This window comes from Rothia sp. HMSC068E02, assembly GCF_001813565.1.
Taxonomy (GTDB): Bacteria; Actinomycetota; Actinomycetes; order Actinomycetales; family Micrococcaceae; genus Rothia.
Genome location: NZ_KV812882.1, coordinates 915,263 through 1,000,333 on the forward strand (window position 1 = coordinate 915,263; position 85,071 = coordinate 1,000,333).

Annotated in this window: 53 protein-coding genes and 1 riboswitch; of the genes, 14 read left to right on the forward strand and 39 right to left on the reverse strand. The window is 59.3% G+C overall.

Going from position 1 to position 85,071, the window contains the following annotated elements; translation table 11 throughout:
* The 17 genes from HMPREF2919_RS05295 to leuS form a co-directional block, all read right to left on the reverse strand.
* Positions 1-2,167 (reverse strand): hypothetical protein (locus HMPREF2919_RS05295; protein WP_070666663.1); only part of this gene is annotated, 2,167 nt, incomplete at its 3' end.
* The gene (locus HMPREF2919_RS05300; RefSeq protein ID WP_070666666.1) at positions 2,160-5,075 is read right to left on the reverse strand and encodes an endonuclease; all 2,916 of its coding nucleotides are present in this window, start codon (positions 5,073-5,075) and stop codon (positions 2,160-2,162) included. The genes HMPREF2919_RS05300 and HMPREF2919_RS05295, both read right to left, overlap by 8 nt.
* 78 nt (positions 5,076-5,153) lie before the next feature.
* Complete coding sequence (locus HMPREF2919_RS05305) at positions 5,154-7,919, reverse strand: DUF6493 family protein (RefSeq protein WP_070666669.1); 2,766 nt, start codon at positions 7,917-7,919, stop codon at positions 5,154-5,156.
* A 96-nt stretch (positions 7,920-8,015) separates the two neighbouring features.
* Positions 8,016-9,425 carry an SWIM zinc finger family protein gene (locus HMPREF2919_RS05310; RefSeq protein ID WP_049349690.1) on the reverse strand — a complete coding sequence of 470 codons (1,410 nt, stop codon included), beginning with the start codon at positions 9,423-9,425 and terminating at the stop codon, positions 8,016-8,018.
* Positions 9,426-9,615: 190 nt separating this feature from the next.
* The gene (gene secG / locus HMPREF2919_RS05315; RefSeq protein ID WP_012903590.1) at positions 9,616-9,873 is read right to left on the reverse strand and encodes a preprotein translocase subunit SecG; all 258 of its coding nucleotides are present in this window, start codon (positions 9,871-9,873) and stop codon (positions 9,616-9,618) included.
* Positions 9,874-9,981: 108 nt separating this feature from the next.
* Positions 9,982-10,446 carry a hypothetical protein gene (locus HMPREF2919_RS05320; protein WP_049349692.1) on the reverse strand — a complete coding sequence of 155 codons (465 nt, stop codon included), beginning with the start codon at positions 10,444-10,446 and terminating at the stop codon, positions 9,982-9,984.
* A 226-nt stretch (positions 10,447-10,672) separates the two neighbouring features.
* Positions 10,673-11,449 carry a triose-phosphate isomerase gene (gene tpiA, locus HMPREF2919_RS05325; RefSeq protein ID WP_005509126.1) on the reverse strand — a complete coding sequence of 259 codons (777 nt, stop codon included), beginning with the start codon at positions 11,447-11,449 and terminating at the stop codon, positions 10,673-10,675.
* A 244-nt stretch (positions 11,450-11,693) separates the two neighbouring features.
* A complete protein-coding gene (locus HMPREF2919_RS05330; protein WP_049349694.1) occupies positions 11,694-12,296 on the reverse strand; it encodes a G-protein coupled receptor family protein in 603 nt (200 codons plus the stop codon).
* Positions 12,297-12,364: 68 nt separating this feature from the next.
* A complete protein-coding gene (locus tag HMPREF2919_RS05335; RefSeq protein WP_049349696.1) occupies positions 12,365-13,246 on the reverse strand; it encodes a DUF6318 family protein in 882 nt (293 codons plus the stop codon).
* Positions 13,247-13,248: 2 nt separating this feature from the next.
* Entirely contained in the window at positions 13,249-13,848 is a 600-nt protein-coding gene (locus HMPREF2919_RS05340) for a DUF6318 family protein (protein ID WP_049349697.1), read from the reverse strand.
* Between the two features lie 25 nt (positions 13,849-13,873).
* Positions 13,874-20,758, reverse strand: a complete 6,885-nt coding sequence (locus tag HMPREF2919_RS05345) for a DUF6531 domain-containing protein (protein WP_246824052.1) — start codon at positions 20,756-20,758, stop codon at positions 13,874-13,876.
* A gap of 268 nt (positions 20,759-21,026) precedes the next feature.
* Positions 21,027-21,878: a DUF6318 family protein gene (locus HMPREF2919_RS05350; protein ID WP_070666675.1), complete on the reverse strand. Its 852-nt coding sequence runs from the start codon at positions 21,876-21,878 to the stop codon at positions 21,027-21,029.
* A 16-nt stretch (positions 21,879-21,894) separates the two neighbouring features.
* The gene (locus tag HMPREF2919_RS05355) at positions 21,895-22,485 is read right to left on the reverse strand and encodes a DUF6318 family protein (RefSeq protein WP_070666679.1); all 591 of its coding nucleotides are present in this window, start codon (positions 22,483-22,485) and stop codon (positions 21,895-21,897) included.
* A 431-nt stretch (positions 22,486-22,916) separates the two neighbouring features.
* A complete protein-coding gene (gene pgk / locus HMPREF2919_RS05360; RefSeq protein WP_044150479.1) occupies positions 22,917-24,140 on the reverse strand; it encodes a phosphoglycerate kinase in 1,224 nt (407 codons plus the stop codon).
* 342 nt (positions 24,141-24,482) lie between these two features.
* Positions 24,483-25,487: a type I glyceraldehyde-3-phosphate dehydrogenase gene (gene gap / locus HMPREF2919_RS05365; protein ID WP_005506148.1), complete on the reverse strand. Its 1,005-nt coding sequence runs from the start codon at positions 25,485-25,487 to the stop codon at positions 24,483-24,485.
* A gap of 605 nt (positions 25,488-26,092) precedes the next feature.
* Complete coding sequence (locus tag HMPREF2919_RS05370) at positions 26,093-27,151, reverse strand: DegV family protein (protein WP_049349708.1); 1,059 nt, start codon at positions 27,149-27,151, stop codon at positions 26,093-26,095.
* Between the two features lie 178 nt (positions 27,152-27,329).
* Positions 27,330-29,771, reverse strand: a complete 2,442-nt coding sequence (leuS, locus tag HMPREF2919_RS05375; RefSeq protein ID WP_193389291.1) for a leucine--tRNA ligase — start codon at positions 29,769-29,771, stop codon at positions 27,330-27,332.
* Between the two features lie 287 nt (positions 29,772-30,058).
* On the opposite strand from leuS, the gene HMPREF2919_RS05380 reads away from it, so the two are divergent.
* The gene (locus HMPREF2919_RS05380; protein WP_070666682.1) at positions 30,059-31,084 is read left to right on the forward strand and encodes an alpha/beta fold hydrolase; all 1,026 of its coding nucleotides are present in this window, start codon (positions 30,059-30,061) and stop codon (positions 31,082-31,084) included.
* Between the two features lie 24 nt (positions 31,085-31,108).
* A complete protein-coding gene (locus HMPREF2919_RS05385) occupies positions 31,109-32,236 on the forward strand; it encodes a glycosyltransferase family 4 protein (protein WP_005506156.1) in 1,128 nt (375 codons plus the stop codon).
* A gap of 244 nt (positions 32,237-32,480) precedes the next feature.
* Here HMPREF2919_RS05385 and HMPREF2919_RS05390 read toward each other — a convergent pair whose 3' ends face one another.
* The 9 genes from HMPREF2919_RS05390 to HMPREF2919_RS05425 form a co-directional block, all read right to left on the reverse strand.
* Positions 32,481-32,732, reverse strand: coding sequence for a hypothetical protein (locus HMPREF2919_RS05390; protein WP_049346313.1), 252 nt, complete (start codon positions 32,730-32,732; stop codon positions 32,481-32,483).
* A gap of 301 nt (positions 32,733-33,033) precedes the next feature.
* Positions 33,034-35,151, reverse strand: a complete 2,118-nt coding sequence (locus HMPREF2919_RS09145) for a hypothetical protein (protein WP_141754841.1) — start codon at positions 35,149-35,151, stop codon at positions 33,034-33,036.
* A gap of 352 nt (positions 35,152-35,503) precedes the next feature.
* A complete protein-coding gene (locus HMPREF2919_RS05395; protein ID WP_049327135.1) occupies positions 35,504-35,755 on the reverse strand; it encodes a hypothetical protein in 252 nt (83 codons plus the stop codon).
* Positions 35,756-35,984: 229 nt separating this feature from the next.
* On the reverse strand, positions 35,985-38,246 hold the full coding sequence (locus HMPREF2919_RS05400) for an aconitase (protein ID WP_246824053.1): 2,262 nt from the start codon (positions 38,244-38,246) through the stop codon (positions 35,985-35,987).
* Positions 38,203-38,628, reverse strand: a complete 426-nt coding sequence (locus HMPREF2919_RS05405) for a hypothetical protein (RefSeq protein WP_070666685.1) — start codon at positions 38,626-38,628, stop codon at positions 38,203-38,205. Before HMPREF2919_RS05405 ends, HMPREF2919_RS05400 begins: the two co-directional genes overlap by 44 nt.
* A gap of 109 nt (positions 38,629-38,737) precedes the next feature.
* On the reverse strand, positions 38,738-41,134 hold the full coding sequence (locus tag HMPREF2919_RS05410; protein WP_070666688.1) for a primosomal protein N' family DNA-binding protein: 2,397 nt from the start codon (positions 41,132-41,134) through the stop codon (positions 38,738-38,740).
* A 33-nt stretch (positions 41,135-41,167) separates the two neighbouring features.
* Positions 41,168-42,373, reverse strand: coding sequence for a methionine adenosyltransferase (gene metK, locus HMPREF2919_RS05415; protein ID WP_049353130.1), 1,206 nt, complete (start codon positions 42,371-42,373; stop codon positions 41,168-41,170).
* A gap of 198 nt (positions 42,374-42,571) precedes the next feature.
* On the reverse strand, positions 42,572-44,512 hold the full coding sequence (gene uvrC, locus HMPREF2919_RS05420) for an excinuclease ABC subunit UvrC (RefSeq protein ID WP_070666691.1): 1,941 nt from the start codon (positions 44,510-44,512) through the stop codon (positions 42,572-42,574).
* 189 nt (positions 44,513-44,701) lie between these two features.
* Positions 44,702-45,382: a lysophospholipid acyltransferase family protein gene (locus HMPREF2919_RS05425; RefSeq protein ID WP_049359481.1), complete on the reverse strand. Its 681-nt coding sequence runs from the start codon at positions 45,380-45,382 to the stop codon at positions 44,702-44,704.
* 623 nt (positions 45,383-46,005) lie between these two features.
* Here HMPREF2919_RS05425 and HMPREF2919_RS05430 point away from each other — a divergent pair.
* The 4 genes from HMPREF2919_RS05430 (at position 46,006) to HMPREF2919_RS05445 (ending at position 51,290) form a co-directional block, all read left to right on the forward strand.
* Positions 46,006-48,423, forward strand: coding sequence for a nitric-oxide reductase large subunit (locus HMPREF2919_RS05430; protein ID WP_005509139.1), 2,418 nt, complete (start codon positions 46,006-46,008; stop codon positions 48,421-48,423).
* A 2-nt stretch (positions 48,424-48,425) separates the two neighbouring features.
* A complete protein-coding gene (locus HMPREF2919_RS05435; RefSeq protein WP_070666692.1) occupies positions 48,426-49,268 on the forward strand; it encodes a transposase in 843 nt (280 codons plus the stop codon).
* Between the two features lie 285 nt (positions 49,269-49,553).
* The gene (locus HMPREF2919_RS05440) at positions 49,554-50,327 is read left to right on the forward strand and encodes a slipin family protein (RefSeq protein WP_005506196.1); all 774 of its coding nucleotides are present in this window, start codon (positions 49,554-49,556) and stop codon (positions 50,325-50,327) included.
* Positions 50,328-50,579: 252 nt separating this feature from the next.
* Entirely contained in the window at positions 50,580-51,290 is a 711-nt protein-coding gene (locus tag HMPREF2919_RS05445) for a YoaK family protein (protein WP_158676578.1), read from the forward strand.
* Positions 51,291-51,733: 443 nt separating this feature from the next.
* Here the strand turns inward: HMPREF2919_RS05445 and HMPREF2919_RS05450 are convergent, their stop codons facing one another.
* The 3 genes from HMPREF2919_RS05450 to HMPREF2919_RS05460 all read right to left on the reverse strand — a co-directional run bounded on the left by HMPREF2919_RS05450 (position 51,734) and on the right by HMPREF2919_RS05460 (position 57,539).
* Positions 51,734-53,488, reverse strand: a complete 1,755-nt coding sequence (locus tag HMPREF2919_RS05450) for a bifunctional hydroxymethylpyrimidine kinase/phosphomethylpyrimidine kinase (protein WP_246824054.1) — start codon at positions 53,486-53,488, stop codon at positions 51,734-51,736.
* Positions 53,480-53,678: riboswitch (TPP riboswitch) on the reverse strand. It overlaps the preceding gene by 9 nt.
* A 209-nt stretch (positions 53,679-53,887) precedes the next feature.
* On the reverse strand, positions 53,888-55,636 hold the full coding sequence (locus HMPREF2919_RS05455; protein ID WP_070666697.1) for an ABC transporter ATP-binding protein: 1,749 nt from the start codon (positions 55,634-55,636) through the stop codon (positions 53,888-53,890).
* A 1-nt stretch (position 55,637) separates the two neighbouring features.
* Complete coding sequence (locus tag HMPREF2919_RS05460; RefSeq protein WP_070666700.1) at positions 55,638-57,539, reverse strand: ABC transporter transmembrane domain-containing protein; 1,902 nt, start codon at positions 57,537-57,539, stop codon at positions 55,638-55,640.
* Positions 57,540-57,972: 433 nt separating this feature from the next.
* On the opposite strand from HMPREF2919_RS05460, the gene HMPREF2919_RS05465 reads away from it, so the two are divergent.
* Positions 57,973-60,573 carry a DEAD/DEAH box helicase gene (locus HMPREF2919_RS05465; RefSeq protein ID WP_070666703.1) on the forward strand — a complete coding sequence of 867 codons (2,601 nt, stop codon included), beginning with the start codon at positions 57,973-57,975 and terminating at the stop codon, positions 60,571-60,573.
* A 69-nt stretch (positions 60,574-60,642) separates the two neighbouring features.
* On the forward strand, positions 60,643-62,094 hold the full coding sequence (locus tag HMPREF2919_RS05470) for an alpha/beta fold hydrolase (protein ID WP_049341330.1): 1,452 nt from the start codon (positions 60,643-60,645) through the stop codon (positions 62,092-62,094).
* Between the two features lie 144 nt (positions 62,095-62,238).
* On the opposite strand, the gene HMPREF2919_RS05475 is transcribed toward HMPREF2919_RS05470, so the two are convergent.
* The 5 genes from HMPREF2919_RS05475 to HMPREF2919_RS05495 all read right to left on the reverse strand — a co-directional run bounded on the left by HMPREF2919_RS05475 (position 62,239) and on the right by HMPREF2919_RS05495 (position 69,688).
* Complete coding sequence (locus HMPREF2919_RS05475; protein WP_070506435.1) at positions 62,239-63,444, reverse strand: TerC family protein; 1,206 nt, start codon at positions 63,442-63,444, stop codon at positions 62,239-62,241.
* Between the two features lie 453 nt (positions 63,445-63,897).
* Positions 63,898-64,677 carry an ornithinee aminotransferase gene (locus tag HMPREF2919_RS05480; RefSeq protein WP_246824055.1) on the reverse strand — a complete coding sequence of 260 codons (780 nt, stop codon included), beginning with the start codon at positions 64,675-64,677 and terminating at the stop codon, positions 63,898-63,900.
* A 165-nt stretch (positions 64,678-64,842) separates the two neighbouring features.
* Positions 64,843-67,011, reverse strand: coding sequence for an excinuclease ABC subunit UvrB (gene uvrB, locus HMPREF2919_RS05485; RefSeq protein ID WP_070666709.1), 2,169 nt, complete (start codon positions 67,009-67,011; stop codon positions 64,843-64,845).
* Positions 67,012-67,161: 150 nt separating this feature from the next.
* The gene (locus tag HMPREF2919_RS05490) at positions 67,162-68,364 is read right to left on the reverse strand and encodes a 2-oxoglutarate dehydrogenase (protein ID WP_246824056.1); all 1,203 of its coding nucleotides are present in this window, start codon (positions 68,362-68,364) and stop codon (positions 67,162-67,164) included.
* Between the two features lie 637 nt (positions 68,365-69,001).
* The gene (locus HMPREF2919_RS05495) at positions 69,002-69,688 is read right to left on the reverse strand and encodes an IMPACT family protein (protein ID WP_049353142.1); all 687 of its coding nucleotides are present in this window, start codon (positions 69,686-69,688) and stop codon (positions 69,002-69,004) included.
* 58 nt (positions 69,689-69,746) lie between these two features.
* Between HMPREF2919_RS05495 and coaE the strand changes: the two genes are divergently transcribed.
* The gene (gene coaE / locus HMPREF2919_RS05500) at positions 69,747-70,382 is read left to right on the forward strand and encodes a dephospho-CoA kinase (RefSeq protein ID WP_070594095.1); all 636 of its coding nucleotides are present in this window, start codon (positions 69,747-69,749) and stop codon (positions 70,380-70,382) included.
* Between the two features lie 224 nt (positions 70,383-70,606).
* Here the strand turns inward: coaE and rpsA are convergent, their stop codons facing one another.
* Positions 70,607-72,061 (reverse strand): 30S ribosomal protein S1, encoded by a 1,455-nt coding sequence (gene rpsA, locus HMPREF2919_RS05505; RefSeq protein ID WP_012903633.1) that lies wholly within the window; start codon positions 72,059-72,061, stop codon positions 70,607-70,609.
* A 704-nt stretch (positions 72,062-72,765) separates the two neighbouring features.
* Positions 72,766-75,774 carry a DNA polymerase I gene (gene polA, locus HMPREF2919_RS05510; RefSeq protein WP_070506448.1) on the reverse strand — a complete coding sequence of 1,003 codons (3,009 nt, stop codon included), beginning with the start codon at positions 75,772-75,774 and terminating at the stop codon, positions 72,766-72,768.
* Between the two features lie 425 nt (positions 75,775-76,199).
* Here polA and HMPREF2919_RS05515 point away from each other — a divergent pair, with 425 nt between their 5' ends.
* The 3 genes from HMPREF2919_RS05515 to HMPREF2919_RS05525 all read left to right on the forward strand — a co-directional run bounded on the left by HMPREF2919_RS05515 (position 76,200) and on the right by HMPREF2919_RS05525 (position 78,464).
* Positions 76,200-77,477 carry a dicarboxylate/amino acid:cation symporter gene (locus HMPREF2919_RS05515; RefSeq protein WP_005506227.1) on the forward strand — a complete coding sequence of 426 codons (1,278 nt, stop codon included), beginning with the start codon at positions 76,200-76,202 and terminating at the stop codon, positions 77,475-77,477.
* A gap of 133 nt (positions 77,478-77,610) precedes the next feature.
* Positions 77,611-78,117: a PaaI family thioesterase gene (locus HMPREF2919_RS05520; RefSeq protein WP_049341349.1), complete on the forward strand. Its 507-nt coding sequence runs from the start codon at positions 77,611-77,613 to the stop codon at positions 78,115-78,117.
* Between the two features lie 98 nt (positions 78,118-78,215).
* The gene (locus tag HMPREF2919_RS05525; RefSeq protein WP_005506231.1) at positions 78,216-78,464 is read left to right on the forward strand and encodes a hypothetical protein; all 249 of its coding nucleotides are present in this window, start codon (positions 78,216-78,218) and stop codon (positions 78,462-78,464) included.
* Between the two features lie 239 nt (positions 78,465-78,703).
* Here HMPREF2919_RS05525 and HMPREF2919_RS05530 read toward each other — a convergent pair whose 3' ends face one another.
* Positions 78,704-79,315: an ANTAR domain-containing response regulator gene (locus HMPREF2919_RS05530; protein ID WP_070600233.1), complete on the reverse strand. Its 612-nt coding sequence runs from the start codon at positions 79,313-79,315 to the stop codon at positions 78,704-78,706.
* A gap of 438 nt (positions 79,316-79,753) precedes the next feature.
* Between HMPREF2919_RS05530 and HMPREF2919_RS05535 the strand changes: the two genes are divergently transcribed.
* A complete protein-coding gene (locus tag HMPREF2919_RS05535; protein WP_070666712.1) occupies positions 79,754-80,656 on the forward strand; it encodes a PIN-like domain-containing protein in 903 nt (300 codons plus the stop codon).
* 129 nt (positions 80,657-80,785) lie between these two features.
* On the opposite strand, the gene HMPREF2919_RS05540 is transcribed toward HMPREF2919_RS05535, so the two are convergent.
* Positions 80,786-81,835 (reverse strand): glycosyltransferase, encoded by a 1,050-nt coding sequence (locus HMPREF2919_RS05540; protein ID WP_070604755.1) that lies wholly within the window; start codon positions 81,833-81,835, stop codon positions 80,786-80,788.
* A 205-nt stretch (positions 81,836-82,040) separates the two neighbouring features.
* On the reverse strand, positions 82,041-83,150 hold the full coding sequence (gene ftsY, locus HMPREF2919_RS05545) for a signal recognition particle-docking protein FtsY (RefSeq protein ID WP_070666716.1): 1,110 nt from the start codon (positions 83,148-83,150) through the stop codon (positions 82,041-82,043).
* Between the two features lie 180 nt (positions 83,151-83,330).
* On the opposite strand from ftsY, the gene HMPREF2919_RS05550 reads away from it, so the two are divergent.
* Positions 83,331-84,743: an MFS transporter gene (locus HMPREF2919_RS05550; RefSeq protein WP_070666719.1), complete on the forward strand. Its 1,413-nt coding sequence runs from the start codon at positions 83,331-83,333 to the stop codon at positions 84,741-84,743.
* Positions 84,744-85,071 lie beyond the last annotated feature (328 nt).

Here is an 85,071-nt window from a genome sequence, read left to right on the forward strand (position 1 = left end):
CCTTCGTCAGCTCACCGACCATCGGCAGCAGCAGGCGCAGAACCTGCAGCACACGCCAACCCGCCAGCGGACTAATAGCCGACACCTCACGCAGGGTCGCCACCAGGCGGTTCGGAAGAACCATCCCGTCCTCCAGAGCCCACTTCAGGGTCTCCGCGAAGGTGGATACATCCAGCAGGCCCGCCTCAAAGAGTGCCGCAATGGCCTCTGCCGCCGCCAGACGGTACTCGGGGTTCTTCGCGCTCGCCACAGAAGCCCACGCCAGGAAGTTATACGATGGCACACCCAGAGCACGCTCCGCCGCACCGAGCGTCTGCATAACCTCCTCAAAACCGTGAAGACGAGAGAACTGATACACGCTCAGCAGCGGCTTATACTGCGCCGCCAGAAGGTCCGGGTTGTGGCGCATCGCCCAGGCGTACCAGCCGCATACTAGGGCAACAGACGGCACCTCGGTATGTTCCAGGGAACGCCCCGGATACTCCGCACAGGCACCAGCCACCGCGTATGCCGCCGCCGTGAACGTGCTCCACTCCGTGGCTGGCTCCTCCCCCGGCACCTGCCACAGCTCATAGGTAGAATCATTCACCTCATACTCGCCGTGCAGAACCTTCGGAAGCGCCTCACGGTACGACTTGAGACGAATCACCGTACGCTCAAAAGAACGCTCCACCGCAGGTAGCGGCTCAGCCAGCAGAGGCGCAAAGCCCTGCCCAGCCGCGCCCTCGCTACTATAGGGCTGATCCCCGAACGCAACGCGAAGCTGCTCGTGGAACAGCGCCGTCGGCGACCGGTACGCCCAATATTCGCTACCCTTGCGTGGGTACCCCTTGAAGTGAAAATCAGCACCCTGAAAACGACCCGTGTGCTCGGTGAGTGCTGCCTGCGGGTCAGGGTCTGCGGCGTGCACATGCTGGACCAGCAGCCGGTAGGCGAGGTAGCGCAATTGGTCGCAAACGTCATGCCAGGTACGGCTCAGGTAGCGGCGCAGATGCTTCTGAAAAGCGGGACTGAACTCAATGATTCGCCCCTCCTGATGCGCCCGGTGCAGGTAGCTCAGCAACGCCGGGATGCGGCGGACAGACTGCTCCCTCTCGTTGAGGTGGTAGAGGGCGAACAGCAGCTCTTCGCAGTCCCGGTCATTGCGAATAGCATCCCGGGTAGCTTCGGAGGCGCGCCCAGCCTGAGGCGCCGCGTTGAGGGCGGCGTTCACCTCCGAGGCTGAGAGCCCAAGGGCAGGGACATCCGGGATCTGCACGCTACAGGGCGGCTGATCTGTTGCAGGCTGGGTGGAAGCGGGCTGAGCCGAGCCAGGCTGAATCGAACTAGGCTGTGCAGGCGCAGTGTCAGGGCACAGCTTCTGGGCGCGATCGCGCAGCTCTAGAGGAAGAACCTCCACAGCATCCTGCGCGTAAGCAGACACCTCCCCGGTACGTTCCGGCACCACCCGAACACTCAACTCAAGCACCTTCAAACCGGCAGTCATCAGCTTCTTCTCACGCCGGAACAGCAGCTGCGCGGCGGCAGGTAGCGCCTCCGCCACCAGGGCTTGAAGCTCACCAGCAGTCAGCGGCACCTGACCGGCAGGGGCAGAACCGCCAGACGGCGCGCAGACCTGCAGAACACTCTGCAGCATCTGCGCGCCCACAGTAGCCGTGGTCGCCACCGGCGAAGCCAACAACGCCGGAATCAGCGCACCGTGCCGAGCATAGGATTGCGCCTGAGCCGCCAAAGCCTGCTTACGTTCAGCACCGCGCAGCCCCTTCGGAACCGCCGTCAGAGCCTCAAAGGAACGCGAGAAAACGCGGGCGTTCTGCGGCGCATAATCACGCAGCAACGCCTGAACGCACTCCTGCTCAATCCGGGCTCGATACTGCGGAAAATGCTCCGCCAAATACACCAGCAAATCATGACCGCAAATAGTCAGCTGCGCATCATAAATAAACCAGAGTGCTAGACCATTCGAGGGCATGGCGCCCTCCACGGTAAACAGCGCCCAGATTTTTTCCCAGTGTTCCGGATGCTCCCTGAAAAACTCGGCAATCACCTCATCATCCATAGAGCGCATGGAACGACCCGGCACAATGCGCCACAGGAACTCCTGCAGGTATTCAGCGCTCCACGCAGGCGCCGCAGGATGCACGCTTTCAGGCACAGGATTAGGCACCGTTCTCCCCCAGTAGCGCGAGCGCTGCCTCGCGGGCGGCAAGCGCCTCCTCCGTCTTGCGGGCAGGCATGGCAGCCAGGGCGCGTAGTGCTTTCGCCAGCACGGTAGAGCCCTTCATCTTCGGCTCCAGGACGGCGGGAATCTCAACCGGCGTGCCGTACAGTTCGGCAAGCTCCACCGCCAGGCGCACATAGTCGCCGCCCTTCGTCAGCTCACCGACCATCGGCAGCAGCAGACGCAGAACCTGCAGCACACGCCAACCCGCCAGAACACCGATACCCGACACCTCACGCAGGGTCGCCACCAGGCGGTTCGGAAGAACCATCCCGTCCTCCAGAGCCCACTTCAGGGTCTCTGCGAAGGTTGACGCATCCAGCAGGCCCGCCTCAAAGAGCGCCGCAATGGCCTCTGCCGCCGCCAGACGGTACTCAGGATTCTTCGCGCTCGCCACATAGCCGAGCAGAGTGCAGGTCGGGGCGCCCACCTGCACGGTAGACTCCCTCAACGCACGCATGAGTACGGGAACGGGGGTGACGGTCTTCTCCTCAATGCACTGCGAAGCGGCGAACAGGAAGTATGCAGAGAGCAGGTCCGGGTTGTTCTGAAGTAGCCAGGAGGACCACTCGGTGAGCACGATAATATAGTCGCCCCGCCACCCATCGACGCTATCGAGATTCAGCAAATATACGAAGGGAATGAACGCGGTGTTAAGAGCTTCGTAGGCGATAGCCTCCTCGGGACTCATGCCAGCGGTTGCGTGGCTCAGCGCCTCGCGTGCCTCATCTACGGTATCCACGATGTCGCCCTTGACCTGCCACATGGGCTGGTACTTCACGAATTCCTCAACGTTAAAGTTTTCGAAGCCTGCCTCGCGGAGACGACCCGACCTGCTGGCCTCCTGGTATTCCCAGACTCGATCATTGTCGAGACCGCGGTTGAAGCCGCTCCAGGGCATATCCATGCCAGAAACAGTGCGATAAGTCCAGTCGCTGTAGGTCAGCTGACGGGCGGGTAGCGGGGCGCTCAGCAGACGCACCGTGCGTCCTTCCGTGTGGTACTCTCCCCCGGCGGCGACGGCACGCATCTGCTCACGGAAGATCTCATAGAGGTCGCGGTATCCCTTCAACGGCTTGTAGTCAGCATTCCAGAGATGGTGTTTATTCTGAATAGTCAGACGTATCATCTCTTCCTTGCTCAGGAGCGCGTTACTCGGGCGAGCTCGTGCAACCATCTCACTACGGTCGGAATACTGCAGGAGCGGCGTCAGCTCGGATAGCTCCCAGGAATTGCATCCCATGGCCTCGGCGTTAGTATCCAACACGGCGCACAGCGCAGGCATACACGCGACGTTGTTGTAGTAATATTCGCTGGAAATCTTGCGCAGGGTACGAAGCTGCTGCTGATCCGCCGGTGCCAGCTTGTCGGTCGCCGCAAAGTGGTAAAGACGAGCCAGGTTCTCTCCCCTCGCAACGGGGAGTTCGGCCCCCACGATTTGACCGAGATGGGCGTTCGATTCCTCGATCAGCAGGGCGCAGAACTCGTTCACGTCCGCGATGGGGGTGAACGGCTCATGGTGCGGGGTGCCGGGCAACAGCACCGGCGGCACCTCTACGGAGGCGCCCGCCGCCTCCGCCTCTTCCGCCTGGGGCAGGCGGTCTTCGGGCAGGCAGGCTTCCGCGGCACCGCGCAGTTCCAGGGGTAGCACCTCGTAGGCTTCGAGGACGCGGTCAGCAACATAGTTGGCGAGCGCCACCTGCTCGGCGGTTTGCGCCTTCTTACGCTTGGCTTTACTCAAACCAGCGTACTGGGTGGCGATGAGCTTGAGCAGGCGCAGGGCGCCGCGCTGAATCTTCTTTTCGGTGCGGTAGAGGTTCGCGCCGAGTGCGTCGATGAGCTGTTCCAGGTCGACCTGTTCGAGGGGCTGCAGATCGGGGGTCTTCTGCAGGGCGGCGGGTGCGCAGGCTTTGAGCACGTTCTGCAGCATGGTCTGAGCGAATCCGACGGAGGCACTGGGCTCTGCGGTGAGGACAGCCATGAGCTGCCCGAAGCGTGCCCGGTTTTCTGCGTCGGTGGGCTGCAGATCGGTGTAGACGGAGTGGAACGCAGCCGAGTTGAATGCGCTGAAATCGCTGGTCAGGCCACGTAGCAGGGCGTCCAGAATCTCGTCGCGAATGTCGAAGTATTCGCCCATGAGGCGGCACAGTTCCGCGCTTTCACCCATGTAGTTGCCGTAGCCCTTGAAGAGCACCCCCTCGGTGCGGAAGACCGCCCAGAACTCCTGGTCGAGCAGGGTCATGTCACGGGTGAAGAAGGTTTTGAGCTGGGCGTGGTTGCTGGCGCTGTCCTTCTTCACGCAGGGCAGGGCCTCGTGCAGGAAAAGGACCAGGTATTCGGGGGCATCGCAGCTCAGATTGCGGGCGCGAAGCAGCGTGTAGCAGGTTTCCCAAATTTTCTTCGAGCGCGCCCAAGAGTTCGGGAGGCCCTCAATAAAACGCAGAATCCACTCCTCGGGGCGTTCAGAAGCGCCGAGCAGGAACGCGTCAATCAGCTGCTGATCCGGGCGCCCTTCCCAGAGAAGGGTGCGCATGGTTCGTCCGGCGGAGCGGTGGTATTCCCACGGGTCACCGTCGGGGGTGCGCACGAGCGCCCCAGCAACGTAGGCGGCAAGCGGGGTGCGGTTAATGTGGTCGCTACCGATCACGCTCTTGGGGGTGAGGGTTCGGGCGAGGGAGGCGCGCTCCTCCTCGGTGGAGCCGCTGATGACGGCGTGGTATTCCTGCACGTCAGTTGATTCTGCCGCCATGAGTGCTTTGAGGGCGGCGCGGCGCTCTTCGAGGGTGCGCTCACCTGCGTTGTGCTCACCGGCGCTGCATTCGTTAGGGTTATGCGGCTGGGCGGTATCAGTCATTGGTACCTGCTTTCAGAGTTGATGGTGAATGGTTGTGAAGAGTTGAACGGAAGTGTTGAACGGGGACCGGTTGAACGGTTAGCCCTGCACCTGGTTGAGGATATTCCGGGCGTACCGCGCCTTCTGCGAAGAACCAGTCAGCGTACCCAACCAGGCACGCAGCGACTCATCCACGAGCTCCGCACGGGTGGCAGGGTCGAGAGTCGCCAGCGCCTGGCTGAAAGCACCCAGTAGCTTGCCGAGCGAGTTCGCCCCGGTATCCAGGTGCGGTATGAGGCGCGCGAAGAAGCGCACCGCCGCCCGTGCATCCAGCTGGGCGAAGTCGGTGAGGGCGAGCGCCCAACGGTTCAGCATCGCCAGCGGCACAAAGTTCACGAAGCCTGCGGTGGCATCCTCAAGGCTGAGCTGGTCGTCCAGCACGCGGTGCATGATTTCCACGGCGAGGGAACGAATCTCAACGCGCTGCTCCGAGAAGCCCGCGGCAAACACGAAGGCGCATGCGGGACCCCATGCGCCGGGGTGCGCCGCCAAAGCCAAATACAGGCTCCGGTCGAAGGCGCTGTGATCCAAGATGTACCAGTTGCTACTAGCGCAGTAGAAAGCCAGCGGTTCTGCCCGTGAGGGATAGAGCAGGGCGTACTGTCCTTCTTCGCTGTGGTGGGCGGTGGCGAGGCCGCGGAAAGCGTTCAGCTCGGGGGTGGATGCGCCGTGCGCCACCCCGTTCAGCTGAAGGCCCCAGCTTTTTTCCCGCTGGGCTACCGTGATGGATTCCAGGTAGGGGTTGATGCGCCCGGTGGCGAGGGTGCCGTCGAGGGCGGAGCGGAGCACGCGAATCTGTGTAGGAGCAGAGCGCGGAGCGTCCTCCTGAGCGTTCTTCACGTATTGCTCTTCGAGGCTTTCAAGCAGGGTCAGCGCCTCATCCCGGCGGTGCTCAGCATCCTGTCGCTGCTCGTCGGTAGCGTACGGAGGCAGCACCTCCGGCACGCGCACACGCAGTAGCGCCGCCGTGAAATCCTGACGCAGGATGGGGGCTCCATCAGCCAGGTTCTTGGCGTACCGGCGCACCAGGGTATCCGGATGCACCCACCCGCCGAACAGTTCGGAGGTGGCGAGCGGCGTGTAGCTCTGCCTGCTCTTCAGCGCGCCGAGGGCGTCCTTGAATCCGGTGCCGAAGAACGCGGCGTGGCGGGAGTACATGTAGTGCAGGTTCGGCACCGTACCGGGGTCTTCCCTCTGGGTCATCTCCGATGCTTTCGGGCGCTCACGTAGCTTCCCGGCGGCGGCTAGAACCGTTATGTGTGCGCGCATGTCGAACCATTCCAGACCCCAGTGGTTCAGCTTTTTCAGGCAGATAGGAACAAGCTGTTCGAGCAGGTTCGGACTCTGCGCGGTGCCGTCGGCGCTGAGCAGGTAGGCGGTGAGCAGTTCCAGTTCCAGCTCGCATCCGGCGTGCGTTTCGGGCTGGTCTGCTTCATTGAGCGTATCGAGGGTGGCGCAGGGCGCGACCTGGTGGTGCAGGAGCGCACGGGCGCGTTCTTGCACGTCAGATGCGGTCACGGGGCGCACGGGGGTGTCCCAGTACCGGTGGATTACGGCGCGGGAGGCGGCGAGCGCCTCCGCGGCGGCGGCCTCAATGTCAGCAGCTTCAGTGAGGGCTGCGTCTTCCGTGCCGCTCCCCCGGCTATTCTCCGGGCTGTACCCATCTTCGAGGAGCGGCGAGCCCTGAATCTGAGCCACAACGAGCGGATCCAGCTGGGAGCGGTAGTCGCGGTAGAGTTCGCGGGCACGCTCAGCGAACACAACAGCGTCGGCGCTCGCATTGTCTGCGGCACCCGCTTGCACCCATTCTTCAAGGTGTTTGAGGGCGGCTGCCTGCACCTGCGCGTGGGTGTGGCTGAGTGCCATAACTACCGCATCTTCGCAGGCGGCAGCGTCGAGGGTGCCCGCACGGTACAGCGCCTGGAGCATGGTTAGGATTTTGAGTGCGTTTGCCTTGGTTCCGGCGCATACGGCGGGTGCCGCGTAGGCGAAGGCGGTGGCATCCAGCGCCTGCGGGTTTTTGGTCCAGAGACGGTGAATATGCTGCACGCCGAGGGTTACGCTCGGGCCGATGGGCGAGGAGAAAAGCGTCAGAAATTCGCTCTGACGTGCCGCGATTTCTTCGGCGGTGAGTTTGAGTCCGGTGACCAGGCGTGAGAACCAGCCAACCCGGTACGCAGGGAAGTCGCTCATGAGGGAGCTCAGGAGCGCATCAATGAGACGGTCACGGCTAATCAGCCCGGTTTCGGTGGCTTCGATGAGGGCGCAGGACCAGCCGGGGCTGTTGACCTTCTGCGCGGGCTTGTAGGAGTCGCGCTGGGTGAGGGATACGTCCCGGTTGCCTTCAACGGCGAGCATGCCCCAGATGAGTTCTTCGCGGAGCTGCTTATCCTCGCGCAGCAACGGGAGGATCAGCTCGCGGTCGCAGTTGATGAGGGCGGTGTAGTATTCCTCGTTGTGTTCGAGGCGCGCCCCGCCGTAGAGCTCAGCTAGGCGCATCGCAACGCTTCCGGTGAACCAGCCGAACTCTGCGTAGGCTTTGACGCGGTCCTGTGTAACGGTTCCAGGCGTGTTTTTACCGAGCTGGGAGCCGTAGGGGGTGGTGACAATGTCGAAGTACTGCCAGCGGCGGTAAATCTGTTCGAGGGTGCCGCCGACCGCCAAAATGTTGGCGAGGTTGCGGTTGAAGTGCATGATGTCGCTCCAGGTTTTCTGTTGCCTGAGGAGCGGGTAAATGACTTCACCGGGGAGCGGCTCGGTGATAACACCTTCGGGGAAGGTGTGCGTTTCGGGGCGTTTGCTCATGGTGGTCTTTCGGAAGGAAGCTGAAAGGAACTCTCGCGGCAGAAATTGTGCGGCTCAGATTTTCGCCGCAAGAGTTTAGCGCGGTACGTGGTGTGTCTAGCCGGCGGCGTGTTCGCGGTAGAGAATACTGACCGCCAGTGCGTGCTTGCAGGGGCCGCGCGTACCGCGGTACTTCAACCACCAGGGGCAGGAACAGAGGTACCCCTCCACGGCGTACGGGTCGGCGGGCAGCACCACGGTGTACGTGTTCGCGCCGCTGCGCACACTGTACTCGCCGGTGCCGTGCTCCCCCGCCCCGACCCGCTCAATAGCGCCGGAGTCGGCAAGCTTTTTCGCGCCGACCAGGCGCGGGTGCATGGCGGTCAGCGCCTCCGGATGCACGGGCAGCGGGCGGTGGAAATACTCGCCAGCATGCGCGTCAAAACCAACCTGACCGGAGGAAGCCAGGAGGGCGAGGGCGTCACGGGTTGCCGCCTCATCCAGTCCAGCGCGGGCAGACATGACGGGCACGTCAATGCGCGGCTCGAAGGAGAGCAGCACGCTGAGCATGTCGGCGTTCTGGGCGGTATTCGGGTTAGACAGCGCCTGCAGCACGGATCCCTCACCGGAGAACCCGCGTGACTTTTCGGGGCTCAGACCAATGCTCAGGCGCGCGCCGGGCAGGTGCGCCACCCACACGCTGGGCACGGGCGCGTTACCGGCGGTCACGGGCTCACTGTAGGCGTCCAGGCGCTGAATGTGGCGGATGAGCGGCTCAAGCACGCGCAGACGCTCGGGGCCCGCCACGCATACGGATCCGGCGGTGGCGCGGGTGGCGAGGCGCAGGGACCGCACGGCACGGGTTGCCCACAGGACCGCCTTGGTGCTGGAGTTGCGCGGCAGGGAGTGGATGAAGGTTCGGGCGGCGGCAGCGTCCAGGCTGTGCACGGGGCTCATGCGGGATGAGAGCATCTGCGTTTCTGCAAAGCCTTTGAGCCAGCGGATGGGTAGCGGCACTTTTTCTTCCATGACGGAGCCGTCAAGGGTGGTGGTGAGTAGCCCGTCGTCGCCGACGTTCAGGTGGATGGGCTCCCCTGCCCTGAGGGAGGCGAGCGCGGCGCGCAGGGGCGGGTTGACGTCTACGTTGGTGACGCCTACGGCACTGTGGCTGGCGTCAAGTGCGCTGGAGTCAACGTCAAGGCGCGCATACACTCCGCAGCAGGCGCTGAACGATTCGAAGCGCAGGCCTTCGGCGGTGCTGGTGACGACGGGGTCTGCGGCGCGTAGGGCTCCGGCGAGGGAGCTGGGCGGCACGTAGAAGCGGGTGCGGGCGACCCTGGCGACGACCAGTAATGCGGTGGCGTAGACGTCTGCTCGTTCGAGGAACCCGGAGAAGAAGTACGGGTGGGAGGCGGCACCTTCAGGGGTGCTGCCGCCGCTGGTGGCGAGGCTGAGCGCGCGGGAGTCGGCGCCGTCGATGAGGGCTGACGGGGCGGTGTACGTGTAGTCGAGGGTGTAGGCGCTCATGGCTTCTTTGCCTTTCGTATGTGGTGTATATGTCCTATCATGCCGTAAAGATTCGCGCCCCGCTACCGCTTTCGTCATTGCCGTTTGGTGCATAAAAAATCCCCGGCATTCTCGGTTGAGAAGTGCCGGGGAGAAGCTCTATTGGCTCACCCTCGGTGGGGTGGGCGTGGGCTCTGATGAGAGGCTCTGACTAGACCACAATCTGGCCGTTGAAGCGCAGGGCCAGGCCGTACAGGACCACTGCGATAACCCAGATGACGATTACGGTCACGGTCAGGCGAATCAGGTTCTTCGACGCCATACCGGAGGAGTTCAGGGAGTTGGTCATACCGCCACCGAACATGTCGGAGAGGCCGCCGCCCTGACCGCGGTTGAGCAGCACAAGCATCACTGCGATCACGCTGGTGATGGCAATGATGACCATGAGTACGTTCATGATGACGTCCATGGGGACCTTCCTTCGTTGTCTTCTGGTGGGGTGCCTGGGCTGCGGGGCGCAGACAGACGGGTTTAACTATACGCTACAGCCGCCATTCGGTCACGTTGAGGCGGCTTTTTACGCGGCGCGGTTGGTGCGGCGCTGGTACTCGCTGGGGGTCAGCTGCAGGGCCGCGGGCCGGTCGGTGAGCACGCGCTGGGCGGTGAGCTCATCGCCCTCAGTGTCGTAGGCGCGCACGTACCCGCCGTCGATGAGGTAGTAGGTGAACTGCTGCGCGGCTGCCCAGTAGGCGCCTCCTCCGGCGTAGAAGCCCTGGTCAACCCAGTCGCGCAGGGTGAGGGTCACGGGGATTTCCGGTGAGGAGGTACGGCTGTAGAGCTGGTCGAGGAATGCTTCTCGGCGGCTCTCGAAGTACTGGTATTCGGGCGAGGGTTCCTGGTATTCTGCGCCGCCTGCGTAGCCGATGTTGCCGCCGTCATTGCCGGGTAGGCGCGGGGCACTCACTTTGCGGTTGCGCAGGTAGCTGTAGAGGATCATGCCGACGAGGGCTGCGACGACCAGAGAAAAACCAAAGCTGAACATGCCGTTAAGTGTACGGGGCGAACCGCGGGGTCGGCGTATTCTGGGCGGGTTTTGCGGTTAGGGGCGAACGCGCCCGGCTCTTACACCTGAGTCATACACCAGCCTTCCTACGCTCGTCTCTTGCCCCCCGCCGCTAACTCGGTGGCGGTTTAATGGTTCAGCGCCCGGTCGGGTGGGTACCCGCCGGGCGCTGTAACGCTATGAGACGCTGTGGTGCGTCGGGGTTTTATGCGTCGAAGCGTGCGATTGCTGCGAATTCGTCAGCCTGCAGGGATGCGCCACCGACGAGCACGCCGTCCACGTCTTCCTTGCCCATGATGGAGGGTGCGGAGGAGGACTTGACGGAGCCGCCGTAGAGAACGCGGACCTTCTCTGCAACGTCTGCGGAGTAGAGCTTAGCGATTTCTGCGCGGATTGCTGCGGACATTTCCTGTGCGTCGTCTGCGGTTGCGACCTTGCCGGTGCCGATTGCCCAGACGGGCTCGTATGCGATGACGAGGGTTTCTGCCTGCTCTGCGGTCAGACCTGCGATGGAGCCGCGCAGCTGCTCGAGGGTGTACTCGACGTGGGTGCCTGCTTCGCGGATTTCGAGGGGCTCACCGACGCAGAGGACGGGGGTCAGGCCGTGCTTGTATGCTGCCTGGACCTTTGCCGCGCACAGCTCGTCGCTTTCGTGGTGGTAGGTGCGGCGCTCGGAGTGGCCGACGAGCACGAAGGTTGCGCCGAGCTTGGAGAGGAATGCGCCGGAGATTTCGCCGGTGTATGCGCCGGAGTCGTGGACGGAGAGGTCCTGGCCGCCGTAGAGGATGTCCAGCTTGTCGCCTTCGACGAGGGTCTGCACGGAGCGGATGTCGGTGAAGGGCGGGAAGACGGCTACTTCGGTTGCGGAGAAGTTGAAGTTTGCGTCGTCGAGGGTCCATGCGAGCTTCTGGACGAGGGTGACTGCCTCTGCGTGGTTGAGGTTCATCTTCCAGTTGCCTGCGATGAGGGGCTTACGCGACATAGTTCGCTCCTTAGCTTTCCCGCGCGGTATGCCGGGCGGGGTTGTTGTTCGGAATTTTCCTTTTCTATTTTAGAGGGTTGGCGGCATATTTTCACTGGTTCGGCGCGGTTTTATGCTGTGCCTTGACTATTCTCACCCCGCGTTCGCTGATTGCGCGGAACCCCGGATACGAAGTACCGGCAGGGTGGAGCTTAGGGGGCTCTACCCTGCCGGTATTCTGCCGGTGATGTTTGTCTACGGTGTGTTAGTAGCCGCCTCGGAGAAGGTACGAGGTGTAGCAGAAAAAGACAATCGTCAAAACAATCACAAGAAGCGCGGTAGCGCGCGCACTTATGGCGAGGGAACGACCCCAAGGCAGCTTTCGGGTAGCGATCTTCTCAACGATGAGCGCCGCAAGAGCACAGTAGGTGAAGCAGACACACAGCAAAACAACAAACGAAATGATGAGAGTAGCCGTTGCTATCGAGGAAGATTCCCAATAGGCGTAGTACATCCAGAGGTAGGGACTATTTGCAATGAAGAAGGCCGTGAATCCGCCGGTGGGGAGGCAGATAAGCGAGTAGAGGCCCATGCGCTTAGGCTCTGCGGGCGCGGGTGCTACCGCCTCGGCGGGAGCCGTGGAGGCGGTGCCTGCTACGGGGTCTTGCGCGGGGCTCTGGAGGGTGGTTGCGGCAGGTGCCGCAGTAGCATCTACCGCGGTGTTTTCTGCAGCGTTGTTCTGCACGGTACTTTCCTGTACAGCATTACTCTGCGCAGTATTCTCCGGCAAGGGGCTACCCTGCACGGTGCTAGCTTGCATGGCGCTATCCTGTGCGGGTGCTCCGGGGTTCTGGGGCGTCTGTTCCATATATCTCCTAGTGTGGTTGGTGTGGTGTGGTTATCGGTGATGTCGTGCGAATACCTGGAAGGCGGGTCTTATACCTCTAGCCCTTCGAGGGAGAATCCCGGAGGGTACAGCGGCGTGGCGTCCTTATCGTCTTCCACCAGCACCCAACGACCGCGCAGGTGCTCCGCGCAAAGGAAAGCGTACTCTTCCTCACCGGTCTTCAAGAACTTATCGATGGGTAGCTTCTCCCCCGTTTGGGGCACGTAGAAGACAGCCTCATCACGAATACGTCGCCTTGCCTGGTATTCGCTGATATTGCGACTGTTTTTTTGGCGTCTACCGATACCGGGAATCGTGACCTGTACACGGTACACGTCCTGATTAGCAATAAGCCAGCCGCGGTTTTCCCGGTAGAGTCGAAGAAGCTCAGGGGAAATAATCTCTTCGGGGTTGATCACTTCAGAGAGCGGTTTGGTATCTCCCGTGTAGTAGAAATAGTTCAGGGCGGCATAAAAGTACGCCTGAAAAATATAGAAACCACCGCGGTTATACTCATTCATTCCCGGCTGCAGAACGGGGTACGGCACATTCTGGGCTGCATGCTCTTCAGTGGCGGGCACGTACCTTCCGCTGCGTTCGTAGGCGGTGTACACCATAAACCCCGCTGCGCTTCCACGGTCTACGTAACCAGCGTCAAACTTCTCTTCAGGTTCTAGAGCGATTAGTGCCCTATCTCGCTTGAGAAGACGAACTTCTTGCTTTTCCTCATTGGTGGCGAGGATACCGGCCTGTCGACCAACGAAGAGAGCGCCGAGGACTCCCACGCCCCCTATTGCGAGGGTACGACGAGAAAAACGGGGCTTTCGCGGCTCCGACTGATGAGCAAGTAGCTGACCAGAAGATACCGGATGAGCTTCCTGGGAGGAGTTCTGCTGGGCGCTCGTCTCCTGCTCCTTACGTTGGGGCTCCATTGTTATGCCTCCTTTTCGGGAATGAAGTGAATATCCCACCCGGGATCGAGGAAACGCGAGCGCAAGGTACCGTAGATTGCTCCGTCGCGAAGGAGTCCGCGCGTGTCGAATTCGGCGATGGGCTGTAGCTGCCCGGCATCTTTCCGGAAAACTTTTGCTTCGGGAAGGATGTCGAATTTGACGTTCCAGTCGAAGATTTTTTGTTCTTCGTTGTGGATGCGCGGTTGTGCTTCGAGAATGTGCATGGTCAAGATTTGTTGGTTGGGGGTGATGACCCACCCTTTTCCGTCGTCAAAGATATCTTGGATGGCGGGAAAGAATAGTTCTTCGGCGGTCATTGCATATTCGAGGCGACGCGAATCGGATGCCAAAAGCATATAGTTTTGGCATTGATAATAATAGATATTATAGAATTCCAAATCAGCGGACGTTAGAAATTTAGTAAACGTATAGCTGTAGTCTGGCGGCGGCGCAGAATATGCAGGGTGCTGTTGGTCTGCCGGGGTATAAATTCCAATCATGTCAGTATCGACAAGATGGTATGCTCCCCTATAGTCCTCTTGGTTGAAGAATTTTTTAGTCCACTCCGGGTCGACAGTCATTTCCTCTCCTTCCTAAAACATATCTTTATCCCCGAAGGGCTTCTCGTATCACACGATCGAAACGAGTACTCTTAGAAGTATTTCTACCGGTATATAGTCCAGTTCCTTCTTCTACTCCTTGCGCTTCTTGTTGTGCACTGTACGCCTGTGCATCGATATCAACGCCTTCATCATCACCGTAGCCACTAGCAACATAACGCTGAGTAGCATCGACATAAATATCCATACCGTGAGAATCCATGCCCCCACTAGCTTTATCACTTTCAACGACATGTACACGATTTGCGGGCTCGCCGTATTGCTTTCCAGGTGTTAGGCCAGGAACCACATCATTCTCGTTCACAACAGCCACATAGTTAAAGTGATGGTCAAGATCATCTCGTTGTCCCTCAAGATTGCTGGTCGGTGCACCGTAGGTTACAACATTAGATACCTTATATTTACTATTAAATTCCTTATTATTGGCAAGTGAATACGCCACAGCACCACCCTGAGAATGTCCAACCATTACAACACGATCCACATCATCCAGTTCTGCCTTACGCATTGCTTCTTCCACCATTCGATGATACGGCGACAAATCATTAACAGGTTTATCAGAGATATTACCAGCCAGACCAAGATTATTTCCTATAGAGCCAATCTCACCATCTTTTACCGGAATATCAAAATCGGTGCCGGGAATATAAACATATGCTACCTTCTCCTTCGAACCATCAGGCTTCTTCCCGTCATAAACGTCAATTTGAACGGCTGAGTACCCTGCGTTTCCTTGAGAATTCTCCATGTCTTTAACATGTTTATTGTCATTAACTGAATTCATGCGTTGCGCCACTTGATGAATATTTTGCGGAGGAACAGGAGGAATATCCCCACTATGCCCATGTTGCCGCTGAACATTCAAATCCTCAATCTTTGGATCTTTATTAATGTAATTATAAAATCCAAAGAGGGAATATGGTGAATAATAATTCATCCCCAATATAAACAGCATTGGGCCACCAGCATTATACTTTAGCGCGTTAATAATCTCAGATGTATCATGATTTTTCTTCTCTGTTTTTCGAACCTGATAGTCCCTAAACTCCCTCACCGACATCGGACGCAAACCCCACGGGTCAGCTAGAGAAATAGGGTTCCAGCCCGCAAAAGAGTTCACATCCGTACCGTGCACAATACCCGGCACCGAGCTCAAGGCATCGGTGGACACAAAACGGCGCACGCCAGCATCAGCCACACGGAAACCCATGAAATCAAGACCAGCAACATTGACTGAGGAAGCTGCCGGACCAGCACTAACCGTGCCAAGACCAGGAACAGCAGGAACAGCAGCTACGTCACTTTCCCACGGGTTAGAAGACATAGACCAGCCCAAGCCATAGCCCAGTTCCTCTTCAGAAGACATATTCTCCAGCACAGAACCTGCACTCATTCCACCCACACCCAGCACCATAGGTACGGATGAGACAGCGTCCCACATCAAAGGCATAGATGCATTGGGGACATCAACCGTAGTATTAGCATGCACGGAGGCAAGCTCACCAGTCATATCATGGTGTAGCTCCCACTCTTCACTGTCCCAGCGAATAGCATTCACCTGTCCCATGGCATCCCATCCAAGGGTACGCTCACTGCGCTGTCCAGTCAGCTCGTCCGTGGTCACCTCACGGACGCGCTCGCCGGCAGCGTTATAGAAATATTCAGTTCGAGAACGATTCTGCACAGTCCCATCGGCACCATACTGCACCTCAGAAACAGCGCTGAGTAGACCAATTGAATTATGGCTGAAGGCGCGTTCCTGCAACAGGGCGTTATTTCCCTGCTCACAATTGTGCTTATACAATGCCTCGGCGACCATCATGCCGTTTTCGTAGGTCCAGGTTCGTTCCTGAGTACCGTCCGATACAGAGATGAGAGCACCAGAAGCATCATAGCGATACTTCATAGTGTGTGCCTCAGACTTATTTCCTGCGTCTTCAAGCGTGCAAACAGCAACCTGAGAAGAAGCGTTACGTTGCACATGAGCAACAAACGTACTTACAGGTGCAGTACCAGTTCCCAACTCACCGGTACCGGTACGCTCTACCTTGTATCCGACGGGAATATTCTTGGCAGGATCGAGTTCCCACACTGCATGACTATCATCTGTACGCACCGAAGTTAGGGAACCACACGGAGCATGGGTAAATTCCATCTCCCTGGTACGAGCGAAGGCGTCCTTGGACTGGGTATGGCGCACTCGTCCGGCTCCGTCACGCATCCAGTGGACCGAACCGTACGGGTTGCTACTCATTGCCAGAACGCCGTCAGCGTCGTAGGTATAGTTCAGCGTGTACTCACCGCGCTGCTTAAACGCTTGCAAGGCATGGAGAGTACGCTGGTTCGCGTCCGGGGCACGAAGAATACCCGTGGTGTGATCAGCAATAGATACCGTACTTGAAATGCGCTTCATGTTCATATCACCATGGGGTACGCGAGTACGGCTCATCAACCTGCCAGATGCAGAGTACTCATAAATATGCTCTGCCTTTGCATCATTTACCGAAACCTTCAACGTGCCCTGCTGAGAGCCACGTCCATTCATCAAGGAATATTCAAAAGTTCCCTGGAGTTCACCGTTAACAGTGACCGAACGGAGCACACCCCCGCGAGCGTAATCGTACTCAAACGAACGGATACGTTCACCGTCATTCATACTAAGAAGACGTCCTGCAGCATCGTAGGAGAAAGTACGCACGAGAGAATCTGCCGCGCTTTCAACCGTAAAACTTGTGCCCGAGCGTTCTTCACGCAGAAGACGGCCCGCCGCGTCCCATTCATAGCTCGTTACGATACCCGCAGGCGTAATCCAGCGCAGAGGACGTGCGAGCGCGTCATACTCACAACGGGAGGTACCACCCAAAGCGTCATCAACGCCAACAAGGCGACCTGCCGCATCGTATGAGAAAGAACGAGTACCTTCAACACTATCTTCAATATGTGCAATAAGTCCACGTGAAGTGTAGCTGTAGCAGGTGACCTTCTCCCCCGTATCTTCTTTAATGCGTCGGCCAGCAGCATCGTAGGTGTACTGCACAAGACGCAACGAGGCAGTTGAAGCATCTGCAGAATCCCTAATGGTCTTCTCCAACAGGCGACCTGCAGCATCATAGGTAAAGATAGTTTCCAAGTAACCTTCGTCAGTATCGAGCTCGCTCGTTTTCTTGAGGGCTTTCTGGCTGGTACAACGGCCCGCCACGTCATATTCAAAGAAAGTCTCTCGACCAGCTGCACTGATGCTACGACTCATACGTCCCTGAGCATCGTACTCGAAGCTAATTGCCCCTCCATCGGCAGAGCTAATCTGAGCAATCTGACCGTGAGTGTTATATCCAGCCTGTGCAGAACTATCAGAGGAAGAGTTGAGAAGGATAGAGGCATCCGGAATATTCAATTTAGGAACGGGCACCCCAAAGAGAGCCGCCATATCCTGGCGGTTCTCAAACATCGTCATAACAGACGGAAGATGAGCAGCAGTAAGGGCGCTATCGCCTCGCGATACGTTATCGAGGGAACCCAAAATAGTGGGAACACGAAGTTCCGGCTGCACCAAGCTCCACGACGCCCAAGGACCCGCAGGACGCTCAGAAGGCTGCTTACCTGCTGAAGCAAGCCCCGCAAGAGAAGAGTTAGAGCGCAAAGACCCAGCGGGACCCAGCCCCGGTACCATAGTCATCAGAGAATTTGATGCAGAGACAACTCGTCCCAGGGCATCGGTTACAACGGCGTAGTTACCAGGCGCGCCCTCAACTCGCATTGAATACTCACCGTGAGAGCGCGAGTGGGTAATGCTCAAAGCTACACCAGTAGCGTCCACCATGCGACTCAGGTCGCCAGTTAGAGAATATTCGTACTCGGTACGAGCCCCGCAGGGGTCAATGATAGCGACGAGCTGCGAAAGTTCGTCGTATTCATAATGGGTCTTGGCTTCTGCGGCATCAGTCATGGAGATAACGTTGCCCCAGGTGTCGCGTTCGACGCTGGTTCGGTTACCCATAGGGTCAATCACAGCGCTTAGGTGACCAGCTGAGTATTCAAAAGTAGTGATGTTACCTTCAGGGTCGGTCAGCGCTGTCAAGTGCTGCTCGGAGTTCGGCGTAGCGTTCTGAGCTGCTTCTGCATAAGACAAACCCCAACGAGCACCCATCGCGTCGACCACCGTGCTGAGTCGTCCACTCGCATCCCACTCAAAATACTGGGTATTGCCGAGAGGATTAGTTACTGAGCTCAGGTTACCAGCAGCATCATACGAATACTGCGTTTGCGCACCACTAGAGTCCGTGGAGCTCAGAAGCTGCCCACGGTCATTGTAGGTAAAGTGCTGCTTGAATCCTGATTCATCAGCGACGGCGGTGCAATGGCCGGCATTGTCCCATTCAAGATAAGTTGTATCGCCTCCGTTACGGGTAATAGTCAGGGGATTAGGGTCCAGCGGGTTCTGGGAGTAGGTATAGCGTGTTTCGGTGAGGGTGCCTGCACGCCGATTCTTATTCATAATTCGGTGGGCAATCATACGGTCGTACTCATCCCACGTATAACGGTGGACTGCACTTTCCGGAGTATTTTCCGAGACAAGGCGAGCGCGTTCATCGTAGCTACGATGAGTCACAGATCCGTCACGCTCACAGATGTAGGTGCGGTAACCGTAGGAGTTGTATCGCATGGACTGGCGACTTCCGTCGCCAGCCACGAGGGAAACAATCTGACCGTGTTCGTTTGATCGCCAAATATTAGCGTGCTCACCGGTTCCGGAATCTTCAATCACGGTCATTAGACCGTGCTCATAGCGGTAGCTAATATTTCGACCGTGCTCAGTTTTCTGGGCTACGATGCGGCCATCAGCGTCATAGCTATTCTCAACCTCGCAATATCCCGTTTCATTCCAGACACGGTGGATAAGGTTATCCTCCGTCTGTTCATAACGGCGGATACCATCAGGTCGCTGAACTTCACAAAGTACGCCAGCAGAATTGTAAATATAGCGCACATCGTTCAGCTGGCTTTCGACCTGTGCTGATGAATGTTCTTCAGAGGAGCCTTCGCTGAAGTTGACGAGAGATGCAGCAGATACAAAATCCTGTGCGTCATAGCTGAAAATAATGCCCTGCGCGCTAAGAGGCTGAATCAAGGCGCTCGGTCGCTGAGCTACGAATTCCCCATCAGCTTTAGCCTTTGGGCCACGGTTGTAAAGAGCAACTACAGCTGAGCTGGGGTGCCCCTCCATGTAAGCAACCAATTCACCCGAAGGAGCGTACAAATAACGGCTACCAGAATGGTTAGTAACAGACCAGTAGTAACTGGGTTCAGACGATTCTGCTACTTCAAAGGATGACGGCAGTAAACGATGGGCAAACTTGACCGCTTTATTCACAGCAGAGTATAGGGCGCGACAAAGGGCCTCTTGTCCTTCGGTATTTTCTTCGAAGGGCGCAGAGGCTGAATCCACGTTATGTGTAGGTGCCACGTCTAGAGCCGACTCGGTTACCTTCTCCAACCAGTAAGGAGCATTGGAAGTTCGTGCATACCCGCTAGCCGAGTTCGTATCACGTTCAAAAACGAGTTCACGGCCATCGGCAGTGTGCCATGAGATGCTGTCTGAGTTTTGCTCAAGTCGGCTATCCAGCATGCTTGACCAGCCCTTACCAAAAGCGCCACGAGGGGTATTCGGGAGGGCAGCGAGAACACTGTTGTAGGTGCGCTCAAGACGCAACACAGGGTTTACATGAGAGCGAAGGTCAACTTCACTTTCAATGAAGTTACCGGTTGCAACGTTCACGGGGTCATTTGCGTAGCCGGATGAGATATTTACACCGGTAATACTCATGCCGGGAACCTGCAGTAGGTGATGCATAGGAATGTCATCATGCATCAGCTCATTCAGAAGGTTCATGTCGAGGCTAATTTGAGCCCTTGCCCCAGGCCCTGAAAGTTCTTCGTGATGTTCAATAGCCGGTTTTTCCAAGTAGCCACGACTTGCGACATCAAACATCGTTTGAGCAAGCTTACCCAGCCAATGGACATCTGCATCGACATCCTCAATCCAGGTATGCAACGCAGCAATCAAAGAGTCAGCGTTAAAAGTTCCCCATGAAGTATTCGAACGGAACTGAGCATAGGTGGATGCAACGCGAAGCTGCGCCTGACCAAGTTCAGCATTCATAGAAAGAGTGACCTGACGATGCTGATACGCATTGTGCGGCACGATAGAAACCGTAGATCCACCAGAAGCAAGCGCAATCTGGGTATTCAAATGCTGAGTACCCTGTGCAGAAGAGTTTGCCTCGGCAAACTGTCCGAGAGCACTTTGAGAAACTCCTGAAGAAACTGAGTTACCCTGAGCACCAGTGAAGGGGTCAGCTACAGGGCGGGGCGTGTAGACCTCAAAATGCGGGGGGTGGGAAGGCATAGGACGAGGGGGAAGCTCAACGAGTTCTTCAGAACTTGGCGTCATCAAATGCCCGGGAGAGAATTCCCTCCCCTTTGATGCTTCAGAAAGCATCTCCTTACGTTGTTTGATCATCTCATTACGTTCGTTGAGCTTCTCCCATTCAGTAATCTCTCGGCGGATGCGTTCTTCCTCGCGGGCAGCACGAATGTAAGTCTCCATATTACGAGCTGCATTGCTAAAGCACTCTTTAAACTCTCGCAACAGCGCAAATGACGAAGCAAGCTTTGCTCTATACACTCGTGCATAGCCACCGGTGAACCCCTCCAGAGCGAGCTGAGCGGCACCACAAGTACCATCGGCGCCATAGCGGGCAGGGAGCTGATGCTCAATTACCTGAGTTAGATGCGTCAAATGCGTTTTGAGAGCCTCAGCGCTCTCAAAGTCAAAAGGAACAGCTTCAGTATTAGCGTGGACGTTACCCATATATTTACTTCCGGAAGTTGATGTGACAGTGAACGAGCTTCCTCGCCCACATTCGTTGCATGTGTGTTCCCTCTCGGTGACAGTGAGAATCACACACCCTTCAAGGTAACACACGCGCCCGCGGCACACGAACTCAGTAGGACGGATTCCACCTCCCTCTACTTCCACCTCCCATAGCCAGCCGCGAAGAGCCCACCGGGAAAGTCCAGCAAGAAACCCCCGCCAGCGCAGTACCGAAAGTACTGCCCGGCGGGGGTTTTTAGAGAAACTACAGCTGCCCGAATCCTTGCGGGTAGATCGGCTCGTAGGTGTTGCGGTTGCTGTAGCCGTCGCGGTCAACAACAATCACCCACTGCCCGCGCAGATGCTCCACAGCCAGCGAGAAACGCCCCAGATACTTCAAATATTTGCGAATATCCTGCTTCTCCCCCGTCTCCTTAACATAAAACGCAAGGTCCTTAGCCTTAGTCGTGTACAGGGTGCTCACCAGAATATTTCGGCTCGTATTTTTAGCCTTTTCACCCGCGATAAGATCATCAGCAACATTGGCGCTCAGCACATTCTTATCAGCCGAAATAACCCAACCGCGCTTCTCCCTGTACAGGCGAAGAATTTCGGGGTGCAGCACCTTTTCGGGGTCCGTGACCTTGGAAAGAGGCTCAGTATCGCCCGTGTGGTAGAAGTAATTCATCGACGCAAAGAAGTACGCCAAGAACGCGTACAAGCCGGCGCGGTCGTAGTTATCCATTCCGGGTTGCTGAATAGGGTACGGCACGTTCTGCGCCGCCTGCACCTCGGTGGCAGGAATGAAGCGCCCCTTACGCTCAAACGCCGTATAGACGAGAGGCCCGGAGGAAGGTCCCAAGGTACGGAGCTCATCGTACTTCTCCGTGGGTTCCAGGCGCACAAATTCCTGGTCACGCTTCTTATCGGCCTGGGACTCCGAGCCTGTCCCGTTGAGCAGTTGAGTGCCCCAGCCAAACGCTATCGCGACGAGGGCGGCGCCGGCGAACACGCCAGCTCGTATAAACTTGGCGCGAGAAATCATAGACCTCATGAGCGCTCGTTGCTCGTTGTATCCGGGTCCGCCGTATCCGGGTCCACCAAAGTTATTCGTCATGTTGCTCTCCCCTCCCCTAGCTCAAACTATTTTCTGGGATGAATTGGACGGGCCTCCACTCATTCGTGAATTGTGTGCGTAGAGTCCCGTGTATTGCACCGTCTCGGATCAGGCCGCGCGTATCAAAGTCGGTGATGGGGTACACCTGGTTTGTGTCTTTGCGGTACACCTGAACTTCGGGAAGAATATCGAACCGCACGTTCCATTCCACAATTTTTAGCGTCTCGTCGATGAGGCGCGGCTGCCCTTCCAGAAGGTTCATGGTCAGAACCTTAGAGGCAGGCGTGATGACCCAGCCTTTACCCTCTTCGTAGAGGTCCTGAATGGCGGGGAAGAACATTTCTTCGCTGATATTGTCGATCCTCAGAACTGCCGGTTCGGAGGCGAGAATCATGTAGTTTTGGCAGGCGTAGTAGTAGCCCAGGTAGGGGCGCAGGTTTGACACCTTGTAAGCATTCGGCGTGTACCTCACGCCCGGGGCGGGTGCCGAGTAGGCGGGGTGGTCCCGGTTTGCGGGTGTGTAGGGCCCGATCACGCCATCGGCAACGTACGGGTATGTTCCGGTGTAGTCTTTTTCGTCAAAGAGCATTTGAGCGTTTACGGTCATTCTTTCCCTCCTTGGATTCCATATTTATGAGTTACCGTTTTCACGAGCTGCCGAGGTGGTTCTGGGCTACTCGCGGGCGGCTAAGCTCAATCGCTGGGCTTCTTCGCCCGCCTGTATTCGCTTGCTTGTATTTGTTTGCCTGTGGAGGTGCGTGCGCTCCCTGCTTCGCTCCCCCGCGGTAACCGTATGGGTACCGCCCGGTGAGCGCCGGGAACCTCTATATTTCCAGTCTAGTAAAGCCGCCTCTGTCCCTCCCGGATACAGGCCGCACATCTAGGGAATCCACAGCATATAGCCAGGAAACAGCGTGCGCTACCCCGCCCACGAAAGATCAGCCGGGCATGCAGAAACCCCCGCCGGAACGGTACCAAAATACCGCCCCAGCGGGGGTTCCTTACACTAAAACCGTGTACTAAATCTGTGCACCCAGATTAGGCGCCCAGTGCCTCCAGGCCGGGCAGGGTCTTACCCTCAATGTACTCGAGGGAAGCGCCACCACCGGTGGAGATGTGGCCGAACTGCTCATCCTTGAAGCCCAGGTTACGGACTGCAGAAGCAGAGTCGCCACCACCAATGATGGAGAATGCGTCAGAGTCGACGATAGCCTGTGCCACCGCGCGGGTACCCTCAGCGAAGGGAGCAATCTCGAACACGCCAACGGGGCCGTTCCAGAAGATGGTCTTTGCGCCCTTGATCTTCTCAGCGAAGATTTCGCGGGTCTTGGGGCCAATGTCCAGACCCTCAGCCTCTGCACCAAGCTTACCGCCGGTCAGATCCTCAATGGGGCGGATCTCGGTGTTAGCGTCAGCGGAGAATGCGTCAGACCAAACAACGTCAACTGCGGTGATGATCTCGGTGCCCTTCTCGGGAGCTTCCTTCAGGTAACGCAGAACGTTCTCGACCTGGTCCTTCTCCAGCAGCGACTGACCAACCTCGTAGCCCTGTGCGTATGCGAAGGTGTAGCCCATGCCGCCACCAATGAGGATGGTGTCAGCCTTACCGATCAGGTTGTCAATCACGGCGAGCTTATCGGAAACCTTAGCGCCACCCATGACCACAACGAAGGGACGCTCGGGGTCGTTCAGGGTCTTAGCCAGAACGTCAACTTCCTTCTTCACCAGGTCACCCAGGTATGCGGGCAGACGCTTAGCAACGTCGTAGACGGAAGCGTGCTTGCGGTGAACTGCGCCGAATGCGTCGTTCACGTATGCGCCGTTCTCGCCGGTCAGTGCGACCAGCTCGTCAGCGAACTCGCCGCGCTCTGCGTCATCCTTGGAGGTCTCGCGTGCGTCGTAGCGGACGTTCTCAACGACCAGAACTTCGCCGTCAGCCAGGGCTGCTGCCTTAGCCTTTGCGTCCTCGCCTACCAGGTCGGTTGCAACCTTCACGGGCACGGATGCCAGCTCAGCCAGGCGTGCAGCTGCCGGTGCGATGGAGTACTGGGGGTCAACCTTGCCCTTGGGGCGGCCCAGGTGTGCGGTCACGATAACGCGTGCGCCAGCCTTGGCGAGCTTCTCAATGACGGGCAGGGATGCGCGGACGCGGCCATCGTCGGTGACAACGCCGTCCTTCAGGGGTACGTTCAGGTCGGAACGGACGAGAACGTGGCGGCCTGCGACGCCTTCTTCGAGCAGTTCGGACAGTGCCTTAGCCATAGGAATTCCTCCTGGATAGGTGGGTTTATATACCGTTTCCATCATACCGAACATTAGGGTGAATGACAGCCTAGTAAATAGTTTTTAGATGGTGTTTCTCCGCAGAATATCGCGGATATTCACACTCTCTATCAGCTATTTTCTTACGGTATTTTTGACCCAAAAAGGGCGACGGAAAATAGTATGTTTATACGTTTTTGGGGTTTTATTAAGACCCTTACACAGGGTCTTGGTACAGCAAACCCCGACTCCCCCGCTTGATGCGGTGGTGCCGGGGTTCACTATGCGTTAGTTACGCGGGGTGACGCTTACACTTGATGAGCGTCGCAAGCCTATTGGGGCTTAGAGGGATGCCACAACCTTGTTGGTGAACATCACGAGGCGTGCAACGTAGCCGTACTCGTTGTCGTACCAAGCGATAACCTTCACCTGGTCGCCGATGACCTTGGTCAGCGGTGCGTCGAAGACGGTGGAGATGGGCTCACCCTCGATGTCCTTGGACACGATGGGATCCTCGTTGTACTTGATGATGCCCTTCATGGGGCCCTCAGCTGCTGCCTTGACTGCTGCGTTGACTTCCTCAACGGTGACCTCGCGCTCAGCGGTGAAGGTCAGGTCGGTGATGGAGCCGGTGATGGTGGGAACGCGGACTGCGAAGCCGTCCAGCTTACCCTTCAGCTCGGGCAGAACCAGGCCAACAGCTGCTGCTGCACCGGTGGAGGTGGGGACCATGTTCACAGCTGCTGCGCGTGCACGGCGCAGGTCGCGGTGGGGAGCATCCTGCAGACGCTGGTCAGCGGTGTATGCGTGGATGGTGGTCATCAGACCCTGCTTGATGCCGAATGCGTCGTTCAGGACCTTAGCCATCGGAGCGAGGCAGTTGGTGGTGCAGGATGCGTTGGAGACGATGTGGTGGTTAGCTGCATCGTACTGGTCGTCGTTCACACCCATGACGAAGGTGCCGTCGATGTTCTTACCGGGAGCGGAGAGGATAACCTTCTTAGCGCCAGCCTCGATGTGTGCCTTTGCCTTGCTGCCTTCGGTGAAGAAACCGGTGGACTCGAGGACTACGTCAACGCCCAGGTCCTTCCAGGGGAGGTTCTGGGGGTCACGCTCAGCGAGGATCTTGATTTCCTTGCCGTCAACAACCAGCGCGCCTTCCTTGACCTCAACCTCTGCGTTGAAGCGACCCATGATGGAGTCGTACTTGAGCAGGTGTGCCAGGGTCTCAACATCGGTGAGGTCGTTGATTGCGACGATCTCGAAGCCGACGCCCTCGGTCTGAGCTGCGCGGAAGAAGGTGCGGCCGATGCGGCCGAAGCCGTTGATTGCTACGCGTACAGTCACTGGAGTATCTCCTTGTCAGTGCGTTGGTGGCGGTGTACAAATCCGATGCCTTGTGGGCTCTGGTTTGTCGGATTTGTCCGTGCTCTATGTTGCCCGGTGCGTTCCGCCGTTGTTGGTAACAATCCTACCTTAGTTTGTGTGTGTTTTGGTGTGTTCCATCAAGAAATTTTTGTGAGTTGCGCCATAAAAACCAGCAAAAACCCGTTGTTTTCTGTTGTTTTACGTTGTGTTCGCCCCTAGAAAATGTTGCGATACGGTCAGGGCAACATAAACACACACGAAACACACATTTGCTAAAAACCGCGCCATATCAAGGCAAAATCTGAGGGTAAAAAATACCCTTTCACCTGCGAATGGGTTTCAATGACACCCGATACGCTCGCACACGGTGCAAATTCTCACCCAAAAACAGACGACCCCAAAGTAAGACACACCACAGCCTTAAAGAGGGCTAAATACGCTCCCGGTATACAAAATTGAGCATATTTCGTGTCGCCCGCGGCGCATCATACGAAAACACCGCACAAGAACACTGCACGAGTGCACTCGCAGACACACAACACGGGGTCAGCATGGGCACATCGGAAGGCGGCTAGTGCACGATCCTAATAAACGACCAGCGCCACAGCACCCAAACCCGAATGAGCCGACAGCACCGGCGGTAGCGCGCTCATCAAAAACTCCGGCGCCGAAGAAGCGGCGGCATCATGAACTAGGGAGCTCTCCCCCAGCATCTGCTGAACCTGCTCATACAGCTGCACCGCCTGCGCCGCGTTGCCCACATGATGTACCGCAACCACCTCACCGCGCGGGGTTGCGGCAAGCGAAGAACTAGCGGGGTCGGCGGCAACAGAGCTTACGGAGGCAGAGTTGAGCGCCGCCGCATGCCGATGCTCGCGACAGGCCTGCACCGTCACCTCCACCAGGCGCTCCAGGGCGCGCGCCGCAGTGCGGGGGCGCTCCACATACGCCAGCTTGCCCTCGGTAATCGTGCCAATCGGCTTAATCTGGAACATCTGCCCCACCATCGCCAACGCCGGGGAAACACGGCCACCGCGGCGCAACGCATCCAGGGTCGGGATATAAAAGTAGAGCGTGGACTGCTCGCAGACGGACTGAATGTAGTCCACCAGCTGCCCCGCAGTCGGATAGTCAGGGCTCGGGTAGTCAGGGCTCGGAACAAAATCAGAGGAAGCAGAGTTCAGCATCTCCAGGGCTCGCACCACCGCATGACCGTAGGCACCGGCGACCGTGCGGCTATCCACCACGCTCACGCCCTGAGAACCCAGGCGGCTCAGGCGGGCGCCGGTACGTGCCGCCTCCACCGTACCCGAGAGCTCACCGGACAGATGCACCGATACCACATGCGTAAAACCTCGCGACGCCAACTCGTCATACACATCAGCAAACACGCCCGGCGCGGGCCCGGAAGTGCTCACCGTCTGGCCCATCACGTGCGCAAGCATAATCGCCTCATCCACCTCGGCGGCGGTCAGATCCTGCAGCTGACGATCCGGCTCACCGGGCGTGCGAATAGTCACCGGCATCGGAACCATCACGAAATTGCCGCGAGCGCTCAGGCGTTGCACGAGCTCCGGGTCGAGGGCGGCGGCGCTATCGGTCACCACGGCAATGCGGTTCTCTGCTTTATTCTCTCGCTCCATATTCCGGCCCTTCTTCCGGTTCGTCAGTGCATGATTCGATGACGAACCCTCTCCTAGCGTTCCCTGAACATTATGGCACTCATCACTACCGCAGTACAGCAAAGCCCCGCCGCGCCTCCGGATTCGTTCCGTTGAACGAGCCGAAGCCACAGCGGGGCTTGTACTTTATCTAAGAAGCTTAGATTACGATGTTCACGAGCTTAGGCGCACGCACAATCACCTTGCGGATCTCGGCGTCACCAATCGAACGCTGAACAGCGGCATCCGCCAGAGCCAGCTCCTGAAGCTCCTGCTCGGAAATATCCTTCGCAACCTCCAGGCGAGCCTTGACCTTGCCCTTAATCTGCACGATAGCGGTGACGGTGTCATCCACCAGCAGAGCCGGGTCAACCTCGGGGAAGCCCGCGGTCAGAACCGGGGTGTCGTGGCCGAGAGCGTGCCACATGTCCTCAGCGGTGTAGGGTGCGTACAGAGACAGCAGAATAGCGATAGTCTCAGCAGCCTTACGGACAGCAGGGTCAGCCGCACCAGCACCGGAGTCAATAGCCTTACGGGTAGCGTTCACAAGCTCCATGGTCTTCGCAACAACCACGTTGAACTTGCCGTTCTCCAGCAGGCCCTGAACCTCGTGCACGGTGCGAGCAATCAGCTTCTGCAGCTCCAGGTCACCGGTGGTTGCGTCAACGCCGGGTTCGCTGGTGACGTCCTGAGCCACACGCCATGCGCGAGCCAGGAACTTCTGCGAACCGGACGGGGAAACATCCGCCCAGTCCACGTCATCCTCGGGCGGGGACGCGAAAATCATGGTGGTGCGGATAGCGTCCACACCGAACTTGTCGAGCTGCTCACCCAGGTTCACGCCGTTACCCAGCGACTTGGACATAGCCTTACCGCCGTTGAGCACCTGGCCCTGGTTCATGAGCGCCTTGAACGGCTCATCGTGCTTGATCAGACCCAGGTCGCGAACAACCTTGGTGAAGAAGCGTGCGTACAGCAGGTGCAGAATAGCGTGCTCCACACCGCCAACGTACATGTCGACGGCACCCCACTCGCTCATAGCCTGCGGGTCGAAAGGAGCCTTGTCGTAGTTCGGGGAAACGTAACGCAGGAAGTACCAGGAGGAATCCACGAAGGTGTCCATGGTGTCCGAGTCACGGCGAGCCTGCTTGCCACACTCGGGGCAAGGCACAATCGCCCAGTCATCGGCAGCGGCAAGAGGCGACTGGCCCTTAGGAGCCAGCTGCTCACCGCGCAGGTTATCGGGCAGCAGCACCGGCAGCTGATCCTCAGGAACCAGAACCTCGCCACAATCCTCACAGTGAATCACGGGGATGGGGGTGCCCCAGAAACGCTGGCGGGACAGCAGCCAGTCACGCAGACGGTAAATGACCTTGCCCTCACCGGTGCCGGCAGCCTCAACCAGCTCAATAGCCTTAGCGAGCGCCTCAGCCTTCGGCAGGCCGGTCAGCTCACCGGAGTTGATGAGCACGCCGTCACCAGCTGCGGCAACACCGCTGGTAGCCGGGTCCTCAGCACCCTCAACGTCCAGAACCTTCACGATGGGCAGGTCGAACTTCAGGGCGAACTCGAGGTCACGCTGGTCGTGCGCGGGCACAGCCATAATCGCGCCGGTACCGTAGTCGGCGAGCACGTAGTCAGAAGCCCAGACGGGCAGCTTCGCGCCGGTCAGCGGGTTAATCGCGTAGCGGCCGGTGAACACGCCGGTCTTCTCGCGGTCGGAGGACTGGCGGTCAATGTCGCTCAGTGCCTTAATGTCTTCGCGGTACTGCTCCAGGGCAGCCTTGTGCTCGGGTGCCACGATCTGCTCGGCGAACGCCGCATCCGCAGCAACCACGATGAAGGTTGCGCCGTACAGGGTGTCCGGGCGGGTGGTGAACACGGTGAAGGACTCAGCAGCCTGGTCCTCGGTCGCCTCAATCTCGAAGCGCACCTCAGCGCCCTCGGAGCGACCAATCCAGTTGCGCTGCATGAGCAGAACACGGTCGGGCCACTTGCCCTCCAGCTGCTCCATGTCGTCCAGCAGCTGCTGTGCGTAATCAGTAATCTTGAAGTACCACTGGTTCAGCGACTTCTTAGTCACGGTAGTACCGCAACGCTCACACGCACCGTTGACAACCTGCTCGTTCGCGAGCACGGTCTGGTCCTTGGGGCACCAGTTGACCATAGAGTCCTTACGGTACGCCAGGCCCTTCTTGTAGAACTGCTCGAACAGCCACTGAGTCCACTTGTAGTACTCGGGGTCCGAGGTGTGCAGGCGGCGGCTCCAGTCAACAGCAATAGCGTAACGCTTGAAGGACTCAGCCTGAGTCTCAATGTTCTTGTACGTCCACTCCTTGGGGTGAGTGTCGTTCTTAATGGCTGCGTTCTCAGCGGGCAGGCCGAAGGAGTCCCAGCCAATCGGGTGCAGAACATCATAGCCGCACTGCTTGAAGTAGCGGGCGTTCATGTCACCAATAGCGAATGCCTCCGCGTGACCCATGTGAAGGTCACCGGAGGGGTACGGGAACATATCCAGCACATACTTGCGGCCCTTGGGTGCGTGACCGGTGGGCTGGAAAACCTTCGTTTCGTCCCAGTAGGGGCGCCACTTGGCTTCCATAGCGCGGAAGTCGTACGCATTTTCGTTGCGTTCGGTCTCTACCTGAGCAGACACAGCGATTCCTTAAATAAAGACAGGTTGATAAAAACTTAACCCTCCAAGTGTAGCGCGAAACCAGCACCGCGCCAGAGTTGAGGCCGCCCCGACTACCAAATGGACGGCACCGCCCGCCCTACCACCCGCCCGACCACGATGCGGCAGGCGGGTTTCAGAGCCCTTTCAGGCTTCTCCCCTAGAATTAAGAACGGGACTTTGCCGTCCCAGTACCCAACCCGCGAAAGGTACCCATGACCTCCACCGTTACCCCGGACTCCCCCAACACCTCGATTCTTGAGGGTGTGCCCGGCCCGCTCATTCCCGGCACCCGCCACGACGCCCTCATCGGTGACGGCGCGCAGGCGGTCATGACCCGCTACTGGCAGTACGGCAAAGGCATGAACGACGGAGTCTTTCCCGAAGGCTCCTACCCCGTACTGCTCGTGCACGGCTTCCGCGGCGACCACCACGGTCTCGAAATCATCGCGAACTACCTGCTGAAGCTCATCCCGAACGTCAGCATCATCAGCCCCGATCTGCCCGGCTTCGGCCGCTCCGCAGACCTGCCCGAAAGCACCCTGGGTGAGGACAGCATCGACGCGTACGTGGCGTGGCTGAACGACTTCGTGGAACATATCAACCCCGCCCGCGAGGATGCACGCCCCCTGCCGCTGCACGTGGTCGGCCACTCCTTCGGTTCCATCGTCACCAGCGCCTTCGCCGCCGCACACCCGAACTCGCTCGCGTTGCTTTCCCTTATCAACCCCATTAGCGAACCCGCCCTTGAAGGTAGCCAGCGCGTCGCCTCGCGTCTTGCCTCCCTCTACTACCGCACCGGCGCGGCACTACCCGAAAAAATCGGCTACCCGCTACTGCGTTCACAGCTGATTACCCGCGCCTCCAGCGAAGTCATGATGCGCACCAAAGACAAAGCAATGCGCCGCTTCATCAACGGCCAGCACGCCGCCTACTTCGGCTCCTTCGGCTCCCGCCGCGGAGTGCTCAGCGCCTACGAAGCGTCCATTACGCACACCGCCGCCGAATACGCCGCCGCCATCCGAGTACCCGTGCAGATGCTCGTTGCTGAAGACGACGACCTGGGCACCCCCGAAACAGCTCGCGCCATGTACGCGACGCTGACCTCCCGCGACCTACCCGCTACTTCGACCGGTGCCCGCGAGCGCCTGGACATGATCCCCGAAGTCGGGCACCTCATCCACTACGAAACCCCTCGCCGCGCCGCGGAACTCATCGCCGATTTCGCCGCCGACCACTAAGGGAACGAGAAGTAAGGAACCAACATGAAACTCATGGTTGACGCCCGATACACCCGTATCGGCTTCCACGACGGCATCAGCCGCTACACTGCGTCCCTGCTGGGCGCACTCAAAACCCTCATCGACACCGGTGACGAAGCCGCCGCCGACCTCGACCTGACCATGATCATTAGTGACGAGCGTCAGCTGGACATGCTGCCCGACCTGCCGCACGTGAAGATCTGCTCGCCCACCGGCCCCCTCGAACCGACCGCCTCACTGCAGTTGAACAAGTACGCGCCGGATGTGGTGTTCTCCCCCATGCAGACCATCGGCTCCACCGGACGCAAGTTCAAGCTGATCCTCACCCTGCACGACCTCATCTACTACTCGCACCCGACCCCGCCCGGGTTCCTGCCCGCACCGGTGCGCGTGGGCTGGCGGCTCTTCCACAAGACCTACACCCCGCAGCGTTTTCTGCTCAATCACGGCGACGCGGTCGTGACGGTTTCTGAGTCGACCGCCTCGCTGATTCGTGAGCACGAGCTGACCACCAAGCCGCTGTTCGTGGTGCCCAACGCCCCGCAGCCCGGCAGCGTCGTCTCCCGCCAGACCGCGCTGGAACGCGCCACCACCCGCGAAGAGCAGCCCGTCAAGCACCTGGTGTACATGGGTTCGTTCATGCCGTACAAGAACGTAGAAACCTTGCTGCTGGCGATGCGTTCCCTGCCGGATTACCGCCTGCACCTGCTCTCAAAGATGCCGCCGCAGCGCCTGGTGCAGCTCACCGACGAGCGCCTCATCGGCGAGAACGTGGAGGTGCACAACGGCGTGAGCGACGAGGAGTACCAGCAGCTACTCCGCCAGGCGCACGCCCTGGTCACTGCCTCCCGCGAGGAGGGTTACGGCCTGCCCGTGGTCGAGGCGCAGGCGGCAGGTTGCCCCGCGGTGATTAGTGACATCCCGATTTTCCGTGAAATCGCACCGCACGCCGTGTTCGCGCCGGTTGACGGTGCCCCGGAGGCGCACGCCGCCGATTGGGTGAAGGCTATCCGATCCCTGGAGGACACCGCCGTTCGCGAGCGCGTGATCATTGACGGCCTGTCGGATGTGCGCCGCTACTCCTGGCGCGACTCGGCACTCAAACTGCTGGAGGTCGTGCGCGGGCTCTAGAGCCTGCGTTGGGCAAAGAAATGCCGCCGCACTCCCCCGAAACTCGGGAGGGTGCGGCGGCTTTCTCATATTTAGTTTGTGGTTGCCGGGCGGCACATGCGGCGTACAGCAAACGATGTGCAGCGGCGGTTCGCTACACACTTCCTCCGCGCCTACGCAGGGAACCCGCCCTCGCAGAGCTCGGGCACCCTGAGGGCGCATCCGGAAGGTGCAGCCTCACCGCACCACACCGGAGCAGAAATCCTTAGACCGTAGCAAAGCTACCGGTACGAGCCGCTTCCTTCGCAGCCAGCTCATCCGCATGACCGTACGCGTAGAAAATCTTCGCGTCATCCAGCTCAGCAAAACGAGCCAGGTAGCGGCACACCGCACCACGCTGAGCCTTCGTCATCGAGGACAGCAGCACAGGGTCCGGGTGAGTAATGCCGTTGTCGCGGCTCGGTGCCGAACTACCGAACTCGGGCTCGTAATCAGAGGTGATATTGGTGAAACTCATCGGTGAGTACCTTTCCTTAGGGCGTTTCTTAGGGCAGCGCCGCAACAATGCAGACGCTACCGGAGGCAACACCGCGAAAAGAACCTACGGAGATCACCAGAAGTCTCTTCGCAGTAGTGGTTGTGATATCTCTAAACTACCCAAGAGTCTTTCAATATGCAAGAGCATACACTCTGATAGATGGACTCCTTCAAGTTATTTATATCCTATACGCAAATTATCCCATTATTCATTCAAAATGAGTTTACGTGCATAATTCCATAAAGAAACCATGCACGTAAACTGATTTATAGATTTGCATTTATTTTCTATTCTTGAATTTCACCAAAAAAATTTTTTTCACGAAGTAGAACAATATCAAAGAAGCAAAAATAAATAATGTAAATTTAATCAAGTAATTAAAAAAATCAAATATTGTAGAAGAGAACAAAGTGGCAAAAGGAGGTATTAGAGACACTACTATAAATTGAAAAAATCCATATACAGGAAAATTATTCTTGTCTATAGCTGTCGCAACGGTCATATCATTCAATGTTCCTGCCCCTACCAGACTAGGGTACCGACGGTAAAATCGAAGTTCAAGCATTTTAATAAGGTTATAAAGTATATACCCCCCACAATAAAGCAACCAGGAATAAAATATGATTAACGGAAAATAGACTACGGCAATCCAAACTAAAGAAGATTCATTCCGATTAGAATCTTCAAGAATAACGTAGAACAAAAAAGTTCCAACAACTTGAGCCAGGCAATAGATTCCCCACAGCCACCAAGAACTATAGTCTTTAGATAAGAAAACTTTTGGATCATTCCCAGACAAAGAACAATCTTTCAAAAATTTATTTAAACGATCGCTTTTAAAATAGTATTCCATATTATGGGAATAAATGAATCTTCTATACACAACCTCCAAGAGAAACTTGCCCAGATGGGTGTTTTCACCGTTTTTGTCGGAAAAGATTGGATTACCGAGCATCTCTTGCCCAACTTTATTTGAATAAGCAAATCTTGAAGTATTTCCAACAATGTCAGAAACATAGTAGAATTCACGATGGCTACTTGTATTTAAAGAATTGAAATTTGGAACTCTAGGATTATAGTAAATGAAATTGAGGATTAACACGAAAATTCTGCAAATCACCAACATGGCGATGCAAAAAATCACCATATATGCAGAACTAATCAAAGTCAAATCATATGAAAAATTGAAGTGGCAAAAATCTATGCTTATTTTTTTCTCTGGCTTAAACTTCCAGTTCTGGAGATAGTAAAAGCGCGACCCCAGTGAAGGGTTATAAAATAAAATAATTAAGTTATACCAGAGGTTAATCCATGAAGTAGCGTATAGAAAAAATGCAAAAACCAAAATTACTGGAAATATAATTTTGGTGACTAAATATGATTCTTTATATTTTTTTATAACAAGCATTGGACCAAGGCCGCTTCCCAACCCACAAAGAGAAACACGCTTACTACTATTGGATTCCAAATATTTTACCGTAGATTGACGTGACAATGCTTCATACGATAAGTAGCCCCCCATAGAATGAGCCACAATAAGTACATTTTTCGATTTATTTAGAATATTCATTATGTTGCTTGAAACTCTATCTATTTTTGCAGAATCGGAGCCCGCGGAACATGCTTTAATCTGTCCGTACAACTTGCCAATCATGGCAGAATTATAAAATATAACAAAAACGACCCACAACCCAAATAATAAGGAAATAAATGGACGTATAGCATTATAGACAGCAACTATACTATCTTCGTGCCCGTCATCTTGCGATATTTTATTTACAGAGCTAAAATCAGATAGTAAAAATGCTGAAACTAGTATGAGTGCAATAGTTGATGGCCTAAACTGGAGCAACTTTAAGAAAAATATCTGAATAACACCCAATATGATTAAAATATTATCTACCAAGCACGACAAAAATTTATTTGAAATATATTTTAAATATTTCTTCCTGGCTGCCTTTTGCATCAATTTTATTTTTTTTAATCTGTTTCGAAATTTTCTCTTTGATGATGTCGTTGAAAAATCGTTTTCTCCTCCATGCCAATACACTTCACGCAATGCGACTTTTTTAGAGTAAGCCCCTGATAGCTGAATATCAGACTCTACGAGAGGTGATTTTTTACCAACTTGGCCTTTTTTAGATTTATTATTTAATGCTTCAATCTTTAACCCATCTTTTTCCCATTCTTTCTTAAGGGGGTTAACCATAGCTTTGAAAGTATCACCTGGTTTTTGGTCCCCGATTCCATGAATAAATAAAATAGCCTGGTCGTATTCTGCGGTAGTTTCCCCAGTATCACTAGTCATTGAAGATTCCGGTAGGTTGTCTAATGAACCAGCAACCGAACCAGTATCCTCACCCAGAGGCTCCCCTGAGTCCTGCGGCGTATCTGCCATAGTTTTCCTCCTTGAAAATAGGTGTAAACGAGTGTTAAATCAAACGATTGCAGCTGACAACCAGTTGTCAGCCTCACTCATTATAGAACAGCTCTCCTCCAGCTCCAGTCTGAAGAGTACATCCACAAGCATTTATCCTTCTTGCACAGGATATTCATCGCCCGTCATACTAAGAGCTACTAAACACAGGAGCAATAAGTGAAGTTTCCTGCCCGTCTCTTCCCATCAAAACATTAAGCTACTCTTCCTTGTGCCGTAGTGCGAGGCTATTAACAAATAGTCAGCCCGAAAAGCAGAAATGCTGCCGCACTCACGAGGAGTGCAGCAGCATTTCCAAAGCTAATTATGCAGGCTACGCCATAGTTGCGTAGAGACCACGTTCAGCGTCCTTACGAGCCAGCTCGTAAGCGTGACCGTACGCGTAGAAAATCTTTGCGTCATCCAGCTCAGCGAAGCGCGCCAAGTAGCGGTAAACAGCTCCTCGTTCTGCGCTGGTCATATCGGAAAGCAACACGGGGTCCGGGTGCATGACGCCGTAATTGTGTACAGAAGCAGACCCGCCGCATGCAGGTTCGTATGCGGGGGCGATCATAGTCTGAGTCACCAGTATTCATCTTTCGTTGGTGCGCACGGTTGTGAAGCGTGCGCGAAGTTGAGTGATAGATACCGCCAATACCACCTCGACAAGCGCCGAAATAGTATCCGCAGTGCTGAATATATTACCGTGGATACGGAGACTACGCTAATTAGGAGCACCTAGAGCTGCCATCAACCACTAAATGCACAAAGGTGCATAAAATGGCGGATGTGAGCCCCCACCGAACGGGACTAATCTACATCCCGTTCGCCTGTGCTGTACTGGTCTGGACTGCATAAGTTTGCGACGCGCCCTTCTCCCCTGCGCTCGCCACGGCTTCATCTTCGTCATCGTCCTCGTCACCGTCAAGACCCAGAAGAGCAGTCACCATCGGCAAAGGATTGAACTCGCTCAGCTGACCCGTACGGTCCACCTTGCGCATCATGAACGCACGCTGCAAACGCCGCTGAGTCCACGGCGAAAGCACCATCATCAGCAGCGCCTCCACCACAAAAATGCTGACCAGAATCCACAGCAGCAGATCCGAAGAACCCGCCTGCTCGCGCAGCTGCTGAGCATCCGCCACCAGACGGTCAAATCCCTCCGAATGCAGGCGCGAGGTATCAAGCCCCGTCAACGCGGACAGGCTCACCGGCGACGCCACATTCAGAAGCACCGACAGCATCAGCAGAAGCACCGCATACAGCCCGTAATGCATGGTGCGCATCAGCTTCTTCACACGCGCAAAACCGCGGTTCAGTTCCGCACCAATATCGGTAAAAGCCGCCGCCTTCTGCGCCTGCTCACCCTCCGGCATCATGTGCGGCACCAGACGGTGCGAAAGCATCAACGGCACCGGCGAACACGCATCAAAATACTGCATGTGACTATTCACCGACGGGCCCGGCAGGGTCACAAAGCTGACGTCCACATCGGCGGGCTGAGTAATATTCGACCTGCCAATACTGTCACCACGAGCGGAAATCTCGCACCGGTCAGCCACATCAAGATCCTGCAACATCGGCGCGTAGGCGCGCACATACAGGTGGCAGGCGCTACGCACCGACATCATGAGCACCAGAATCAGCGCGCCCCAAAACGCCACGGAAGCGGGCGTTAGCTCAGGAACCGCGCCCTCAACACGCAACTGAGCCAGCAGTAGCATGAACACCGCGTACAGCATGAAAACGCCATGCACGAAAAGCAACGGAATCAGCCACTTCACGTAGGCGCGCGTGCCGTACGGGTTGACCAGACGCACGTCTTCCGGGGTGTTTACCGAGGTAGTTGAGGAGGCGCTTTCCCGGGCGCTCTTGCGGCCAATACGCGCCCTGCCCTTGAAGGCACCCGGCACGCTCGCAACCAGAGGCACCACGCTCAACGCCAGGGGCACCAGCATCGTATAGTGCAGCAGCGAACGGTACGGACCAAACAGCAGGGATGCCTCCACCAGCCAGGAGAACGCCGCAACCGCGCTCACCCACAGCAGCATGGCGCGGTTACGGTAGCCGCCCGCGGCATCCAGGTGCCCCGGAATGTCGTTGCGGTCACTAGCGATAATGCTAATCGGGACCACGCCACTACCCAGGCCGTAGAAGAAACGAATCGGCTTCTTACCCGCCGCCGCACGACGACGCAGCAACTCATAGCTCAAATACCCGCCCTGCGAATGAGCAATAATGCCCACCGCATCGCTACGGGAACTCAAATCGTCCAGCTGACGATCCAGACGCGCATAAATACGCTCCAAATCGCGCGACTCCGGGCTGGTTGCCGTCTGAATCAGCTGCGTCGGAATAGCCTTCACCAGCGCCCACAGCTCACGGGCACGACGAGCCAAAACCCAGCCCACAATACCCAGGCCGAGTGCCGCTGCCAGACCCGTAAATGCACCCTGCGGAGTGCCCAGGGACGCCACAAAAGCATCGCGGAACGTCATGAGCGCCATAGCCGCCAGCACCAGCCACAGCGCCACGTTCACAAACCGCGCCGTAGAACGTAGCAGGTGCCCGGCACGCTCACGCCAGGTCGCGCCGGGGCGCTCGTAGTAGAAGCAGAACATCAAAAACAGCGGCAAAACCGTCGCCAACCAGGGCAAATGCTCCTTCAACGGGCGGTAATGCCTGGGCCGCCAGAAGCCCTCTTGAAAAAGGAGGCTGCGGCGAGTGACCGTGCGAACCGGGCGCGGCTTCGGCTGAGGCAGGCGCGGAAGCTCAAGGTTCGGCAGCTCGATGTTCGGGAAATCGATGTTCGGGAGCTCTACCTTGGGAAGCTCAATTTTCGGCAGATCAATCTTAGGGAGTTCCACCTTAGGAAGTTCTACCTTTGGCAACTCCACCTTGGGCAGCTCGACCTTGGGCAACTCAACCTTCGGAAGTTCAATTTTCGGCAGACTGATTCTTGTAGATTCTTTGGGCTCGGAGGCTTCGGCGGGTTCTTCCTGCGCGGAGTTCTCTTCAACCTGCGGGCTTTCCTCAACCGGGTCGGCAGGGGTCAGCAGGGTACTCCGTGCGTTCAATCGTCAACGAATACGTCAACTCGCTGTGGTGGCTCAGCGGGTTCACCTCGGCGGCAAGCGGGAGGGTATCGCCGTCAGGAATCACCTCAACACGAACCCGCGCAGAATCCTCCGCGGCGGGGTTCTCTTCGGAGAGCGCGACAGAATCCGTGTTCAGCGCCAGCAGAGTCTGCACACTATGCGCCACCGGCTTGCCAAAATACGCGAGCGTCTCGCCGTGATTCTGGTAGCCGATACCGTGAACCAGCAGCACCGCCGCATCATGATGCTGACCCTTGCGGTGCAGGGCACTCTTCGGATGCGCAGAAGCATACTCAGCCAGCCGCCGCTGCTCACCATCAGGCAGCGCACTACCCTTCAGCAGATGAGGCACCTTCGACACGCCTCTCACCTCCTCGCCTCTGCGCACAGCGCGCCCGCAAACCCGCGTGCCAACGCCCAACCCGGGGCAAAACCGCCCCTCACTAGAACACTACAGCACGACTAGAAAATCACAGCACGTCCAGGCCGTCACAGCGAATCTGAACCGGCCGCTCCCCCACGTTCTTCTTCAACGCCGCAATCGTTGCACGCGTAGCACGCAACTCACGGGTCACCTGCTGGGCAATGCCGTACGAAAAGAACATCAGGGTACGCCAATCGCCCTGAACCGGCGCCTCCTCAGAATCCTCCTCAAGAGACTCCGACCAGGCAAAATACCCCTGATCCAGAGGAACCGGACCCACAATACGCAACTGCTCACGCACCCGCTCCGGCAACGCAGAAGAGCCCAAGAACTCCTCCATGAAGGCGCGAACATCCGCCTCCGCACCGGTCACCGCAGCCGTACGAACTGCCGGAGGCAGACCCGTCTGAGCGCGCTCCTCCAGCTCCTGACGAGCAAACCACGCCGGATCCCAACGCACCAGCGCCTGCTCCACCGGCGACGGCGAAGCAGTCGTCACCACCGTACCCTCAAGAGCCGCCGGACGCACCAATGCCGCCGCGTTCAACCAGCGACGCAACGCCGCCTCCGGAGCACGCAACGAATCAAAACGAAGCATCTTATCGGCATCCAGAAGAAGCGCCGCTGCATAGCCACCAAAAGCCACCGGCTCAGCACCCGGAGTCGCCACCACCAACGCAGGCTCAGGACCAACCGACGCGCGCACATGATCACCCGCCGAAGAAATCACCGGAACATTCGGGAACGCACGACCCAGCTCCTCAGCAGTACGAGTCGCACCCGCAGCCGAATAACGCCAATGCGTAAAACCGCACTCAGAACAACGCCACTGCTGCGCCAAATGACCGCACCACGAACACGACGGAACCGACGAACCCGAAGCCACCGACAAAGGCCCCCTACACTCGCCACAACGCGCCGGCATGCGGCAACGCTCGCACGAAAACGACGGAATATAACCGCTACGCGCCACCTGCACCAACACAGGACCACGCGCCAACGCCCGACGAGCATGCTCAAACGCCAGGTGCGGAATACGCGCCATCGCCGCTAACGGGTCACGCGCCAACTCAAACTCCGAACCCGTCGAAAAAATACGCGGCGAATAATCACGCACCAACGCACGCGGCGCACGCACATGAGACGCCCAACGGGTACGCACCAGACGCGCCGCCTCACTACTCATGCTGAACCCGGCAAACAGCGCCGCAGTATTCTCAGCAGAAGCACGCAGAAGCAACACATCACGGGCATGACAATACGGGGCGCGCTGCTCCACCAGCGAAGAATCGCCGTCATCCCAGCACACCACCAGGCCCAGGTTCGCCACCGGCGCGTATGCCGCCGCGCGGGTACCAATCACCACCGGCACCCGACCCAAACGCGCCTTCACAAAACCGTGATAGCGAGTATGCGGAGTCGAATCAGAACTCAAACGCACAAACGCGTCAGCCGGTAGACGCTCGGCGAGCGCCGCCTCCAGAAGATCCAGGTTCTTAGCGGTCGGAACCACCGCAATAGCGCCGCGACCACTGGTAGCAGCAGCCGCGAGTGCGGTCGCCAAAACATCCGCCCACGTGTGCTCCAGGTGGCCGGGAAGAACCGTCATCACGGCGCGAGTCGCAGCACCGGCAGCAACATCTTCAATGAACTCCGCGCCGTTCTCGTAATCAGAGAAGACGGAGGCGGCATCCGGCGCGTCCGGGTTCAGCGCCGGCGGGTCCAGCACGAAGGGTGCGGGCGCGCCGGGGGTGGCAAGCCACGCGTACGGGTCGGTAGCGCTGGAGACAGCGGCACTGGAGGCAGCGGCGGCGGTAGAAGGCTCAGATTCCGCGTGCTCCGGAGCCGCGTTCTCGGGAGCATCGGAAGTGCTTACCGGGGCAGAATCACCCAAATACGCCGACTCGTACCCCGGCAGAAGAGGCGCGTACTTCTTATCCAGCGCGGCAATGCGCGGCGGCACCGCCAGGCGTAGCACGTTCGCCACCGTGGAGGCGTAACGGTCAGCAAGCGCCTCGGCAAGCGCAAAAATTTCGGGCGCAACAGAGGGCACACGCGACAGCACCGACTTGAGCGGCAGCAGCGAGGTGCGCGTCCAATCAGTCGTGGCGGTGCGCTCCTCAATGTAGCCGGTCATCTCGTGGCCGTTGAACAGCACGCGCACGCGGGCGCCGGGCACCGCATCCTCACTCAGCTCGGCGGGCACGCGGTAATCAAACGTGCGGTCCACCTGCGGCAGGGTGCTATCCACGCGCACACGCGCCACAGGGTTCGGCACGCCGCTCGCCTCCAACTCGGCGGCAACGTTCACCGGCTCCGGGGCAGCTGGAATCAGGGCATCACGAAGAGCAGGAAATCCCTGCAACAGGTCAAGCTGTTGCAGGGATTCCTGCTGAGCACCCAACGGTGCCGAAAAGTTCGATTCAGAACTGCTCTGAGTCACCCGAATCAGCGTGCTCCTCTACCCTGACAGATATTAGGAGGAGGACACTGCCGAACGCAGTGCATCCACGCGGTTCAGGCGCTCCCAGGTGAATTCCGGCTCGGTACGACCGAAGTGGCCGTGAGCTGCGGTCTTCTTGTAAATCGGGCGGCGCAGATCCAGTTCGTTAATGATTGCCAGCGGGCGCAGGTCAAAGACCTCATGCACAGCCTTCTCAATCTTGATCGGGTCGACCTTCTCGGTGCCGAAGGTTTCAACGTACAGACCGACCGGCGCTGCCTGGCCGATAGCGTACGCAACCTGAACCTCGGCGCGGTCGGCAAGACCGGCACCCACAATGTTCTTCGCAACCCAACGCATTGCGTACGCTGCGGAACGGTCCACCTTCGACGGGTCCTTACCGGAGAACGCGCCACCACCGTGACGAGCCGAACCGCCGTAGGTGTCCACAATAATCTTGCGGCCGGTCAGGCCCGCGTCACCCACGGGACCACCCTGAACGAAGCGACCAGCGGGGTTCACAATGAACTTAGCGTTGGAGGAATCCAGCTCGACGCTGCCCAGAACCGGTGCGATAACGTGCTTCTCAATATCTGCACGCAGGTCAGCCAGGTCGTAGCTTGCGGTGTGCTGGCTCGAAACAACGACGGTGTCCACGGAGACAGGCACGTTGTTCGAATCGTAGCCGAGGGTCACCTGAGTCTTGCCGTCGGGGCGCAGCTCGGTCAGCAGGCCGTCCTTACGGACCTTGGTCAGACGCTCAGAGAGGCGGTGCGCCAGCCAAATCGGGGCGGGCATCAGCACGTTCGTCTCGTTCGAAGCGTAACCGAACATGATGCCCTGGTCGCCCGCACCCTGGCGGTCGTACTCGTCAGCAGCAATACCCTGACGAACCTCGAGGGACTCGTACACGCCGGCGTTAATGTCCGGGGACTGCTCGCCAATGGACACGGACACGCCGCAGAACTCGCCGTCGAAGCCGCGGGTGGAGGAATCGTAGCCGATGCCCAGAATGGTCTCGCGCACGATGGAGGGGATTTCGACGTAGCTGGAGGTGGTCACCTCACCCGCAACGTGCACCTGCCCGGTGGTCACCATGGTCTCCACAGCAACGTTCGCTGCGGGATCCTGGGCGATGATGCCGTCAAGGATGGCGTCAGAAATCTGGTCACAAATCTTATCGGGGTGGCCTTCAGTCACCGACTCGCTGGTGAATAGGCGCAGATGGTTATTACTCACGGTTTCCACTCTACTGGTTGAGGGCGCGCGAAGATAGCGCGCTCGTAATGATGACGGTTTCCTTCAATTATGACACGTTTGTTAAGCGCCATTACGAGGCGGGGTGCTACGTTCACACCCCGGGCGGGCCTTCACCCAGCGCCAGCCAGAGGATTAGGTCAGCGCCAGCAGGCACTTAGGCCAGCGCCAGCCAGAGGATTAGGTCAGCGCCGCAAGAATCTTCTGAGCCAACGCCGGACCGATACCCGGCACCGCAGTCAGCTCCTCGGCGCTCGCCTGCTTAATCTGAGCCACCGACCCGAAATGCTTAATCAGCGCGGAACGCTTCACCTCGCCCAGACCGGGCACCTCATCCAGGGCGGAGGCGACCATCGCCTTACCGCGCTTGGAACGGTGGAAGGTGATAGCGAAACGGTGCGCCTCATCGCGGATGCGCTGCACCAGGTACAGCGCCTGCGAGGTGCGCGGCAGCACGACCGGGTAGTCGTCGTCCGGCAGCCACAGTTCCTCCAGGCGCTTAGCGATGCCGGCGACGTACACGTCCGTAATGCCCAGGTCGCTCAGCGCGGCGGATGCGGCAGCCACCTGCGGCGGGCCGCCGTCCACGAGCACCAGGTTCGGCGGGTAGGCGAACTTCGCAGGCTCGGGCGTGGAGGCGTCAATCTCGCCGGAGTGCACGGGCGCGGCTTCGCGTTCCGCCTGCTGCGCCAGGTGCCTCTTGAAGCGGCGCGTAATGACGTCGTACATGCTGGCGGTATCGTCACGCGCGGCGTCGCCGGTAATGCTGTAGGTGCGGTAGGCGTTCTTCGCGGGCATGCCGTCCTCAAAGACGACCATGGAGGCAACCACGTTCGTGCCCTGCACATGCGAAATGTCGTAGCACTCGATGCGCAGCAGCGGGTCGGGCAGTTCCAGCGCCTCCTGCAACTCCACAAGGGAGGCGCTGCGGGTGGTCAAATCGCCGGCACGGCGGCTCTTGTGCAGGGTCAGCGACTGGCGCGCGTTCTCGGCGACCGTCTTCATGAGCTCTGCCTTGTCGCCGCGCTGCGGGACGCTAATCTCCACGGGGCCGCCGCGCACCTCCGCCAGCCAAGACGCCAGTTGCTCCTTATTCTCGGGCTCCACCGGCACGAGCACGGAACGCGGAATATCGTAGCTGTTCAGGCTCTTCTCGGCGTCCTTCTGGGAGGCGAGGCTCGCCGCGATATCGCTGTACACCTGCGCGATCAGCTGCTCGATGAGCTGCGCGTCGGTGCTGTCGTTGACCTTCTCCACAATCCAGCCGCGCTGGCCACGAATCCTGCCGCCGCGCACGAAGAACACCTGAACGGACGCCTCCAGGTCGTCCTCCGCGTAGGCGAATAGGTCGGCATCCACGGTCGCGCCAAGCACCACGGCGTTACGCTCAAACGCCTTAGTCAGCGCGGCAATATCGTCACGAAGAATCGCGGCGCGCTCAAAGTCCATATCAGCTGCGGCGGCTTTCATTTCCGCGGTCAACTGGGCGATATGCTTCTCAGCGCCACCACCCATAAACCGGGTCAGCCCGCGCGCCAACTTGCGGTGCTCCTCGGCGCTAATCTTGCCCACGCACGGCGCCGCGCACTTATCGATATAGCCGAGTAGGCACGGCCGGCCGCTATTCTTTGCGCGGTTAAACACGCCGTTCGTGCAGGTACGCACCGGGAAGACGCGCAGCAGCGCATCCAGGGTTTCACGAATCGCCCACGCCTGCGAATACGGGCCAAAATAGCGCACGCCCTTACGGCGCTCGCCGCGGGTCACCATGGCGCGCGGGTACACGTCATTGACGGTAATCGCCAGGCACGGGTACGACTTATCGTCGCGGAACGCAATGTTGAAGCGCGGCGAAAACTCCTTAATCCAGGTGTATTCGAGCTGCAGGGACTCCATCTCGCTCGCCACCACGGTCCACTCAACGCTCGCCGCCGTATGCACCATCGCGTAGGTCTTCGGGCTCAGCGTCTGCGGGGACGCAAAATAGTTGTTGAGGCGGTTGCGCAGGTTCTTCGCCTTACCCACGTAGATGACGCGGCCGTCGGCATCGCGGAAACGGTAAACACCCGGGTCGGTGGGGATTTCGCCGGGGGCGGGGCGGTAGCTGGAAGGCTCTGCCATGGGTACTTTCTCCTCGCTCTACTGGGCTTTCTACTGGACTTTCTGCGGGGTTGCCGCTGCTGGGGCTACCGGGGACATCCCAGGCTCACGCATACGACAAACCGCGCATCCTGCACCCATCTCCCCCAAAGCGCGGGGTCGGTGTGTGAATGCGCGGTTTAAGTCTACGCGGTATAGGCGGCGAGTGCCCTAGCCTGCGTCACGTGCGGCTGAGGGCGAAACGTTGTACTCGTGCTTTCGTGCCTGACCGGACAGCTGAGCAATCTCATTCATGATCGTGTCGGTGGTGACGCGGCGCTGCTTGCCGGTCATCTTCTCGCCGGTCTTCTCAAAGTAGAGCGGCTTGCCCACACGAATCGTGAAGCGGCGCGGGTAAATCATGTTCGAGCCGGGCTTCTGCAGGCGGTCGGTGCCAATCAGACCAACCGGAACCACGGGCGCGCCGGTCATGTGCGCCAGCCACGCCACACCAATCTTGCCGCGGTACAGGTAGCCGTCGCGGGAGCGGGTGCCCTCGGGGTAAATGCCGAAGACCTTACCCTCCTGCAGCTTCTCCAGGGCAATATCGAGTGCCTTGAGCGATTCGGAACGGTCGGAGCGGTTCACGGGAATGATGTCCACGGCTTCGAAGAATGCCTTCATCATCTTGCCGCGCGGGCCGGGGGTGTTCACGTACTCAGCCTTGGCGAGGAACGCCACGCGGCGCGGCATCATGGCGGAAATAATGATGGAGTCCAGGAAGGACAGGTGGTTGGAGGCGACAATCACCGGGCCGGTGGCGGGGAAGTTTTCGAGTCCGGTCACGCGGGCGCGGAAGACGGTGCGCAGGATTCCGGTGACTGCTTTCTGGGTGGATTTGTAGAGAAGCACGTGAACTCTCCTGAGGTGCCGATAGATTGCGGGCTGTGGCGGCGGTCCGCCGTGGGTGCGGGGTGAGTGGCCCCTTCTGAGGGTACACCGTGTGGGTGCACAGAATCTGTACTGAAAAAATTTGTACTGTGTTTAGTAGTACCGAGTTTTATTATTCCACACCCGAGTGTAGGAACGTGAGGGGTGCCGCATTCCCCTTCCACATGCTGGGATGCGCCTCCCACCAATAATTTCGGCAAGATTTCCGGTAGAAGCTCAAGTAGAAGCCCGAGTAGGAACCCGAGTAAGAGTCCTGATTGAGGGAGCCTGCATAGCTTCCGCCCTATGTTCCCCCGTTGCAGGCTGGTAAGTAGTCACGGAAGCTAAGGATTCAACCTCAACGTAACATTCGAACTTTTTTGCCTTGTAACTGTGGCTTTTATGCCTGAATACGCCTGTCATATTGTGACGATACGTCAGCAAAGTTTCGTAAATACGCATTTAATATGCAAAAATGAGAGCAGGGTGGGCTGTCGCACCTCCCTCAAGGACGATTCACCCTGAACATAGTGAGCCGCCCCTCCAGCGGATGTGCGTCGGAACCACTCCACCTACACAATCCACGCACACTGGAGACATACACTATGGCTACAAAACCCGTCTCGCGTGCGCAGGCAGCAAAGATTGCCCGCCGCTCAGACACGGTCGGTGCCTATGCCGGAAAAGGCTGGGTACAGGCTGTTGCGTTTGTGATGCTCCTGGGCTTCACCATTATGGCAGTCCTTGCAATGCGCACCTACGCACTCTCCATGCCGCTCCCCGATAAAATCGTCGGCAACGACGGCAAAACTATCGCAACCCAAGAACAGATCCTGCACGGTCAGGAACTGTTCCAGGGACGCGGCCTGCAGCAGTACGGATCCGTCCTCGGCCACGGTGCCTACCTCGGCCCCGACTACACTGCAGAATACCTGCGCCTGACCACCGATGCTGCTGTCAAGGAGTACCGTGAACAGGGCAAGCAGGACCCCCGCGAGCTCGTCAAGAACGAGTGGCGCAAGGAGAACAAGTACGACGAGCAGACTAAGACCATCACCTGGTCCGCTGGTGAGACCAAGGGCTACCAGCTCATGCTCAAGCACTACCGCGAAACCCTGATGAAGGGTGACACCTCGCAGGGCCTGTTCCCCAACGCCATTAAGAACGACGAAGAACTGCACGACATCGTCGCATTCTTCGGCTGGACCGCGTGGGCATCGGCGGCAGACCGCCCCGACCAGCCCTACTCCTACACCAACAACTGGCCCTCCGAACCCAACGTGGACAACAAGCCCACCGCGGATCTGATGGTCTGGTCTGCACTCTCCCTGATTGCCCTCATCGGTGGTACCGGTCTGATGTTCGCCATCTACGGCCGCTGGTCCCGCGCTATCGGCTGGCACGCGGAAGAGGCACCCGTCCTCGACTTCCGTCAGCCCGACGAAGTTCGCCTGACCCCCTCGCAGAAGGCAGCCTGCCTGCTCTTCGCAACGATCCTGGTGCTGTTCCTGCTGCAGGCTCTGGTGGGTGCGCTCACCGAGCACTACCGTGAAGAACTCACCGGATTCTTCGGTATCGACATGGGCCAGTTGCTGCCCTACACGGTATCCCGAACCTGGCACCTTCAACTCTCCCTCTTCTGGACCGCAGGCGCGTTCCTGGCGGGCGGTATCTTCATCGCCCCGCTGATTACCCGCCGCGAACCCAAGAAGCAGGGTCTGCTCACCTATGTTCTCATCGGCGCCGTGGTCTTCGTGGTCCTCGGCTCGCTGCTGAACGAATGGTTCTCTCAGAAGGGCCTCATCCCCAAGGAATTCACCGGCTTCTTCTCGCAGCAGTGGGAGTTCCTGGACCTGCCGCGATTCTTCCAGATCCTGCTCACCGCGGGTATGTTCATCTGGATTGTCATCGTCTGGCGTACCCTCTCTGCTCGCCTGAAGGGCTCGAAGAAGACCTCCCTGCCGTGGCTGTTCCTCTTCTCCGGCCTCGCCATCCCCATGTTCTACGCGGTCGGCCTGCTCGCAGGTCAGCGTACTCACGTGACCGTCGCCGAATTCTGGCGATTCTGGGTGGTTCACCTCTGGGTGGAGGACTTCCTCGAACTGTTCACCACCGTCATGGTGGCGTACATCTTCGTGCTGCTCGGCGTGGTCCGCGAGCGCATCGCGATCTCCATCATCATGATGGACGCCGTGCTCTACTCCGCCGGTGGTGTGATCGGTACTCTGCACCACACCTACTTCGTCGGTACCCCCTCCGAGCAGATGGCATTCGGTGCGTTCTTCTCGGCTGCTGAGGTTATCCCGCTGACCTTCCTGACCGTTGAGGCGTGGGGCTTCATGCAGCTGGGTGCTCGCCAGTACTCCAACCGCACCAAGCCTTTCCCGCACCGTTGGGCTGTCATGTTCCTGATTGCTGTGGGCTTCTGGAACTTCCTCGGCGCAGGTGTGTTCGGCTTCCTGATTAACCTGCCGATCGTGTCCTACTTCGAGATTGGTACCGCGCTGACCGCAAACCACGCACACGCATCCATGATGGGTGTGTACGGTATGCTCGCAATCGCGTTCGCTGTATTTGGTCTGCGCTACCTGATCCCTGAGGACAAGTGGCCTGAGAAGGGTCTGAAGTTCTCCTTCTGGACCCTGAACATTGGTCTGCTGTGGATGTCCTTCATCTCGCTGCTGCCGCTGGGTATTGCTCAGCTGTACAAGTCCGTGGGTGAAGGCTACTACGAGGCTCGTTCCTTCGCGTTCATTCACGACGGTGCTTCCGCCGTGATGGGTTGGATGCGTATGCCCGGTGACGTCATCTTCCTGGTCGGCATTATCCCGCTGATTAAGCTGGCGCTGCTGGGTATCAAGGAGATCTTCTCCAAGAACGCTAAGGAAACCGTCCTGGAGCTGCCCGAACCGCCGCTGTACGAGGTGGTTGAGGACGCTCGCATCGCAGAGTTCGCCGGCGCTAAGGCTGCCGAGGAGCTGCCCGAGCAGACCAGCCCCTACCGTAGCGATCGTCGAGGCTAACCATGCCTGAGCAGATTGCTGGAGTTTCTTTCCTCGTGTGGCTGGCCTGCGTGTACGCGTTCGGCCTGGTCGCCGTGGGTTGGGGCTTCGATATTCTCGCCAAGCGCACCAGCCAGCGCATGGTGGCGGCGCGAACCTTCGGGTTCACCTACCACGAAGAGAGCGACGCGTGGCTCTGCCCCGAAGACCAGTGGCTGTGGGCGACCGCATTCGACTCGGATAACCGAGTGATGCGTTACCGCGCCAAGCCCAGCGTGTGCAACACCTGCCCGATTAAGGACAGCTGCACCGTCTCGGCGAACGGCCGCGAGCTCACCCGTGAAGTGGACGAATGGCCCTACTCCGAGTCGGGTCGTTTCCACCGCGGGCTGGCGGTTGCTGTCTCGTTGCTGGGTGTGGTCATCCTGATTGGTGCCGCCATCGTCTGGCACTCCCCGCTGGAGCTTCTGGTGGAGGGTGCCGCCGCGGTGGTCTGCCTGTCGCTGACCTACCCGCTGGCTGTGAAGCTCATGCGTTCCCCCGCGAACTTCGAGAACGATCCGAAGCATATTCACGCATCCACCGCTGACGAATCGGTGAACGTGAAGATGGACCGTTTCGCGGCGAAGTGGGGTGGCGTGTCGAATGAGCGTAAGCGCCGTACCGAGCAGACCCGCAAGCAGATGATTGCGGATGCAACCCTGCCGGTTCGTACCTCTGCCCTCGACCCGGACCGCCCCGCATGGAGCGGTACCGGCACCTCGGTTCCGCGTCTGCATAAGACCACGAATGAGGTCCTGCAGGAGCAGAACCTGGCTGAGGTTGAGGCTGCCGAAAAGCTGGCAGAGCAGATGGCGAAGAAGTAGCGCTGCACAAGTTTTTCCGTTCCGGCGGCTGACCGGTTGATTGGTCCCGTCTGTTAGCTTCGGCGGCGACCCCGTGTGGATTTCTCTTTTATTCCTCTTTTGAGTTTTCCATGCGGGGTGCCGCTAAAGCACCGACCGCCGCGATGTGCGCCGGGACGGAAAATTCCCCTCCCCAAACTCCCTAAAACTTAGCCCGGTACCGGGCACCCCTACTACCTGCACCGTACGAGGCGCGGGCAGGTGGGCACACATACCGTCCTCCCCCAATATTTGTGAAGGAAAACCATGGATCCCGTCACTTTGGCAACTATCCTCATCCCAGTTGCCGTCATTGTTCTTTTTATTCTGATTCGTATGTTCCGCGTCATCCCCGAATACGAGCGTGGCATCTCTTTCCGCTTCGGTCACCTGCGTTCGGAGCTGAAGCCCGGCCTGAACGTCGTCTTCCCCCTCGTCGACTCCCTGCAGCGCGTTGATATGCGTGTCATCACCCTGACCATTCCCCCGCAGGAAGTCATCACCAAGGACAACGTTCCCGCCCGCGTGAACGCCGTGGTCCTCTTCCGCGTGACCAACGCCAAGAACGCCGTGCTTGAGGTTGAGAACTACCCGATTGCCACCAGCCAGATTGCGCAGACCACCCTGCGTTCCCTGCTCGGTCGCGTTGACCTGGACACCCTGCTCGCACACCGCGAGGACCTGAACGAGGACCTGCGTTCCATCATTGGTTCCCGCACCGAGCCGTGGGGTATTCAGGTGGAGCTCGTCGAAATCAAGGACGTTGAGATTCCCGAGGCTATGCAGCGCGCCATGGCTCGCGAGGCTGAGGCTGAGCGTGAGCGCCGCGCAAAGATCATTTCGGCACGCGGTGAGCTGGAGGCCTCCAGCGAGCTGAAGGAAGCATCCGACATTCTGAGCCAGTCCCCCGCTTCCCTGCAGCTGCGTTACCTGCAGACCCTGCTGGAGCTGGGTGCCGACCAGAACTCGACCGTGGTCTTCCCGCTGCCCATGGACGTGATTGGTCCGCTCGTGGGTGCACTCAAGGGTGAGAGCAAGTAAGCTACTCTCCCCGAGCTAAAAACCGAATAGTATGCAGGCCCCGAGCAGACACCTGCTCGGGGCCTTCGCTTTAACAGGGGTTACCCGGCGGGGTGCTTATCCTCTCCGGTACCCTGCTGACTTATGCCGTAGCATGGAACCAGCGGCATTACTGCTACGCACAGACCCACCCACCGTGAGAGAAGGCGCATGCTACACCACCTCCGCGAGATGCTACACCGCATCCCAGCACCTCGACGCTACGGGCGCGTCATGGCTCTGCTCCTCGCCTCCCTGGGCGGCGCAGTGGACGTCTTCTCGCACATCCACTATGAAGCGCTCGTTGCCACGCAGACCGGTAACTTTATTCTGCTCATCGCCGATCTGCACCGTGACGCACCGCATGTGGTGCACCTGCGCTGGCTCTCCGTTATTCTTTTCAGCTTCGGGTATCTGGCAGGGCATTTCATTCATGATCTACTCGGTCAACGTGCCCGGATGAGACACTGGCGCATCGGCACACTCCTGCCGTTCCTTCTGGTCTGCTTCGCGGTACCCTTCATGGATAGAACTCTGAGCAATAGCTTTCAGGTGGGCGCGCTGGCGTTCACCGTCGGTCTGATGATTCACGCCCTCGCGGATACACGCATTGGCGAAAACCCCTTTTCGCTCTTCATGACCAGCGGCAACTGGCGCAAAATGCTCAGTGCCTGGTACACCGCCGGTTCGCTGTACCTCACGCGGAAAACCCCCGACGGAGACACAAAAAATGAGGCGAAGGCACAGCGCCGTACGGCTCTGCTCAAAGCCATTGATTACTCTCTCGTAGTCGCCTCTTTCATAGCTGGCGTGATTCTCATGGCGCTTGTCACCCGATGGTTTGGCGTATTTTCCATCTGGTTGGCGGCGCTGATCGCGGGCGCTGCGTTCTGCTTCGGCTACCAGGCGGAAAAGAAAGAGGTTCGTGAGAACCAGGGCGCATAAGATTCACCCAATCTGCGGCTATAGACGAGGGCAGAGCAGAAAACAGAACAGCAAAATATCCCGTGCAGATGAGAGTATCTGCACGGGATATTTCTATGCGGGATTTACACGCCACACGCTTTCAAACGAAGCCCCGAAAACTGGGAAGGAAGGCGTTTGGCCCGCCGCGGGGGTTGGATGAGGTGGTTGCGGCGGGCCAAACTTTCCTAGGTCGGCTACACACCGTAGAGGTGCGGGCGCGGCAGGTACATCAGCCAGTTGGGTGAGGGCCGGAATCCTGCCGCAAACGGTTTTCACCGACGCCTTAAGCATAACCGGCACAACCGCCGAACCGGCGGCAGTCTGGGTGAAGCATCAATCACCCATCTCGCACCATGCCGGGGCGGTATTCAGCCCAAAAATCGGTACCTAAAGCACCGGCGAACCGAACCCCGCATGAGCCTCTAGCGCAGCGCCCGGTGAGCCTGGTCGAAGAACTCACGCTCATACACGCACGCCGACAGGTACGCCCGCGCCGCGCGGACACGCTGAGCCGGTGAAGCCGCCTCAAAAGCACGCTCCACCTCCGCGAGGCTACGCGCCACATCGGCGGCGAACTCTTCGCCACCGTACATGCTCAACCACTCCGCGTACGGGTGGTCCGCATGATTCTGCGAGGAGAGCACAGCGCCCACCTCTTCGTACAGCCAGTAGCAGGGCAAGATAGCGGCGGCACCGACCACGTAATCATCACCAGCGGCGGAGGCACGCAGGAAATTCGTGTACCCCATCGTAATCGGCGAGGGCCCACCCAGACGCGCACGGTTCGCCAGCCAGCCCTCGTGCAGCTGCGATTCGGCGGCAATCGCCTCATGCGCACCGGCGGCCCAGTGCACCTGCGCCTCAGCGGCATCAGCACGTGCCGAGAGAGTCGCGAGCGCACGCGAATAGTCGCGCAGGTAAAGGGCGTCCTGGTCCAGGTAGAAGGCGAACAGGTCCTCGTCGAGGGTTCCGTCACCGAGGGCACGCACGAAGGGCAGGTCCAGGATCTGGTGCCAGGTTTCGCCACCGGCTGCCCAGAGGGCGGCGGTCCAGGGACCGGCGGGCTTTACGACGGCTTCACCGGCAGGTACGGGGCTGACCGGCAGCAGACGTTCCGGACTGGTGCCGTCCAGAGTATTGCCCTCAGAGTCGGTGGTGGCGAGCAGGTGATGCCACGGGTATGCGGAGGCGGCAGCCTCCAGGCGGCGGGCACGGGCGGCGTGGTCCACCGGGCCGTGGCCCTCACCGGAGCCGACCTGTAGCCCGGCACCTGCGGCAATGGATTCGTGGAGCCAGCGGGTGCTCCACTGCAGGGCGCGGTGGGTGTCTTCGCTGGTCAGAACGCTCTGCTCTGCGGTGTGTTCTGCGACTTCGGCGTGCTGGAGCAGCTCCACTCCCAGGCGGGTTGCCAGCGAAGAGGATAGGGAGCATCCGGTGCCGTGCGTATTGCGGCTGTCCAGACGCGGGGTGCGCACGTGCGCGCAGGTGCCGTCCGGGAAGACCGCGGTGTTACCGGCGTCCTGACCACACAGGTGGCCGCCCTTCACAATCACGGTAGTTCCGGTCGCCGCCGCAAGGTTCGCCGCCTGCTCGTGCGCCTCATCGAAAGTCTGGGCGGGCTCCTTCTCACAGAGCACGGCAAGCTCCGGAATGTTCGGGGTAATCACATTCACGAGCGGCACGAGATCGCGCAGCGCCTGCTCCGCTTCCGCCTGCAGCAGGCGGTCACCGCTGGAAGCAATCATGACCGGGTCGAGCACAACCACGGGCACCGGATGCTCGCTCAGCCAGGTGCGGACGGTGCGGATCGTGTCTGCGTCGCCGAGCATGCCGATTTTCACGGCGTCAACCGTGACGTCATCAAAAACGGCGGCAAGCTGCGCGGTCAAAAATTCCAGGGGCGGGGTGAATACTTCACGAACCCCGCACGTGTTTTGGGCGACCAGTGAGGTAGTCACGCACATGCCGTAACCGCCGGATGCGGCAATGGACTTGAGGTCCGCCTGAATACCTGCACCGCCGGAGGGGTCGGTTCCGGCAATGGAGAGAACCCTCGGCACCCGAGCTGTCTGGGGTACCCCGGATGCTCCGGAGGCGCTCGCGCCGGGTGCAGGGTTGGAGAGGGTCGAGGGGTTGGAGGTGGGTGCGCACGAGGGCGCGGTAGGCTGCTCTGCCATGATCGATAATCCCTTCGCTAGTTCGAACTAGAGCAGGTTCAATGGGTGATTCTCTCAGCCTTGAGTGTTATTACGCCGTTTCGTGCGCCCGCTGTGCTGTAGCTCTTCGCTGTGCCGTAGCCCTTCGTTGGGCGGTCAGTTGGGCGGGTTAGCGGGTCGCGGGCGTCTCAAGGCACCCCATATCGCTCTGCCAGGTTATCACAATGATTCTCCGTAGCTAAAAGTTCTGCGGGTAACAAGTGAATCTCTCCGAAATTTTCGTTTGAGTCTTGCACTCTTGCGAGTGCTCCCGCCGCCGATTTCAGTGCACCCTTGTGCGGAAACCACCCGTTAAACGAGTAGTGCCCGGCACCGCTTCACGCAGTGCCGGGCACTATCAGCCGGGCTTATCCTCAGAGCTTAGGTCAGGGCGAAAATCTCTGCCGGTGAACCCTCCGCAATGATCCTACCCTCGTGCAGCAGGACCGCGCGGTCAGCCAGCGAGGCGATACGCGCATCGTGCGAAATGATCAGCACCGCACGGTTCGCCAGCACGGCGCTCAGGGACTCGGTTGCGTCCGCGAGCTCCAGCTGGGTGGTGGACTCGTCCAGAATCACGGCGTGCGGGTCAGCAAGCACAATACGTGCCAGTGCCAGCTGCTGAATCTGGTCGCGAGTCAGAGGCGAATCCGCGCCGCTGACGACAGTATCCATACCCTGCGGCAGGTCGCGCCACCAGCGGGCACCGATAGCGTCCAGCGCCTCGCCCATCTGCTCGACGGTTGCATCCGGCACGACCACCGTAAAGTTATCGGCGAGAGTACCGAAGAAGACGTGCGCTTCCTGGGTGCAGACCAGCAGGCGCGGGCGGCCGTCGGCGGCGGCATCGGTCGGGAAGTCGCCGTGACCGACCGGGCGACCCATCACGGTGATGGTGCCTTCCAGGGCGGTCAGCGAACCACCAATCAGACGAGCCATAGTCGTTTTACCCGAACCGGAGCGGCCCACCAGGGCGAGCGCCTCACCGCGGCGAATCTTCAGGTTGATACCTTCAAGCACCAGGGCGTCCGGCGAGTAGCCGTAGGAGACGTCGGTGCAGTCAATGGCGTACTCCGGGTTCTTCACGGCTTCATCAGACACGGCGGCGAACGCTTCGGCACGGTGCTGTGCACGCGCCTCACGCTGCTTCTTCGCCAGGGACACCACACCGAACACGCGGCCCATATTCACGAGCATGATGCGCAGGCTGCTCACGTGGTGGTTCAGCATGTCGGCGAGGATTCGCAGGCTGAAAACCATGACCGAGGCGGTCGCTACGGCGCCCCAGGAAGCCCAGCCGAGAGCCACGCAGGCGGCGCCCCAGAGCATGCACAGAACCGTCGGGATCCAGGCGTTAATAGCGTCCACGGTGAAGTACAGCTGGCGGATGCGCACCATGCCCAACTGCGCGGCAAACTGGCGCTTGTTCTCACCGGCGAAGGCGTCTTCGCGGGCGGTGTGAACGCCCAGCTCACGGATTGTGGAGGTGCCGCGAATGTTCTCGGTCAGCACGCTGTTGAGGTCGCTCACGCGCTCCTGGGCGGTCTGGTTGCGTGCCGCCATAAGCGGCAGCATCTTCGACATGATGAGGGCAAGACCGGCAATCATGGGTAGCATAATCAGACCCATTGCCGGGCTCACGAACGCCAGGGAGAGCGTGGAGATAATGAAGTACAGCAGCACGTAAATCGCGCCGAGCAGATCCTCGCTGACGGATTTCGCCGCCGAGGAGAGGTCGTCGGTCACGCGGGTGAGCAGGTCACCGCTACCGGCTTCTTCCACGGTGCGTGCGTCCAGGTCGAGGGTGCCGTCGAGGGTGTCCTGGTTGGCGTCACGGGTGACGAGCGCACCCAGTCGCGCCGCACTGTACGAGGAGACCATGAGGGTTATTGCCTGCACGATGAACGCCGCCAGAATAATCAGAATCGGCTGCCACGGGTAGCTGGAGAACTTACCCGCCACCACGTCGTCCACGGTGGCACCAATCTGCAGGGGCACCACCGCACCCATGAGGGTGCTGACCATGTAGATGACGAAGGTGTAGAGGGCTCGCCCCTTATGCGCTGCGAGGTAGTTCCACATGCGGCGTGCCACGTAGGCGGGGCTTTCGATGGGGAGCTGCTTTGCCATGCTAGTTCACCTCCTGATTCTGAGTGGTTGCGGGGGTTTCTGCCTGAGCGACGGGGTAGCCGTCGCGTTCCATGCGGCGGGTCGTCTCCGCGGTCGTGGAGACAACGTAGACCTGCTCCAAATCCTGCAGCAGGCCGGGGTAGCCGACGGGCAGGCGGTCGCTACCGATCTGGGTTTCCATCGCATCGTAGATGTAGCGCTGGCTGGGTTCGTCCACGGAGTTCAGCGGCTCGGTCAGAATGAGCACCTGTGCGTCCTGTGCGAGCGCGCGGGCGAGTGCCAGACGCTGACGCTGACCGCCGGAGAGGTTCGCGCCTTCGCTGGTGATGCGGGCGGCGAAGTAGTCTTCGGGGTTGCGTCCACCCAGTCGGTAGGCGATTTCGCGGGAGTCGGTAATCTTCAGCAGCTCCTCATCCTTTGCCTGTGCCAGCTCCTCGTCGGGGTTCGGCACGGTGCCCAGGCGCAGGTGCTCCTGCAGGGTTCCCGCAAAAATCATGGGGTTGGGTTCGCTCAGCAGCACGCGGCGGCCGGAGGCGTCCTTGAGGTCCTCTCCCCCGCGGCGTAGGGTGCGGGCGAGCGCCTCGGCGTAGTCTTGCGCGGTGAGGTTGTAGTCGCGCGGATTGACGTACACGATGCGCGGGTTGCTTGCACCGGCGGGGGCAACGGGTACGGGCACCTCGAGGGTGCTCGCCTCGACTGCCTGTTCGGCGCGTGCCAGCTGCGCCATTTCTTCGTCGGTGCGCGGGCTCTTCAGCACGCCCTGGCGTACGCCCGCGTGACCTTCGAGACGGGCGACCTTGGCGAGCGCAATCTTGGCGTATCGCCATGCGGTGAGGAAGTTCTGGGTAATCCAGATGGGGCCGCCCATCATCGCAATAATGGAGGCGACGGTCACCAGGGACGCGGCGGGCGTGTCGGAGACCCAGCGGCCGTTTTCGACGTGGCCGGTGAGGGCGAAGCCGATGCCGAGCAGGGTCACGGCACCGCCGAGCAGCGCGCGGATGAGGTACATCCAGCGGTGCGTCTTTTCGTAGCGCATGTAGCTGTCGAAGACTTCGTCGGTGCCGCGGTGGTAGCGTTCACGCATCTGCTCTTCGGCGCCAAGGCCGGCGATGGTGCGCAGACCGGTGGCGATATCGGAGGCGCGTGAGGAGGCTTCGCCGTCCTTTTCACGGTATTCGCCGATCTTGGATTCGAGGAAGGTCGAGTACCAGGCGATAACGCTAACCACGATAATCGTGCCGATGAGGGTGACAACCGCTGTGACGGGGTTGATGAGCCAGAGCTGCACGGCACCGAGGGTCGCGATGATCATGGCGTTGACGAATAGCGGCAACGAGAAGTAGACGTCCGTAATGCGGCGTACGTCTTTGTTCATGACGGTGACCGCTTCGCCGGAGTCTACGCCAGCGCGGGTGCGCCCCATGAGCCGGTTGATGTAGATGCGCCAGTCGCGGCCAAGTTCCGCGCTGAGGGTCATGGAGGTGCCCCAGCCGAAGAACTCGTTGATCACGATGAAGGTGATGGCTGCGACGACCACCCAGAACATGGGCCAGGCGTCGGGGGCTTTGCCGGCGATGTGCTGGTTGATGAATTGACCCACCATGACGGGGATAAGAATCGCACCGGTACCCGCGGTGGTTTCACCCAGGACGGGGATTGCCCAGCGGTGCCAGGGGTATTTGTATCCGGGTGCGGTGACGCGCAGGGCGAGGCGCTTTTTGAGGGCTTCCTCTTCTGCCTTGCGCTGTTCGCTACCGGTTACTTCCTGTGCAGCTTTTTTCTGCGCAGTTTTCTTCTGAGCGGCTTTTTCCTGCGTGGTTTTGTTATGCATGGATTCTTCATGCGTAGCTTCTTCACGCGCGGCGTTTTCTTGTGCCTTGTCAGCGTTGTATTCAGTCATTCAACGTCTCTCCTTTCTCTTACCCTATTCCTTTATCAATGTGGCACGCAACACTATTTGCATCATAGGTGGGCGTGTCGTTATTTATGCAACGTATTTTGGGGCGTGTATCGACCGCACAGTATGGTCCGGCATCAATCGGCGGACTTGAACCTAGGCGGTAATTTATGCGGCTTGGAGGCCTACGTTTTCGACCTTCTGAGCACCATGTTTTTGCACCACTGCACTTTTAGTGCTTTGTTCTACACTACACGAATTTGGGGAATTCTCGCGTTAGCGCGGCACCGCGCCTCCCGAACGCCCTATATACGCCCCGCGAAGGAACCGCGAACCACCCTGCAAAGATGCAACAAACACTCCGCGAGTACCCGTTTGTTCCCTCGTAACGATAACGCCCCCACACCCGCGTTATTCCCGATAGACTGGAATCCTCATGAGTATTTTGAATTTTCTTTCTCCCACGCTGGGTGAGAATCCCGGCGACTACAATCGACGCGATTTTAAGGGCAACCCCCTCACCGCCGAAGAAATCTATGAGGCGTTCACCGAGTGGATTTCGACCCGCGGCATGACCCTGTACCCCGCCCAGGACGAGGCCGTTCTGAGCATTGCCGCCGGACATAACGTGGTGCTGGCAACCCCGACCGGTTCGGGTAAGTCCACTGTGGCTGTTGCCGCGCATTTTACGGGCCTGGCGACCGGTCAGCGCTCCTACTACACCGCCCCCATTAAGGCGCTGGTGTCTGAGAAGTTCTTCGACCTGATCAATATTTTTGGTGCCGAGAACGTGGGCATGATTACCGGTGACTCCGCCATTAATACGGAGGCGCCGATTATCTGCTGCACCGCGGAGATTCTCGCCAATATTGCCCTGCGCGAGGGTAAGGATGCGGACCTGTGCCAGGTCATCATGGACGAGTTCCACTTCTACTCTGACCCGCAGCGCGGTTGGGCGTGGCAGCTTCCCCTGCTGGAGCTTCCGCAGGCGCAGTTCCTGCTGATGAGCGCGACCCTGGGCGATACGACTCGCTTCCAGGAGGAGATGACGGCGCTGACCGGTCGTGAGAGTGACCTGGTGGCTCATTCCGAGCGCCCCATCCCCCTGCACTTCTACTACTCCACCACCCCGGTTCAGGAGACCGTGCAGGAGCTCGTGCAGACCAAGCAGACCCCGGTCTACATTGTGCACTTCTCGCAGAAGGCAGCGCTGGAGCAGGCGAACGCGCTGCTGTCGGTGGCTATTGCTTCGAAGGAAGATAAGGAACGCATCGCCGAGCTGATTGCTAAGTTCCGTTTCGGTCCGGGCTTCGGTAAGGCACTGAATAAGCTGGTGCGTGCCGGCATCGGTATTCACCACGCGGGTATGCTGCCCAAGTACCGCCGCCTCGTGGAGCAGCTGGCTCAGGAGGGTCTGCTCAAGGTGATTTGCGGTACCGACACCCTGGGTGTGGGTATTAACGTGCCGATTCGTACCGTGCTGATTACGGCGCTGTCGAAGTTTGATGGTGCCCGCAGCCGCCGTCTGCGTGCCCGCGAGTTCCACCAGATTGCTGGACGCGCAGGCCGCGCCGGTTTTGATACCGCCGGCACCGTGGTGGTTCAGGCACCCGAGCACGATATTGAGAACGCTCGCCTGCTGGCTAAAGCTCAGGCGAAGTTCGGTGACGACACCAAGCGCATTAACCAGTCGCTGTCCTCCAAGCGTAAGAAGGCGCCGGAAGGCTTCGTTGGCTGGTCCGAGAAGACCTTCGACCAGCTGGTAGAGGCCGCCCCGGAGCCGCTGACTTCCTCCTTCGACATCACCCACTCGATGCTGCTGAACCTGATGCACCGCCCGGAGAACCCGGTCATTGCCGCGTACCGCATCATTCAGGAGAACCACGAGAGCCCGGCACGCCGCCGCGAGCTGCTGCGCAAGGCGATTGGTATCTACAAGGAGCTGCTGACCGGCGGCGTGATTGAGCGAACCAACACCCCGGACGAGCACGGCTCCTACCTGCGCCTGACCGAGGACCTGCAGGATAACTTTGCCCTGAACCAGCCGCTGTCCGCTTTTGCGGTCGCCGCGCTGGAATTGCTCGACCCCGAATCCCCCAGCTACGCACTGGACGCGCTCTCCCTCATCGAGGCGACCCTGGAATCACCGAACCAGGTGCTGTACGCGCAGGAACGCAAGGCGAAGAACGAGCTGTCGGCACAGTTGAAGGCGGACGGTGTGGACTACACCGAACGCATGAACGAGCTGGACAAGGTCACCTACCCGCAGCCTCTGGCGGAGCTCATTGATCAGGCGTACACGACCTACAAGCAGTCCGCGCCGTGGGTTGCTCGTTTTGAGCCGCGCCCCAAGTCGATTGTGCGCGACATGTACGAACGCGCGATGGGCTTCAACGACTTCGTGCAGTACTACTCGCTCGAACGTGCCGAGGGCGTGCTTCTGCGTTACCTCTCTGACGCGTACAAGGCGCTGCGCCACACCATCCCCGATTCTGCCGTGACCGACGAGCTTGACGACATTATCGAGTGGCTCGGCGAGCTCGTGCGCCAGACCGACTCCTCCCTGGTGGACGAGTGGGAGAAGCTGGCTGCCGGCGAAGACACCGCGACCATTGCCGCCGAGCACGCCTCCATCGAGGAGGAAGAGCCTCCCGCCGTGACGAAGAACCTGCGCGCCTTCCGCGTGATGGTGCGCAACGCCCTATTCCGCCGAGTGGAGCTCTTCGCCGACGAACGCGACCGTGCCCTGGGTGCCCTGGACGAGTGGTGCGGCTGGGATGCCGACCGCTGGGCGGACGCCATGGACGACTACTTCGACACCTACGACGACATCTACACGGACGCCGACGCGCGCTCGCCTCGCCTGGTCAGCATGGATGAGGACACCGCCGCGCATCCGGGCGTGTGGAAGGTTCAGCAGAGCTTCGCCGACCCCGAAGATAACTTTGACTTCGGTATTCGTGCCGAGGTTGATTTGGCGGCATCCGATGAGGCGGGTTACCCGGTGCTGAAGATTCTGAGCGTGGGCGAGTTCTAAGACTCCGCCTGAGGCTCTGCCACGATGTTGCCCATAGTGGGCTAGAATACAGAGTATCTATCTATTTGAATGAAAGAAGGTTCACCGTTGACCGTTTCTTCGCTTCCCAAGGTTGAGTACCGCAAGGGTTCGGTCGTCAAGCACGACGGCTACGAGATTACCGACCACTGGTTCCAGGTTCCCCTGACCCACGGTCTGATTTTCTCCAAGGGCAAGGATGCCGCTCTCTCCTCCCGTTTCGCGGACCAGACCATCACCGTGTTCGCCCGCGAGGTTGTGAGCACCAACGAGACTCTGACCGTTTCGGCTGATAAGCGTCCTTACATTGTGTACCTGCAGGGCGGCCCCGGTTTCGGTTCGCCGAAGACCGGCTCCATTGGCGGCTGGATTGCTGAGCTGGCGAAGTCTCACCGCGTGGTTCTTCTGGATCAGCGCGGTACCGGCATGTCTTCCCCGCTGTCTGCTCGCAACATCACCGCTGTGGGTGACGCGCAGGTTCAGGCTGAGTACACTGAGCTGTTCCGTGCGGACTCCATCATTGCTGACGCGGAGGCTGTCCGCGAGGTGCTGCTGGCTGACCGTGCCGACAAGCGCTGGTCCACCATTGGTCAGTCCTTCGGTGGCTTCCTGACCCTGTCCTACCTGTCGTTCGCACCCCAGTCGCTGCGTGACTGCCGCATCACCGCGGGCCTGGCGCCGATTCGCACCTCCGTGGACAACGTCTACCAGCACACCTTCGACCGCATGAAGGAACGTGTTGAGGAGTACTACAGCTGGTTCCCCGAGGACGCTGAGCTCGCTACCCGCATTGCTGAGCACCTGCGCACCCACAAGGAGTACCTGCCCACCGGTGAGCGTCTGACCGACCACCGCTTCCAGATGGCCGGCCATTTCCTGGGTGGCCGCTGGCGCGAGCGCGGTCTGCACTACTTCCTGGAGACTGCTTTCGCTGAGGGTAACGACCACCTGTCCGATCAGTTCCTGACCGCTATGGGTGCCGAGGTGACCTTCCAGGCGAACCCGCTGTACGCCCTGATGCACGAGACCATTTACGCTGACGGCCCCGCTGACGGCGTTCTGCCCGGCATCCCCGGCTACGAGCTGTCCCCCTCCCCCGCGCCGACCAACTGGTCTGCTGCTCGCGTGGCGGCTTCCCGCCCCGAGTTCGCACCGGATGCGGACCGTCTGCTCTTCACCGGCGAGCACATCTTCCCCTGGTACTACGAGGAGGATCCCTCGCTGCGTCCGCTGGCTGAGGTTGCAAACCTGCTGGCTGAGAAGAAGGACTGGGGCCGCCTGTACGACCACGCACAGCTGCACAAGAACGAGGTTCCCGTGGTGGCTGCGGCGTACAACCCGGACGTGTACGTGGACTTTGAGCACTCCATGGAGACCGCTCGCTGGGTCGGCAACACTCAGGTGTGGACCTCGAAGACCCACCACCACGACGGTTTCGGTTCTGACTCGCTGACCATTCTGGGTCACCTGAAGAACATGCTGGCTGAGGTTCACAACCAGTAATTCTTCGCCGGGTAGTCATTCTGCCCCGGGTATATCCCCGAATATATTTTGATACAGCGAAAGCCCCTCACCCCGGTTGATCCGGTGTGAGGGGCTTTCGTGTGAGCGCTTAGCCTGGTGAGGCCGCAGGCTCAGTAACTCAAACTACTTCGAGGAGGAAGAATGCGCATCCTGTGCGGTGCGGGCACGCATCACGAGGGCGTGGTATTCGTCTTCCTTCTCGATCAGCTCGTCACGCAGCTTGGCGGGAATGGCGTTGAGCTTCTCGGTTTCCTTCTGCCAGCGGGCGGTGATGTCCGCACGCTCGGCGGCGGATGCATCCTCGGGCAGTGCCAGGTACTTCTCGGAGAGCGCCTGAACACGCTGAATGGTCTGCAGCGCGCGGCCCTTGGGGCTGAGCAGCGAGGCAAGCACGGTAATGATCAGGACGCCCACGATGACCATCAGCGACATTTCGGTGCTGATTTCGACCACGTGCACGGGCTCGCCGTGGTTGATGAACGGCAGGTTATTCTCGTGCATTGCGTGCAGGATGAGCTTCACACCAATGAACGCGAGGATGGTCGCCAGGCCGTAGGAGAGGTAGACGAGGCGGTCCAGCAGGCCGTCAATAAGGAAGTACAGCTGGCGCAGACCCATGAGGGAGAACGCGGTCGCGGTGAACACAATGTAGACGGACTGGGTGAGGCCGAAGATCGCGGGGATCGAGTCGAGCGCGAAGAGCAGGTCGGAACCAGCGATAGCGACCATGACGAGCATCATGGGGGTCATGACGCGCTTGCCGTTTTCGATGGTGAAGAGCTTGTCACCGTCGAAGTGGTCGCTGGTCTTCAGGTACTTCTTGGCGAGGCGGACCATGATGTTGTCGGCTTCGTCATCGCCGTCACCTTCGGTGATTTCGTCCTTGAGCAGGTTACCTGCGGTCATGAGCAGGACCAGGCCGAAGATGTAGAACACCCAAGCGAAGGAGTTGATGATCGCTGCGCCGGCGAAGATGAAGGAGCCGCGCGCCAGGATCGCGAAGACAATACCGAAGAGCAGAACCTTCTGCTGATTCTCACGGGCGACACGGAAGGTGCCCATAATAATCATGAAAACGAAGAGGTTATCGACCGAGAGAGCTTCTTCGGTGATGTAGCCTGCATAGAATTCGGTGGCAGCGGAGGGGCCGTTCGTCACGAAAATATACAGACCGAACAGCATCGCGATGCCGATGTAAATACTCGACCAGATGGCCGCTTCCTTGACGGAAGGTTCGTGCGCCTTACGAACGTGGAACACGAAGTCGAAGGCCAACAGACCCGCGATGATGAGAATAGTAACCAACCATTGCAACCCGGTAACTTCCATGGGGAGCCTTTCTTGTGGTGTGCGTACAGGACCACAAGTCTCTCCCGCCGGCCTGAATGGAGGTCGGCTCGATTCACCGGTTAGGCGCCTTCGGCTAACGTGCTGACGATGAGTCGATTGGTGGGATACTCCCTTGCTCGGTGAACGATTATACAGCAGGTTGGGGTTTTCGCACAGGAGCCCCTCCGGGAGAACTTTCAGGAGCTAGGTGCACCGAAACGCCGCATCCGGCGGGGTTGACCTGTCGGATGCGGCGTTCTGCGTGACGAATACACGCTGTCTAGTTGGGGGTCTAGCTGGCGCCACTATTAGTTTGACAACATGTAGAGCGGCGTATTGCAGACCAGCACTACACAGATCAACACCGTGCAGCAAGCCCATACAAAAGTAGCCCTCCCCGTGAACTATTACGGGGAGGGCTACTTTTATATTTCATTCAATGAGGATATTCAGTTAGGAGACCATGTTGAAGGTCGGCGGGGTGAAAGCAATCGCGTTGACCTGCTTGTTCGTATCAAGCGTGCCGTTCTCCTGAATCGTCGGGACGGTAATAACCACCTCGAACTGGTACATGCCTTCCATGAGCGTATTGCCACGCAACGCAAAACGCGCGGAGATGCCGGTCGCCTTATCATTCACGCTCGACGCAAACGGAATAACCTGGCCCTGAACGGTCTGAGTCTTGCCGTTGCGGGTCATGACGGTTGCCTTGCCGGTCGGGTCAGTCGTGAAAATCTGGCGGTCAATGATTTTACCCTCGGGCGAGAAGAGGTAAATGTCCATGGACGGGTGCAGGTGCGTGGTGCCGGTCGTCGCCTCCAGGGCGGAGACGTTGTAGGTCATCACGAACTCACCGCAGTTCAGGTTGAGGTCGCCCTCGGGGCCGTGAGTCGCCTCGTACACGGACATGAGGCGGATCGTTGCGGGGTTCGGGGAGGTTGCATTCTCCATGGACCACCACGCCTGACCGGTCTCCGGCGCAGTCACGGGCTTGTTCTTGGTGCGCGACTGCAGGGCGCCACTGGCGGGGTTGGTGATCATCCAGCCACCGACCTGGGTGAAGTCCGGGCCGTGTACCGTCTTGCAATCATCAGCCGAAGCAGCGAATGCGGGTACCGCCGTGGAGGCGGCAATAGCGGGCACAGCCCAGAGCGCACCGCGGGTGAGGTTGCGGCGGGTAACGGAACGAGCTCCCATGGTGTGTGCGTCTGAAGAGTTATTCGAAATAGTCACAGATTTTTCTTTATCGTTCGGAAGCATCAAGGTGTTATTTGACACGTAAAACACCTTGATAGTGTACAGCATGTATCTGCACTCAGTAGAACTTCATGAACAATGAGTTACCTCATGGCGAAAAACCCACGTCGGCCCCTAAACGCCGGGCTTAGAACACCGGGCTTAGGCGTGACCCGCCTCCTTCATCAGGCGCAGCTCCTTCTTCAAATCGGCAAGCTCATCACGCAGACGCGCCGCCAACTCAAACTGCAGGTTCTCCGCCGCCACACGCATCTGCTCGTTCATCTGCTCAATCAAATCCAGCAGGTCCTCAGCGGGTGCCGCCGCCAGGCCGTCCGCACGAACGCGCGCCTCCGCACGGGCGAGAAGCTCCTCCGACTCCGGGGTGCTCGTGGCAATCTTCGACGAGGTCGCAGAACCGGTCTTCGCACCCGCGCTCACCGTGCGGGCGCCCTTCTTACCGCTCTTACGCTGCTGCAGAAGCTCGCGGGTGTCCTCTTCCTCGCGGGCGAGAACATCCGTAATATCGGCAATCTTCTTCCGCAGAGGCTGCGGGTCAATGCCGTGCTCACGGTTGTACGCCTGCTGAATCTCGCGGCGGCGGTTCGTCTCATCAATCGCCACGCGCATAGAATCCGTAATCTTATCGGCGTACATGTGCACCTGACCGGACACGTTACGCGCTGCACGACCAATCGTCTGAATCAGCGAAGTGGTCGAACGCAGGAAGCCTTCCTTATCGGCATCCAGAATCGCAACCAGGGACACCTCGGGCAGGTCCAGGCCCTCACGCAGCAGGTTAATACCAACCAGCACATCAAAGGTGCCCAGGCGCAGCTCACGCAGAAGCTCCACACGGCGCAGAGTATCCACGTCAGAGTGCAGGTACTGCACCTTCACGCCGTGCTGCAGCAGGTACTCGGTCAAATCCTCCGCCATGCGCTTCGTGAGGGTCGTGACCAGCACACGCTCATCACGCTCAACGCGCACGCGAATCTCCTCAAGCAAATCATCAATCTGACCCTTGGTCGGCTTGACCACGATTTCCGGGTCAATCAGGCCGGTCGGGCGAATAATCTGCTCCACATAACCATCAGCCTGCGACAGCTCATACTTACCGGGGGTCGCCGAAAGGTAAATCGTCTGACCGATACGCTCCAGGAACTCCTCCCACTTCAACGGGCGGTTATCCATCGCCGACGGCAGACGGAAACCGTGCTCAACCAGGGTGCGCTTACGGGACATATCACCCTCGTACATGGCACCAATCTGCGGGACCGTCACGTGCGACTCGTCAATAATCAGCAGGAAATCATCCGGGAAATAATCCAGCAGACAGTTCGGGGCGCTACCGGGGGCACGACCGTCAATATGGCGCGAGTAGTTCTCAATGCCATTGCAGAAGCCCATCTGCTCCATCATTTCCAGGTCGTAGGTGGTGCGCATACGCAGACGCTGCGCCTCCAGCAGCTTGCCCTGGGACTCGAGGGTCTGCAGGCGCTCGCGCAGCTCATCCTCAATGGAGGTAATAGCCTTCGCCATACGCTCGGCACCGGCAACATAGTGGCTTGCGGGGAAGACATACATTTCTTCTTCCTCGCGAATCACCTCGCCGGTCAGCGGGTGCAGGGTGTAAATCGCCTCAATCTCATCACCGAAGAACTCGATGCGGATCGCGTTCTCCTCGTACATGGGGATGATTTCGACGGTATCGCCACGCACACGGAACGTGCCGCGGTGAAAGTCCATGTCGTTACGCGCGTACTGCATCGCCACGAACTGGCGCAGCAACTCGTCGCGGTCAATCTCCTCACCGCGACGCAAAGTCACCATCTGCTTAATGTACTCCTCGGGCGTGCCCAGACCGTAAATGCAGGACACGGTCGCAACCACCACCACGTCACGGCGGGTCAGCAGGGAGTTCGTCGCCGAGTGGCGCAGACGCTCCACCTCCTCGTTAATGGAGGAGTCCTTCTCGATGAAGGTATCGGTCTGCGGCACGTACGCCTCGGGCTGGTAGTAGTCGTAGTACGAGACGAAATACTCCACCGCATTATTCGGCAGCAGCTCGCGCAGCTCATTCGCCAGCTGCGCCGCCAGAGTCTTATTCTGCACGAGCACCAGAGTCGGACGCTGCACCGCCTCAATCAGCCAGGCTGCGGTCGCGGACTTACCGGTACCGGTAGCGCCCATCAGCACAATGTCTTTCTCACCGTTCTGTACACGCTCGGTGAGCTCGGCGATAGCCTTCGGCTGATCACCGGCAGGCTGGAAGGGGCTGACCACTTCAAAGGGGGCGACGATGCGGTTAATTTCGGGTGCGTAACTCATGTATCCATCCTAGGGGAAAGCCGCCCAATGCGCCTCAGGATTGGTCGCCCTTTTCTGCTGGCGCAATATAATCACGCGCAATGCACTCGCTACGATACCCCCTGCCCCACCGGTGACCACATACCAGTGGGGCACCTCGCAGGTAAGGATTTAGCGCACCTCCACGGTGGCTCCGGCGAGGCTCATCAGCGCCCGGTTCGTCAGCGGAAGGTACCCGTTCAGGGCGCTCAAAATCAGCTGCATGGTGCGCTCTTCATCCTCCACGCTCAGCCCGCGCGGAATACCCACACCCGGCACGCAGATGCGCTGCTTATACAGGTCAATCACCGCGCACACGGTGCGGTTCGGCACGCTCAACACCGGCAGCATGCCGCGGTGATTGATGGTGCGCAGGCCCTTACCGACCACGGCGGCGGTGCGGATATCCGGGCGGGCACTCCTCGCGAACCGGGAGGTGCTCGCACCGTTCGCAAAAGCGGCAGGGTCGGGAATACTATTCGGCACCGCGCTCTTCTCGTTCAGCACAGACAGCAGCGGCTCCCCCACCGCGGCGGTGACCGCCACGTAGCGTACCTGCCGGTCCATGGCGTTGAGGAAGTCCAGTTCCGCGTACTCCTCCACGCGGTAGTTCTCGACCAGACCGGCTTCGCCCGACCCGGTTTCTTCCACGGTGCGGGTGATGACTTCTTCATCGTAGAAGCTTGCCACGCACACCTGCGGGGCGCCTCGCTCAATGCGGGCGCGGCACTGATAGTCGTCATCGAGCAGCCAGAGGGACAGCTCATAGCCGTCGGGTACATCGCGCACACCGGTCGCGAGCAACACTTCGCTGCCGTCCAGGGAGAACGGCTCCCAGCCTGCCGGTTCAAAAGCATTGAGGGCACCGTCCAGGGCGGGGTTGCAGGACCCGAGGCTCGGCGCCTGCTCAGCCGGAGTGAATGCCTCGGTGGCGGGCATGGCGATGGTGAGCCCGCGCATCCTGCCGGCGAGGCAGAGTTCAATCGCCATGAGCAGGTGGCCCGCACCTTCACGGCTCAGTGCTGGGCTCTGAACCATGTGCGCCACACCGGAGTTGTCCAGGCTGAGGTGTTCGCCAACTCCGCGGGCGGCGTTAGAGTAGCGGTTGTGCAGGCGCACCAGCTCGTCAATGGGCAGGGCACGACCCACGGCGCCGAACGCCTGGGCGATAGCGTGAACATGTTCGGGGAAGACGCGGCAGAGCCTGCCAAGCTGGCGAGCAAATTCTGCCGGACGCTGCGTGAGCACGCTCAGTAGGGTGCCGAGGTTCTGCTGGCGGTAGGCGTTGAGTAGCTGGGCGACGGTGGCGGGTTCAAGCTGCTCGACAGTGCCCATCTTGGGGAGGCGCGCTCCCTGGCGGTTGAGAGTTGCGGTGCCGCCGCGGCTGCCCGCGGACTGCTCTGATGAGTTTTTGCCTGCTTGTTCGTCTACTTGTTGATAGTAGGTTCCCGACTGCGTCACGTTTTCACGACCTTGAGCTCTTCAGAGCGTTCGTTAGCTGATTCTTCGTAAGGTGACGGGCGGGGCTCAGCGCCTACCGGCAGATGGTTCGTGCACACACTACCGTCTGCCGGGTCGTATAGTACCGGCATTCAGCTGTGCCTCGTTCCTTGAGCAGCTAAGCTATAGCTTCAAGACGTCAGCATCAGGACCTCAGCGCTGAGATAGTACCCAGTTCTCGGCGCTGAGATGTCAGCGTTGAGCCCTGCCCGTCGGTGCGGGCGCACGCGTTGCCTCGTGGAGGCGCCGGGCTGGGTTACCGCTGGTAATGAACCCGTTGCCCGTGCCGTGGAGGGGCGTGTGCGTTCCGCAACGCTTTTTAGGCTATCAGCTTTAGCGGGCAATTACTAGGGTTAGAGTAACTATTAACTAAGGTTGGACTATCTTTTGGGTTTTGGGGGCTTTACACGGGCGCTCTAGCCCGAAAATCTGGGACCGGAAATCTAAGACCGAGAATATAGGGAGCGGTAACCTAGACCGGCAAATCCACCCACTGCGTGTCCCCCCAGGTCACACTCGCCGCACCGGAACTCAGGCTCACCACCAGCTCCTCGGCACGCGCCAGCTCCTCCGAGCGGTCAAACACGCCCAAGGAAATCGTGGCACCCTCCGCACCGTACTCGGTACCCAGCACATTCAGACCGGCGGCACGAATCTCGTTCTCCAGGCGGCCAGCATCCGCATGCGAACTGGGCACCTGACCCACACGCAGACGCTCACGCGAATCGAATAGCGCACCATCCAGGGTCTGCACCACCGAATCAGTGTAGGCGCGCACCAAACCGCCCGCGCCAAGCTTAATGCCACCGAAATAGCGCACGACCACCGCAACCACATCCGACAGGTCGGTGGTGCCGTCCTCGCGGGTCTGACGCGCCAGCAGCGCCTGCATCATCGGCACACCGGCGGTACCGGCGGGCTCACCATCATCGGAGGAACGCTGAATATCGCGGTCAGCACCAATAATGAACGCCGAACACACGTGGCGGGCATCGTGGTAGGTCTTGCGCACCGACTCAATGTAGGCGCGCGCCTCCTCAACGGTACTCACGCGCTTGATGTGACCAATAAATTCGCTACGCTTAATTTCGAGGAGGCTCTCATAGGGCTCATCGCCGCGCGGCACAAGGTATCGGTTGGCGCGAGTTTCTTCCTGCATGTGTCCTCCTCTAATCAGTACCTATCTATTGTGGCACAGCCCGTCAGGAGCACCGTCCATGTCCCAGCCTTCTTCCCCCGCTTCTACCACGCTGCGCCGTTACGCCCTCACCGGCGGTATCGGCAGTGGCAAGAGCACCATCGCCTCCCTCTTCGTTGAGCAGGGCGCGTTCCTGGTGGATGCGGACGCTATCTCCCGCTCCCTCATGGAGCCCGGCGAGGCGGTGCTCGCCCGCACGGTCGCGGAGTTCGGTGAGCATCTGCTCGATGAGGACGGCCGCCTCAACCGCCCCGCCCTGGCGCGTATCGTGTTCAATGATGAGCAGGCGCGCCTGCGTCTGAACGCGATTGTGCATCCCGCTATTCGTGAGCGTGCCGCGCAACTGGTGGAGCAGGCGCAGTCCGAACCCGGTTTTAGCGGCGTGGTGCTGGAGGATATTCCTCTGCTCGTGGAGACCGGCGACCCGTCCGCTTTTGAGGGCGTGGTCGTGGTGCGCACTCCCCTGGCGACTCGCCTGCAGCGCCTCGTATCTTCACGCGGCATGAGTGAGGAGGATGCGCGCGCCCGCATCGCCGCGCAGGCAACCGACGAGCAGCGTGAGGCGGTCGCAACCTGGATTATCGATAATGGCGGCTCGCTGGAGGAAACCGCCGAGCAGGTGCGCGCCGTCTGGGAGCAGATGACCGCCGCCTAAAATCCTCCCCAGCAACACGGGGCGCAGCAATACAGAGCACAGCAACACCGGGCACGTACCCCGGCTCCCAACGTCCCCCAACCCCGACTCACCCGGCCCCCAATAACGCAAAGAACCCCCTCACCTCCCAAACGGGAGGTGAGGGGGTTCCTCTGCTCTAGGCACCCCACGCGGGGGTTACCTATCGGCTATTACGCCTGATGAGTGCTCATCTGAGCGGCAGATTAGTTGCCGGTCAGCTTCTTGCGGAGCTCAGCCAGTGCCTCATCCGATGCGAGGGTACCTGCGGAAGCGGGCTCCTCGGAGGAGTAAGAGGTCGGTGCGGGCTCAGCTGCTGCGGGAGCTGCTGCTGCAGCCTCTGCGTCAGCCTCGAGAGCCTTAGCAACCTGAACCTTGTGAGCCTCGAAGCGAGCCTGTGCCTCTGCGTACTGTGCTTCCCAAGCCTCGCGCTGTGCGTCGAAGCCTTCCAGCCACTCGTTAGCCTCGGGGTCGAAGCCCTCGGGGTACTTGTAGTTGCCAGCCTCGTCGTACTCTGCAGCCATGCCGTACAGAGCGGGGTCAAACTCGGTAGCGTTGGGGTCAACGCCCTCGTTTGCCTGCTTGAGGGACAGGGAGATGCGGCGGCGGTCCATGTCGATGTCGATGATCTTAACGAAGACCTCTTCACCAACGGAGACGACCTGCTCAGCCAGGTCAACGTGGCGGGTTGCCAGCTCGGAGATGTGGACGAGGCCCTCGATGCCGTCCTCAACGCGCACGAATGCACCGAAGGGAACGAGCTTGGTGACCTTGCCGGGAACGATCTGACCCAGAGCGTGGGTGCGAGCAAATGCCTGCCACGGATCTTCCTGGGTTGCCTTGAGGGACAGGGACACGCGCTCGCGGTCCAGGTCCACCTCGAGAACCTCGACGGTAACGGGCTGGCCAACCTCGACAACCTCGGACGGGTGGTCGATGTGCTTCCAGGACAGCTCGGAAACGTGAACCAGACCGTCCACGCCACCCAGGTCCACGAATGCACCGAAGTTGACGATGGAGGAGACAACGCCCTCGCGGACCTGACCCTTCTCCAGCTCGTTGAGGAAGGAGGAGCGAACAGCGGACTGAGTCTCCTCCAGGTATGCACGGCGGGACAGAACAACGTTGTTGCGGTTCTTGTCCAGCTCGATGATCTTAGCTTCGATCTGCTGACCGATGTAAGGTGCGAGGTCGCGGACGCGGCGCATCTCAACGAGGGATGCGGGCAGGAAGCCACGCAGACCGATGTCGAGGATAAGGCCACCCTTGACAACCTCGATAACGGTACCGGTAACGACGCCGTCGTTTTCCTTGACCTTCTCGATGTCGCCCCATGCACGCTCGTACTGTGCGCGCTTCTTGGAGAGGATCAGGCGACCTTCCTTGTCCTCCTTGGTGAGGACGAGTGCCTCAACCTCGGAGCCGAGCTCGACAACCTCAGAGGGGTCGATGTCGTGCTTGATGGACAGCTCGCGGGAGGGGATGACGCCTTCGGTCTTGTAACCGATGTCGAGCAGAACCTCATCGTGGTCGATCTTAACGACCTGGCCGGAGACGAGATCGCCGTCGTTGAAGACCTTAATGGTCTGCTCGACAGCCTCGAGGAATGCCTGCTCGTCGCCGATGTCGTTGATTGCGACCTGAGGGATGTTGGTGCTCATGTAGTGAGGGCTCCAATTGGATTTCTAATAGGTCGACGCTGCCGGTTCACCGCTCAACACCCCCGGGTGGAGGCGCCGACCGGCTCACTTTTTCACCCCGGCGCGCACGGCATAGGGCCGCTAACGCCTTTGAACGAGGTGAGGAAACGTCGAGCTGACGGATACTTACAATGTGTACCGCCCACCGGAAGCAGATGCTCTCAGCAGGGTGCACGAGCGGTCTGTGCCCGTTTTCTCCCCGTTTTCTTAAGGAGAAAAAAGAGCATAGAAAACCCGTACGTTGGTACACGCGATTAATAGTGTACGGGAATCCCGGGCGTGTCGTCAATGGTTACGCGCCCGGGATTCCCGTACTTATTTGCGGTTTTAGTAACGCTGGGATGCGAGGGGCTGTGCTCGTCCTCGTTCCTACAGGGGCACCCGCCCTCGCTTCGCTTCGGGCACCCTGATGTCACTACGGACGACACCGCCCCTCCTCATGCTCGCACCAGGCTGGAACGAGGGGTAGCTATACCCTCCGGAAGCGACATCAGGGTACCCTCTCGGGTGCTCTCCGCGGCGAAGCAAGGAGAGGGCGGAGCGCCCGAGAGGGTGGGTTCCCCTGCAGGAGCGGAGGAAGGGTATAGCGTACCCACCCACCCCTGCCTGTAGGAACGAGGACGATAACTGCCTTTCCGTGCGGAAATCAATACAAGGTAGTGAGCCTAGTGGCCCGCCTCCTGCCAGGACTTACCCCAGCCGACCTGCACATCCAGAGGAACACGCAGGGAGGCGGCACCGCTCATCTCCTCGACGAGCACGCGTTCGGCGGCTTCACGCTCACCGGTGGCGACTTCGAGGATGATTTCGTCGTGCACCTGCAGCAGCATGCGGGTCTTCAGGCCCTCTTCGCGCAGGCGGCGGTGAATGTTGATCATGGCGATCTTGATGATGTCCGCGGCGGTGCCCTGAATCGGGGCGTTGAGGGCGGCGCGTTCGGCGGCTTCTCGGCGTACACGGTTGGGCGAGTCCAGGTCGGGCAGCACGCGGCGGCGGCCGAAAATGGTTTCGGTGTAGCCGTCCTGGTGTGCCTGCTTGAGCACGCCGCGCAGGAAGCGTCCCACGCGTCCGAAGCGCTTGAAGTAGTTGGTGCGCAGTTCGCCCGCTTCGTCGGAGCTGATGTTCAGCTGCTTGGCGAGGCCGAAGCGGGACAGACCGTATGCCAGACCGTAGGACATGGCCTTGACCTTGGAGCGCTGCTCGGGGGTGACGTCCTCGGGGGCGACACCGAAGACCTCGGAGCCGACGTAACGGTGCAGGTCCTCCCCCGCCTCGTAGGCGGCGATGAGCTTCTCGTCGGCGGCCAGGTGCACCATGATGCGCATTTCGATCTGCGAGTAGTCGGCGGTGAGCAGACCCTCGTACTCCACGCCGTCGATGGGCTCGGGAGCCACGATGAAGGCACCGCGGATGCGGCGGCCCTCCTCGGTGCGAATCGGGATGTTCTGCAGGTTCGGCGCGGTCGAGGAGAGTCGACCGGTGGATGCGGCGCCCTGCTGGAAGGTGGTGTGCACGCGTCCGTCCTCGGTGGCGGCCTTCTGCAGGCCCTCGACGGTCTGGGCGAGCTTGATGTTGTCGCGGTAGGCGATGAGCGCACCAAGGAAGGCTGCGCCGTCGGATTCAGGCGAGATCTTGGAGAGCAGCTCGGTGACGGATTCGGCGTCGGTGGAGTAGCCGGACTTAATCTTGCGGGTGTGCGGCAGGCCAAGGGTCTCGAAGAGCACGGTCTGCAGCTGTTTGACGGAGGCGAGGTTGAGGGGTTCTTCGCCGTCCTCGGTGGCGACCTCCCCGCCGATGATGGCTCGGGCGGATTCCTGCGCCTGGTTGGCGCGTGCCGAGAAGGTGTCGTGCAGCTCGGTCAGGAGCGCATCGGAGACGGCGATGCCGGCCTGCTCCATGTCTGCGAGCACGTACAGTAGCGGCAGCTCGATTTCTTCGTAGACCTTCAGCTGGCCGTGCTCTTCCATTTCGTAGTGCAACAGGCGCGCAAGCTCGTGGATGATGCGGCTAATCTGCGTGAAGTAGCGCAGGTTCTCGACCGGTTCGGTTTCGCCGGGCAGGCTGAACAGGGAGGGTTCTTCGCGCGTCTCGGGCTGGAAGACCAGCTGCGCGTAGGGTTCCTTGGGAATCCACAGGTAGCGTTCGGCGAGATCTTCCATGCGTTCGGAAAAGAGCTTGCGGGTTGCGGTGGGGATGAAGCCGCACATGTACGAGGACAGCGCGGGGTCCTCGACGGCGCCGGCGAGTTCGTAGCCGTAGGCGCGCAGGAGTTTGCGCTGAACCTTGAGGTCCATGACGATTTTGCGGGCTGCTTCGTCGGAGAGCCAGGCGGCGAGGGCGGCGTCGAGTTCCGGGTCGATGGTGCGGGTGTCAATCCAGAGGCTGGTGCTCTTGCTGGTGAGGAGCACGCCGAGCAGTTCGGGGTTTTCTTCGGCAGCGCGGATTTTGGTTTTGGTGACCTTGACGGCGGGTGCGTCGCCGATGGCGGGGCGTGCTACGGGCAGGTTGGTGACCGGGTAGAGGGTCACGGCGCCTTCGAGGCGTTCGGGTACAGCGATGGGCGCGCCCTGTTCGTCGGTGCCGTAGTTTTCTTCGGCTGCGGCGGAACAGAAGGCGCGGAATGCTGCTGCGTCTGCGTTTTTGGTGGGTGCGCTGGTATTGATGGGTGCGTAGACGGGGCCGGTGGGTGCCTTCTTGGGGGCGCCCTCCTCCCCTGCTTCTGCGGCGGAGCTAGTAGCGCCTGCGGATCCGGCGGCGCGCACGATGGGGCCGAGGGTGTCGGCGGCGCGCTTGCGGATGGTGCGGAACTCTACTTCGTCGAAGAAGGTGTTGAGTGCATCCAGGTCGGGGGTGAATGCGGTGTCTTCGAGGGTGACGTTCAGGTCGAGGTCGTTGACGAGCTGGTTGAGGCGACGGTTGCGCACCACGTTATCCACGTTCTCGCGCAGCGCCTCGCCCTTCTTGCCGCCAATCTTGTCGCGGTTGTCGAGCACACCCTGCAGGGAGCCGTATTCGCCGAGCCATTTGGCGGCGAAGCCGGGGCCTACGCCGGGTACGCCGGGCAGGTTGTCCGCCTGCTCGCCGGTGAGGGCGGCCAGGTCGGGGTACATGTGCGGGGGTACTTTGGTTTTCTTTTCGACGGCGGCGGGGTCCATGCGCTGAATACCCTTGGAGGGGCCGGTGGTGACCGGGTAGAGCAGGGTGACGTCGTCGGTGACGAGCTGGAAGATGTCGCGGTCGCCGGAGAGGATGAGGACCTTGTAGCCGGCTTCGGTGCCGCGGCGGGTGAGGGTTGCGACGATGTCGTCGGCTTCGTAGTTTTCGTAGGTGAGCGCGGGGATGTTCAGCGCGCCGAGCATCTTCTTGATGAGGTCGATCTGGCCGTTGAAGGCTTCGGGGATGGCGTTGCGGCCGCCCTTGTATTCGCCGTATTCAGCGGTGCGGAAGGTGCCGCCGGGCAGGTCGAAGGCTACGGCGATGTGGCTGGGCTGGTTGTCTTTGATGATGCTCAGCAGGGTGGAGAGGAAGGCGTGGACGGCTTCGGTGTGCTGGCCGTCGCTGCGCACGAAGATGTGCTGTCCGGTCTTTTCGGCCATGGTGTAGATGCCGAAGAAGGAGCGTAGGGCGAGGGAGTGTCCGTCAATGAGCAGGAGGGTTTTGTTCTCTGTAGTCACTCCTCTAGTGTATCGAGTCTGGGTTTTCTTGGTGGTTGGCTTGGTGACGGCTGGGTTCGGGGGGCTAGTTTCGGTGGTTGCGGGTTAGCCCTGTGGGGAGGCGCCTGTACCGTATTGGGTGCTGGCGCTGTGCCATATAGCGGAATAACGGGGTGTGTGGAAAGAGTTTTACCTCATATATAGGTGCCGGTGGGGTGCGTTTGGTGAGTTTTCTTCTCAAAGATTGTGCCCCAAGCCACTATGTGAGGTGGATAATAATACAGTTTCCGGATAATATATAACCTTATTATCGCCTCCAGCGTAGGAAACCCCCACACCCCGTGTATTCATAGGCAGAACTCTACCCAGAATTCACCGGCAGGATTCACCGAATAGTGAGGGCACCTCCCGCGCTTAACACACAACGAACCCTCATTTAGGAAACTATGAAGGCACTCAAAAAACTTCCCCTTCTCGCGTGGATTATCATCGCGATTGCATCGGGTGTGCTCATCGGCATGCTGACCCCCGGAATGATTAGCGGCATCAATGACGCAACCGGCGCAGCCATCCCCACCGACCTCATTGTGCAGCTCTTCGTCTCCTTCTCTACCGTATTCAGTGCCTTCCTGAGCTTCGCGATTCCGCTGATTATTATCGGTTTCATCGTGCCCGGCATTGGTTCCCTCGCGCAGGGTGCGGGCAAGATGCTCGGCATCACCGTGGGTCTGGCGTACATCTCCAGCATCCTTGCTGGCTTCCTGGCACTGACCTGCGCACTGCTGCTCTACCCCATCATCCTGAAGGGTCAGCAGCTGGCATCCTTCGATAACCCCGAGAACGCACTGTCCAAGGGTTACATCTCCTTCGAGCTAACCCCGATTATGGGTGTGCTGAGCGCACTGATTCTCTCCTTCATCCTGGGCCTGGGCATTACCGCACTGAAGACCCGTGCGATGCTGAACCTCTTCGAGGACTTCCAGGTCATCGTTGAGAAGATGCTCGGCTACGTGATTATCCCCCTGCTGCCGGTGCACATTGTGGGTGTGTTCGCGAATATGACCCTCGCCGGTCAGGTGGCGAAGATCCTCTCCGTCTTCGGTCTTGTGTTCGTCATGGTGATTATTCTGCACTGGGTCACCCTGGCACTGCAGTACTCGGTGGCTGGCGCGATTTCTCGCCGCAACCCCATCCAGATGCTCAAGACCATGCTCCCGGCATACTTCACCGCAATCGGTACCCAGTCTTCGGCTGCGACCATCCCGGTAACCGTGCGTTCGGCGAAGAAGGCTGGCATCTCCCCCCGCGTGGTGGACTTCGCGATTCCGCTGTGCGCGACCATTCACCTCTCCGGCTCCATGATTACCATTACCTCCTGCTCGGTGGCAGTGCTGTTCATGACCGGCCAGCACCCCGACTTCGGTAGCCTGATCCCCATGATTCTGGTGCTCGGCGTGATGATGGTTGCCGCTCCCGGCGTTCCCGGCGGTGGCGTGATGACCGCAATCGGTCTGTTGCAGTCCATGCTTGGTTTCGATGCCTCCATGATTGCCCTGATGATTGCCCTGTACCTGGCTCAGGACTCCTTCGGCACCGCAACCAACGTGACCGGTGACGCGACCATCGCAGCCCTGACCGAGCGTATCTCCAAGGCAATCGGAGCGAACCCCGATAAGGAAATCCGCGACGAGGACATTGAAAAGGCAGAAGCTATTTCCGCCTAATCCTCATCCGCTTCCATAGCATTTTTCAGCCCCGTCTCCTGAGTTCAGGAGGCGGGGCTGACCCGTACCCGGAAGCACTCGCGAAAAGCTATCCCACCCAAAGCAACAAAAACCAAGGAGTACACTGGAAGTCATGACTGAAAACAACACACAGCACGCACCCGTCCGCGCGGCAGCGCCCACCACCCTCACCGCAGAAGAAATCAAGGCGCAGCTGACCGAAAGCGGCATCCCCGAGCACCTGCACCCCTACTTCCCCCGCGGCCTAGGCGAGCTCATCCCCGCTATGGGCATTAAGTTCCAGGAACTCACCGCAGAACGCACCGTTGCGACCATGCCCGTCGCCGGTAACACCCAGCCCATCGGTCTGCTGCACGGCGGTGCCAACGTGGTTCTCGCCGAGACCCTCGGCTCGCTCTCCGCGGGCGTGCACGGCGGCGAAAACCTCGTAGCAGTCGGTGTGGACATCAACGCAACCCACGTGCGCCCGGCAGTCTCCGGTGTGGTTACCGCAACCTGCACCGCTGTCAAGCTCGGACGCACCCTGTGCATCCACTCCATCGACATTGTGGATGAGCGCGGTCGCACCACCTGCACCGCACGCATCACCAACATGCTGATCCCCCGCCCCACCGCCTAACGTCCTACAACTTCAGCAAGTAGCCTAAAATCGTAGAAGCACGGGGTACACGGCACCCCGCCAACACCCCACCAGAAGGTACGACCAGAAGGAGCACCATGGCCCGCGAGCGCACCCCCTATTTCAAGCGTTACCCGAAGATTGTGCGCGCCAAGCGCATTGTCCTGCCCATTGCAATCGGCGTGATGCTAGTGTGCCTGGTGACCGCCATCAACAACCCCGGCAGCTTCTGGTGGCTGGGCGTAATGCTCGGTACCGGCGGAATGCTCTGGGCTGGCTCCCCCACGGACCGCCCGATTAGCGGCCCCAACAATGACGAAGATGATTTGAACCGCTACCTGCGTTAAGTTCCGTGTAGCGTTGGGTTCCCGCCCGCGCTAAGCGCCGGTTTACAACGCACACACGCGAACCGTTAAACACGAACGCCCCGTCCCTCAGCTTCATTGTGAGGGGTGGGGCGTTTGTGTGTCATGAATAAGGCGCTGGTTCATCAATGCACCAGCCGTGTGTGCTCATCGGCGATTCCTAGTCTTCGCCGTAGCGTGCATTCGTACCTGTACTGTCACGTACTTTGCACGTCTTGTGCTTAGGAGAGCTGCTTGATGATGGTGTCAGAAACTTCGCGCATGGACAGGCGGCGGTCCATGGAGGTCTTCTGAATCCAGCGGAATGCTTCCGGCTCGGTCAGGTTCATCTTGGTGATGAGCAGCGACTTTGCGCGGTCAACCAGCTTACGGGTCTCGAACTGGTCGCGGATGGTACCAACTTCCTTCTCGAGGGCGCGAATCTGCTCGTAGCGGCTGATTGCCACCTCGATTGCGGGAACCAGGTCGTTCGGGGAGAACGGCTTGACGACGTACGCCATAGCGCCCGCCTCAACGGCACGGTCAACGAGTTCCTTCTGGCTGAATGCGGTCAGCAGAACGACGGGAGCAATCTGTTCCTTCGCAATTTCTTCAGCTGCGGTGATGCCGTCCATAATCGGCATCTTCACATCCATGAGGACGAGGTCGGGGCGGTGCTTCTGTGCTAGCTCGACGGCGGTCTTGCCGTTATCGGTTTCTGCTACGACGTCGAAACCCTGGTCCTTCAGAATTTCAACGATATCGAGGCGAATCAATGCCTCGTCTTCTGCTACGACGACGGTGCGGGCCGGGGCCTGATTCTCCGCCTGATCCTGAGTGGTCAGCTCTGACATAACTCTTCTCCTTTATCAAATTTCAATCATTTAAAGTCTACAGGACGGATTAAACGTTCATCTACTTTCTCGCCTTGTCTCAGGCGTGTTATATGCGTCCCATGTGCATGTTGAAAAAGTTTTCTGACGCCATTTTGTGACCCTCCATCAGATTTTGCATATTAATGCACATTTTTGTTCTATACTGCTCATGACTGTGAAAACAAAACCGCACAATGCAGAGGTCACGCGGCGAAATTCACACCTAAAACATGGACCCGAAAATGACTCTGACATGCACTAACACCCCCTCGGGTTAGACACAAAAGTAATAAACAAAATATTTATATCGAAACCCCATCACGCGCCGCAGAAGGCCGATACACTGAAATAGGTATTCTCCTCGACTTCTCCGGCACTCACATTTGACCACCCATACTCGATACCCGGAGGGGATTCATGTCAATCACCCGTCAAGCACGCACCCTGTACTCAGACTTCGTCGAGTACAAGGAACTCGATCGCGCCCCGCTGACTTCCATTCACCCCGGAATTCTCATCGCCTTCGACTCCACCGCGCTTGCAAGCCTCTACAACTACCCAACCCACATCAGCGACGAAATCCTCCGCGTCTACTCGCAGCTGCGCGGACACGCTTTCCTCCCCCACCAGGCACTCAAAGAATTCTGGGCAGCACTCGACGGCGCCTCCCCCGTACCCGCCGCCGCAGACCGCGTCCGCTCAGCGCTCGCATCCTTCAAAGAAACCCTGCCCGAAGAACGCAACTCCCCCTGGAGCGCACTGCGTTCAGTCACGCACCAGCTGGACCACTCCATCGCGCAGATCATGAAGATCCTTGAACCCACCACCGACACCGGATCCATCAACATGGCACGCCACGAAGACGACACGATCCTGCCGCGACTGAACCGCATCTTCACCGGCCACGTGGGTGCGGCACCCAGCCCCGAACGCCACGAACAGCAGTGCCGCGAAGCCCTCGCACAGGGCCACCCGTTGCTCGCTAACGCCAGCTTTGACGCCGACTTCGCGCTCTGGAACCAGTGCGTTACCGAAGCAACCACCCGTGTGAAGGGCACCGACTGCGTCTTCGTCACCGGCGGTGTGCGCGACACCTGGCTACGCAACGGTCAGCAGGTACGCGCCGCATCGGGCGGCGAACCCGTACGTCAGCTCGCGAACCGTCAGCTACTGCGTGAATACGCTAAGGCAACCGGAGGCGGCGTATTCCGCATCTACACGGTTGAGGAGATCCTGCGCCTCGCCTCCAACCAGTACGGCGTGACCGTCAGCGACTCAACCTACAGCGCGATTCGCGCGGAACAGCCCGTAGCTGTGTAGGCAAGCGGTGTAGGCGGCCAACCATCACGCCACACTAACAACCACCGTTAACCGCGAGAAGCCACATGTGTTTCGAGAAGCCACCAAAAACGTGGCTTTTCGAAACACATGTGGCTTTTCAGCATCTAGCTAGTTCTCGCAGCTGGCGCGGTACAGCTCAGCGGCGCGTTGCTCCGAAGACTCGTCATCACCGAGGAGCAGATAGCACAGGTACAGGGTGAAGGCGGCGCGGCGGTCGTCGGCGAGCGCGCTGGTTCCTTCGCCGGGGTGGGCGCTGAAAGCGATAACGTCGTGTGCCTGAGGCAGGGCGGCAATCAGGTGCGCGGCGGTTTCGTAACCGTCCTGGTCGCCGGGCAGGGTGACGTGGTGCGGCTCCTGGTTCTCGTCAGCAGTACCAGATTCCGCGCGAGCGGCGGAAAAGTTAGCCTTGAGGACGTCCTCAACACGGCTCATCAGCTCATCATCGGGCAGTGCGCGGTCGTCTGAGGCAAACGCAACGTGGATGCCGTTCAGAGTCTCGTAGGGGTGCTCACCCGCAAAGTATCCGGCGGCAAGCGCGTAGCCGGTCAGCAGCTGCGCCTCGGCGGCGGTGAAGGTGCCGCGCGCCTCGCGCAGGGCGGGTAGTAGCAGCTCGGTCAGGAGAGGGTGCAGAGACTCGGGGGCGTTCGCGATAGCCTCCTGCAGGTACTCTTCCGCTTCCGCGGTGGGCTCGGCGTTGAGCAGGGTCAGGAAATCCTCATCGGTGCCAGCCCAGCATCGGGCGATCAGCACGAGGGTCGCGATGAGCGCGAGAAGTTCACGGTAGTTACCCGAACGGTCAGCGCCGAAGGTGTCAGCAACAACGCGTGCGAGCATGCGGGTGGCAATGTTCTCGAGGACGAACTCGTCGTAGGCATTGCTGCCGGGCCAGTTTGCGGGGTCGGGCAGGTAGGTTTCGTCCAGGTACCGCAGCACGGGTTCAAGGGGCACGGGAGCATCCGCCGCAAGGTCGGGGCGGCACTGCTCAACCCAGCTGTTCACGGTAGCCTCGTCGGCAATGCCGGTAGCCTCTGCGAGCTGGGCGCGCGAAAGGCTGTACGGTGCAACGAGTGCGGCGAGGTCATCACACGCGCCATTGGAGCGGTAGGTGGGTCGGTAGTTGGGGGCGGGAAGAGTTCCGGGGAGGTTGGTGGCTGCCATGGTAGCTCCTTCGCTGAGGTTCGGGGTGAACTGGGTTGTATGGTGTGCGATGCGCCGGGCCGTTTGAGGGTCCTGCGCGTCTTCTAATTTCAGAATATCCCAGAGCCCCACATCGTGTGCTGCCCGTCGTCATTACCCGCCTATTAACCGCGAAAAGCCACATATGTTCACAACACATGTGGCTTCTCGGCGGAGTATGAGGATGTTAGTCCAGCAGCGCGTCCACGAATGCTTCCGGGTCGAACGGCGCCAGGTCGTCCGGACCTTCACCCAGGCCGATGAGCTTGACGGGAACGCCGAGCTCCTCCTGGATAGCGACCACGATACCGCCCTTCGCGGTGCCGTCGAGCTTAGTCAGCACGATACCGGTGACGTCCACGATATCGCCGAAGACCTTCGCCTGAACCATACCGTTCTGGCCGGTGGTCGCGTCAATCACGAGCAGAACCTCGGTGACCGGCGCTTCCTTCTCAATCACGCGCTTGATCTTGCCGAGCTGGTCCATCAGACCGGACTTGTTCTGCAGGCGGCCCGCAGTGTCCACGAGCACGGTGTCGACGCCCTGCTCCTTGCCAGCCTTCACAGCGTCAAACGCGACGGATGCGGGGTCGGCGCCTTCCTTCTCGGAACGCACGGTCTTCACGCCCACGCGGTCACCCCAGGTGGTCAGCTGCTCAGAGGCGGCCGCACGGAACGTATCCGCGGCGCCCAGGAGCAGGGTCTGACCGTCAGCGACCATCACACGGGCAATCTTACCGACGGTCGTAGTCTTACCCACGCCGTTCACGCCAACAACCAGCACCACGCCGGGGTTACCGTCACTGCCGGCAGTCTTCAGTTCACGGTCCATGTCGGGGCGAACAATCTTCACGAGCTCCTCGCGGAGCATCTTCTTCACCGCAGCGGGGTTGCTCGTACCCTCAACGCGCACGCGCTGCTGCAGCGCCTCCACCAGGCGGGTAGTCGGCTCAGAACCCAGGTCGGCAAGCAGCAGGGTTTCCTCGACCTCGTCCCAGACGTCCTGGTCGATGCGGTCGCGAGAAAGCAGAGCCAGCAGACCCTTGCCGAGCATGTTGTTGGAGCGTGCCAGGCGGGCACGCAGACGCACCAGGCGACCCGCGGACGGGTCAGGCATATCAAGTTCAATAGCGCGAGGTACCGAGCTTTCGGGTTCTTCCGCCGAACCGCCGGAGGCTTCTGCCGCCTCCTGACGCAAAGACTGCAGGTCCGCGGTCTTCTTGGGTCGGCGCAGAACGGCGAAAAGTACACCGGCGATAACCAGTACACCCAGCACGATTGCGCAGATTATCATCATCGTTTCGTTCACACTACTAGCTTACCGGTTTGGGAGGTTTGGCTGGTCGAGGTGACGCGCATGCCCGGCTGTCGGCGGAGTAGACTGGACACTGTTAAGTTTTTTAGCCGAACACATGGTTGGCGGTTGCGGGTGGGGCCCGCGGCTGCCGCACGGCACCGCACGATTTCGAGGATGAGCATGAGGAACCCTGCCAAAACACCGCCTGTTTTTGACCCGCGCACGATTGATCCGAACCGTGTGCCGACCGGTTTGAAGGTTCTGATTGCTGCGTCGTTCATGATTGCGGTGGGTTTTGGTTTGGTGGCGCCGGTGCTACCGAACTATGCGCAGAACTTTAATGCCACTGTCACGATGGCGACGATGGTGGTTTCTGCGTTGGCGATTACGCGCCTGATTTTTGCGCCGTCGGCGGGTCAGCTGATTACCCGCTGGGGTGAGCGTCCGGTGTACACGATTGGCATGCTGATTGTGTCGGTGACGTCGTTCATGATTGCGTTTGCCTGGGATTATTGGGTTCTGCTGGGTTCGCGTGCGGTGGCGGGTATCGGCTCGGTCATGTTCACGGTCTCTGCGATGGGCCTGCTGGTGCGCTTGTCCCCGGCACATATGCGTGGCCGCATTTCGGGCTATTATGCGACGGCGTTCCTGCTGGGTAACCTGCTGGGCCCGGTGATTGCGAGCGCGCTGGCGCCGTTTGGTATGCGCGCGCCGTTCATTGTGTATGGTTTTTCGCTGCTGGCGGCGGGCCTGATTGTGTGGTTCTTGATGCCGTCGCAGGCTGCGCTGGAGGCTGAGCGTGACGCGATTATGGAGGCGGCGGCACTGGCTGAGGGTAAGGGCACCGGGGTGCTGCCGTCGGCGGCGGACTCCCCCACCCAGGCTGGCGCATCCGGTAAGGGCGCTAAGCCTGCTGCATCCGGCGGCGCTGCGGGTAAGAGCGACCTGCCTGCGATGACGGTTCGTGACGCGTTGAAGTTTACGAATTACCGTTCTGCGCTGGTTTCGAATTGGGCGATTGGCTGGTCGGTGTTTGGTGTGCAGTCGTCGATTATTCCGTTGGCGGCGGCGTATTTGGCGACGGGCGGCGACATGTCGAATTCGGTGGCGGGTACCCTGTTGGCTTCGTTGGCGATGGCGACGAACTCGTTTGGTAATGCGTTGACGCAGACGTTCTCGGGTCGTTTTTCGGATCGTTTTGGTCGCCGTGTGATGGCGTTTTCGGGTCTGCTGTTGGCGGGTTCTGCGGTGACGTTTATGGGTTTCGCGCCGGTGGCGTGGGTGTTTGTGTCGTTGACGGCGTGTCTGGGTATTGGTGCGGCGTTTATGGGCCCGTCGATTCAGGCTGCGGTGTCTGATGTGATTGGTACTCGCCGTAGCGGTGGCCAGGTGTTGGCGGTGTATCAGATGTGTAGTGATTTTGGTATGATTTTGGGTCCGCTGGTGGCTGGTTTGATTGCGGATGCGTGGGGCTTTGTTCCGGCGTTTATTATCAGTGGTTTGTTGTTGGTGGCGGCGGCGTTTACGTGGGCGCCGTTCCGTAAGGCGCGCTGGCCGAAGGATATTGCGGACGCGGACTATACGGGCCGCTAAGCACTCTATAACAAGTGAAAAGCCGGTGCCCGGTTCCTGTTGCGTGACAGGAACCGGGCACCGGCTTTATGCGTACGAGAGGTGAGCTGGCAGAACAAGCCAAACAACTTGGAACCAGAGATTCGGGTGAGCCGACAGCATCACCCAACCCCAGACCAAGCCACCTATATATCCCTACTCCAAAGGATTGACGTGCTACCTCTAAAGCCCAACCTCAGACCGTCCTCATATACCCCAGACTGAGGCGAGCTAGCCCGAGAAGGTACCCACCTACCAACCCCTTCTATCCTCCACCCGAGGGGTAGGCGACCTAGAGGGCGTACCGGAC

Bases quoted from the DNA above. Each gene is read 5' to 3' on its own strand.
- HMPREF2919_RS05300 (WP_070666666.1), bottom strand. From the start codon at position 5,075: ATGACTGATACCGCCCAGCCGCATAACCCTAACGAATGCAGCGCCGGT.
- HMPREF2919_RS05305 (WP_070666669.1), bottom strand. From the start codon at position 7,919: ATGAGCAAACGCCCCGAAACGCACACCTTCCCCGAAGGTGTTATCACC.
- HMPREF2919_RS05310 (WP_049349690.1), bottom strand. From the start codon at position 9,425: ATGAGCGCCTACACCCTCGACTACACGTACACCGCCCCGTCAGCCCTC.
- secG (WP_012903590.1), bottom strand. From the start codon at position 9,873: ATGGACGTCATCATGAACGTACTCATGGTCATCATTGCCATCACCAGC.
- HMPREF2919_RS05320 (WP_049349692.1), bottom strand. From the start codon at position 10,446: ATGTTCAGCTTTGGTTTTTCTCTGGTCGTCGCAGCCCTCGTCGGCATG.
- tpiA (WP_005509126.1), bottom strand. From the start codon at position 11,449: ATGTCGCGTAAGCCCCTCATCGCAGGCAACTGGAAGATGAACCTCAAC.
- HMPREF2919_RS05330 (WP_049349694.1), bottom strand. From the start codon at position 12,296: ATGGAACAGACGCCCCAGAACCCCGGAGCACCCGCACAGGATAGCGCC.
- HMPREF2919_RS05335 (WP_049349696.1), bottom strand. From the start codon at position 13,246: ATGGAGCCCCAACGTAAGGAGCAGGAGACGAGCGCCCAGCAGAACTCC.
- HMPREF2919_RS05340 (WP_049349697.1), bottom strand. From the start codon at position 13,848: ATGACTGTCGACCCGGAGTGGACTAAAAAATTCTTCAACCAAGAGGAC.
- HMPREF2919_RS05345 (WP_246824052.1), bottom strand. From the start codon at position 20,758: ATGGGTAACGTCCACGCTAATACTGAAGCTGTTCCTTTTGACTTTGAG.
- HMPREF2919_RS05350 (WP_070666675.1), bottom strand. From the start codon at position 21,878: ATGACGAATAACTTTGGTGGACCCGGATACGGCGGACCCGGATACAAC.
- HMPREF2919_RS05355 (WP_070666679.1), bottom strand. From the start codon at position 22,485: ATGACCGTAAACGCTCAAATGCTCTTTGACGAAAAAGACTACACCGGA.
- pgk (WP_044150479.1), bottom strand. From the start codon at position 24,140: ATGGCTAAGGCACTGTCCGAACTGCTCGAAGAAGGCGTCGCAGGCCGC.
- HMPREF2919_RS05370 (WP_049349708.1), bottom strand. From the start codon at position 27,151: ATGGAGCGAGAGAATAAAGCAGAGAACCGCATTGCCGTGGTGACCGAT.
- leuS (WP_193389291.1), bottom strand. From the start codon at position 29,771: ATGGAAGCCAAGTGGCGCCCCTACTGGGACGAAACGAAGGTTTTCCAG.
- HMPREF2919_RS05380 (WP_070666682.1), top strand. From the start codon at position 30,059: ATGACCTCCACCGTTACCCCGGACTCCCCCAACACCTCGATTCTTGAG.
- HMPREF2919_RS05385 (WP_005506156.1), top strand. From the start codon at position 31,109: ATGAAACTCATGGTTGACGCCCGATACACCCGTATCGGCTTCCACGAC.
- HMPREF2919_RS05390 (WP_049346313.1), bottom strand. From the start codon at position 32,732: ATGAGTTTCACCAATATCACCTCTGATTACGAGCCCGAGTTCGGTAGT.
- HMPREF2919_RS09145 (WP_141754841.1), bottom strand. From the start codon at position 35,151: ATGGCAGATACGCCGCAGGACTCAGGGGAGCCTCTGGGTGAGGATACT.
- uvrC (WP_070666691.1), bottom strand. From the start codon at position 44,512: ATGGCAGAGCCTTCCAGCTACCGCCCCGCCCCCGGCGAAATCCCCACC.
- HMPREF2919_RS05430 (WP_005509139.1), top strand. From the start codon at position 46,006: ATGGCTACAAAACCCGTCTCGCGTGCGCAGGCAGCAAAGATTGCCCGC.
- HMPREF2919_RS05435 (WP_070666692.1), top strand. From the start codon at position 48,426: ATGCCTGAGCAGATTGCTGGAGTTTCTTTCCTCGTGTGGCTGGCCTGC.
- HMPREF2919_RS05440 (WP_005506196.1), top strand. From the start codon at position 49,554: ATGGATCCCGTCACTTTGGCAACTATCCTCATCCCAGTTGCCGTCATT.
- HMPREF2919_RS05445 (WP_158676578.1), top strand. From the start codon at position 50,580: ATGGCTCTGCTCCTCGCCTCCCTGGGCGGCGCAGTGGACGTCTTCTCG.
- HMPREF2919_RS05450 (WP_246824054.1), bottom strand. From the start codon at position 53,488: ATGGCAGAGCAGCCTACCGCGCCCTCGTGCGCACCCACCTCCAACCCC.
- HMPREF2919_RS05455 (WP_070666697.1), bottom strand. From the start codon at position 55,636: ATGGCAAAGCAGCTCCCCATCGAAAGCCCCGCCTACGTGGCACGCCGC.
- HMPREF2919_RS05460 (WP_070666700.1), bottom strand. From the start codon at position 57,539: ATGACTGAATACAACGCTGACAAGGCACAAGAAAACGCCGCGCGTGAA.
- HMPREF2919_RS05465 (WP_070666703.1), top strand. From the start codon at position 57,973: ATGAGTATTTTGAATTTTCTTTCTCCCACGCTGGGTGAGAATCCCGGC.
- HMPREF2919_RS05470 (WP_049341330.1), top strand. From the start codon at position 60,643: ATGAAAGAAGGTTCACCGTTGACCGTTTCTTCGCTTCCCAAGGTTGAG.
- HMPREF2919_RS05475 (WP_070506435.1), bottom strand. From the start codon at position 63,444: ATGGAAGTTACCGGGTTGCAATGGTTGGTTACTATTCTCATCATCGCG.
- uvrB (WP_070666709.1), bottom strand. From the start codon at position 67,011: ATGAGTTACGCACCCGAAATTAACCGCATCGTCGCCCCCTTTGAAGTG.
- HMPREF2919_RS05490 (WP_246824056.1), bottom strand. From the start codon at position 68,364: ATGGGCACTGTCGAGCAGCTTGAACCCGCCACCGTCGCCCAGCTACTC.
- HMPREF2919_RS05495 (WP_049353142.1), bottom strand. From the start codon at position 69,688: ATGCAGGAAGAAACTCGCGCCAACCGATACCTTGTGCCGCGCGGCGAT.
- coaE (WP_070594095.1), top strand. From the start codon at position 69,747: ATGTCCCAGCCTTCTTCCCCCGCTTCTACCACGCTGCGCCGTTACGCC.
- rpsA (WP_012903633.1), bottom strand. From the start codon at position 72,061: ATGAGCACCAACATCCCTCAGGTCGCAATCAACGACATCGGCGACGAG.
- HMPREF2919_RS05515 (WP_005506227.1), top strand. From the start codon at position 76,200: ATGAAGGCACTCAAAAAACTTCCCCTTCTCGCGTGGATTATCATCGCG.
- HMPREF2919_RS05520 (WP_049341349.1), top strand. From the start codon at position 77,611: ATGACTGAAAACAACACACAGCACGCACCCGTCCGCGCGGCAGCGCCC.
- HMPREF2919_RS05525 (WP_005506231.1), top strand. From the start codon at position 78,216: ATGGCCCGCGAGCGCACCCCCTATTTCAAGCGTTACCCGAAGATTGTG.
- HMPREF2919_RS05530 (WP_070600233.1), bottom strand. From the start codon at position 79,315: ATGTCAGAGCTGACCACTCAGGATCAGGCGGAGAATCAGGCCCCGGCC.
- HMPREF2919_RS05535 (WP_070666712.1), top strand. From the start codon at position 79,754: ATGTCAATCACCCGTCAAGCACGCACCCTGTACTCAGACTTCGTCGAG.
- HMPREF2919_RS05540 (WP_070604755.1), bottom strand. From the start codon at position 81,835: ATGGCAGCCACCAACCTCCCCGGAACTCTTCCCGCCCCCAACTACCGA.
- ftsY (WP_070666716.1), bottom strand. From the start codon at position 83,150: ATGATGATAATCTGCGCAATCGTGCTGGGTGTACTGGTTATCGCCGGT.
- HMPREF2919_RS05550 (WP_070666719.1), top strand. From the start codon at position 83,331: ATGAGGAACCCTGCCAAAACACCGCCTGTTTTTGACCCGCGCACGATT.